Origin of the sequence: Paragemmobacter kunshanensis, from assembly GCF_011059185.1 — a bacterium.
Lineage (GTDB): Bacteria > Pseudomonadota > Alphaproteobacteria > Rhodobacterales > Rhodobacteraceae > Paragemmobacter > Paragemmobacter kunshanensis.
In genome coordinates this window covers 1-90,241 of the sequence record NZ_JAALFE010000017.1, presented here as the reverse complement: position 1 = coordinate 90,241, position 90,241 = coordinate 1, and the positions used below count along the sequence as shown (strand labels likewise).

Sequence of the window (90,241 nt, the reverse complement as noted above, 5' to 3'; positions counted from 1 at the left end):
TCGGGGAAGGGTCACATGGGTCAAATCTCAATGGAAATCTTCAGCCCAACCGGGTCAGCTCTCAGCGCAAATCAACACTCTTGGATATTCTTGCCCCGCATTTTCAGGCAATCGAAGCAGTTCTTGGCGAGAAGGAATGTGCTCCGCATTTGCGCGCAATGCTCTACGGCCCGGATGTACAGGGCGACACGTGGCAGGAGGTGTTTGAGACCTATTGGCCGTCGATCTGTCTCGACTGGCGCGGCGCAAAGCTCATCGACAATGCCGGGATCTTTGCCCTGTATGGCGTCACGCCATCAGATGTCCCGTTCGAAGAGCGCCCGGCTTGGGTTGCCGATCTTGCGCAGAAGCTCGATCAGTTCCGCCTTCTTGTTGGGACATCTGCAGAGAATGCCATCGGCCGCATCATCAATCTCGCGCTCTCCCGTCACGCTATTGATACGGGCGTAGGCGAAGTCGACCTGCAGTCGCTCGCCCTGTTCGGCGGCGTTACGGAAGGCCGTATCCGGAACATCCTGTCTAGCGGCGACGGTGGTCTGGATAAGGTCGGCCAGCGGGTGACGGCTGTCAGTGCTGCCTCGTGGTTGAAGGGGAGGAAGGAATTCTTTGCCTCGATCTGGCAGCAGCCCGATGAGGCGGCACCTGAGGCGCCGAGCCCGGATTTCTCGGACGAGGTGGTCTTCGTTCCCGTCGCCGCAGACGGAAGCCATTTCCATCCCGGTCTCGAGCGCGGAGGCAAGTTCATGATCGGTGCAAAGGGTGAGGAGGTCTCGTACCCCTCCTTCAACGAGGCGCTGTCTGCCCTGCAGAAGATGGCCACACCGCGCTGGCGCCGCCCGAACGAGGCGGGAAACTGGGGCATTGTCTCGGGCCGCGACTGGAAGCGCATCGAGCGCAGCCAGCTGATGTCGAAGTAAACCGGAGTTTGATGATGCGTTTCTCTGCCGAAGACCTTCTGTCCGCCCTGCTCGAAGCTGCGCCCCGCCCGACCTCTCAGGCGCCGCGCGATGCACGTGGCCTTTACGGCCTTGTCGATCACCATGGTGATCTTCGCTACATCGGCTCGACCAGTTCGACTGATCAGACCTTCTACGAACGGATCCACCGGCGCCATCGGACCGGATCGGAAGGCATGAGCCATTACTTTTCGGCTATGTACAACACCGGCCGGATGTGGCGCGACCGGACAGATCCTTTGACCAAGGCCGATGGTGATCTTGCCAAGGCATTGCGCAACGAGTTTGTCATCGATCACTGCCGGGCTGTCTGGTTGCCTTTGCCTGACACCGTCGACATCGCCCGGCTGGAGGCCGAGGTGCTCTCCCTCGCGCCCGATCATGTGATCGCCTGGAACCGGCGCCGGATGCAGGCTTATGACGAACCGGTCGATCTGGTCGAGGGTACGCTGCGCCGCCTTGGCTGGGGCGCCCGCGAAAAGGCGGCCATCGAACGGCAGCGGCTGCGGTTCATGTCCGCGATGGTTAGTCCCGTCGCCGCGCCAGCGCCGAAGCCCGCGACCGTCCGGCAGATGCGCGTCACGCCCTTTCCTGAGGGACCGTTCCGCTTCTTTGCTTTGGACGTTGAGACCGCGAACAACGATCGTGGCAGCATTTGCCAGATCGGTGTCGCCTGCGTGCGCCCCGACAATTCCATCGAGACTTGGGTGACCTATGTCGACCCGCAGGAGGAGCGCTGGGTGTTCACATATCTGCATGGGATCAGTGCCCGCACGGTGCAGGGCGCCCCGACCTTTGCGGAGGTGCTGCCAGTCCTGCGGGATGCGCTGAACGGGGCGACGGTCTACCAGCACTCTGGTTTTGACCGTAGCGCCGTCGCTGCTGCTTGTGGCAACTGCGGCCTGCCCGTTCCTCAGTGGGACTGGCGCGACAGCGTCAATGTCGCTCGCGTTGCCTGGCCCGAATTGCGGGGTAATGCCGGCCATGGCCTTGCAAGCCTCAAGCAGCACCTTGGCCTCAAGTTCGAGCATCATGACGCAGGCGAGGATGCCCGCGCAGCAGCGGAGGTGGTCCTTCGCTCCGAAGGCATTCAGCTTGTTCGCACGCGGCCTCCGGTACCGACGGGCCAGATTTTGCTTGTCGCCGACGAGGATTTCCACCTGATCGAGGACGACGATAACACCGTGCTTGTTGTCCAAGAGCCCGCGGCTGCATCGATGCCGTCGGACCCAAACCCGTGCAAGCACACCGGGCGCCACATCGGCACAACCGAAATCACGCGGGGAAACCTCGACAACAACCACATTTATCTCAGGAGTTTCTTCGATAAGTTCCCGGCAGATGCGATCGGCGGATCAAACCGTGCCTCGGCCGCCCAGCGCGAAATTGCCGTCGACTGGGGCGGCGCGACCGTTGTCATGACAGACCTCGATGGTCAGAAGAAGTTCTTCCGCAAGCGCGCTTGGATCCGGGAGTTCTTCGAGCGCCACGGTGCGCGCGCTGGAGACATGGTGGCGGTCGAGGAAGTGGCGCCTTACAGTTATCGTGTGGCGCTTCAGCGGCGTATTTCTTAGGAATGAATGGCAGGCCGTCGGATCCCGGCCCGATACACAATCCGACGGCTTTGTTCTGGGCGATCAGGTGAATGATGAGCAATGTTCAAGCGTGACGAGATATCCGGATCGGCTTGCACTGTCGGTCACGAAGGGGGCGGGCTGAAATTGGCTTGGGACGATGTTGACCCGCTTCGACAGGCAGATGCTATCGACTGGTGGCAGGAGCAACGCTGGGCTGCGCGCGCTTTCTGTCAGTGCAGGGATGCTGAACTGCGAGAGGTAGCGCGGACTCGCGTAGACGCACTGCCGCTGCAAGACCTGGTTTGGGAAACATCCTCGCAAAGAAAGGCACTTGAGCTTGAAATCCTCGAAGGAGTTCAAAAGGCCGAAGTGCAGCTAGCAAGCGAGTTGGAACATGTCCTTGCGGCGAACCTGTCCGGTAACGATGACCTGACCGATTATTCCGGTTGGAGCGGACGGGATCTCGCCAAACTGGCCCTCGGTGGCAGCGGCACAGCTGCTTTGGCGACTGTCGCTGCGCGTGCGTCCCCAGGACTTCTTGGGATGATTGGCATTGGAGCCGCGTCGGCTGTCGCGGCCCCATTGGCTGTTACTGTGGGTGCAGCTGTTTTCGCGTGGTCAGCGGCCTCAGTGGTAGGTAGTAAGCGGCAGGCTTATCTGCAGTTGGTTCAAGATGCAGTGACGCGGTTGCTTATCGCAACCGATAGCGTGGAAGGGTCTGTCCTTAGCCGCCATCTGAGTCGTCTTGATGAAGCATACAAGCTGCGTATCGAGAACGCATCATGACCTATTCGTTTGTCGTCCCACCAGAACTGCAAGCAATGTGGGAGGCGGGAAAGCTGATCCGCCGAGGAGCGCTGCTGATCAATGCGAACGGTGGTGGCATTGTGGCTCACCTGCAGGAAACGGGCGCATTCTCAGCCATACAACCGCTGGGCTCGGTTCTCTCGTCCTTGACGGGCGTCACCTCAGCAGGTTCCTTGGTCACGGGTGCTATCAGCGTCGTCCAGAATGAACAGATCAAGCGTCGTATCGACGTGATGCAGTCGATGCTTGGTGTCATGCAGGGTTTGCAGGTGGCAACTCTGGCAGGGTCGATAGCGAGCCTCGGAGTCAGCGCCGCTGGCACGGCGATCGTCTGTCAGCGGCTAGAGAAGCTGCGCCGCGACGTTCAGTCCACACACGATAGCGTCCTCGCCTTCCGGGACGAATGGCGCGCATATGAACTTCAACAGCTGCTCGAAAGGGCGACCAACCGAATTGAACGCGTAGACGGCGCCGCGGTGCGCGTCGATCGAAGGCCACTCCTGACTGAGGCCGAGCAGGTTCTGCACGAAACCTTTGATGCCATGCACAATAGAGTGAAGCTGCTCTACACGCGGGAGGCAATCCCAATCGATAGCCTCAGACTGCTGCTCGACGGAATGGCGGTCACTGGTGGTGCACAAATCAAGGCTCTTTTCCTTCTTGACGAACCGATAGCGGCAAAGGATCAGGCATCTCGCCAGTTTAAGAAGCTCATGCAGCTAACGAAGGAAATGCCCGCAGACCTTCTGGTTGGACGCGTCGGTGGGACGGAAGCAGCTGATCAGAACGCACGTGATGTAGCAGTCACACTCTCGGAAACGCGCCACCGCGTTGCTAGCCTGCCTAGCCTTGTTGACCACCTAGGTCTGCAAGGAATCTCTGCTCGAAGCTATATCGAGCTGGCCGAGGCCGAAGATGACGCGCCGTTGATGATTATGCAGGTGGGCAAGCCCCAAGCATGACCGACATTTGTTGGAGTGGCAGAGGCCTACGCTGTGTACAGGCAGTGGACGCCAACTCATCTCTGCTGCTCATTGGCAGTGCACGACCTCTTTCAGTTCAGGGAGCGGGCTGGCGATCAGGCGAATCGAGAGATCGACTGTCGACTCCGCGGCCTTACCCGCGCCGGCGAACTCACCACTCCTCTGAGCGTTAGCGTAGTTGCTGATCATCAGTTGCTGTTGGACGCGATGGTCAAGACCATCTGCTGTGCCGATGGCTTCAAAGGCATCGATCCCCACGGAACCAGCGAAGAAGCGATTGCCCCGCACTCTCAAGTGCTGCTCGATGGAAAGTCCGATGTTCAGCGTTTCGTGAACTCCTATTTGCTTTCCAGAAGCAACGCTGACGTTGAAGCCCCTAATTTCGGACGCGGGGCGGCGCGCAAACGGGATAGGTGCTCCCTCGACGAAAACGGAGCCAGAAACGTCCCTATCGGCACGAAAGTGCTCGGGAAGGTTTCCCTGTATCCGAACCTCACCGACGGATACGAAAGCTGCTGCCTTGAGGTTTCCCTCCATCTCCCGGACGATAGGTCCCAGCGAAAGATCCCCTGAGTTCTCTTTGATGGAGATCCGGAGGTTCGCCAATACTTCGGGTGTTCTGGCACGAAGGTTCATACGCAGGGGCTCATACCGTGCTCTTAGTTCCTCGACACCTCGACACACTTCCGCGTTTCCAACGCCGGAAAGTTCCCTGATCGTAAAGTCGTAGTCTTGAACGATCTCGCTGGACGCACCCTGTACAGATTCGGCACGCTCTTTTAGCGCCTGAGCCAAGGCCACTTTGTCAGCGGCCTTCTGTTCGTCGATCATTGCACGGAGATCTGCCTCAAACTCTGTACGATTCCAATACTCGTCAAGTTTCACAATGCCGTAGTCGGCAATCAACCACGCGCCGACACCGCCAACGGCCGCGCACAGCCCGGCACCCGGGCCTGTCCATGAGCAAGCAAGTGCTCCTGTGCCTGCTCCACCAATTGTAGCAGCCCATTTTCCTCCAGCTTTTGCGGTCGCTTTGACTGCAAGTTTGGAGGCGATCTTCTTAGCCATCGTCGATGCTACTGCTTTGATCGTGGCTGCCGTGCCAATTGCAGTTGCCGTGCTGACCGGCACGGTGATCGCCATCCGTGATATTGCATTATCTATGGCGCGCTTGGTGAGCGGGCCCAAGTCGGACATTCCAGCATCGTTGACGGACGCCGTAAGCTCCGTTTCGAACAATGAATCAAACCGTCGGTCAAGGTCTTGGCCGACAACACGAAGTCGGCTGTCGAGTCCGTCAAAGAGCATCTCTTGCAACTTTGCGCCAACGTCCCCTAGAGCCGCGGCGCCAAGTTCAGCATATTCACCCCAGACCGAATAATGATGGTCCGCATAAATCGGGATCGCCTCGTATACTGGGGCGTAGGCGCCATCGAGAAGTGGATCAATCAGCTCTGTCACCGCCTCAAGGGCAACCTTGTTGGCGTCTTTCAACTTGGAATCCAGTTCCGACGCACTGTGCTCGCTGGGAGCACTTGCCATAGGACGATCGTCGGCTGGGATCTCGCTTCTCGCGATAGGAGGGACATACCACAGGCGAGCGGCCGCTAATATTGCCAATGCCAAGGTGATTGCCGCCATCAGGAAGAAGAATCCCCAGAACCACCGGGCCAGGTTTGGCGGCCTTGAACTGACCGTCTGCGCCTTGCTGGCACGCTCTGCTACACCGAGGTCAGGCGACGAACGGGAGGTCTTAGTCTTCACTTCCACCTTCACTCCCGTTCCAATATTACGTTTACCTTGACGAAAAGCGTGAGGATGACGGCCGTCCGGCACAGGACGAAGACGAATAGTGCCGTGTCGAGGCTGAACAAGACCCCTGCCGCCGGATACTCCCGAAGCTGAACCACACCCCACAGCTTTGCAGCTTCATAGGCGTAAGGTACCTCCAAGAAGGCGGCAATCCACCCACCTCTCTCCGGGAGATTCGAAAGACCGATTTGCACAGCCTCCTGCAGAGTCGCGTCAATCATGGCGCCGGGCTGTTTAGCCTCAGACCAGATATAGGTTGCAACGATGATCGTTGCGGGGACAGCCGCCAGCCAAGTTGTCAACGAAATCGAGATTGCCCGTGCGAAGGGCTGATGGAAGTGCCTGAGGGAACGGCCCTCGATGATCGAAAACAGGCATCCCGATAGCAAGAACACAGCACCCATGACCAGGAAGTCGAATGCCGAAGCCTCCAGCGATTGCCACGCTAGCAGGCAGACAGCGACAAATGTGAAAAGGGTCGAAAGGATGGCACTGCGTATGCGACCAGTTAGCAGGGCACTGAGAGGAGAGTCTTCACGGAGTGCAAGCTGAAGTTGGACCTTCCAGGGGTCCATGGTGACCGGCCATGTTCCGACGAACACTACCAACGCCAAAGGTACCAACCCAAGAATGGCGAGATCGCTGTACTCATATGCCAATCGCCAAATGCAAAGTGACAAGCCGGCGAAAGCCGTGGCGGTCAGAGCAGGTAGCAATGAGTGGAACATGAAACCTCATTCCAGTGCGCAACACGAACGGTATGGGCCGGATACACCTCTCAAAGCAATTGTTGACCGCGCTTTCGGTTCGTATTGGCGCAAAGCGTGTCGCGATGAGCGTGACGGTCAATACGACGAAATTGCGGCCAAGCTCTTTCCTTTTGGACGTCAACCAACTCGGCTTCCCCAGGCGTGCCCACGCCGGATCGCGCAGAACAGCCAAGTCGCTCAGCATCCGCGCTATGACGGCCCCTTTCAGTGGTGCGTCGACCTTGTCAGTCGCGCGCGCCTGATGTGCGCTGGTATCGGCGACCGCAGGGTGGGTAGGTGGACTCGCAGACAGCGGCGAGATGCGTGGCAGATCTGACATGATCGGAGCAAGGTCCTCCATGTCCATAACTTGCTTACGGTCCCAAGATGCTTTGGAGCGGCAGACATCACACTGATCTTTGGAAGCTGCCTTGGCCGATGCGACTAAGTCGGTCCACGAGTACGTCGTATAGCTGGCCCGCCCAGGACAACCGCTGTTCGGCACAGGCCAAATCCTGCCCCCGCAACCAGTTTCTACAAATGAAAACAATGCCTTACGCCCCGCCTCACCGCGGGGCTTTTTGCTGTCTCCACGGCGGGTCAACAATAGGTCAACAAACGGGCCAAAACCGCGTGCAAAATCAGCGGGATAGTAGGTGGGCAGGATCAGGAACGCGCGCAAACCGCAAACGAACGCGTTCAATCGGGGCGAAGGCTGATCTGCAGTTGGGCCAGCGCCTCCGGCGCAATCTCCTCCCGCATCTGATCCAGCAAAGCGAGAAGATCGTCGTGCCGCGGTTGACCGAATGCCAGCCGGTATAGCGCCACTGAACGGTTCAGCCAGGAGAGCCGCGTCTCTTCACGGCTGAAGGGGAGCGACAGGATATGGCGTTCGACCTTGGTGGGGCCGTCGAGCACCCAGAAAGGCTCAAGATCACCAGAGCGCCCAGCGTTTCCGTGCGCAGCACTGAACATATCGGCCCAAGGATCAGTATTCTGCCCGCCCAGCGCCGCCGGAGATTGTCCTGCGACCAGATTAAGGCGGACAGCGTGGTTCTTGTAGCGATGCACCCGGCCTTCGCGTTGCTCCATGTCGATCGGGTTACCGGGGAGGTTCCAGTGGACGATCCGGTGGCAATAGGGATGAAAATCCAGACCTTCCTGCCCGACTGAGGTCGAGGCGAGGACAAAGGGCTTGAACGGCGAGTTGAAGGCCGTACGGACAAGACCAGTGCGGTTCACGCCGGTCTCGTCTTCCCCCTTCTGGGCAAGGCGCATGGCGAAGCGACCGCGTAGGGTGATCGGGTGGGTCTGGACGATTCGGCCACGCTGGAGAGCGTAGTGGTTCAGTTCGATCTGGGCCGGTCGCAAGGACAGGGCCTCGGCCATCCGTTCGGCGATAACCCCTATGGCCTTGACCGGCGGATGACCGACTTGGCCCTCGGCTTCCAATAAGACATGGGCATATTCGTCGAGAACCGATTGCAGGTCGTGTTCGGCCGCATGACGCAGAACTGCCCGCCAGTAGACATCCCCCTCAGCGCGCAGCAGAGCCTGGGTTTCGGGCTGGTTGAACAATGTCCTGAAGGCCATGCCGACCTTCGTCGCCGCCGTCAGCAGCGCGAGATCATTCAAGGGCAGCGTGGGTGCGATACGTGACAAGGCGCGCAGGGCGCAGGTGGCCGGGCTGCCCAGCGCCACATCCACCAGATGGCCGAGGATCTGGTCGACGTCCTTCTGCCCGATCGGCTGGCGGGCGGCCCGCAGCAGTTCGGCCAGATGATCGGGCCAAGCTTCCTCGTCCCCCTCTCCCCGCGGGCCAGAGCCTGCAAGCCAGGCGACAAAGTCAGGGTTCACAACATCGAGGGCGGCGGGGCTGCTCCAATCCCAGCCGCCTTCGCCTGCTTCGGCGCTCTGTTCCGTCAGGTCTTGCGCCAGAGGCCGCAAGCGCGCGGAGGCAGCGTGACGCAGCGCGTCGAGATCGGGAAAGGGACCCTCCTCTCGCATCAAGGCCAGGGGATCGGCCATTGCCGCAAGACGGGGTGAGGGGATGACGAGCTGCAACGCCCTCAGGCCTGCAAGGCGACCTTGCGCCCGGCGGAACTGCAGGGGGCGGGTGGTTGGCGGGTCGGTGTAGGTGTGACCCTTGCCCATGCCCATCTGCCGCTCTGCCTCATAGGACAGGAACCCGGCAATCGCGTCGGGAACCATCGTCCATTCCGAGAAGATCAGCATCTTGCTGACAGGCCGGCTGGTGCCGAAATAGGGCAGCGATGGCGCAATCCAAAGGCGGCGCGCCATGCCGTTCGCGAAGGCGAGGTCTGCCAGTTTGCGCATACGGCCATTGGCGGGGGCAAGCGGAGCATAGCTTTCGACCGTCTGCGGATCGATCTGCAAAGGGATCGCGGCTTTCATGGCCGATCGAAGGGCGGGCGAGGGAGACTTGGCCTGTTCCTTCAATAGGTCGGCCAGTTTGTAGCCGCGCATCAGGTTCAGAAGCCAGGGCGAGGATTTCCAGTAGTCCACGGTGCCCGGTGCCCCGGCGGCGGCGGCCACGGCCGCTATTGTGCGCGCCTCGATCAGGTCGGGCGCGGTCACGTCAAGTTCGTGGCGGAGTTCGCGGATCATGGCGTCGCGATCCGCCGTCTCGGCCACGCGTTCGGTGCGGGCGATGACACGGCGCAACTGGCCTTCGATTCCCTCGCGCAGGGCGCGGGCGTTCTCAAACCCTGCGGGCAGGGCCTGCATCGCCTGACGAAAACGGCGCATCTCCAACGCAATCTCGTCGCGGCGGCGTTTGCCATCCTCGGCTCCAAACAGGAATTCCAGCACGTCGAGGAAATCGCGGTGATGATCGCCCTCCTCGGGCGCATCGCTTGCCAGTGTCAGCATCCGGTAGGGCGTCGCGGACAAAAGCAGGGTCTTGGCGGTGTTGCCCGCGCCGTCGACATGGTTGAACAACTCCCGCGCCAGATCGGCGGCTTCGCTGTCGCCATGCAGCAGATCGTGAAAGCGCTGGAATTCGTCGAGAATGATGAGGTCAGGTTCAAGCGACTGGACTGAGGCTTGCGCCAGCATCCCACGCAGTTCGCCGATCAGGGCGGTGCAGGCCTGGCGCAGGTCGCCCTCTACGTTGCGACGCTGGGCGACCTCGGCGCAAAGGTCATCGATCCGCGCGGTCAGTCCGGGGCTGTTGGCCACGGCCATCTGGAACCGGGCTGCGATTTCTGGATCAACGGTTTCGGTCGCAACACGCGCGCGCTCTCGTTCCCAGCCCGGTTCGCCTGACCAGCCCTGAAACAGTCGGATCGCGCCCTTTGGGTAGGCCAGCTGCCCTTCCAGAAGCCGCAGGATCAGCGCCCGTTCCCGCGCCCAACCGCTCGAAGATTTCAGGTCAAAAGTCGTGCCCGGTGTCAGGCTGATGAAGTTCACCCGGTTGTGGCGCAGACTGTTTTCCCCGCCCAGCACCAAAGGCAGCAGGGTCAGCCGTGTCGGCAGCACCTGCGCCTCGCGCTCCATCACGTTCAGCCGGGCGAGGTTCTGTGCGGCGATGGCGCCGTTCGAGCAGACATAGATGATGTCGATGCGCGGGACCTTGTCCCACAGCGCCTCAATCGTGCGGGCGATCACGCCGCGGGCGACCATGGTCTTGCCCAAGCCCACCTCGTCCGCCACGAGGAACTGGCGCGTGGCGTCGGGGTCGGTCAGCAGGCGGCGGCAGACATGATCCACCGTGGCCCTTTGGAAGGCTTTCAGCGGGGCCAGGGCGGGGCCGGGGTCAAAACGGGCGTCAGCCACGGCGCGCCTCCTTTGGCAGGACGCTGCGGAACACTTCCCACAGTGCCGCAAAGCGCGGCGGGATGACCGGTTCCCCATCCGCGCCCTTGGCATCGCCCAGCCGCGACATCAGCCGTTCGATATCGCGCAGGCGGCGGCCGTCGCCTGAAAGCGAACGCACCATGTCCTCAAGGATCGGGGTATCGTCGGCAAAGCCTGCAAAGCCCAGGAAACCGCCCTTGCCGCCTTGCAGGATGATCTGGCCCGCCGTCTGCGGATCGCCCAGCAGCAGGCGGATATAGCGCAGGAAGGCCTCGCGGTTCTCGATGATGCTGCGCAGGATTTCGGCGGTGCGCGCCTCGGGCAGGTCCTTGAGCGTGGTGCCGAGGGTGAAGACCATCTCTGCCCCGGTTTCCAGATCGGTGAGGCGAAGCCCCAGCCAGCGCGTTACATCGGCGAGGGCGAACTGGCCGAGATGCAGGCCAGTGCGGCCGAGGGCCGCTGTCAGCGTCAGGGCTTGGTTTGGGCCAAGGGTCAGTGGCCAAAGCTCTGCCCGCAGAGTGACGGGGAGGGCTACGCTGCCGCGTGCGGTCAGGGTCAGGCCGATCCGCCCGTCTTCGGCCGGAGTGCAGCGCAAAGTCAGGTCGGCCGCCGCCAGTGCCTTGCGTACCTCATCAAGCCGCGCTTCGGCCGCTATGGCGGGATCAGGGGCGGCGGTCGTTGTCGGGGGCTGCCATGGCCGCAGGAACCGGCCCAGCCGTTCAGGCGCGATGTGGTCTGCAGCCCACCCCATCCGGCGGGAGGGGCCGGAAAGGGTGGCAAAGACCTCAACGTTGCTGCCGTTCAGCAGGGCGGCGGCCGTGGCGTTGCCCGATCCGACGGTCAGGTCCGTGGTCGACTCAGGCCTTGGGTAGCGTTCGGTCACAAAGACCTTGGCATGAAGGCCCAGAGCCGCGGACGCCGCTTCTGACTCCTCGCCATCTTCCGTTTCGGCCAGATCGTCGAGAACCATCACCTGCCCGAAACGGGCCAGCACCTCCGGCGGTATCTGCACCAGTTCCTCGGACCGGCTCAGGAGCCAGCACTCAGTGGGGTCAAGGCCCTTGGTCAATTGGACCAGTGCATCGGGCGACAGGAAGGGCGAGATGATGCCCATGGCCTTGCCGACCTTTGGCCGGAACGTGGGCTTCCCCAACCCGTTGACCGCAAAGCGGAGCTTTCTACTGCCTTCGGGCAGGGCCCAGACCGTGCGATCAACGTCCCGGGCCAGCGCCTCGGCGATCTTGCGGTTGCGGGCTGGTGTCGGTCGTCCCCGCGCAAGGCCGGGCAGGGCACGGAGAAGGGCGGAAATCGGGGCGTTATCGGCTTGCGCCGCTTCGCTCACCTCGCCGTCCAGCGACAGCGACAGGTCCCAGCTGCGGTCGGTCGTCAGGTTGCGCGACAGGATCGCAAGGCGCAGTCGGATCGGCCCGGTGCCGGTCAGTGGCACAAAGCGCAGCACCCAGATCTTGGGGTGAAACGCGCCACCTTGTGGGGCGAGCACTTCGGTCACAGTGTCTTCCAAGAGCGCGGTCAGGCGGTTGGCGGCGCGGGGTTGGGCAGCGATGCGCCCGGCCTCGCAGAAGATCGCCACGCGCTCGGCCAGCCGCTCCAGCCCGTCCAGAAGCGCCAAGGGCGTGTCCAGCACCTGCGCCCGGCTTTCGGCCGCCTGAAAGGCCATCGTCGCGGGGATCACCAGAGCGGTCTCGAAATCCAGCGAATAGGTCGTGGCCAAGGCCATATCGACCTCGTATCCCGGCGGGGCGCGCAGGATTTCGCCGTAAAGCGCGCGGTTTTCGGGGTCGAGCGGGCTGTCAGACGGCATCGGCAAGGTCCCGTAGATGGCGCTGCACAACTGGCCAGCGAAAGGCCAGCACGGCCGCGCCCGAGGCACCACCCCACCGCGCCAGCGCTGCATCATTCGTCAGCCGCGCCTTGGACCCCTTCAGCCGGGTTTCCCGCCGCAGGATCAGGGCGCGGGCGGCTTCGTCATCTGCCATGGGCTGACCGCGCTGAACGAGGACCGCCCATTCGGTTACGAAGGCCATGGTCGGGGGGGCCACACGGTGAATTGTCTGCGAGGTCAGCGACCATAGGCCCGCAAGGCTCCATTCCGAGGCAAGGCTGGCGGGGGCCTCGGCGTGCCAAGTGCCGAGGCGCGCGCGGTAGTCGGCAGCCAGATCGTGCCAGCGGCCTGTCTCCGCCCCCTGCAGGGCGGCGGCCCGTTCGGCCAGCATCAGGTTGTAAAGCAGTGCCGCCCCATTCATCACACGGGCAAATCGCTCGGCCTGATCGACGATGGAGATGTTCCTTGCGCTCCATGTGGCGCGCATCGGATGCAGCCAGATCGCCTCCGCCCCCGCCCGATCGCCCGCCTGCGCCAATTCGTTGAACAGGCTGTCGCGAGCGGAAACGGCAAGACGGTCGCGCAGGAAGCTGCCTTCCTCGGGTGTCAGGCGGAAGGTTGCCTTGTCCAACAGGTCATCCGGCGCACCGGGCAGCCCCGGGGACCAGAGGCCAGGGGCGTCACCCGCGGCCAGCATTTCGGCCCGGCTGCCGGGATGGGTGCGGATACCCAGCGCCAGAAGCCCTGCCCAGTAGACATCGCTTGGCAACCGCTTCAGGCTGTCGCGCGCCTCGCTGCCGATGACGTTCTCGGTCTCGCCGCCGCGGAAGAGGGCCGTAATGAGTTGGATTTCCAGCCGCCGCGCCTGATCCGCCCGCCCGCCAGACCGGGCAGCCATCCGGTAAAGCCAGGGCACGAAGAGCATGTAGCGCAGCCGCGTCTGGATCGTGCTGGTGCCCGGAAACATCAGGTCCGACAGGGCATCGCGGATCGAGCCGAGGCCCAGTTCATCGCGGGAGTCCTCAACCCCGAACAGGTCCATGATCCGGCGCGCGCGGTCGCGATCGGTTTGGTCGAAGTCAATCCAGGCTAGGGCGGACATCAGGCCACGACCTCCGGCTCAAGGGGCAAGAAGCTGAGGGTACCCTCGTTCATCCAGTGGATCGCGACGCCACGCAGTTGATGGGCGGGAAAGGTCAAACGAAGGGCATCGGCATAGGCGGCAAGCTGCGGCCAGTAGGAGGCAAAGCGCGCCTTCGGGTCGGGGGCGGGTCCGGTTTTGTGGTCGATGACCAGCATCCGGCCCGGACCCATGGCCACGGCGTCAAGGATACCCAAGGTCTCCGAGCCATCGGGATGGGTGACGTGGATCGGTACTTCAAGGTGCAGGTCGGGATAACCTTCGCGGGCGAGCCATTCCTTGAGCGCAGCAACCTGTCCGGTGATCGCGGCGAGCGTCGCCGCATCAAGACCAGTGGCGGCAGGCAGTCTGTCGGCTAGGTCGGGGCGGCTGGCCAGCACACGAAAGGCCCGGTGCCAGGCCGTGCCACGTTCGGCCGCCGTTTGCGCGCGACCTGCGCCATGTCTTGGGCCAAGGGGGATTACCTGCGGCGGCGCAGGCAGATCGGGGCCTTCGGTCAGGCTGGAAGGCCGCCTGCGCCAGGGCGTTGTGCGGGCCTTGACGGGTGTCGGCGAAGGCGCACCGAACAGGAGCAGCGGTTGAGCAGCCGCAGTGACCTGCTCCACCCCTTCGCCAGCAGGATCGCTCCAGATGCGCGCCGGGAACTCCTGTCCGCCGACAAGCAGGCCCGCCCCGAGGCTGACGCCCGCCTGCGCCAGCAAGGTCAGGCAGTTCGCCTCCTTGTCCAGCGCCTTCTCTGGCCATTCGATCACAAGCCGGTCACGCGCGCGCGTTAGGGCCACATAGATCAGGTTCCGCGCCTCGGCTTCGGCGGCGGGTTGACGGTCGGCTAGGAAGACCTCGCGCTGGTCGGGGTTAAAGAGGCGTGGGGTATGGATCAGCCGCGCCGTGTCCAGCACACGCGACAGGTCCGAGAAATCGGTGAAGAGGGCGCGGGTGGTGTTTTCGCGCTCGCCTACCATACCATCAAGCTCGCAGACCACGACCACGGGCCACTCCCGGCCCTTGGCCGCGTGCCAGGTGACGATCTCGATCCCCGGCACCTCGCCTGCGCCGGGGTCCGGGTGACGGTCGAAATCGCGTTCCTCCAACCGGCTGGCCAGCCAGCCGAGGAACACCCGCACGCCCCGTCCGTGAAACCCGGCGGCGGCCATCATGCCGGGGTCCGAGGTGTCGAATTCCTCGGCCAGCGCCTCGAGCCGGGCGAGATCGGCCAGCGCCTGCGCGGCATCGGGCAGGGCTTCGGCCCAGGGACGGAGATGGGCGGTTACCTTCAGACACAGGTCGGTCACCGTCCAGCCCGGCGCTGCGGCGGCAAGGCCAAGGATGCCGTGCAGCGCGGCATGGTCGGCCAGGGCGCCATCCGCCAGCAGGCGCAAGGCTTCATCAAGGGGAAGCGCGGCCGGGCCGAGCGTCAGCAGCACAAGGGCGGCGTGCGCATCCTGCGGGTCTGCGGCCAGCGCCATGGCCTGCCGCGCGACCAGCACGGCCTGCGCATCGTGCCAACCCGAGGCGCTGATCCGCACCGGCAGGCCAAGACGGCGCAGCGCCTCGGCATAGCGGGCGGCCTCGGCGTGGCGCTGGCACAGCACGGCGATGTCGCCCGGCCGGACAGGACGCAAGACCCCGGTGGCACGGTCGGTCACGAGTTCGCCCGCCTGTAGCATCGCGGCGATCCGGGCGGCGGTGTGATCGGGCAGTTTCGGCGCCTTGCGTGTGCTGCGAGAGGCCGACAGCGCGATCACCTCCAGCACCGGCTGGCCGGTCTCAACCCGCGTGGGGGCAAGCGGCGAGTAGGCTGCACCGAACAGACCCGCGCCGATGGCGTTGATCGCCGCCATCAGACGCGGATCGCTGCGCCAGTTCTGCCGCAGGGGATCGACCGCGCCGGGGTTGGCGTCGGCCAGCGCCTGCGACAGGCGAGGGTCCGCCCCCTGAAACCCCATGATCGACTGCTTGGCATCGCCCACCAGCAGGCAGCGCGGCGCCCCTGCCGCCAGTTGCCACAGAAGCGCGAACTGCACTGGGTTGGTGTCCTGGAATTCGTCGATGATGACGCAATCGATCTCTCCCAGCACCGAGGCGAGCACGTCGGGGTGTTCGCGCAGAAGCGCCTCGCAGCCCGAGATCATGTCGGCATAGTCGATCACGCCCAGATCGCGCTTGCGCGCGGCATAGCCCGCCATGATCGCCTGCGCGCCGGTGACCAGCGCGGTCAGGTTGGTGCAGGCATCGGCAAGGGGGCCGGGATGGCCGACAACGCCCGCCGCCGCCTGCATCACCTGATCGGCCAGCGCGTCATAGCCGGGCGGGGTCGCGGTCTTGCTGTTGGATTTGCGCAGGCCGCGCAGGTCATTCCACAGCTTCCAGTCCCGGTCCAGACGCCCCGGTTCCAGCGCCGCGCGGAGGCGGCCCAAATCGTGGCGGAACTCCTTTTCCGCTGTTGCGTTCAGCCCCGGGGCCAATGCCCCCCCGGGATGGGCGTCCAGCAGGGTCGCGACCGCCTGCATCAGACGGTCGCGGATCGGCGTGGGATCAGCGGCCACCGGCCCCCATAGGGCACGGATGCGGGCGCAGCCTTCGGGCGCCAGACGGTCGGACAGACCGGCCCCACCCAGGCGGCGCAGAAGCGGGATCATGTCCAGCACGCGGCGCCGAAGCCCATCTTCGGTACTGGTGGCAAAGGTTGCGGCATGGCCGAAGCGATCGGGATCGGCCGCTATGCCCTCAAGGATCGGGCAGCGTGCCAGTTCCTGGCGGATCAGCAGGTCCTGCTCTGCCTCGTGCAGCAGGCGGGGTTGAGGGGTGGCACCGGAGGCAAGGGCATGTTCCGTCATCAGTCGCAGGCCAAGGCTGTGGATGGTCGAGACATAGGCCCGCTCCACCGCCATCGCCTCCTCGACCATCCCGGCGGCCAGCAGGCTGTGCCGGATGCGGCCCGACAGTTCGGCGGCGGCGGCCTCGGTGAAGGTGACGGCAAGGATGCGGTCGGGGCGCACCACGCCTTGTTGCACCCATTCGGTCAATTGGGTCTGGATGCGGTAGGTCTTGCCCGCGCCCGCGCCTGCCGGAACGATGGTCAGGGTCATGGCGCCTCCTCCTCGTCGTCATCGCCAAGGGATACCGACAACCCCTCGACCATGAATCGGCGCAGAAGGGGGCTTGCATCCAGCGCATAGGCGGTCAGGGCGGCTGTCTTTCCGAAGGCGGCTTCATCCTCGGTGCCGTTGAGGCGGAGCGACCCACCTCCAACTTCGGCCAGCCGGGTCTGCAAGAGCGCGACGGCCTTGGCCGAGATGTCGCCCTCCACCCCCTCCACCCGCCCACCCGAGGCGGGATCAAGGCCACTGGACAGCACGGTCCCATCGTTCAGAAGGTGATAGGCGATCGCGGGCTCCTGCCCGGCGACAAGGTCCAGCCCGTCGCCCTCGGCCCTGATCGGGCGGGCCAGCATCGCGCGGTAGAGGCCGATCTGCAGGTCCCAGCCTGCACGCATGCGCATGCGTCGCCGGGTCGATCCGCTTTTCTTATGGTCGACGATGACCAGCTGCCCGTCGCCCAGGTGCAGTATGCAATCGGCGCGGCCGCGGATGTCGATGCCGTGGGCGTTGCCTTCCAGCCGGAACTCGTTCTTCAGGATGCGCGCCCCGTTTTCGCTCAGGATGCCATGCCAGACCTGTGCGGCGCGCAATGCCTCGCGTCGCAGGGTTTCGCGCTCCAACTGCCATTCGGCTGCGGCCAGAAAGGGCGCATGTCGGGCGATGCCTTGGGCCAGATGCGTTTCGGTCAATCCGGGCAGGTCGGCCGGATCGGGCAAGGCCGCGTCTGGCGCAAAGACGTGTTCCAGCACGTGATGCGCCAGGGTGCCCGCCAGCATGATGTCAAGCGCCTCTGGCGCCCAAGGGATGTCGGTTGCGTCGGTTTCGCCGAGGAACCATGCCAATGGGCTGACCAGCAGCGTCTCCAGCCGCGAGGGCGACTGCGGCTTGGCCCGACCGGTCTCGTCCTCATGCAAGCGAAGGAGGTCGCGACGGCCAAGGTGGATCATGCCACCCTCGGGCAGGGGCGCGGCAGGAGCGGGCAAGGGCGGAACGCTGCGGTGGGCCGTTGGCCAACTGATCGGGGGCAGCGCGGTCAGGTCCTGCACCAACCATTTCTCGCCCCCTTCCAGCAGGCGCGCGATCAGCGACAGCGTCATCGGAGGGGTCAGCGGGCGGCCCATGCCGTCGCGCTGCGGGCAAAGGAAGGTGGCGCTGTCCGAGGCCGCCCCGATTTGCCGTGCGAACAGGGCAAGGCCACGGCGCAGGGCCGCCTCTCGGCTGGGCAGGTGAAGGCCAAGGGTGTCGCCGATCAGGGCGACTTCGCTGTCCAGAAAGAACGGCGACGTGGGAACGCCCGACGGATAGTCCCCTGCGGCAAAGCCGGTCACGATCAGATGCCGCGCCCCGCGCCATGGCAGGTCCGACGCGGGCAGGAGGCTTACGCCGTCGAGAAGGCGAAGGCTGAGTGGGGCTGCCGGGGCGGACAGGGTTGCCAGCCGGGACAGCGCCTGCCAGTCCGGCGCGCCATCCCCCACCGACGCTTGCAGGCGGCGCAAAAGGCCCTGCGCGGCGCTGCGGGCTGGTTCCAGCCCGGGCGGTGCGGTCAGGCTTTCGGCCAGCAGGCCCAGCTTGAAGGCCAGTTGCGCGCCCGTGGTCGCGCCAGTCCGCAAGGCTTCCCAAACCGTAGCAGCCTTGTCCTGCAACAGGTCCGCCGCCTTTGGCTTGTAGTTCCCACGCATCAGATCGCGCGCCAGGGCGGCCCCAGTGGCTGCGGGCCACGGCATCAGGGGCAGGACAGCAAGACTGGCCAGCGCCATTGCAGGCGCAGGCGGGCGCAAGCATCGCAGCGCCAATGTCGCGAGTTCGCCCGCCAGATCACGAAGGCCAGCGGCTTCAGGCAGGCCGGACAGGGGCACACCCTGATCGGCGAAGGCTTCGGCCAGATGGGCAAGGCGCGTCGGTGTTTCAGGAACCAGAAGGGCAATGTCAGATGCTAGCGCGGCGCGGCCATCCTCCAGCATCCGGCGTGCGAGGGCGGCGGCGAATTGCGCCTCGGCCAGGCTGTCGCGCAACGCAAAGAAACCGAGCGTTCCATCCCTGGCTACGGCCGGCGCGCCGCAGAGGAGATTGCGCTGCACATGGGAAAGGGCGCCCGCCGCTGCCCCTTGCGGCTGGCTCGCGCGCCAGGCCGCAAGCCGGGCGGACGGCGCTGATCCGTGGTGGCGGCAAAGCTGCGCGGCCAAAGCAGCCTCGGCCGGGGTCGCCAATGGATCGTCGCCAATGTCGAGAACAGGCAGCGGGGCAGCGGCCTGATCCGCGGTGCAAGATAGGACATGCCGGATCACCGACAGATCCTCGGGCAAAGTACCGGTATTGGCCCAGACATCGCGCAGGGCTTGCAGATGCCGCTTTGCCCGCGATGGGGGCAGGCGATCTGGCGTCACTGCTGCCGGATCAAGGCCGGGTGTCGCTTGCATCACCCCGCGCAGGGCCCGCTCGACCGCTCCTTGCGTCTCAGTGGGTGCGATCTGCAAGCTTTCGGCCCAGGGTGCTGTGGGGTCTGCAAGTGCCCCTCCGATATCCCAGGCATCGGCAGTTGGAGCGAGGTAGGTCTCTGACAGAAGGTCGGTCGTGACGGGCATCACTGCGCCGGTCAGCGGGTGGGCATAGAGCAGCGGATCGAGCCTCACGACAGAGCGCCGCCAGCAAAAGGGAGAGTTCCGGGCCGTGCGGGTGCAATGAAAACCAATCTCGAAAACCCAAATGACCTACGTATCAACTGACTCCCCCACTAAGGCAGACCGGCCATGCCTTGACACCTGAGGCAGCTTCGCGCCCAAATGGATTTGGCGCAACCGGAACGAATGTGATGTTTGAAAATAAAGAGAAAACTGTTTCCAAGGTTCTCGAGGCCGCGCGCCGCAAGCTTCTGGATACCGGCACCCGGAACCGGCTGGTGCACGTCAACCGCGCCAATTCCCGCGCAAATTGCCTGAACGTCATCAATGAACAGGCCGACGAGGTCTTTTCCATCCTGCGGGTCAACGGCCGCAAGATGCGGTTCAAGGCCATGGGCAAGGACAAGACGGCCGAAGGACAGGAGATGCTGCTGGCCCTGCCTGAGGCTGATTTGCCGTCAACCTCCGATCGGCTAACTGACAGTTTCCTCGAGGTGCCGCTGGGGCCAGAGGCCCTTGCCCGCCGCCTGCTGCGTCTGGCGACGGATGCGCGCACGGCGGAAGAGGAACAGGGGTTGAACATCCTATACCTCGCCATCGGGTTCCTGCGCTGGCGCGAAAGCCCGTCGTCCGAAGTGGTGCGCGAGTCCCCGCTGGTGTTGCTTCCCGTGCAACTGGTGCGGAATGAACGCACCTCGACCTTCGACATCGTGGCGCGCGAGGACGATATCTCGACCAACCTGCCATTGCAGGAACGTATGCGGCAAGACTTCGGTATCCAGCTTCCCGAGGTGGAAGAGGCCGAGGATTGGGCACCATCGGACTATTTCGCCAAGGTGCAGGATGTGGTGGCTGGCAAACCCGGATGGTCGATCGACAGCGACGGGATGCAACTTGGATTCTTCTCCTTTGCCAAGTTGCTGATGCACCGCGATCTGGACCCGGGAACCTGGCCGGTGAATGCCTTTGCGGAAAGCGATCTCTTGCGCGGGCTGCTCGCCGAAGGGTTTGAAGAAGATACGCCGATCTTTGGTCCCGACGACAAGCTGGACGACATTCTCGACCCGGCGCAGATCATCCAGGTGATCGACGCGGATGCCAGCCAGACCAAGGTGATCGAGGAAGTGCGGCGGGGTGCGAGCCTTGTGGTGCAGGGGCCGCCCGGAACGGGGAAAAGCCAGACCATCACCAACCTGATCGCGGCGGCGGCGCATGACGGCAAGTCGGTGCTGTTCGTGGCCGAAAAGATGGCAGCGCTGTCGGTGGTACATGACCGGCTTGTGCGGGCGGGCCTGCGCGATATCTGCCTCGAACTGCATTCCCGCACGGCCAACAAGAAGGCGCTGGCGCAGGAACTGGGCCGGACCCTGATGGCCAGTGCCAAGGCCTTGCCAGGCGCGGCGGACCCAGCCCGGCTGCGCGCGACACGTGATCAGTTGAACCAGATTGCAGCCTTGCTGCACGATCCCTTGCCGCCGACCGCCGAGACGCCGTTCCGCGCCATTTCGGAAATCGTGGGCCATATCGGCAAGGGCGCACCGCCACCTTCGATCGCGCTTGATGGGCTGGCCGCGCTGGACCCTGCGGCGCGCAGCCGAGCGCTGGGTGCCATTGCCGGGTTCGTGACGGCGCTGGGCCGTGTGGGTTCGCCAGAGGATCATCCCTATCGCGGCACGACCGCGCTCGATCTTCAACCGACCGACCTCGCCCGGTTGGAGGGCGAACTCGCCGCCGCGCTGGCTGATATCGATACGTTGCAGGCCGAGGCGGCGCGGATTTCGCAGGCCCTTCATCTTCCCGTTCCGCAGTCCCTGTCCGACGCGGCCGCGCTGACCGTCGGGCTGAGGTCGCTGGCAAGCCAACCGCCCGGCGCGACTGCCCTGATCCCGACCCTGTTCGATCATGCCGCCCATCCGCGCCTGGCTGAAGCGCTGGGTGCAGGGGCTGATTGGGCCGCGGCGCATCAGGCGGCGCAGGCGCAGTTTGCAGCCCCCGCTTGGGGCACCAACGTCGCCGCGTTGCGCCCGGCGCTGGTGCGCGGGCAGGCCTCGTTCTTTTCGCGCCTCTTTGGCGGCTATCGCCGGGCATCAGCCGAGTTGGCAAGCCTTCTGACTGGCGCCTTGCCGAAGGCCCCGTCTGAGCGGTTGGCCCTTCTTGACCAACTAGCTGACGTGCAGGCTCGCCGAGCGCGGCTGGCTGAGGAGGAGCCTTGGCTGCAAGCCACCCTTGGCCCCGAATGGCGCGGCGAACGTACACCCTTTGCCGAGGTTTATGCTGCCGCGCAATGGCTGGCGGCGGTGCGGCGGGCAAGGGCGTTCAATACTGCCGCGCAGCTTGTCGCGTCGCTGGGCACGCTGCCCGATCCGGGGCGTGCGGCTGCGGACCTGACGGCGCGCATCGCGGCGTGCCGCGACCGCATCGCGGCCCCGATTGCAAGGTTGCGGCTTGATCTGCCACAGGCCGGGCTTGGAGTGGACATCGACACATCTTCTCTCGGCGAACTGCGGGCCGCCTTTGCGCAGATGGCGGCCGATCCGTCGCGTTACGGGGACTGGGCGGGGCTTGCCCGATCCATCGCCGCGGCCGTGGGCGCTGGGGCTGGCAGCATCGTGGATGCGGTCTCCGAGGGCCGGGTGGAACCGGAGCGGGCCGAACAGGAGTTCGCCTATGCCTGCGCCGAGGCGCGTTGGAATGCCGCTCGAACCGCCCGCCCTGATCTGAACCTTCTGCCGCAACTTGACCGGCACGAACTGGTCACGTTGTTCCGCGATCTGGAAAAGGACCGGATCGAGGCGACCAAGACGCTGATCCTGTCGAACCACTTTGCCCAGATGCCGAAGGGCACGGTGGGCGAGATGGGTGTGATCCGGGGCGAGATTGGGCGCAAGAAGGGGCACAAGCCGATCCGCTGGGTGATGAAGAACGCAGGTTCCATGGTGCAGCGGATCAAGCCCGTGATGCTGATGAGCCCGATCTCTGTCGCGCAGTTCCTGCCGCCGGGCTCAGTCACCTTCGACCTGCTGGTGATCGACGAGGCCTCGCAGATCCGGCCCGAGGATGCGCTGGGCGTGATCGCCCGTGCCCGGCAGATCGTCGTGGTGGGTGACCAGAAGCAGCTTCCCCCGACATCCTTCTTCGACCGGCTGGTCGATGATGTAGAGGAGAACGACGAGGACGAAGAAGCTCCGGTCGGCGCCACGGCCGCCGACATGGAAAGCATCCTGTCGCTGTGCGAGGCGCGGGGGCTGCGGCAGCGCATGCTCGAATGGCACTATCGGTCGCGCGATCCCTCGCTGATCCGGGTGTCTAATGCCGAATTCTACGGCGACGGGCTGGTCCTGCCGCCATCGCCCCTCCAGCTTGACCCCGACTACGGGCTGAAGTTCCGGCGGGTGCCGGGCGTCTACGCGCGCGGCGGCAGCGGCCTTGGACGGCAGGGCACCAACCGGATCGAGGCCGAGGCGGTGGTCAAGGCGATGGCCGACCATGCCCGCGCCTGGCCCGACCTGTCGCTGGGTGCCGTGGCCTTTTCCAAGGCCCAGGCCGACATGCTGACCGAAGTTCTGGAACTGCACCGCCGCCGCGACCCGGTTCTGGACGCCTTCCTGCGTGAGGGCAAATCCGAGGACGTCTTTGTCAAGAACATCGAGAACGTGCAGGGCGACGAGCGCGACGTGATCCTGATTTCCGTTGGATACGGCCCGCAGGAACCGGGCGGGCGGCTGTCGGCCATGACTTTCGGCCCGGTGAATGGGGAGGGCGGCGAGCGGCGGCTAAATGTTCTCTTCTCGCGCGCCCGCGTCCGGTGCGAGGTTTTCGCCTCTTTCGATCCGGGCGATATCGACCCGTCGCGCGTCAGCCGCGATGGGCCGCGCGTGCTGAAGCGCTTTCTCGACTATGCCAAGACCGGGATCATGGACGTCCGCGCCCCCACAGGGCTGGAGGCCGACAGTCCGTTCGAGGAGGATGTGGCTGCGGTCATCACCTCGCTGGGGTTTCTGGCGGATACACAGGTCGGCAGTGCGGGGTTCCGCATCGACATCGGCGTGCGCCACCCGGACCGGCCGGGGCAGTACCTAATCGCCGTGGAATGCGATGGTGCCGCCTATCACAGCGCTCTTTGGGCGCGGGAACGCGACCGGCTGCGGCAGGACATTCTGGAAAACCTCGGTTGGCGGTTCCACCGCATCTGGAGCACCGACTGGTTCCATCACCGCAAGCGCGAGATCGAACGGCTGAAGGCTGCGCTGGAACATGGGCGCGAACAGATCGAGACCGGCATCCGCGTGCGCGGCGCCAATCATGCGAGCGCGCGTCCCCTGATCGAAGCAACTGCCGAACCAGAGCAGGGGCCGATCGATATCGATCACCTGACCATCAAGATGCCTGCTTATGTCCGGGCCGAGCTTTCGGTCCGATCTAGTGTCGAGCCGCATGAGGCCCCAGTCGCCCAACTCGCAGAGCTTGTGAGCAAGATAGTGGCCATCGAAGGTCCTATCCATATCGACGAGGTCGCCCGCCGGATCACGACGGCCTTCGGCAAGACCAAGGCGGGAAGCCGGATTGTCGAGGCTACGGGCAGGGCAGTTAGGCAAGCGCTTCGGCAGGACCCCATTCTGATGCAGGACGGCTCCTTCCTGATGACACAGGCGCAGGCGGCGGCCCCCCCTGTAAGAGATCGCTCGGCTGAAACAGGCAGCCTGCTGAAGGCTGCCTATATTCCACCATGCGAGATTGTGGCGGCCGCGGCACTTGTGCGGCAGGAAAGCGGGGACGTTGACAGCGATGACCTCATCCGCGCAATCGCCCGGCTTTTGGGGTTCCTGAGGGTCGGAAGCGAATTGTCCACCGTGATCGCAGAGGCTGTGTCCGAATAGGGCGACCGCCTTTTGCCAGACGCAACGATGTAAGTCACAGCCCATTGCAGGGCTGTGGCCTTCGAAGTGTCGCTGCCGCCTTCAGGGTTGTGAAGGCGGCAGTGTCCTCGCTATCTGGGCTTCTGACACTGCCATCGAAGGACCACTTCGAAACCGCGCTCCGATCCTGATCCGCCCCGTGGCGATGGCCTTGCGCACGGCGCTTTCGTGCACCCCGCGCAAGGCGGCATAGGCGCGCCGCGACAGCCCCATTCTGCGATATTCTCCAATTAAGTCAGTGATTTGGACTTGCTCTTCGGACGGTCTCGGCAATGTCTGCGACACCTTGAAAAGGAGGTTCCCGATGCCCGCCAAGACCCACGCCATCACCGGTCACGAGGCCAATTGCCTCGCCGCCGCCGACCATTTCATCGCCTGCCGCGGGTCCAAACCCGCGACCCGCATCCGCGCCCGGTTTGACCGGATTGATCAGGCCGAGGCCTTTGCCGCCACCTTCGGCGACAGCCGGACCATGATCTACGCCGTCACTGCCGAAGGCCGCTCCGCCCATATCAAGAACGCCTGAAGGAGGCCCCGATGTTCACCCGTTTGAACAGAGAAGAGAGCCCGCGCGATACGAAATAACGAGAAGACTGGTTTCGAATGACTGAAAGTCTGCCCCGTGACGCAGGTCCAAAATGCGACGTTCAGGACGCCAGCAAGAGCTGGGCCGTGTCGCCATCAATGACCAAACCTCTTGGAACTCCACTTTGCAGGAAGGCGCGCGCTGCATTCACCTTTTGCACTCCGGCCACGAGTGCTACGAGATTGGTTCGACGCAGAACGTCGAATCCCAGCGCAATGGTCCGCTCGTTCAGCGGATGCGCCACGGCGACACCGGCAGCATCATAGAAGATTCCGTTCGTATCCCCGACTGCACCTGCCTCGCGCAGGCTGGCCAAATCGGCAGCTGTCAGCATCCCCTGCCGCCGTAACAGAGACTCTTCCCGTAACTCACCCAAGGAGATGTATGTCACGGTCGCCGCCTCCGCGATGGCCAGTGCCTTCTGGACCGTCTTCTGTGACATCAGCACATGACGGTCCTCGACGCTGTCGGCGATGAAGGGAACGGGCAGCACATAGCCCTCGCCCCCCGTCTGCCGCGCCAGCGCGTGAACGACCTCGAACGGATTGTAGCTGGAATTCGCGGTCAGCGAACCCATAACGCTCACGAACTTCGCCCGCGGGGCGCTTACACCCGCCAGATGCCGCGTCATCTGGTCCAGCGTCCGCCCCCAACCTGTGCCCACGACGGGCGCATCGGTGCGCGACAGATGATCCCGCAGGTGATTCGCCGCCGCCATCCCCACCGCGCGCAGGGCAAAGCCCGTCGCCGCGCCTTCCCCCTCCAACCCCAGCGCAGGTGTGCAGATGCAGAACTCCAACCCCCAGCGCCGCGCGATCTCATCCTCCACGGCCAGCATTCCGGTATTGGCCGGGTTGATGTTGATGCTCACCAACCCCGTCTCGCGCGCATCCTGCAAAAGCTTGTTCACGCGCGCGCGCGTCACACCCAACCGCGCCGCCGCCGCTTCCTGATTCAACCCGCCCACATGGTACAGCCACGCCGCACGGGCCATCAGTTCCTCTTCCTCCGTCGGGGTATCGGTCGGGGTCCTCATGTCGCACTCCCTTTACGAGACAAATGTATCTGCTCTTGACATATGTAATTCAAGCGGCATTCTTCCTCCCGTCGGGGATGCTCGGCACGAAACATCGGCCAGTGCGGAATCTGGCCTCTGGGAGGAGTATTGCGAATGAAAAACCGGTTTGCCGGAAGGATCTCTGCTGTCTCCGTGGCAGCCTTGCTGGGCTTTGCTGGTGCCGCGCAGGCGCTTGAAATCGCATGGGTGCATTCGAACGCTGCCGCGCAGTCGGAACAGCGCGTCAAGGCGGGCTTCGAGGCGTGGCTGGCCGAAAGCGGCAAGACGGACTGGAACATCAGCTTCCTCGACAGCGCAGGCTCGGGAGAGGCGACGGCTTCGAACATCCAGGATGCCGCCAACCGTGGCGTGGGCGCCATCATCATCACCATGTCCGACCTGCGCGCCAGCCGCGCCGCCATCGACGCCGCCGTCGCGGCGGGCATCCCGGTGTTTTCTGTGGACAGCGGGTATATCGACGGAGTGGTGGTCGACGTGACGACGAACAACTGGGCCATGTCCTCGGATGTGTCTCCCTATCTGCTCGATCAGCTGGGCGGTCAGGGCAACATTATCTTTCTGCGCATGGCCGAACATCACGGCACGCGCAAGCGTGGCGACGTGATGGAAGACGTGCTGAAGGAATATCCCGACGTCAAGGTGCTGGCGGAACACAACATCGACTACACCGCCTTCTTCGAAGACACATCTCGCACGATGGAAGATTACGCCGCCCGTTTCGGTTCGGAAATCAACGCCGTCTGGGCACCGTGGGACGAACCGGCGCAGGCCGCCATCAACGCGCTTACCGCGGCGGGGATCACCGGAGTGAAGGTGATCGGCATCGATGGCCACCCGCAGGCCGTGGCCGAGGTCTGCAAACCCGACAGCATGATGATTGCCACCGTCTCGCAGCCCTTCGAGGGCATGGGCAAGCAGGTCGGCCAGTGGATCGAAGAGATCGTCGTGAACGGCAAACCCGCCGATGATGTGATCCCGTCCAAGACCGTCTACATGGATGCCCCCCTCGTCACCAAGAAGAACTGCCAGGACTTCATGTGATCCCAACCATGGGACCGGGCCGCGATGGCCCGGTCCTCCACAAGGGCAGCAGGGGTCGGCGCGAATGGACATCACACTTTCCAACATCACCATGCAGTTCCCCGGCACGCGGGCGCTTGATGACGTCTCGCTCGCTCTCCACACCGGCGAGGTGCATGGCCTTATCGGTGAGAATGGCGCGGGCAAATCCACCCTTGTCTCCATTCTCGGCGGAAGCCTTGCCCCGACTTCGGGCAGCATCGCCATCGGCAGCGAAAAGCTGCACCTGACCTCTCCCCGCGCTGCGCTCCTGCGCGGGATCGCCCATGTCAGTCAGGAAGGCAGCCTTGTCCCTGCGCTCACGGGGGCGGAAAACATCTTCCTGGGCGCCGAACCCCGCCGCTTCGGCGTCATACACCGCGCCGCTCTCCGCGCTGCCGCGACAGAGGCCCTGTCCCGCTGGTTCCCCGAAGTCGCCATCGACCTCGACCGCCCGGTGGGCGAACTCCCAATGGCCGACCGCAAGGTGATCGAAATCGTGCGCGCCCTGCGCGGACAGGTCCACCTGCTCATCCTCGACGAACCCACCGCTACCCTGCCCGTGCGCGAAAAGGAACAGCTCTGGCGCATCATCCGCTCTCTTCCGCCGCGCGGCGTGGGGGTCGTGCTGATCAGCCACTTCCTTTCTGAAATAAAGGCGCTGTCCGACCGCATCACCGTCCTGCGCGACGGACGCCTGATCGCGACCGAACCCGCCGACCGCATGTCCGAAGGCCGCATGGTCGACCTCATGCTCCGCCGCACCGATGACACCCGCCGCGCCTCTGCCAACGTCCACGCGCCCCCGACGGGGAACCCCGTCCTCGCGCTCCGCAACTGGCGCTCCGGACGGATCGAGGTGTCGGACTTCACCCTCCACGAGGGCGAAATCGTGGGCCTGATCGGCCTCACCGGGGCGGGCCATGTCGGCTTTGCCCGCGCCCTGCACAATCCCGCAGGGGTGCAGGTCGACGCGCTTTCCATCGCGGGCCGCCCCGTCAGCCCCCGCGACGTGCGCGCCATGCTCTCGGCAGGGCTGGCCCTCGTCCCCGATCACCGCATGGAATACGCCCTCATCGGCGACTGGGACCTGCGCGAAAACCTCGCCATGGTCCACACCCGCCACGCCGCCACCGCAGGCATCCTCTTCCCCCGCAAGGAAGAGGCCGAGGCCCGCCGCGTCATGCGCCTCCTTAACGTCAAGGCGCATGGCTCCGGCCAGGCGCTGAAAACCCTCTCAGGCGGGAACAAGCAGAAGATATCCATCGGCAAATGGCTCTACGGAGCCGAAGGCCGCTACCGCGTGATGATCTTCATCGAACCGACCGAAGGCGTCGACATCGGTGCCAAGGCCGAAATCTACGCCGAAATGCGCCGCCTCGCTGCACAGGGCGTGGGCATCCTCATCGCCTCTTCCGACCTTGGCGAAGTGGCCGAACTTGCCCACCGCGTCATCCCCTTCACGGGAGGCAGACCCGGCCCCGCCATTCCGGCCACAGAATTCTCCGAAGCCCGCTTCATCCAATCCATGTCAGGAGTAGCCGCATGAGCGACGCGACCTCCCCCACCGCCCCGCAGCACGATGCGGTGCTGGGCATCCGCAAGGACCTGATCCAGCGCTATTCCACGCTGGTTGTGCTGGCGCTGATGTTCGTCATCTTCTCGCTCACGGTCGACAGGTTCCTCACCTCGCAGAACCTGCTGAACATCGCCCAGCAGATTTCGATGCTGACCATCGTGGGGGCGGGGCTGACCTTCGGCTTCGCCGCGCGCGAGATGGACCTGTCGGTCGGCTATGCGGTCGGCATGGCGGGCATCCTCGTGCCGCTCATGCTCATCAGCGGCGTGCCGCTGCCCGTGGCGATCCTCGGCGGGCTGGCGGCGGGGCTGGCCATCGGGGCCACCAATGCCCTCCTCGTCACGGTGGTAGGCATCCCCTCCCTCATCGCCACACTGGCCACTGGCTCCATCCTCTTCGGCATCAACTTCCTCTCTACGGGAGGCCGCGCGATCTATGGCGGGCTGCCCGACGCCTATCTCTGGCTTGGGCAGGGCCGCATCGCGGGCATCCCCGTGCTGGCCTTCTTCATGGTCGCCGTCGTCGCCGTGGCATGGTTCGTGATGGAACGCACCGTCTTCGGCCGCTACATCTATGCCGTGGGCGGCAACCAGAAGGCCGCCGAACTGTCCGGCGTCACCGTGCGCCGCTACCGTGCCGCCGCGCTGATCGTCTGTTCGGTCTTTGCCGTCATCGCGGGGATGTTGCTCGCCGCCCGGCTCGGTTCCGGTCAACCCAATGCGGGGGAACGCTATCTGCTCGACGGTCTGGCCACGGTCTTCATCGGCATGACGATGCTGCGCCCCGGCACCGCCACCGTCCTTGGCACCTTCTTCGGCGCGCTCTTCATCGGCATCATCAACAACGGGCTGAACCTGATCGGGATGGACACCTACATCCAGTCCATCGTGAAGGGCGCCATCATCCTCATCGCCGTCGCCATCGTGTCGCGGTCCACGAAACTCAACCTGCTCTGAGAAAGTCATGACCCTCCAACATCCCATCCCGGGGTCGAACACCGACCTGCACCGGCTCTACCAAGAGATGCGGCGCGTCCGCAGCTTCGAGGAACGCGTGGGCGAACTCTTCGTGCGCGGCCAGACGGCAGGCTCCATGCTCCACCTTTCCATCGGCGAGGAAAGCGCGGCGGTCGGCGTCTGCGCAGCGATGCAGCCGCAGGACACCTTCACGACGCATCACCGTGGCCACGGCATCTTCCTTGCGCGCGGGGCCGATCCTGCACGGATGATGGCCGAAATCGGCGGCAAGGAGGCGGGCTATTGCCACGGCAAGGGCGGGTCCATGCATATCGCCGACATGGGGCTGGGCCATCTGGGGGCCAATGCCATCGTGGGCGGCGGCATCCCCACCGTTGTGGGCGCGGGGCTTGCCGCGCGGCACAAGAAGACGGGGGCCGTCTCGGTCGCCTTCTTCGGCGACGGGGCGACAGGGCAGGGCATTCTTTACGAATCCATGAACATGGCCGCGCTCTGGGGTCTGCCGGTGGTGTTCTGCTGCATCAACAACCAATACGGCATGGGCACCCGCATCGATCAGGCCACCGCAAACACCCGCCTGCATGAACGCGCACAGGCCTTCGGCCTGAACGGCGAAACGGTGGACGGGCTGGACGTGGAATCCGTCGCCGCCGCCGCCCGCCGCATCGTCGATGCTGCGCGCGCGGGCAAACCCGGTTTCCTTGCCGTGGACTGCTACCGCTTCTACGGCCACGCGCGAAAGGACAAATCCCCCTACCGCGACGCGGCGGAAGAAGACGCGGGCCGCCAGAAAGACCCCGTTGCCCATGCCCGCGCCCGCCTCATCGCGGCAGGGTTGGTGACGGCGGCCGATCTGGATGCGCTCGACGCCGCCATCGACGCCGAGATGGACGCCACCATCGATTTCACCATCGCGCAGGCGGAACCTCCGCTCTCCTCCATGTTCCGCGATGTCTACGACCCGTCCGAACCCGAACCCGAACCCGTCCGCACCCGGCTTGACCGTGTGCTGGCGCGCGAATGAAAGGCCCTGCCATGGAAATGACCTATCGTGACGCGCTGCGTCAGGCACTGGCAGATGCGATGCGCGACGATCCCGATGTCGTCATCATGGGCGAGGAAGTGGGCCGCTACGGCGGAGCCTACGGCGTGACCAAGGACCTGATCCGCGACTTCGGCCCCGACCGAGTGATCGACACGCCGATTTCCGAACCCGCCATCGTCGGCGCGGCGGTGGGGGCGGCGATGACCGGCCTGCGCCCCGTCGCCGAACTCATGTATGTCGATTTCATCGGCATGACGATGGACCAGCTTGCCAATCAGGCCGCCAAGATCCGCTACATGTTCGGCGGCCAGATCGGCGTGCCGATGGTCCTTCGCACCCAAGGCGGCACGGGGCGGTCGGCGGGGGCCCAGCACAGCCAGAGCCTTGAGGCCTATGTCATGCACACCCCCGGCCTGCGTCTGGCGATGCCCGCCACGGTGGCCGATGCCTACCATCTGCTCCGTCAGGCGCTGACGAAACCCGATCCCGTGGTCTTTATCGAACACAAGGCGCTTTACACGATGAAAGAGGATGTGGACCTTTCCGCCCCCGCCCTGGAATGGGGCAAGGCGGCGGTGCGGCGGACAGGGGATGATCTGGTGATCGTGACCTATTCCCGCCAGCTCCACTATGCGCTCGACGCCGCCAAGACCCTGTCGGCACAGGGGATCGAGGCGACGGTGATCGACTTGCGCACCCTGAACCCGTTGGATTTCGAAACGATCCGCCCGCATGTGGAACGGGTGGGGCGCGTCATGGTCGTGTCCGAAGGGGCGATGACCTGTGGGGTGGCTGCGGAACTGGCGGCGCGGATCACTGAGGAATGTTTCGACTTCCTCCATGACCCCGTGATCCGCGTGGCGGGCGAGGATATCCCCATCTCCGTCTCCACCCAGCTGGAAAGCGGGTCGGTCCCGGGGCCGAAGCTGATCGCCGAGACGGCAGGGCGGCTGTTCGCATGACAACGCGCACCCTGACCATGCCCCGTCTGGGCGAGACGATGGAGGAAGGCACCATCGCCGCATGGCTGATCGAGCCGGGCCAATCCTTCAAGCGCGGCCAGCCCCTGCTGGAGGTGGAAACCGACAAGACCGTCGTGGAATACCCCGCATTGGGCGATGGCGTGCTGGTGGAAACGCTGGTGGCGCCGGGCGATGTGGTGGCGGTGGACGCCCCCATCGCGCGGATCGAGGCGACGCAGTGGGAAGACGCAGGCACCCCGTCGCCGCCTGCGCCCGAACCCGCCGCCACTCCCGTTGTGCCGGAACCGCACCGCGCGCCCGCGGCCGCGCCCGCTGCGCTCCGCGCCACCCCCGCTGCGCGCCGCCTTGCCCGCCAGTCCGGCGTCGCGCTGGAAGTCGTCACCGGCACCGGCCGCCGTGGCCGGATCGAGGCGGAGGACATTCCCGCCGCAGGCCCCGCGACCATCCTCCTCCTCCATGGCTTTGCGGGCGACGGGGCGACATGGGCTGCTCTCGCTGCTGCGCTTTCCCGCGCGGGCCACAGCGTCCTTGCCCCCGACCTTCCGGGCCACGGCAGCGATGGGACGGTGCCGCAGGGGATCGACGACCTGTTTTCTGCCGTCAACCGCCATGCCACAGGCGTGACAGGCAAGATCCACCTCGTCGGCCATTCGCTGGGCGGTCATCTCGCCGCCCTCTACGCCGCCGCATACCCCGACCGCGTCGCTTCCCTTACCCTCATCGCCCCCGCCGGACTGGGGCGCGAGATCGAGGTGGCCTTCGTCCACGGCATGGCCCATGCCCGAACGGGGGGTGAAATCGCCCACCTGCTGCGCCTACTCGGCCCCAAGGCCGCGACACTGTCGACCGACGCGCTGGAGGCGATGGCCAAGACCCTGTCGCAAGGCCGCCTTGGCGTTCTTGCCGCCGCCATCGCAGGGCCGAACGGCCAGCGCATAGACACGCTCGCCCCCCTGTCGCGGCTGCCGGACCGCATCCCCCTGCGCGTGCTGATCGGGCGCGACGACCGCATCATCCCCGCGGCGCATCTGTTCAACCTTCCGCCCCGCGCGGCGGTGCATGTCCTGCCGACCGGCCACATGCCGCAATGGGATGCGCCCGCCGACGTGGCCGCCATCGTGACAGGAGCGATCCAGCATGTCTGACAGCAAAGCAGAGCTTCAGGCCGCGAAGGCCCGTCTTGCCGCCTTCTCGCGGGCGGCACCCGCGCTGATGCAGGGCTTCGGCGCGGTCAGCAAGGCCGCGACGACGGCAGGCCGCTTTGACGCTGCAGAACGCGAATTGATCGCGCTGGCCATCGCGGCGGCAAAGGGCTGCGAGGATTGTCTGCTCTACCACGCCGACGCCGCCCGACGTCACGGCGCGGACGAGGCGCAGCTGATCGAGGCGCTGGAGATCGCGGTTGAAATGGGCGGCGGCCCGGCGGTCATGTATGCAGCCAAGGCGTTGCAGATATTCCGCGATCTGGGTTGAGTGACGGGTTGACTTGGGGGGAGAAGGCGATGGCCTGTTATCTTGCGGCAGACGGCGGAACCGAAAGCCTTCGCGTGCGCATCTTCGACCTGTCGGGGAACTGTCTCGCCTCGGTCGCTGCACCCTACGAGACAAAATTCTACCCCGGCGCCCGCGCCGAACAGGACCCCGAGGACTGGTGGTCCAGTCTGACCAAGGCAACGCGCGGCGCATTGGCCGAAGCGGGGATCGACCCGCGCGAGGTCGAAGCGATGGCCTTCGCCACCACCTGCTGCACCGTCGTTGCGCTGGATGCCGAAGGCCGCGCGCTGCGGCCCGCGCTGATGTGGATGGACGTCCGCGCCAGCGCCGAGGCCGATGCGGTGCTGGCCACCGGCGACGCCGCACTGCGGATCAACGGCGCGGGGCAGGGGCCAGTTTCGGCGGAATGGATGATCCCCAAGGCGCTCTGGCTGAAACGCAACGAACCCGCGAACTTCGACCGCGCCAGGACGATCTGCGAATATCAGGATTTCCTGACGCTGCGCCTGACCGGCGAACGGGTTGCCAGCCTCGATAATGCAGGCCTGCGCTGGCACTATTCGTCGCGCAATGGCGGCTGGGCGACCGGCATCCTCCGCGCGCTGGGGATGGAGGAGCTGGTCGAGAAATGGCCCGCCCGCGTCCTTGCGCCGGGTGAGGTGGTGGGCACCCTCACCTCCCGCGCCGCGGCGGAGCTTGGCCTGCCGCAGTCGGTCAAGGTGGTGCAAGGCGGGGCCGATGCGCTGATCGGGATGATCGGTCTGGGCGTGGCGCAACCTGGCCAACTGGCGCTGATCACCGGATCGTCGCATCTGCAGTTCGGCGTCACCTCTGCCCCCCTGCACGCGCCGGGCGTCTGGGGGGCCTATCCCGACATCGTCTATCCCGACCGCTGGATCGTCGAAGGGGGGCAGACCTCGACCGGCTCGATCATCAACTGGCTTCGCCGTTTTACGGGGGGAACGCTGGACCTGGACCAAATGAACGCGAAGGCCGCAGCCCTTCCCCCGGGGGCCGAAGGCGTGATCGTGCAGGATCATTTCCAGGGCAACCGCACCCCCTATACCGACCCGCTGTCGCGCGGGGCGATCGTCGGGTTGACGCTGGCGCATGAACCCCACCACGTCTTCCGCGCTATCATGGAGGGCATTGGCTTCGGCACCCGCGCCATCCTCGACGCCTTTGCCGCCGGGGGCTACACGTCGAACGAGATCACGGTGGGCGGCGGGGCCACGGCATCAGATCTGTGGATGCAGATCCATGCCGATACGGCGGGTTTGCCCGTCCGCATCCCCCATTCGCCCGACGCGCCTTCGGTCGGATCGGCGGTGCTTGCCGCCTATGGGGCAGGGCGCTTCGCCAGCATCGACGAAGGCATTGCCGCCATGGTCAAGCCGGGCCGCGTGGTGGAACCCGATCCCGCGAATGTCGCCGCCTACGCGGAAATCTACGCCCGCTACAAGGCGCTTTACCCCGCGCTGAAATCCGCGCTGGGAAGCGGGGCGTGAAGGCCTTCGACATATCGGGCCGCCTTGCCGTCATCACTGGCGGGGCCACCGGGATCGGCCGCGCCATTGCCGAGGTTCTGGCCGAAGGCGGCGCGCGTGTCGTCATCGCGGACCGCGACCTTCCCCGCGCCGAACAGACCGCCCGCGACATCGGGGGAGAGGCGCTGCTGCTGGACGTAACCGATCCTGACGCCTGCGAAACCGCAGCCGCCGGGCTGGCCGCGCGCCTTGGTCCGGCGCAGATCCTCGTCAACAATGCAGGGATCGTGCAGAACGGACCCGCACTGGAGACCGCGCTGGAGGACTGGCGGCGCGTCATCGACGTGGACCTGCACGGCGTCTTTCACACCGCCCGCGCCTTTGGTCGCCCAATGGTCGCGGCGGGGAGCGGATCGGTGGTCAACATCAGCTCGATGTGCGGCGAGATCGTCGTCTTCCCGCAGGCACAGGCCGCCTATAACGCGGCCAAGGCGGGGGTGAACATGCTGACCAAATCCCTTGCGGTGGAATGGGCGGGCAAGGTGCGGGTCAATGCCGTGGCCCCCGGCTATACGGCGACGGAGCTGACGTTGGCTGGCCGGTCCCGCCCCGAATGGTTCGACCGCTGGCTTCAGGGCATTCCGATGGGCCGCCTTGCCGACCCGCGCGAGATCGCAACGGCGGTGGCCTTCCTTGCGTCTGATGCCGCCAGTTATGTGACCGGAACGGTGCTGACGGTGGATGGTGGATATACCGCGCTTTGAAGGGGAGGCAGAAATGGGCAACGGACGGGTGGCGCTGGTCACTGGGGCAAGCAGGGGGATCGGACGGGCCATCGCGCTTGGGCTTGCGCGGAGGGGTTTCGACCTTGCGTTGAACGACATAGACCGTCAGGCGGAGGCGCTGGAAGCTGTCGCAGCCGAAGCCCACTCCGCCGGCATCCGCGCCATTCCCTACCACGCCGACGTGTCGTCGAAAGCCGCGGTGCAGGCGATGGTTGCCCGCATCCTGCACGATTTCGGCACGATCCATGCCGTCGTGAACAATGCCGGTATCCTGCGCGCCTCGGACGTCGAAAATTGCCCCGAAGACTATTGGGACAGCGTCATGGACGTGAATGCCAAGGGCACCTTCCTTGTTACCCAGGCCGTCCTCCCCGCGATGAAGGCCAAGGGCTACGGGCGCATCTGCAACATCGCCTCGATCGGCGGCAAGCATGGCGCGCCGGAGCAGGCGCATTATTCGGCATCGAAAGCAGCCGTGATGGGCTTTACCCGCGTGCTGGCCCAAGAGGTCGGCCCATTGGGTATCACCGCCAATTGCGTCTGCCCCGGCATCATCCTGACCGACATGGGCCGCGTGAACCTTGACGATCCCGCGATCCGTGGCGCCTGGCAGGCAAAGACCGCGATGGCCCGCATCGGCGATCCCGAAGATGTGGCCGGTCCCGTGGCCTTCTTCTGCTCGGATGACAGCGCCTTCGTGACCGGACAGACCCTGAACGTCGACGGCGGCATCGTCCTCGACTGACGAGCGGTATCAGCCTCTATTGGTCGAAAGTGCTTATCGAGTTATCGGTTCCGGGGCAGCCAGAAACGGGCGATCTTGACCTAGTGACCGCAGACTCTGGGAACGTTGGAGGACAGATGGTCCAGCGCGATCACCGGAACTTCGGTCAGGCCCAGCGCGTTGGCGGCCATCAGGCGGCCGTAGCCTGCGATGATCACCTCGTCCTCGCCGATCAGGATCGGGTTGGTGAAGCCGAACTCGGCGATCGAGGCCGCAATTTGGGCGATCTGATCCGGCTCATGGGTCCGGGCGTTGCGGATGTAGGGAACCAGCCGGTCAACCGGGAGCATGTCGATCTGAAGCATGGGGCGCGGGGCCTTTCGGAAGGGTCTGAGGCGAGGTGCGGCGTCAGGTGCGCACCCGCGCACCCAAAGCGCGCACCCAAGGCGCGGACCCAGATTTTTGTTCTGTCACTAGCGGTTAGTCGCGCCTAGGCCCCCCGCATACGTCTCCCTTCCGGGAGAACCTAACGCGGGGGGGCAGCCGGGAGCGGCGGCGGAAGCAGGGGTGAGGGCATCAGGTGAAGCGATCGTCGCCTGCACCCTTCGCCATCTTGCCCTTTTTATGCATCAAAACCCGGGAAAGTGTCGCGCCCGAAGTTCGACGGATCGGGCCGGTTGTCGTCGGCTTCCGCGCCGCTTTCGCGCGGTTGATTGCGGGCGGTTGCGGTGAGGGGTTTTGCGCCCTTGCCTTTGCCCTTTGATTTATCGAGCTTTTCCAGCTTCTTCGAGATGGTCAGAAGAGCGGCCACCCAGCGCCGCCAGGCTGTCGATCGCACCACCCCGGCGCGAATGCAGACCTGCCGCCAGCGAGCACCCTCGGCCCTGAGCCAGACGATCCGGGCATCCTCAGGGTTCAGCATCAGGAGCCAGTCGAAGCATTCCTCCATCCTGCTGATGGCGGCTGCGCTAGGTATCACCCGCATCGGCCGTTCGGGCGTGTAGCCGTATCCGCATGTCGACATGCGCAGCATCGGTCGGCAGGCGGGTGATCTACTGGAGGCGACGATGCGGGGAAGGGTGGCCCCCCGGACATTGCGCGTTCACATACCCATGCTGGACGAGGCCAATGCCGGCCGGACCGACGTGCCCGAAACCGCCGCCCTCTATGCCGATGCCGCAACCCATGAGGCAGAACCCGGAATCCTCGCCGTGTCGATCAATGCCGGCTTCTCCGAAGCCGACATCACCGAGATGGGGCCCACGGTCCTTGTCACCCATGACCAGGGCCACCAGGCCCGCGCGGCCCGGATCGCCGAAAGCCTGGCCCGCCGGATCTGGGACGGGCGCGGCAAGGTGGCCAATGCCTTTCTCACGCCCGATCAGGCAGCAGCGCGGGCGCGGGATTTCGATGCCGCAAAGGGCCCGCTCGTGATTGCCGACTATGCCGACAACCCCGGGGCAGGCGCCTATGGCGACGCGACGGCACTGTTGCAGGCGCTGCTGCGCGCGGGCGCCGGCCCCGGCGCCTTCGCCCCCATGATTGATCCCGAAGCGGCAGCGATCCTGCACCGACACAAGGTCGGGGACAGCGTGACCCTTGAACTCGGCGGGAAATGCGACCCCACCTTTGGCGGTGGCCCGCTTCGACTGACAGGCGAGATCAGGCATTTGTCCGACGGCACCTATACGGGCGATGGCCCGATCCTCGGTGGCATTACCCACAGCTTCGGCCCGACGGCCGTGCTGCGCGTGCAAGGCATCGACATTCTCGTCGTCACCCTGCCGGGCCAGATGCTCGATCTGCAACAGGTGCGCACCTTCGGAATCGAACCGGCTGATCTGCGCTTTCTTGTGGTCAAGTCGATGCAGCATTTCCGGGCCGCCTTCGAACCCGTCTCCGGCGAGGTGATCGTTTGCGATACCGGCGCCCTGGCCACCCCGCAGGCCCATCTCCGCCCCTATGCGCGGGTGCGCCGCCCGGTCTGGCCGCTGGACCGGGATGCCAGCTTCTGAAAGGCTTCCCCCGATCCTGAAGGGACGAAGCATGCGCTCGCCCGTCGCGCTGTCATGCGCGGTCAGGCCTTCCAGCCGCAAGCACCATTGGCCCTCCCGCAGGCTATCCGGTCATGGCTTCCGAATGGCCGTCGCCGCTCTGCGTAAACGCGGCTACAACGCCCGACGCCTCGATGGTGGCCTGCCAGATTGGCGCGAAGACGGGCGGCTTGACGTCATGGCGGGCTGAAGACAGCCTGCCCAGGGTCAGGGGCCCGTCTTTCCGCCGGGTCCGATCGGAAAGCGCGACCGCGCCAGAACCGCCCCGGTTTCATCCACGATGAACCGGCAGGCCTGGCCGTCCAGCCGGAAGGTCAGCCGCCATCGGCCCGCGTCCCGCCCTTCACCCATTTCGCTCAGGGATTTCATCCGGCCTTCCCCCATCGCCTGCCGGATCATCTCTTCGGGCAATCCGAAGGCCTCCGCCAGCAGGGCCGCAGGAACGACAAAGCGATCCCCCTCTCTTTCGATCCCGCTCATGCAGGCACACCAGGGCCGGAAGGGATTGGCGGCGACAGCGCGATATCGGCAAGCGTCGAACGATCAAGATCAGCCAGGAAGGCCGTCTCGGCAGACCTGAGCCGCGCCTTCAGCCGGCAGCGCCCGTCGATGGAACATCGGCCCGGATCCACGCCCAGGCACTCCACCAGCGCCTGACCTTCTTCCAGGATACGCACGACATCACCCAGCCGCATCTCGGTTGCCGGGCGGGCCAGCAGCGCGCCGCCCCCACCTCCCCTCCGCGTTCCGATCAGTCCGGCTCGCGAAAGATGTTGCATGATCTTGGCCAGATGGTTGCGCGACAGCCCCAACTCATCCGCCAGTTCCGCGGAGGAGAAGGCCCGCATCGGCTCGCCCGCCATGCGCATCAGCATCCGCAGTCCGAAATCGGTGAACGAGGTAAGGCGCATTGCCGCAGACTCCAGAATGGGTATTTACAATACCTATTAACGCGCCTATCCCGGAAATCAAGACAAAGACTCGCAGGGCGGTGAACCTGTCGGCACCCAAAGGGCGCTCCGTCTCAACGCACCGCCTTCCTGTTCCGTCCGGTTGCCACATGGCCCGGGTGATCCGCCTTGGTCCCGGTCATCGGTGCGGAAGCGCGATCCGGGAAGAAAGGAAGCCCCGATGAACACCGCACCGATCCATGACGCCGCGGCGCTGACCCGCCATATCGAGACACGCTATCACGCCCGCCACCGTGATCAGTTGCCCGCGCTTGCCGCCATGGCCGCGCGGGTGGAAGATGTCCACTTTGGTGAACCGGGCGTTCCCTGTGGCCTTTCCCTTCTTCTGCACCGCATGAGCGGCGAGATGGAGGTCCACATGAAGAAAGAGGAACTGATCCTCTTCCCGGCGATCCGGAAGGGCGGCATGCCGGGGATCGACCATCCCATCGCGGTGATGCGTGCCGATCATGCCGCCCATGACTCCGACCTGGCGCAGATCCGGCATCTCACCGCCGATCTTTCCTTGCCCGAAGCGGCATGCGGGACATGGACGCGCCTCTATCAGGGACTGGAGGAATTCATTCAGGATCTGACCGAACACATGCGGCTGGAAAATGACGTGCTTTTCCCCCGGTTCGAAACCGCCGGGCGCGCCCATGCCTGATCCAGGCCGCCCGGCGTCACCGCCCTGCATGGCCGCAGACTTCGCGCCTGACGGCCCTGATCCCCAGCAGGCCCTCGACGTCGCGCGCTGGCGGCGGGCCGAACGCCTGCGCCTTCGGTCCGAACGTGATGCCCTCGCGGTTGCCGCCCGCGCGGCCGCCGGACAGGCGATCTCGCGCCACCTCCGGGCCCTTCTTGCCGAAAGGTTCGGCGAAGCCCGGGGGATGGTCCTGTCGGCCTATTGGCCGATCAAGGGCGAACCCGATCTGCGCCCGCTTCTTGCGGACCTGCACGCCGCGGGCCGCGTCATTGCCCTTCCCGTGGTCGAGGTGAAGGCAAGCCCGCTGGTCTTCCGGCGCTGGCACCCGGGGCAGCCCCTGATCCGGGGCCACTGGAACATTCCCGTCCCTCCCCCCTCGGCAGACCTTGTGATCCCCACTGTCGCGCTGGCCCCGCTTGTGGGCTGGGACGGGGCCGGGTTCCGGCTGGGCTATGGCGGCGGCTATTTCGACCGAACCCTCGACAGCCTGACACCCCGCCCCTTCACCATCGGCATCGGCTTTCAGTCTGCCCGCCTGTCCACCATCTTTCCCCAGCCGCATGACATCCCCATGGATGCCATCCTGACCGAGGCCGGGCTTCAGCCAACCCCCGAGGATCCATGACCACCACCGCCCGACAGATGCGCGCCTGGCGCGGTCCCGCCCTTCTTGCCTATGGCTTTCGGCCCTTCTTCCTGGGTGCGGCGCTCTGGGCCCTGCTTGCCATGGCGCTCTGGATCCCGATCCTCGCCGGTCGGCTGACCCTCCCCACCGCCTTCGATCCGATCTCCTGGCATGCCCATGAATTCCTGTTCGGCTACCTTGGTGCCGTCGTCGCCGGGTTCCTGCTGACAGCGGTTCCCAACTGGACCGGACGGCTTCCCGTCATCGGCTGGCCCCTGGCCCTGCTGGTCGCACTCTGGCTGGCAGGGCGCGGTGCGATTGCCGTCTCGGCCGAACTGCCGCCGCTCGCCGTGCTGTCGGCCGATCTTGCCCTGCCGCTGGCCCTCTCCGCCGTCATCGGACGCGAGATTGTCGCCGGTCGCAACTGGCGCAACCTGATCGTCCTTGCGATGCTGGGCGTGATGGCCGCTGGCAACGCAGTCTTTCACTGGGAATCCCTCCGGGGCGACTATGCCGCTCAGGGCCTTGGCCTGCGGATCGGGCTGGGCGCCGTGGTGATGATGATCGCGGTGATCGGCGGGCGGATCGTCCCCTCCTTCACGCGCAACTGGCTTGTCCGCCAGGGCCCGGGCCGCCTGCCCGTGGCGCCGATGCAGGGGATCGACCGCCTCGCGCTTCTGTCGCTTCTGCTGGCCCTCCTGATCTGGGTCGCCCTGCCGGAACATCCTGCAGCGGGCTGGTCCCTGCTCTGTGCCGGCGCCCTGCACCTGATCCGCCTTGCCCGCTGGGCCGGCGACCGGACATTGGGGGAACCGCTCGTCGCGGTTCTGCATCTGGGCTATGCCTTCCTTCCGCTCGGCGCCCTTGCCCTCGGGGCCGAGATCCTGGGCCATGGCCTCTTTGGCATGGCGGCGGCACAGCATCTGTGGATGGGCGGTGCCGCGGGCCTGATGACACTGGCCGTGATGACCCGTGCCACACTCGGGCATACCGGGCAGGCCCTGACGGCAGGCCCCGGAACCCTTGCCATCTATGCCTCCATGATCATTGCCGTCCTTGCCCGCGTTGCGGCGGGTGCCTTGCCGGATCATGCCACCCTCCTGCATGATCTGGCAGGTCTGGGCTGGGCGCTGGCCTTTGCGGGATATGCCGTGATCTACGGTCCGCTCCTGCTCCGCCAGCCACCCGGCAAGACCCGGTGAGGGATGACACGGCATGGACTGGGCAGAATTCATCGCCGCCTTCGCGACCTTCTTCCTGACGCATTCGCTGCCGCTGCGCCCGTCGCTGCGGCCCCGTCTGCGTGCCAGTCTGGGGCCTCGCGGCTTTTCCCTCGCCTATTCCGCCCTGTCACTGGCCGCCCTGTCCTGGCTCATCCTTGCCGCAGGTCGCGCACCCCATCTTCCGCTCTGGACCTGGGTGCCGTGGCAGATGCTGGTGCCGCTGGTGGTGATGCTGCCCGTTTGCCTAATCCTCACGCTCTCCATCGCACGGCCCAATCCCTTTTCCTTCGGCGGCGCGCGGAATCAAGGTTTCGACCCTGCCAATCCCGGCATCCTGCGCCTGCATCGCCATCCCCTGTTGCTGGCACTCGCGCTCTGGTCTGGCGCGCATCTCGTGCCGAACGGCGATCTCGCCCATCTGGCCCTGTTCGGCACATTCGCGGGCTTTGCCCTTCTGGGAATGCGCCTCATCGACAGGCGCCGACAGCACGAGATGGGGGCCTCGTGGCACCACCTGCGCCAGGCCATGGCTGCCGCGCCTTCCGCCTTCGGCAGGCCCGGCACCGAAACCCTGCTGCGCATCGGTCTTGGCATGGCGCTCTACGCCCTGCTGATCTGGCTTCATCCCGCGGTGATCGGCGTCAGCCCGCTGCCCTAGCCCTCAGCTGGCGTGATCGTCGATCCACGGATTGGGCCGGGCAAAACGCTCCAGATCGGCCTGATCCCCGATGGTGATGCGTGTGCCATCCACCGTCACGCCATAGGGCTGCAACCCCTTGAAGGCCCGGCTCAGATTCTCTGGCGTCATCCCCAGAACCGAGGCAAGCCGCCGCTTCTCGTGATCCAGTTCGAACTGCGCCGCGCCGTCCGCGCGCTTCTGCAGCCGCAGCAGGTAATTGGCCAGCCGTTCCAGCGATGTCCGCAGTTTCAGATCCTTCTGCGACTTCACCACCGCTCGATAACACTGCGCAAGTTCCGCAACGATCGCCCGGGCAAATTCGCCATCCACATCAAAGATCTCGCGCACATCCTGGCTGGGGATCAGCACGATCCGGCTTTTCTCCAGCGTCCGGGCCGACATCAGATAGGGCGCGTTGCGGATCGTGGCCGCCAGGATGAAGGTCGAGATCGGCCGCACCGTGGAAAGGCTGGTCTCGCGCCCGTTCCATTCGGAAAACAGGTCCACGGATCCCGAAAGCAGCACATGCAGGAAATCGCTTGGCTCGCCCTCGCTGATCAATTCGATCTGTGGCGGAAAGTTCTGGACATAGGCCCCCCGCATCAGGGCCTCGAAATGCGCGGTCGCCATCCCGGAAAACAGGCCGAGTGCGCGAATCTCCGGGTAACGCACCTCAGGCATGGTCCGACCTTTCTGTTCTGGCCCCATCATCCCGCGTTGGCTTGACAATTGTCAAGAATGCGGTGGCGCATCTGCGGCCCTGGGCTTGATCCGCCACCGTCCGACATTTGATAAAATTGTGTAACCCATTTATTTTGCGATATTATTCTCGGATATGTGATCTAGATCAAGTCTCCCTGCCCCCTCCGGCCGCAGGACTGGCCCATCCCCCAGAACGGGGTGCCACGTCCTTCCTGCCGGAGTCCTGCCATGCAGACCGTCGCCATCGCCTCCCGTGCCGACCAGAGACGCGCCCTTGGTCTCAGCACGATCGCCTTCACCGCCTGCTTTGCGGTCTGGACGATCTTTTCCATCATCGGCGTGGCCATCAAGGCCGATCTCGGGCTGAACGATACCCAGTTCGGCCTGCTCGTCGCGACGCCGGTCCTGACCGGGTCGCTGACGCGGATCTTCCTTGGTGTCTGGACGGAGAAATACGGCGGCAGGCTCGTTTTCTCGGCCCAGATGCTGCTGGCGGCGCTGGCCACCTGGGCGCTGACCCTGGCCGACAGCTATGTGATGTATCTGGTCGCGGCGCTGGGCGTCGGCCTTGCCGGGGGCTCCTTCATCATTGGCGTGGCCTATGTCAGCCGCTGGTATGACAAGGGCCATCAGGGCACGGCACTCGGCATCTTCGGGGCGGGCAATATCGGTGCCGCGGTCACGAAGTTCGTGGCGCCCTTCGTCATGGTCGCCTGGGGCTGGCAGGGCGTCGCCAATGCCTGGGCCGCCGCGCTCGCGCTCATGGGCGTGGTCTTCTTCCTGTTTGCCAAGGACGATCCGGCCCTGGTCGAGCGGCGCCGGACCGGCAGCAAGCCCCCCAGCCTTGCCCAGCAATTCGCGCCGCTCCGGAACCTGCAGGTCTGGCGCTTCTCGCTCTACTACTTCTTCGTCTTCGGGGCCTTCGTCGCGCTGGCCCTTTGGCTGCCGCATTACCTGATCGACGTCTATTCCGTCGATGTGCGCACGGCAGGCATGGCCGCCGCCTCGTTCAGCCTCTCGGCCAGCCTCTTCCGCGCCTATGGCGGGCACCTGTCCGACAAGTTCGGCGCGCGGTCGGTGATGTACTGGACCTTCGGCTTCTCGCTCATGTTCCTCTTCATGCTGTCCTACCCGCCCACCGATTACGCCATCCAGGGCAAGGACGGTGTCATCTCCTTCTCCACGCAGATGGGCCTGTGGCCCTTCGTGGCGACGCTCTTCGCGCTGGGCTTCTTCATGAGCCTGGGCAAGGCCGCCGTCTTCAAGCATATCCCCGTCTACTATCCCAACCATGTCGGCGCCGTGGGTGGCCTTGTCGGCATGATCGGCGGGCTTGGCGGCTTTGTCCTGCCCATCGCCTTCGGTGCCTTGCTCGATCTTACGGGGATCTACACCTCGTGCTTCGCGCTGCTCTTCCTGCTGGTGGGCATCGCCCTGACCTGGATGCACCTGTCCATCCGCGCGATGGAACGCGCCGCCCATGGCGAGGCGCTGGACCGCCTGCCGCAACTGCCCGAAATGCAGCCCATCCATCATCCGGAGCGGACGGCCATGCCGCGCGTGCTGGGCGACTGGCGCCCTGAAGATCCGGCCTTCTGGGCAGGCGAGGGCCGCGCGATCGCCCGCCGCAACCTGTGGCTGTCGATCCCGGCCCTGCTGCTGGCCTTCTCGGTCTGGATGGTCTGGTCGATGGTGGTCGCCAAATTGCCGCTGATCGGCTTTGCCTTCACGCCCGAGCAGTTGTTCTGGCTGGCAGCGCTTCCCGCGCTGTCGGGGGCGACGCTGCGCATCTTCTACGGCTTCATGGTTCCGATCTTCGGCGGGCGGCTGTGGACGACGCTTTCCACGGCCTCGCTTATGCTGCCCGCCATCGGCATCGGCTATGCCGTGCAGAACCCCGAAACGCCCTATTTCATCTTCCTCGTCCTGGCGCTTCTTTGTGGGCTTGGCGGGGCCAACTTCGCCTCTTCGATGGCCAACATCGGCTACTTCTTCCCGAAGGCGGAGAAGGGCAATGCGCTTGCTCTGAACGCAGGCCTTGGCAACCTGGGCGTCAGCGTGATGCAGTTCCTCGTGCCGCTCGTCATCACCGCCGGGGTCTTCGGCGCTATGGGGGGCGAAGGCAAGCCGCTTGCCGACGGGGGCACGCTCTGGCTGCAGAACGCGGGCTTCATCTGGGTTCCCTTCATCCTGGCCTCCACCCTCGCGGCCTGGGCGGGCATGCACGACATCGCCGATGCCAAGGCCAGCTTCGCCCGGCAATCGGTGATCTTCGGCCGCACCCACAACTGGCTGATGTGCGTCCTCTATATCGGCACCTTCGGCAGCTTCATCGGCTATTCGGCGGGCTTTCCGCTGCTGTCGAAGATCGCTTTCCCGGATGTGAACGCGCTGCAATATGTCTTTCTCGGCCCGCTGGTGGGTGCGCTGTCGCGCGCCGGCACCGGCTGGGTTGCGGATCGCTTCGGCGGCGGCAGGGTCACCTTCTGGGTCTTTGCCGGCATGATCGCCTCTGTCCTGGGCGTGATCCTCTCGCTTCAGTCGGGCAGCTTTGCGGGCTTCTTCGCGGGCTTCATGGCGCTGTTCTTCTTCACCGGCGTCGGCAATGCCTCCACCTTCCAGATGATCCCCGTGATCATGGGCCGCGAAGTCCCCCGCCTGATGCCACAGCTTTCCGGGGCCGACCGCGCCCGCCAGATCGCCATGGAATCCAGCGGCATCGTCGCCTTCACAAGTGCCATCGGCGCCTATGGCGGGTTCTTCATCCCCAAGGCCTATGGCTCTTCCATCGCGATGACCGGCAGCCCCATCGGCGCGCTCTGGCTGTTCCTCGCCTTCTACGTGATCTGCCTTGTCCTGACATGGGCCGTCTACACGCGCCCCGGCGGACTTCTGCACGACATCGAGCGTGGCCGCACCTTCGCTGCCGCCCACCCTGCCGAATAACGAAAGGACGCCAAGATGAGCCACCTGCTCGACAGACTGAACTTCTTCCAGAGCAAGGAACTGGAACAGTTCTCAAACGGCTGGGGCCAGACCACGCGCGAAAACCGCGACTGGGAGGACACCTACAGAAACCGCTGGCGGCATGACAAGATCGTCCGCTCAACCCATGGCGTGAACTGCACGGGGTCCTGTTCCTGGAAGATCTACGTCAAGTCCGGCATCGTGACGTGGGAGACGCAACAGACCGACTATCCGCGCACGCGGGCGGGCCTGCCGAACCACGAACCCCGCGGTTGCGCGCGGGGGGCCTCCTACAGTTGGTATCTCTACTCTGCGAACCGCGTGAAGAACCCGCTGATCCGGGGGAACCTGATGCGCGCCTGGCGCAGGATGCGCGCCACGATGACACCGGTCGCCGCCTGGGCCGCGATCCAGAACGATCCGGCCCTGCGCGCCAGCTATACCGGCACCCGCGGCAAGGGCGGCTTCGTCCGCGCCACCTGGGACGAAGCGACCGAGATAGTCGCCGCCGCCAATGCCCATACCGCCAGGGTCTGGGGGCCCGACCGCGTCTTCGGCTTCTCGCCCATCCCCGCCATGTCGATGGTCAGCTATGCCGCCGGATCGCGCTATCTCTCGCTTCTCGGCGGCACCTGCATGTCCTTCTACGATTGGTACTGCGACCTGCCGCCCGCTTCGCCCCAGACCTGGGGCGAACAGACCGACGTTCCGGAAAGCGCGGATTGGTACAATGCGGGCTTCATCATGCTCTGGGGCTCGAACGTCCCGCAGACCCGCACACCGGATGCCCATTTCTACACCGAAGTCCGCTATCGCGGCACCAAGTCCGCCGTCGTCAGTCCCGACTATTCCGAAGCGGCCAAGTTCGGCGATATCTGGCTGAACCCGCAGGCAGGCACCGATGCGGCGCTGGCCATGGCGATGGGCCATGTCATCCTGCGCGAATACCATCTCGACCGGCAGGCCGAGTATTTCGAGGATTATGCCCGCAAATACACCGACATGCCCATGCTGGTGCAGCTGGATGAGGTGGACGGCCGCCTTGTTCCGGGCCGGATGCTGCGGGCCGACGATCTCGATGGCAAGCTGGGCGAAACCAACAACCCCGACTGGAAGACCGTCGCCTTCGAGGAAAGCTCGGGCCGCATCGTCGCGCCAAACGGCTCCATCGGTTTCCGCTGGGGCGAAGAGGGCAAATGGAACCTCGAGGAAAAGGCCGCAGACACCGACACGCGCCTGCGCCTCAGCCTGATCCTCGACAGCGACCATGATGAGGTGGTGGCCGTCGACTTCCCCTATTTCGGCGGCGCGGCAACCGGCGATTTCGTGAAATGCGCCGCGCCGGAAGTGCTGACCCGCAACATCCCCGCCCGCCGCGTCACCCTTGCGGGCGGGCGCGAGGTGATGGTTGCCACGGTCTTCGATCTGTTCTGCGCGAATTACAGTCTGGATCGCGGCCTTGGCGGCGATTGGGTGTCGAAGAACTTCAACGACGACATTCCCTACACCCCGGCCTGGGCCGAACGGATCACCGGGGTCTCGCGCGAGAAGATCATCGCCGTGGCGCGGGAATTCGCAGGCAATGCCGAAAAGACCCGCGGCAAGAGCATGGTCATCCTCGGGGCCGGCCTGAACCACTGGTACCACATGGACATGAACTACCGCGGCATCATCAACATGCTGGTGATGTGCGGCTGCATCGGGCAAGAGGGCGGCGGCTGGTCGCATTACGTGGGCCAGGAAAAGCTCCGCCCGCAGACCGGCTGGCAACCCCTTGCCTTCGCGCTGGATTGGAACCGCCCGCCGCGGCACATGAATTCCACCTCCGCCTGGTATGCCCATACCGACCAGTGGCGCTATGAAACCCTGCGCGCGGGCGAGATCCTGTCGCCCACCGCGCCCGCAGGCGACTGGAATGTCAGCCTGATCGACTACAACATCCGCGCCGAACGCATGGGCTGGCTGCCCTCCGCCCCCCAGCTCAAGACCAACCCGCTTGATGTATCCAGGGCCGCAAGGACGGCGGGCAAGGCGATCCCCGCCTATGTGGCCGAACAGCTGAAATCCGGCGATCTGGAAATGTCCTGCCAGGATCCGGACGCGCCAGAGAACTGGCCGCGCAACCTCTTCGTCTGGCGCTCCAACCTGCTCGGCTCATCGGGCAAGGGGCATGAATACTTCCTCAAGCACCTTCTCGGCACCGATCACGGCGTCATGGGCAAGGACCTGGGCGAGGAAGGCCATGCCAAGCCGGTCGAGGCCGCCTGGCACGACGCGGCGCCGAAGGGCAAGCTCGACCTGCTGGTCTGCATCGACTTCCGCATGTCCACCACCGCCGTCTACTCCGACATCGTGCTGCCCACGGCCTCGTGGTACGAAAAGGATGATCTGAACACCTCGGACATGCACCCCTTCATCCACCCGCTTCAGGCGGCCGTGGACCCGGCTTATGAGTCACGGTCGGACTGGGAGATCTTCAAGGCCATCGCGAAGAAGTTCAGCGAGGTCGCGCCAGAGGTTCTGGGCGTCGAGACGGATATCGTCCAGCTTCCGCTCCTGCATGACACCGCCGCCGAACTGGCGCAGGCCCATGTGAAGGACTGGAAGAAGGGCGAATGCGACCTGATCCCCGGCAAGACGGCCCCCAACTACATCGCGGTCGAACGGGATTATCCCAATCTCTACGAAAAATTCACCTCTGTCGGCCCGCTGCTTGAAAAGCTGGGCAATGGCGGCAAGGGCATCACCTGGGATACCAGGGTCGAGGTGGGCCATCTCGGCGATCTGAACGGCAGGGTCGAAGATGGCGTGGCCAAGGGGCAACCCAGGCTTGATACCGCCATCCACGCCGCCGAGATGATCCTGATGCTGGCGCCGGAAACCAACGGCGAAGTCGCGGTCAAGGCTTGGGAAGAGCTGGAAAAACCCACGGGCCGCCATCATGCCCATCTGGCCGAAGGCGCGCATCACACGAAGATCCGCTTCCGTGACATCGCGGCGCAACCGCGCAAGATCATCTCCTCCCCCACCTGGTCGGGCATCGAAAGCGAAGAGGTCTGCTACAATGCGGGCTATACCAACGTCCACGAACTGATCCCGTGGCGCACCCTGACAGGGCGGCAGCAACTCTATCAGGATCACCTCTGGATGCGGGCCTTCGGCGAAGGCTTCGTCAGCTACCGCCCGCCGGTGGATCTCAAGACCATCACCAAGGCCGTCAACAACGACGCGGCCGAGGGCAACCCCCATGTCGTCCTGAACTTCATCACGCCGCACCAGAAATGGGGCATCCATTCCACCTATACCGACAACCTCCTGATGCTGACGCTCAACCGCGGTGGGCCGGTGGTCTGGATGTCCGAGGTGGATGCCGCGAAGGCGGGGCTCGTCGATAACGACTGGGTCGAGGCCTACAACATCAACGGCGCGCTGACCGCGCGGGTCGTGGTGTCCCAGCGGATCAAGCAGGGCACGCTCTTCATGTATCACGCGCAGGAAAAGATCGTGAACACGCCCGGTTCCGAAAAGACCGGCAACCGCGGCGGCATCCACAACTCCGTCACCCGCGCCACGCTCAAGCCGACCCACATGATCGGCGGCTATGCCCAGTTGTCCTACGGCTTCAACTACTACGGCACCGTCGGCAGCAACCGCGACGAATTCGTGATCGTTCGCAAGATGAAGAAGGTCGACTGGCTCGATCAACCCGCAACCGGCAAGGTGGAGGCAGCGGAATGAAGGTTCGCGCACAAATCGGCAAGGTCCTGAACCTGGACAAGTGCATCGGCTGCCACACCTGTTCTGTCACCTGCAAGAACGTCTGGACCAGCCGCGAAGGCGTCGAATACGCCTGGTTCAACAATGTCGAAACCAAGCCCGGCACCGGCTATCCGACCGATTGGGAAAACCAGAAACGCTGGAATGGCGGCTGGGTCCGGTCGAAATCGGGCAAGCTCCAGCCAAGGCAGGGGGCCAAGTGGCGCATCCTGGCGAACATCTTCGCCAACCCCTCGATGCCCGAGATCGACGATTACTACGAACCCTTCGATTTCGACTACGACCACCTGAAATCCGCGCCAGACATGCAGGCTTTCCCCACCGCCCGCCCCCGGTCAAGGATCACCGGCGAAAGGATGGAAAAGATCGAGAAGGGCCCGAACTGGGAGGAAATCCTCGGCGGCGAATTCGCCAAACGCTCGGCCGACTACAACTTCGACAAGGTCCAGAAGGACATCTACGGAGAGTATGAGAATACCTTCATGATGTATCTGCCGCGCCTGTGCGAGCATTGCCTCAACCCCACCTGTTCCGCCTCCTGCCCTTCGGGCGCGATCTACAAGCGGGAAGAAGACGGCATCGTCCTGATCGACCAGGAAAAATGCCGCGGCTGGCGGATGTGCATCTCCGGCTGCCCCTACAAGAAGGTCTATTACAACTGGGATACCGGCAAGTCCGAGAAATGCACCTTCTGCTATCCCCGCATCGAAAGCGGACAACCGACCGTCTGTTCGGAAACCTGCGTCGGCCGCATCCGCTATCTCGGCGTGATCCTCTATGACGCCGACAGGATCGAGGCCGCCGCCAGCGCCGAACGGGAAACAGATCTCTACGGCGCGCAGCTTGACGTCTTCCTCGATCCGAACGACCCCGAGGTGATCGCCGCCGCCCGCCGCGATGGCGTGCCGGAAGACTGGATCGAAGCCGCGAAGATCAGCCCGATCTGGAAGATGGCGATGGAATGGAAGGTCGCCTTCCCGCTGCACCCGGAATACCGCACCCTGCCCATGGTCTGGTATATCCCGCCGCTCTCGCCCATCCAGAACGCCGCCCAGGCCGGCCAGATCGCCATGAGCGACCAGATGCCCGATGTGCGCTCTCTCCGCATCCCGGTTCAGTATCTGGCGAACATGCTGACGGCAGGGGATGAAGAACCCATCGTCTCCGCCCTCGAACGCATGTCGGCCATGCGGCTCTACATGCGGGCGCTTACGGTGGATGGCGTGCGCGACGAAGGCATCGCTGCCCGCGTCGGCATGTCGGGCCGGATGATCGAGGACATGTACAGGATCATGGCCATCGCCGATTACGAAGACCGCTTCGCCATCCCCACCGCCCACCGCGAACAGAACGAACAGGGCGCCGACATCCGCGGCGGCTGCGGCTTCACCGATGGCAACGGCTGTTCCGGCGGGGAAACCGGCAAGACCGGCCTCTTCGGCGGCAAGAAGAAATCCTTCGCCCTTCCGCTGGAGTCCTTCTGATGAACGATCGCACCCTGAAGGCCCTGTCGCTGACGCTCAGCTACCCGTCCGCCGAACTGCAACAGGCCATGCCCGCCATTGCGGCAGTGTTCCGTGCCGATCTGCGGATCGCCGCCCCCATCAGGGCGGCCCTGCAGGCACTCGCAGACGATCTGGCTCAGGCCGATCTCTATGATCTGCAGGAACGCTACGTGATGCTCTTCGATCGCTCGCGCAGCCTGTCGCTCAATCTCTTCGAACATGTCCATGGCGAAAGCCGCGACAGGGGCGGTGCCATGGTCAGCCTGATCGAAACCTATCGCGCCGCGGGTTTCGAACCCATGACGACCGAACTCCCCGATCATCTGCCGGTCCTCCTCGAATTCCTGTCCTCGCGTCCCACAGGCGAGGCGCGGGAAACCTTGGCGGACGCGGCGCATATCCTCGATGCGCTTGCCGCGCGGCTCACCCGGCGCGGCAGTGGATATGCCGCCGCGTTCGCCGCCCTTTCGGGTCTCGCCGCGGCCGAAGTGGATGCAGAGGCGCTCGCCGCCCTGCTGGCCCAACCCGAGGATGACCCTGCCGATCTCGCCGCGCTGGATGCGATCTGGCAGGAAACCGAGGTGACCTTCGGCCCCGATCCCAATGCAGGCTGCCCCCAGATGCGCGACATCCTCGCCTCCATGGACAGCCCCACCCGGCCCGCCGCCCCGGCGCGCCCGTCCAACCTGTAAAGGAGAGGGCCATGCACGACTTCCTTTTCGGCATCTATCCCTACATCGCCCTTGCCGTCCTCCTGATCGGCTCTGTCGCCCGCTACGAACGCGATCCCTTCACCTGGAAGACCTCCTCCAGCCAGTTGCTGCGGCGCCGCCAGCTGATGATCGGCTCGACGCTGTTTCACGTCGGCGTTCTGGTGATCTTCTTCGGACATCTCGTCGGCCTGCTGACACCCATCGCCCTCTTCGATGCGCTGGGCATCAGCCATGGTGCCAAGCAATTGCTGGCCGTGATCGCCGGCGGTGTGGCCGGGATCATGGCCCTCGTCGGCGGGGCGATGCTCCTGCACCGCCGCTGGATGGATCCGCGCATCCGCAAGACCTCCAGCTTCGCCGACATCGCGATCCTTGTCCTGCTTCTGGCGCAACTGATCCTCGGGCTGGGCACGATCTTCATTTCGCTGCAACACCTCGACGGGCACGAAATGACAAAGTTCATGACCTGGGCGCAGATGATCTTCACCTTCCGCTCCGGCGCGGCGGACCAGATCGCCGATGTCGCGCTTCTGTTCAAGATGCACCTCTTCCTTGGCCTGACCATCTTCCTCGTCTTCCCCTTCACGCGCCTCGCGCATGTCCTGTCGGGCTTCTTCGCACCCCTGCGCTATCTCTTCCTGCGCCCGGGATACCAGTTGGTCCGCTCGCGCCGCCGTCGCCCTCTGGACGAACGCCGCGCGGCCTTCGACCGGCGGCAGGCCGTGGCCGGCCCCAAGGCGGGGGGCAAGTGATGGCCATTCTCGCCAGCCTCCACCCCGATGTCATCGTGAACGGCGAAACCATCCCCGCCGCCGCCATCGCATCCGAGGCGCAGAACCACGCCGCGCCCAGGGGAAAGCCCGGCATTGCCTGGCGCAAGGCGGCGCAGGCGCTGACGATCCGCGCGCTTCTGCTGCAAGAGGCCCGGCGTCGCGGCCTTGTTCCCGATCCGATGGAACTGGCCCCCGGCCGGACCGAGACCGAGGACGAGGCCCTGATCCGCGCGCTGCTCGACCAGTCGATCACCCTTCCCCCGATCACGGAAGAGGCGATGCGCGCCGAATGGATGAAGGATCCGTCCCGCTTCCGGTCGGCCCCGCTCTGGGATGTCTCGCATATCCTCTGCGCCTGCGATCCGCGCGACGAAGCCGAAAGCGCGGCCGCGCTGGCCCGGGCAAGGGCGATCCTCGCCCGCCTCGGGGATGACGCCAGGGGCTTCGCCGCCGCCGCCGGGCAAAGCGATTGCGGATCAAGGGCGGCAGGCGGCCATCTGGGCCAGATCGGCCCGGGCGACACCGTCCCCGAATTCGAATCCGCCCTGCGCGCCCTTCCCGAAGGCGGCATGACGCCGGATCCCGTCCAGTCGCGGCACGGCTGGCACATCATCCGGCTGAACGCCACGGCTCCCGGGCAGGTCCTGCCCTTCGAAACCCTGCGCCCGCGCCTTGCCGAGGCGCTGGAAAAGATGGCCTGGGCCCGCGCCTCGCAGGCCTTCGTCGCCGCGCTTGCCCGCCAGTCGGTCATCTCGGGCGCATCCCTCGATCCGATCTGAACCCTGCACGGGGCCTGACATGAACCAGACACGCATTCCGGGGCCAACAGCATGCTGAACGATCTGCTCAGCCGCAACCGCGACTGGTCGCACCTCCGCCAGCGGCAGGAACCGGATTACTTCACCCGCCTTGCCGCGCTTCAGGCCCCGGAATTCTTCTGGATCGGCTGTTCGGACAGCCGCGTTCCGGCGAATGTCGTCGCGGGTCTCGACCCCGGCGAGGTCTTCGTGCATCGCAACGTGGCCAATGTGATCCATTCCGCCGACATGAACTTCCTCTCCTCGCTCGAATTCGCGGTGGACACGCTGCATGTGCGCGAAATCATCGTCTGCGGCCATTACGGCTGCGGCGGTGTCCGCGCCGCGACCGAGGATCTGCCCCATGGTCTTGCCGATCACTGGCTGGAACCGATCCGCCGCCTTGCCCGCAGCTATGCCGTCGATCTGGGGCGCGAATCCGATGCCGAAGGCCGCCGCGACAGGCTGGCGGAACTGAACGTCGTGGAAGGCGTCCGCCGCGTCTGCGAAACGCCCATCCTCCAGCGCGCCTGGGAAAGGGGCGCCGATATCCGGGTGCATGGCCTGATCTACGGGCTGAAGGATGGCCTCCTGCGCGATCTGGATTGCAGCATGGGGCCCGGCCATTTCGGGGCAGGGGAAAGATGACCGCGCTTGAACCCCTCGCCCCCTCAGGCTGCGGATGCGACCGGCGCGATACCGCCGGAAAGCTGATCCCCATCGACACGGCGCTGTCCCTCATCGCCGACCGGGCGCAGCCCGTGGCGGAAACCGAAACGCTCTACCTGCAGGATGCGCGGGGCCGCATCCTTGCCGCGCCCGTTGTCGCGCAAGCGGCGATCCCGCCCTTCGACAGCGCCGCGATGGATGGCTATGCCCTCGCCACGTCTGCCCTGTCCGGTCCGGGGCCATGGACGCTTCCGGTCGTCGCCCGGGGCCCGGCCGGGCAACCTGCGGCCGCCCTGTCGGGCCTTCAGGCCAGCCGCATCTTCACCGGCGCGCCCCTCCCGGCCGGGGCGGATGCCGTCATCATGCAGGAAGAAGTCCGCCGCCACGCCCATAGCATCCGCATCGCCCAGCGTCCCATCCCGGGCCAGAACATCCGCCATGCGGCCAGTGAAATGCCCCGCGGCGCCGTGATGCTGCACGAGGGCAGCAGGCTCGGCCCGCGCGAGATTGCCGCCTGTGCCAGCGCCGGTGCATCGCACCTCTTGCTGCGCCGCCGCCTCCGCGTCTCGCTGCTCGTCACCGGCGACGAACTGCGCCAGACCGGCGCGCCCCGCGATGCGGCGCAGATCTGGGATGTGAACACCCCCATGCTGCGCACCCTTCTCGCGGCCCGACCCGAGGTCGATCTCATCGCCGTGGAAACCGGCCTCGACAGCCGCGACGGCCTGTTCCTCCAGATCGCCGAACTGGCCGGGGCCAGCGATCTCCTGATCACCACCGGCGGGATCTCCGTCGGGGAAGAGGATCACGTCAAACCCGCCATCCTCGCCCGCGGCGGCAGGATCGCCTTCAGCGGCGTCGCGATCAAGCCCGGCAAACCCGTCACCTACGGACAGATCGGGTCTACACACTGGCTTGGCCTGCCGGGCAATCCGCTTTCTGCCTTCGTCACCTGGCATCTCTTCGGCCAGGCGCTGCTGCACAGGCTCACCGGCAACCACTCCGCCGGTCCTGCCCGTCGCCATGTCGTCACGGCCGATCCCGTCCGGCACAAGCCGGGGCGCTGCGAATACCGCCCCGCCCGCTGCATCGGCTTCGATCCGCAGGGGCGCGAGGTGGTCACCTTCGCCGCCGAAACCCATTCCGCCAGGGTCGGCGCGTTGCATGCGGCTGACGGGCTGATGCTCATCCCCGCCGATGCCGCGGATCTGCCACCCGGCGCACTTGCCGAATTCCTTCCCTTCTGCTGATACCGGAGCGTCCCATGCACCTTGCCTTCACAATGGCACCCGGTCGGGGCGATACCGACCTGATCCTCTTCCACCTTGCCGCCCGCCTTGCCGCCCGCGGCCTGCGCTGCCGGGGCATTGTCCAGATCAATTCCGACCGCGGCGATTCCGGCCCCTGCGACATGGATGTCCGCGTCCTGCCCGAAGGCCGGATCCTGCGCATCAGCCAGGCACTGGGCCAGTCCGCCCGCGGATGCAGGCTCGATCCCTCCGCCCTCGAAACCGCCGCAGGGCTCGTCTCGGCCAGTCTGGCCGAGGGGGCCGATATCCTGATCGTCAACAAGTTCGGCAAGCACGAGGCCGAGGGCCGCGGTTTCCGCAGCATCATTGCCGATGCCATCGGCCTCGGCCTGCCCGTCCTCGTCGGGGTGAACAGCCTGAACCTGCCCGCCTTCCAATCCTTCGCCGAAGGATGCGCCCGGCAGATCGCCCCCGATATCGACAGTCTGGAAGACTGGGCGCTTTTCGCAACCGGCGCGCAGATCCCCGCCGCCTGATCGACCAGACCTTCTGCCCACCCGGTCCCGCCTGCGGTGGATTTACAAATGGTTTGCAACTTTACAGGCTGTGCGCTTTACTCGGGGGCCAAGGAAAGGTTGGACATGCCCCCTCCCCATACGGCCCTGATCTCGGACGATCTGACCGGCGCGCTCGATTCCGTCGTGCCTTTCGCGCGGGCAGGCTGGACGACACTTGTCGCCACCGATCCCGTCGCACTCGACCGGGCCCTTGCCGCCGGTCCGGATGTCCTTGCCGTCTCGCTCAACAGCCGCGAACTGACAAGCGACGAGGCCGCCTCCCGCGCCCGGCACGCGGCCCTGGCCCTGGCCGAAGTCCCGCGCCTGTTCAAGAAGATCGACAGCCGGATGAAGGGCCATGTTGCGGCCGAAACCCTGGCGATCGCCGCCGTGCGGCAACCGCCCCGGCTCGTCCTTTGTCCCGCGATCCCGGAACTGGGCCGTTATGTGGTGAAAGGACAGGTGGCCGGCCTTGGCGTGGACCGTCCGATCCCCGTCATCCCGCCGGTATCCCCCGGCCTTCGCGTGGATTGCCCGGATGCCTGCACCGATGCCGATCTCGACCGGATCGTCGCGGCGGGGCAGGGGGCGCTGCTTGCAGGCGCGCGCGGCCTTGCCTCGGCCCTGGCCCGGGCATCGGGCCGCCCGGACCGGCCCCCGCCGCCGCCCGTCCGCCTGCACCTGCCCATGACCTTCCTCATCGGCTCGCGCGATCTGGCGACGCTCGATCAGGTCGCACGCCTGCGCGCCGCCCATCCGGGCGCGCTCTGGGTCGCGGCACCGGATGGCCTCGCCGCCCCACACGGCCCCCTGCCGGACATCGCCATCCTCCAGGCCACGCCCGGCCCGGGCGCGGATGGGGCGACGGTGGCCGCCCGTCTTGCCGAAAGCCTTGCCGACGGCTTGCTGCAGGGGCGGCACAGCCTGCTTCTCACCGGCGGGGAAACCGCTGCCGCAGCCCTGCACCGCATGGGCGCCGGCGTGCTTCGCGTGATGGGCGAGGTGCTGCCCGGAATGCCCGTCAGCCTGCCGCTGGATTTTTCCCCTGCACCACTTATTGTCACGAAATCGGGCGGTTTCGGCGATCCGGATTGCCTCAACCTGATCCTTCGCTCAACCGCTGACCAGAAAGCAGAGCCATGAACCTCGCGGCCGGCATGAAGAACGCAAAACAGGCCACCACCGCGGATCGGCCAAAGTCGATGCTGCTTGCCGATGTCGTGCATGATCGCATCCGCCGGGCCATCCTGAACGGCGAATACGGCCCCGAGGAACGCCTCCCCGGCGAAAATGTCCTTGCCGAACAGCATCAGGTCTCGCGCCCCGTCGTCCGCGCCGCCCTCCTGCGCCTGCGCGAAGAGGGACTCATCACCTCGCGCCAGGGCGCTGGCAGTTTCGTCAGCGCCCCCGTCACACCCAGGCCCATCGCCTTCCAGCCGCTTGAAACCATCGCCGATCTGCAGCGCTGCTACGAATTCCGCCTGACCATCGAACCCGAGGCCGCCGCCCTTGCCGCCACACGGCGCGGCGATGCGCAACTGGCGGAAATCGGCACCTGCCTGCAGATCATGCGCGAGGCAACCGAACGCCGCAGCCACCGCGAGGATGCCGATTTCGATTTCCACCTCGCCATCACCGCGGCGGCGAACAACCAGTATTTCGAAACCTCGATGCGCGCCCTGCGCGAACACATCGCCATCGGGATGAAGTTTCACGGCCTGTCGCTGCAAACCGTGCGTGGCGGGCTGGATCATGTGCTGGACGAACATGCCGCCATCTTCGATGCCATCCGGCGCGGAGAGGCGGAAACCGCGCGCGATTGCATGCGCCGCCACATCACCGGATCGCGCGACCGGCTGTTCGAAGGCCGGCTGCTGGACCTTTCCTCCCGCGGCTGACGGCCCGCGCGCCGCCCCGGTCAGAAGGCGGCGCGATAGATCGTCAGCACCTCGTCCACCGTCATGTCGCGCGGGTTGTTGTCCATCAGGCGGCGGATGGCATGGGCCTCGGCCGCCCAGCCCGCCAGCTGATCCTCGGTCGCGCCCAGCCGCGACAGCCGCATCTCCACCCCGAACTGCGCGCACCACCGCGCCGCATCCTCGCGCAGCGCCGCCTCGCTGTCATGCCGCAGGCCCAGGGCCGCCGCGATCTCGGCGGTCTTGGCCCCCGCAACCGGCTGGTTGAAGGCCAGGACATGCGGAAAGATCACCGCATTCGCCAGGCCATGCGCCAGCTTCAACCGCGTGCCCAGCGGATAGGCCAGCGCATGCCCCGCCGCCGTATTCACCGGGCCAAGGCAGATGCCCCCGTAATAGGCCGCCAGCAGCAGCGCCGCGCGGGCCTCGGCATCCGCGCCGTCCCGCACCGCGCGCGGCAGATACCGCGCCACCAGCCCGAACCCCAGCCGCGCATAATTGTCGATCAGCGGATGCGCCTTGCGGTTGGTGAAGGCCTCCACGCAATGCGCCATGGCGTCGATCCCCGTCGCCGCCGTCACCGCAGGCGGCACCGACATCGTCAGGTCCGGGTCCAGCGCCACCATGTCGGGCATCAGATGGCGGCTCTCTACCGCCACCTTGTTCATCGTGGCCGCATCCGTCACCAGCGCGCGGATACCCGCCTCCGATCCCGTTCCCGCCGTCGTCGGCACCAGCGCCAGCGCGTTCTGCCGCCCTGCCACCCGGTTCGGCCCGATCACATCCGCCAGTTCCTGACCGCCGCGCAGCACCGTCACCAGCTTGGCCAGATCCATCACCGATCCGCCGCCAAAGCCGATCACCAGATCCGGCGCCGCGGCCCGCGCCGCCTCCAGCGCCTGGGCAAGGTTCGCGCTGTCCGGCTCCGGCTGCACCCCGTCAAACACCACCACCTGCCCCGGCAGGGCCAGCCGGTCGATCAGCGGCACCATCACCTTCTGGGTCAGGACAAGGATGCGTCCGAACCCCTCTGTCGCGGCCCAGACACCGACCTGCGCCGCGCTGCCCGCGCCATAGTCGAACTGGCGCGGCTGGAACAACCGCAAGGGTGAGGCATAGTCGTTCATGCCATGGCTCCGGGAAAAAGGGTGTCGATCTCGTCAAGCCTGGCGGCCAGGTCGGCCTGCCCTGCGGCATCCACTGCCACCAGCGGCGGGCGCGTGCGCGCCCAGCCTGCATCGCCATGACGGCGGCCGATCATGGCCTTGATCGCGGGAATCTGGACATAGGAATTGGACAGGTCGCGATAGGCGTTGATCCGGGCCTGCGCGGCGGCCACGTCGGCCTCCCGCGCCGGGTCCGTGGCATGGCGAAAGATGAAGGCCAGTTCCCGCGCCACAAGGTTCGATGTGGCAGTGATGCAGCCCGCCCCGCCCATCCGCATCAGCGGCAACAGCAGCGGATCCGCCCCCGCCAGCACGGCAAAGCCCGGAAAGCGCGCGATCATCGCCTCCATGTTCTCGATCTTCCCGGCGGAATCCTTGATGCCCACCACCGTTTCCGGAAAGGCCGTGCGCAGCCGGTCGATCAGGTCATGGCTGATGGGCAGGCCCGTCATCTGCGGGATGTGGTAAAGAACCACCCGCAGCCGCGAATCTCCCACCGCCTCGATCACCCGCGCATAGGCCGCATAAAGGCCCTCGTCGCTTGCGCCCTTGTAGTAGAAGGGCGGCAGCATCACGACCGTCGTCACCCCGCAAGACAGCGCATGCCGCGTCAACTCCACCGTCTCGGGCACATTCGCAAGCCCTGTTCCCGGCAACAGCCGATCCGCCGCGATCCCCGCCTTCAGCGCCGCCTCAAGGATCTCCCGCCGCTCGACCGAGGAAAAGGAATTCGCCTCGCCCGTCGTGCCCAAAAGCGCGATGCCGTCGCAGCCATCCTCCAGCAAGGCGCGGCAATGCGCGGCAAAGGCCACCAGATCGGGCGAAAGGTCGGGCCGCACCGGCGTTGCCGCCGCGCAATGCACACCGGAAAGGGAAACAGACATGGATCAGCGCCTCCTGCTGGCGGTCAGCCGCGCGGCATAGGCCAGCGCATGGTCAAGGTTGCCATTGTCCGCGATCCCGCGTCCGGCAATGTCAAAGGCGGTGCCGTGATCCACCGAACAACGGTCGATCGGCAGCCCGACCGACACATTCACCGCCGTGTCGAAGGCCACCAGCTTGATCGGGATATGCCCCTGATCGTGATACTGCGCGACAACCAGGTCGAAGGCCCCGGTATAGGCCCGGTGAAAGACCGTATCCGCCGATATCGGGCCTTCCACATTGATGCCCTCGGCCCGCGCCGCCGCAACGGCTGGCGTGATCTGATCGTCATCCTCGCTGCCGAACAACCCGCCCTCGCCGCAATGCGGGTTCACCCCCGCCACCGCGATATGCGGCGCCGCCATCCCCAGCCGCACCAGATGCCGATGCCCGGCGCGGATCGTCTCCAGCACCCGCTCGGTCGTGGCCCGCGCGATGGCATCGCGCAGCGACACATGGGTCGAATTGTGGATCACCGACAACCGCTCCGAGGCCAGCAGCATATGGCAGCGCGGCGTCCCGGTCAGATGCGCCAGCAGCCCGGTATGCCCGTCATGGTGATGCCCCGCCGCATTCAGCGCGGCCTTGTTGATGGGCGCGGTCACGATGCAGCCGATCCGCCCGGCCATCGCATCCTGCACGGCCAGTGCAATGAACCGATAGCAGGCTTCGCCGCAGCGCGGATCCAGCTTGCCAAAGGCGGGCCGCGCGCCGGGAATCTCCACATGCGCCACATCCAGCGCCGCCAGATCCAACCCCGTCGCCAGCACCGCCTCTGCCGCGGCAAGGCTGTCGCGGTTGCCATAGATGCGGATGCCCCGCCGCGCCTCGGGCGACATCGCCGCCAGCGACTTCACGATGATCTCCGGCCCCACGCCAGCCGGATCCCCCATGGTTATGCCAATCAGATCGGTCGTCATGCCGGGCTGTTCTCCCAATTCGTTTCAGTGGCTGAGGCAACGGCATGGCAGGCCACCGACTGGCCCTCTGCCACCTCGCGCAGGGCGGGGGCCTCGCTCCGGCAGCGGTCGCGCGCCAAGGGGCAGCGCGTATGGAACCGGCACCCCGATGGCGGCGACAGCGGCGAAGGCACCTCGCCCTGCAACCGCTGCCGGTTGCGCGCCGCGCGCGGATCGGTCGATGGCACCGCCGACAGCAGCGCCCGCGTATAGGGATGCAACGGCCGCGCAAACAGCGCCTCGGCCCGGGCCAGCTCGGCCATCCGGCCCAGATACATCACCCCCACCCGATCCGAGATATGGCGCACCACCGCCAGATCATGCGCGATGAACAGATAGGTCAGCCCGTATTTCTCCTGCAGGTCCAAGAGCAGGTTCAGGATCTGCGCCTGCACCGAAACATCCAGCGCCGAAATCGCCTCGTCGCAGACGATGAACCGCGGTCGGCAGGCCAGCGCCCGCGCAATCGCCACCCTCTGCCGCTGCCCCCCCGAAAGCTCGTGCGGATAGCGGTTGGCGAACCGCTCCGACAGCCCGACATCGGCCAGCAACTGCCGCAGCCTGTCGCGGATCTCGGCCTTCGGGGCCAGCCCGTGAAACAGGATCGGCTCGGCCAGCGCATCGCCGATGGTCATCCGTGGGTTCAGCGTCGAATAGGGATCCTGGAAAACGATCTGCAGATCGCGCCGGAAGGGGCGCATCCCGTCATCGTCCAGCTTGGCGATATCCGTGCCCGCATAGATCACCGATCCGCTGGTGGGCCGCTGGATGTTCAGCACGCAATAGCCCGTGGTCGATTTCCCGCAGCCCGATTCCCCCACAAGCGACAGCGTCTCGCCCTCGACGATATCCACGCTGAACCCGTCCAGCGCATGTACCGTGGCCGCCCTTTCGCCAAAGGCCCCCAGCCGCACGGGAAATTCCTTCCGCAGGTCGCGGATCGACAGCAATGTCGCGCTCATGCCCGCCCCCCTTCCCCCGCCGTCACGAAACAGGCGACGCGGTGGCGCGGGTCGCTGCCCGGCACGGCGGCCAGCTTCGGCACGGCGGCGTCACAGGCCGCTTCGGCCAGCGTGCAGCGCGGCGCAAAGGGGCATCCCGGCGGACGCCGCCCCGGCTCGGGCGGCGTGCCCCCGATCGAGGGCAGCCGCGTCATCGGCCTGTCCGTCAACGTCGGCAACGAGGCCAGCAACCCGCGCGTATAGGGATGCGTGGGCCGGTCAAAGATCACCTCCACCGGCGCATCCTCGACCACCGTCCCGGCGTAAAGCACCGCGATCCTGTCGGCCAACCCCGCGATCAGCGCCAGATCATGCGTGATCCACACCACCGACATTCCGAAACGATCCTTCAGGTCACGCACCAGATCCACGATCTGCGCCTGGATCGTCACATCCAGCGCCGTCGTCGGCTCATCCGCGATCAGAAGGCGCGGCGAACCGGCAAGGCCGATGGCGATCATCACCCGCTGCCGCATCCCACCGGAAAGCTCGTGCGGATAGGCCATCAGCCGATCCCGGGGCGAGGGGATGCCCACCAGTTCCAGCAGTTCCGCCGCCCGCTCCATCGCGGCGGGCTTGGCCATCCCGCTCTGATGGATCAGCGCCTCGGCGATCTGCTCGCCCACGCGCATCACCGGGTTCAGGCTTGTCATCGGGTCCTGGAAGATGAACCCGATCTGCGATCCCCGCAGCTTGCGCAGCGCCTCCTGCGGCAGGGCCAGCAGATCCTGCCCCGCAAACCGCGCGCTGCCCCCGGTCGCCCGGATGCGGTTGGGCAGCAGCCCCACCAGCGACAGCATGGTCAGGCTCTTGCCGCAGCCGGATTCCCCCACGATGCCAAGGGATTCCCCCTCCTCAACCGCAAGGTCGATGCCGTCCACCACCCGGGCCGGGCCCGTGTCCCGCTCGATGTCGATGGTCAGCCCGCGGATCTCCAGCAGCGCGCTCATTTCTGCCCCTTGGGATTAAGCGCGTCATTCAGCCCGTCGCCCAGAAAGTTGAAGGCGACGGTGACCACGGCCAGAACCGCGGCCGGCGCCAGAAGAAGATGCGGGTAATTCGTCCAGACGCGCAGCCCGTCGGAAATCATGTTCCCCCAGCTTGGCGTCGGCGGGTTCACCCCGATGCCAAGGAAGGAAAACGCGCTTTCCAGCACCATCGCCGTGCCCAGCCCCGCCGATACCGCCACGATCAGCGGCCCGGCGGCATTGGGCAGAACATAACGCGTCAGGATGATCCGGTTCGTCAGCCCCAGCGCCCGCGCCGCCGTGACATAGGGCCGATTGCGGATCGAAAGCACCTGCGCCCGCACCAGCCGCGCATAGGGCGGCCAGGAAATCAGCGCCATGGATCCGAAGACCAGCACGAAATCAATGATCGCCGAATTGCGGTAGATGGGGTTCAGCGTCTCCAGATAGCGCGCCTCCATCCACAGCGTGATGGGCTGCTTGAGCGAGGCATTGATCACCACCACCAGCAGAAGCTGCGGCACCGACATCGTCATGTCCGTCACCCACATCAGCCCCTTGTCGAAGGCCCCGCCATAGAACCCGGCAATCGCCCCCAGCACCACCCCGATCAGCAGGGCCACCGCCGTCACCAGCACCGCCACCAGAAAGGCCGTCCGCGCCCCATAGATCACCCGCGACAGCACATCCCGCCCCAGGTCATCCGTCCCGAAGGGATGGGCCATCGACGGCGGCAGGTTCCGCGCATCCAGGTTCTGGCTCAGGAAATCATAGGGCGTCAGCCATGGCCCGAAGGCCGCCACCAGCACCAGCAGCGCCAGGATGACAAGCCCCGCCACCGCCAGCCGGTTGCGCCGCAGGCGGCGCCATGCGTCCCGCCACAGGCTGCCGGGCCGGTCGTCGCCGGGCGTGATGATCGGTCCCGCGGTCATACCCGGCTCGCCTTCGGATCGGTCGCCCGCGGATCAAGCAGCGGATAAAGGATATCCACCAGCAGGTTCGACGCCATCACCAGGAATGACCCGATCAGCGTCACCGCCAGGATCACCGGATAATCCGAATTGATCAGCGCCTGCACCGTCAACCGGCCCAGCCCCGGCAGGCCAAAGACCAGTTCCACGAAGATCGCCCCGTTCACGATGGTGATCATGATCAGGCCAAGCTGCGTCACCACCGGCGTCAGCACCGGCCGCAGGATATGGCGCAGCGCGACAACACGCTCCGGCACGCCCTTGGCGCGGGCGGTGCGCACGAAATCCTCGGTCATCACGTCGATCACCGCCGCGCGCGTCTGCCGGATGATCAGCGCGATGGGCTGGAACGACAGCACGATCAGCGGCAGGATGATCTTCACCGAAAACAACCCGCCCCAGCCATAGGGCATCGCCCCTTTCGGCAGGATCGCCAGCAGCATCACCATCAACAGCGGCCCCGCCACATAGGCCGGTATCGCCCAAAGCGTGACCGCCGTCCCAAGGATCGTGTAATCCAGCCGGCTGTTCTGGTTCATGCCCGCGATCATCCCCAGCGGGATGGCGACCAGCGCCGTCACGATCATCGCCATCAGCCCCAGCAAAAGCGAAACCGGCGCCGCCGCCGAAATCATCGCCCAGACAGACCGGCCCGAAAACAGCGAATTCCCGAAATTCCCCTGCACCAGGTTCAGCAGGTAAGTCCCGAACTGCACCAGGAACGGCTCGTTTAGGCCCGCCTGTTCGCGGATCGCCTCGATCTTGACGGGGTCATAGGCCACATCCCCCGGCGCGCGCAGGAAGATCAGCTTGATGGGATCTCCCGCCCCGTAAAAGGCCAGCGCATAGACCCCCAGCATCACAAGCATGACCGAAGGCACCCACAGCAGCAGGCGGCGAAGGATATAGGCAATCATGGCGAAAGGTCCTGATCCAGATTGGAACGGGCAGGGATTGGCCCTGCCCGCCACGGTTCCATCAGGCCGTCAGGCGATGGCGATGTTCCAGGGGGCAACCACCTGCCAGTCCAGGTTCTTCTCCATCCCCGCGACATTGGCCGAAGCCCAGCGCGACATGGTCTGCTTGTACCACGGGATGAAGCAGAAATCGTCCCGGAACAGGCGCTGCGCCTCCTGCGCCAGCGCGACCCGCGCCGGATCGTCCGCCGCCTTGGTCAGCGCCTCGGTGATCAGCGCATCCACCTTGTCGTTCTTGTAGGACATCTTCCCCGTCGCATTGCCCGAGGTCGAGGCGATGGATCCCGCCAGATAGCTTGCCGCATCCGGTACCCGCGTGCCCACATCGTCGCGGAAGATCTGGATCGCGTTCTGGTCGGGGCCGGAATACTGGTCCTGCTGCGGCTTCATGTCGACCGCGGTGATCCCCAGATTCTGCCGCCACTGCTCGGCGATGTATTGCGCCGCCGCCTCGTTCGCGGGGCTGGAGATGCCCACGAACATCAGCTTCGGCAGCCGCTCCGGCCCGCCATAGCTCGATTCCGCCAGCAGGGCCTTGGCCCGCTCGGGATCGAACGGATAGGGCACGAAGGCCGGATCATCCGCGCCCGGCACGGCGTTCAGCACCATGTCCGTCTTCTGATGCGGCCCGTCCGGGAAGGATGCCTTGATCAGCCCCTCGCGATCCACGGCAAGGATCAGCGCCTCGCGCACCTTCGGGTCGTCCATCGGCGCGCGGGCGGTGTTGAACCAGAAATGCTGCGATGTCGGAATCTCCGCCCCGGCGGCGAATTCCGCCCCCAGATCCAGCACGATGGTCGATGTCACCAGTTCCGTATGCGCCTGATACTCGCCCGAGGCCAGCATCTGCGTCGCCGTCACATTGTCCTCCACCGCCGTCAACTCGATCCGCGCCAGCTTCGGCGCCGGGCCAAAGAAGTTGGGATTGGGCACCCAGACCAGCTCGCCCGTGTCCAGATTGGCGGACTCGAGCATGAACGGCCCCGAAGTCGCGCCATTGGCCGCCAGGAAGAAATCCGGAACCTCGTTGCCATCCGCGCCCCGCGCCACCGCCACCTTCACGATGGGGGCGATATGGTTCGCCAGCCGCTGGAAGAAGATCGGATCGGGCGAGGCAAGCGTCACCGTCAGCGTCCCGTCCTCATTCGCCACGATGCCCGAAATGTCGGTCGCCGATCCGTCCTTGACCGCCCCATAGCCCGCGACCCCGGCCAGAACCTGATCAATCCGCTGGTTCTGCGTGGCGGGCATGGCCGAAAGCTCCCACGAGCCCTTCACATCCGCCGCCGTGATCGCCGAGCCATCGGCGAATTTCGCATCCGGGTTCACCTTCAGCGTCCAGGTCAGGTAATCCGCCGAAGGCGTCCATTCCGTCAGGACATAGGGCTGGATCTCGCCCTTTTCGTTGAAATACATCGCGCTGGCATTCCACACCGAATTCCAGCGGAACGGCACGCCGCCCCCGCGCAGCGGCGACCAGTCTTGCGAAAAGGCGGGATTGATCGCCTTCAGAACCTGCCCCTCCTGCGCCATCACGATCCGCGCCCCCGGGCCAAAGGCCGCTGCGGCAACCACCGATCCAAGGCCCAGCTTCAATGCACCGCGACGCGTCAGCCCGGTGCGCTCTCCTGTCTTCACGTCCATGAATTCCTCCCAAGCGAAAAGCGGGCCGCCCGCGCCTTCATGGCTCTCCTCCGGTTCGGCCGTCTGCATCCGGAAATGGAACAGCTTCACCCTGTCATGTCAACTTGTTATTAATTCGGTGCCATCCTGCACGCAGAGGCGGTGGAAAATACAGGTATTAATCGGAATAAATGATTTAGAAACAATATTCTAGATGATCGTCCGCGCGAAGACCCCAAAACAATCTGTTTGACAACTTGTAATTTTGACTCCCTTCTCCTCAATGGATGCGGGCCGCCATGGCGGTGCCAACGGCAAATTCGGGGGGAAACAGGGAATGAAGGAAGCGATGCGTCCGGGTGAACTTTCGCCCGCCGAAACAGAGGCTTGCATGGACGGCGCGCTGCGCCCCCATGCGGCCCAGCCCGATCGCATCGAAGCGATGCTTCCCTCGCCCTGCGTGCAGAATCACGCGGCCAATCTGTGCTGGCTTCCCGATGGAACGCTGGCCTGCGTCTGGTTCGGCGGCACCATGGAAGGCATGGGCGACATCTCCGTCTGGATCTCGCGCCTGCGTCCGGGGGCCGATGCCTGGGACCCCGCCGAACGCCTGACGGACCGGGCCGACAGGTCAGAACAGAACCCCGTCCTCTTCGTGGCCCCGGGCGGCGATGTCTGGCTCTTCCATACCTCGCAGCCCGGTGGCCGGCAGGACGAATGCGAAATCCACTGCCGCCTGTCCCGGGATGGCGGGGCCAGTTTCGGCCCCTCGCGGCGGGTTGGCGATTTCAAGGGCATCTTCGTCCGCCAGCCGCCGCTGATCGGCCCGCAGGGCGAATGGCTGCTGCCCGGGTTCCGTTGCGTGACCCCGCCGCAGGGCCGCTGGACCGGCTCTCTCGACACCGCCGTCATGCTCGTCTCGCGTGACAACGGCGCCACCTGGTCCGCCGCCGAAGTGCCCGACAGCCTCGGCGCCGTTCACATGAACCCCGTCGCGCCCCGCAATGGCCTCATGCCCGCCTTCTACCGGGACCGCTTCTCCGCGCAGGTCCGCCGCAGCCTTTCGCGCGACGGCGGCCTTCACTGGACGCCCCCCGAACCGACCGATCTTCCCAATAACAACTCCTCGGTTCAGGCGATCCGCCTTGCCGATGGCCGCATCGCCCTTGTCGGCAACCCGGTCAATGCCCGCATGTCGGATCAACGCCGCGCCTCGCTCTATGATGAAATCGAAGACGAAGACACCGAAGTCACCGCCGCCGCCCCGGCCACCGGCGGCGCGATCTGGGGCGTCCCGCGCGCGCCGCTCGTCCTTGCCCTGTCAGCGGACGACGGCGCAACCTTTCCCCATATCCGCCCCCTGGAAGAGGGCAGCGGCTATTGCCTGACGAACAATTCCAAGGATGGGCTGAACAAGGAATATTCCTACCCCTCCATCCTCGCCGGTCCCGATGGCGCGCTGCATATCGCCTATACCTACCACCGCCGCGCGATCAAATATGTCCGCCTTGCCCCGGATGCCGCCCCGCCCGCGCCCGCAGGCTGATCCGCCCCTCGTGACCGCTCAGCGCGCCAGCGCGCACCAGGCATCATACTGGCTGATGAAGACCTGCCCCGTCAGCGTCTGCAGGAAGTGGCACCGCTTCAGCCGGTCCATCACCGGCCCCTTCACCTCTGACAGGTGCAGCCGCACGCCAAGGCCCCGCAGATGGGCGTTGATCGCCTCCAGCGTCTCCAGCGCGGTCATGTCGATCTCGTTCACGGCGGAACACATCAGCACCACATCCCGCACCTCTGGCGCCTCTGCCAGCCGTGCCATGATCATGTCCTCCAGGAACCGCGTATTGGCGAAATACAGGCTTTCGTCGATCCGCAAGGTCACCAGCGACGGGTGGGTCAGCACCTCGAACCGGTGGATATTGCGGAAATGCTGCGTCCCCGCGATCAGCCCCACCTCTGCCACATGCGGCCGCGACGTCCGCCACAGATGCAGCAGAACCGAAACCGCCACACCCACCGAAACCCCCGCCTCCACCCCGGCCCCCAGCGTGACAAGAACCGTGCCCGCCACCGCCGCGAAATCGGCGCGGCTATAATCCCATGTCCGCCGCAGAACCGACAGATCCACCAGCCCCAGCACCGCCACGATGATCGTCGCCGCCAGCGTGGCCTTGGGCAGAAAGAACAGCAGAGGCGTCAGCAGCAGCGCCGCCGCCGCCAGCCCCAGCGCGGTAAAGGCCCCCGCCGCAGGCGTCGCCGCCCCCGCATCGGCATTCACCACCGATCGCGCAAACCCCCCCGTCACCGGGAAGCCGCCCGTCACCGCCGCGCCCAGATTGGCCGCACCCAGCGCCACCAGTTCCTGATCCGGCACGATCCGCTGCCCCTGCCGCGCCGCCAGCGTCTGCGCGACCGAAACCGATTCCACAAAGCCGATCAGCGAAATCAGCAGCGCCGGCACCAGCATCGCCCGCCACAAATCCGCATCGAACACCGGCGTGGTAAAGGGCGGCAGGCTCTGCGGCACCGCCCCCACCACCGCCACCCCCCGCGCCTCAAGCCCCAGCCCCCAGACCAGCACCGTCGTCCCCGCCACCGCCAGCACCGGCCCCGCCTTGGTCAGCGCATCCGCGACCTGCGCCGGAACGCCCAGGCCCCGCAGCCAGCCCTTCATCCGCTTGCGCACCCAGACCAGAAACCCCACCGCCGCCGCCCCGATCATCGCGGTGATCCAATTCACCCCGCCGATCCCGCCCAGCAGCCCGCCCAGCAGCTCTGGCAGCGTATCCCCGCTGACCTTCACCCCCAGAAGCGGCCCCAACTGCCCCGCCGCGATCAGCAGCGCCGATGCCGTGATGAACCCCGAAATCACCGGATGGCTCAGGAAATTCGCGATGAATCCCAGCCGCAGCACGCCCATCGCCAAAAGCATCACCCCCGACATCGCCGCCAGCGTCAACGCCGCCGTGGCGTAATCCGCCGTGCCCGCCGCCGCCACCTCGCCCACCGCCGCCGCCGTCATCAGCGACACCACCGCCACCGGCCCCACCGCCAGAACGCGCGACGTGCCGAAGACGGCATAGATCAGGATGGGCAGGATGGATGCGTAAAGCCCCGCCTCCGGCGGCAACCCCGCCAACAGCGCATAGGCCAGCGATTGCGGGATCAGCATGATCGTCACGATCACCGCCGCCAGCAGGTCATTGCCAAGATCGGCCCGCGAATAGACGCGCGCCCATCCGAGGATGGGGAAAAACCGCCGCAGATCGGGCATCACATCACAGACCGTTCACCGGCACCTTCAGCATCGGCCGCCCGCTGGCATCGGTCGGAATCTCGCCCGCCCGCATGTTCACCTGCAGGGACGGGATGATCAGCTTCGGCATGGCCAGCGTCGCATCGCGCTCGGTCCGGAACTTGATGAAGCTTTCCCGCGTCGCGCCCGCACCCACATGGATGTTATGCGCCTTCTCCTCGCCGACCGTGGTCTCCCACTGGATGTCGCGGCCGTTGGGGCCATAATCGTGGCACATGAACAGCCGCATCTCGTCGGGCAGCGACAGCACCTTCTGGATGCTGTCATACAGAACCCCCGCATCGCCCCCCGGAAAATCCGCCCGCGCCGATCCGCCATCCGGCATGAACAGCGTATCCCCCACAAAGGCCGCATCCCCGATCACATGCGTCATGCAGGCGGGCGTATGCCCCGGCGTATGGATCACGAAGGCTTCCATCCCCCCGATGCGATAGCGATCCCCGTCCTGGAACAGCGCATCGAACTGGCTGCCATCGCGCTGGAACTCGGTCCCCTCGTTGAAGATCTTCCCGAACGTGTCCTGCACGATGGTGATGTTTGCGCCGATCCCGATCTTTCCGCCCAGCTTTTCCTGAATATAGGGCGCGGCTGACAGATGGTCGGCATGGACATGGGTCTCGATCAGCCATTCCAGAGTCCAGCCCTTGCCCTGGATATAGGCGATGATCTCGTCGGCATGGTCATAGGTGATCCGCCCGGCCGCGTAATCTATGTCCATCACGGAATCGATCACCGCGCAGGCCGTCGAACCCGGGTCGCGCACCACATGGCTGATCGTGTTCGTCGCCGGGTCGAAGAAACCCTTCACTTCGGGCGACAGGGACATGTCGACAGGATAGGTGGTCATGCGTGGCCTCGCTTTCTGGTCGTCTCCCCCGGGATATAGAGATACATTCAAATTTTGCAATGTGAAATCACGGCAAAGCGGTCCGGCTCCCGTGGGATAGCACGGATCACAAAAGGAAAGGAGTCGGTTCCGGAATGGCCGATGGCGGAAATGGCGGGTGCTTTGTCCTGCCGCAGGCGCATATTCCGCCCAACAACAACGGTGGGAACCGACCATGCGCTATTCCGGCTTCCGTGTGATCGCCGAGGCCCTCACAGGCCACAAAGGGTGGAAACCCGCATGGCGCGACCCCGAACCGCAAGCCTCCTACGACTACATCATCGTAGGCGGCGGTGGCCACGGCCTCGCCACGGCCTATTACCTTGCCAAGGAATTCAAACAGGCCCGCATCGCGGTGTTGGAAAAGGGCTATCTCGGCGGCGGCAATGTGGGGCGGAACACCACCATCATCCGCTCCAACTACCTGCTTGATGGCAACGAACCCTTCTACGAATTCTCGCTCAAACTCTGGGAAGGGCTGGAGCAGGACTTCAACTACAACGCCATGGTGTCCCAGCGCGGCATCATCAACCTCTACCACACCGACGCGCAGCGCGACGCCTATACAAGGCGCGGCAATGCGATGATCCTGCACGGGGCGGACGCGGAACTCCTGAACCGCGATCAGGTCCGCGCCATGTATCCCTTCCTGAACTTCGACAATGCCCGCTTCCCCATCAAGGGCGCCCTGATGCAGCGGCGCGGCGGCACCGTCCGCCATGACGCCGTCGCCTGGGGCTATGCGCGCGGCGCAGACCAGCGCGGCGTGGACCTGATCCAGAACTGCGAAGTCATCGGCATCCGCACCGAAGGCGGCCGCGTCACCGGCGTCGAAACCACCCGCGGCTTCATCGGCGCGAAAAAGGTCGGCGTCGCCGTCGCAGGCTCGTCGTCCAAGGTCATGTCCCACGTCAACATGCGCCTGCCGATGGAATCCCACGTCCTTCAGGCCTTCGTCTCCGAAGGCCTGAAACCCCTGATCGACGGGGTGATGACCTATGGCGCAGGCCATTTCTACGTGAGCCAATCCGACAAGGGCGGCCTCGTCTTCGGCGGCGATATCGACGGCTACAACTCCTACGCCCAACGCGGCAACATGCCCGTGGTCGAAGACGTGGCCGAAGGCGGCATGTCCCTCATGCCCATGATCGGCCGCGCGCGCCTTCTCCGCTCATGGGGCGGGATCATGGACATGTCGATGGACGGATCGCCCATCATCGACCGCACCCATATCGACGGCCTCTATTTCAACGGCGGCTGGTGCTATGGCGGGTTCAAGGCCACGCCCGCCTCCGGCTGGTGCTTCGCGCATCTCCTCGCCACCGACAAACCCCATCCCACCGCCACCGCCTATCGCTTCGATCGCTTCCGCAAGGGCCTGATGATCGACGAAAAAGGGCAGGGCGCGCAGCCCAACCTGCACTGAGAGGGCCGACAGATGATCATCAACCACCCCCTCCTCGGCCCCCGCGACGCGCAGGAATTCACCTATCTCGGCGACGCCGCCCTGATCGACCGGCCCGACGCGCTCTCCTTCCCCTCGACCGAGGCTGCGCTGGACGCCTTCCACGACTACCTCTACCTGCGCGACAACCCCGCAGGCGAACACCGCGAGCTTTGGTTCCACGAACAGGGCGACCGCTCATGGCTGGTCGTCACCCGCAACACCGTGACGCACGAGATCACGAAGGTCGAACTCGCCCGCGATGTGGCACGCGCAAAGGGGCGCAGCAAATGACGCAAGAGAACCGCATCAATGGCGGCCAGATCGACCGCACCAAAACGCTCCGCTTCACCTTCGACGGCCACCCCTACACGGGCCACCCGGGTGACACGCTGGCCTCCGCCCTGCTCGCGAACGGCGTCCGCCTCATGGGCCGCAGCTTCAAGTACCACCGCCCGCGCGGCCCGATCTCGGCAGGGTCCGAAGAACCCAACGCCATCGTCGAACTGCGCACCGGCGCGCGGCAGGAACCCAACACCCGCGCCACCGTGGCCGAACTCTTCGACGGGCTGGAAGCCAACAGCCAGAACCGCTTCCCCTCGCTCAAATTCGACCTGATGGGGATCAACGACCGCCTCTCCCCCTTCTTCGCCGCAGGCTTCTACTACAAGACCTTCATGTGGCCCGCGTCCTTCTGGGAAAAGATCTACGAACCCATCATCCGCCGCGCCGCAGGCCTCGGCTCCCTCACCCGCGAAGAAGACCCCGATCAATACGACAAAGGCTTCCTCCACTGCGACATCCTGATCATCGGCGCGGGTCCCGCAGGCCTGATGGCGGCGCTCACCGCAGGCCGCGCGGGCGCGCGCGTCATCCTCGCGGATGAGGATTTCCGCATGGGCGGCCGCCTCAACGCCGAAACCCTGACCATCGGCAACCATTCGGGCGCCGACTGGGCCGAAGACACCGTCCGCACCTTGGCGCAAATGCCCAACGTCCGGCTCATGCCCCGCACCACCGTGCTGGGCGCGATGGACCACGGCATCTATTCCGCCGTTGAACGCGTCTCCGACCACCTGCCTGTCCCCGCCCCCGGCAAACCCCGCCAGATCCTCTGGCGCATCTATTCGCGCCAAGCCATCCTCGCAGGCGGCGCCACCGAACGCCCCATCGCCTTCGAAAACAACGACCGCCCCGGCATCATGCTGGCAGGCGCACTCCGCACCTATGCCAACCGCTACGCCGTGGCCGTGGGCGACCGCGTCGCCGTCTTCACCAACAATGACGACGGCCTGCGCACCGCAACCGACCTTCAGGCCAAAGGCATCGACATCGCCGCCGTCATCGACACGCGGCAGGAAGGCGACCTCCTTCCCGGCATCCGCCACCTCAAAGGCGCGCAGGTGATCGACACGGCAGGCAAACTCGGCCTGAAATCCATCACCATCCGCCACGCGAACGGTCGTTCGGAAACCCTCTCCGTCAACGCCCTCGGCGTCTCGGGCGGCTGGAACCCCAACCTCAATATCGCCAGCCACCACCGGGGCCGCCCCGTCTGGAACGACGCGATCCACGCCTTCACCCCGCCCACTGACGGCCCCAGGAACCTGACCGCTGCAGGGGCAGCCGCAGGCGCGCTCTCCACCCACGCCGCCCTTTCCACGGGCGCGGCGCAGGCCAACGCCGCGCTGGAGGCGCTCGGCCTCAAAACCCACACGGCAGACATCCCCAAGGCCGAAGACGCCCCCCTCAACCTCACCCCCTTCTGGTATGTCCACGAAGGCAAGGGCCGCGCCTGGATCGACCAGCAGAACGACGTCACGGTCAAGGACGTCAAACTCGCCAAACAGGAAAACTTCACCTCCGTCGAACACCTGAAACGCTACACCACGCTCGGCATGGCAACGGATCAGGGCAAGACCAGCAACGTCACCGGCCTCGCCATCATGGCCGAACTGACGGGACGCACGATCCCGCAAACGGGAACCACGATCTACCGCCCGCCCTACACCCCCGTCGCCATGGGCGCGCTGGGCGGGCGCTCGCGCGGGCATGACTTCAAACCCACCCGCCTGACCCCCTCGCACAAATGGGCCAGCGAACAGGGCGCCATCTTCGTCGAAGTCGGCATGTGGCTCCGCGCGCAATGGTTCCCCAAACCGGGTGAAACCACATGGCGCCAGTCGGTCGACCGCGAGGTCCTGCAAACCCGCGCCTCCGTCGGCATCTGCGACGTCACGACCTTGGGCAAGATCGACATCCAAGGCCGCGACGCAGGCGCCTTCCTCGACCGCGTCTATGCCAACACCTTCTCCACCCTTCCCGTCGGCAAGGTCCGCTATGGCCTGATGCTGCGCGAAGACGGGATCGTCATGGATGACGGCACCACCGCCCGCCTTGGCGAAAACGAATGGGTCACCACCACCACCACCGCCAACGCCGTCCCCGTCTTCCGGCACATGGAATATGTCCGCCAATGCCTCTATCCCGACATGGACGTGCAACTGATCTCCACGACCGAGGCCTGGGCGCAATTCTCCGTCGCCGGACCCAACGCGCGCAAACTGCTGCAAAAGGTGGTGGATCAGGACATCTCGGACGCCGCCTTCCCCTACATGGCCTGCGCCAACATCACCGTCTGCGGCGGCCTGCGCGCGCGGCTCTTCCGCATCTCCTTCTCGGGCGAACTGGCCTATGAAATCGCCGTCCCCACCCGCTACGGCGACGCCATGATCCGCGAGCTGATGAAGGCAGGCGAAGACTTCGGCGCCGTCGCCTATGGCACGGAATCCCTGGGCGTCATGCGCGTCGAAAAGGGCCACGTCGCGGGGAACGAACTCAACGGCCAGACCACCGCGCTCAACATGGGCCTGGGCAAGATGGTGTCGAAGAAGAAGGACAGCATCGGCATGGTCCTTTCGCAACGCGAAGGCCTGACCGATGAAAAGGGCCTCCGCATCGTCGGCGTCAAACCCGTGGACCCGTCGCAACCCCTCACCGCAGGCTCCCACTTCCTCGACAAGGGCGCGGCGGCGACGGCGGCGAATGATGGCGGCTGGCTCACCTCGGTGGTCTATTCGCCCCACCTCGGCTGCTCCATCGCGCTCGGCTACCTCAAGAACGGCTCGGCCGGCATCGGCGACCGCATGCGCGCCGTGAACCTGCTCGCCAAGACAGAGGTAGAGGTCGAAATCGTCTCGCCCCACTTCTTCGACCCGGAAGGAGAACGCCTCCGTGGCTGACCATCGCCTGAAACCGATCACCCCCCTTGGCCATGACGTCCCCCACAGCGTCACCCTCGGCCCCGTCACGATCACCGAAGTCGTGGACACCGCCCTCGCCTCCCTCGCCGCCCGCATGGGTGAGGGGAAGGCCGTCGCCGACATCGCGGATGCCGCAGGCATCCCCCTGCCACCCCCCGGCAAGGCGGCAAAGGCCGCGACCTATGCCACCTTCTGGCTCTCGCCCGACATGTGGATGGTCGAGGCCCCCTTCGCCACGCATGAAGATATCGTGGCGATCCTCAAACCCCATTTCGGCGAAACCGCGTCGATCACCGAACAGACCGACGCATGGGCGCGGTTTGACGTGACGGGCGCGGACCTGCCCGCCATGTTCGAACGCCTCTGCAACTTCGACCTCCGCGCCCATGGCCCCGGATCGGCCACGCGGACGGTGATCGAACACCTGGGCTGCTATGTCGTCATCCGCGCCGAAGGCCACCTGTCGGTCATCGGCCCTCGCTCCTCCGCCGCATCGGTGTTCCACGCGCTGGAAACGGCGGCGCGCTCGGCCTTCTGACCCAAAGACCCCGCGCTTCGGGCCTGACCCGTGGCGCGGGTGTATCCGTCCTGAACCCTCACCGCCCGGCCCGCGTGCATACGCGCTGCTGCACCATTTGTCTGCACCGCCTGCGGCACATCGGTTTTGCCGACTTGTCCGATTGCCGACTTTCCCTATAGTAAAAAAGATATCACCTTTGTTTACTTGGCGGGTATGTATGACAGATCAGGATACGGCACCGGAAACCACGATCCCCAAATCCAAACCTGTCTTCAGCCAGGATCCTCACCGTGTCCGCGAACTGGCGGAACGCAATCTCGAAATGGCCATCGGCCGATCCGTCCGCGCCTTCCGCCGCCAGCAGGGCATGACGGTGGCAGACCTCGCCGCGGTCACGGGCCTCTCCATCGGAATGCTCTCCAAGATCGAGAACGGCATCACCTCGCCCTCGCTCACCACCCTGCAGATCCTTTCGCACGCCTTTTCCACCCCCATCACCTCCTTCTTCCGCGGCTTCGAGGAACGCCGCGAAGTCCAGCACGTCAAATCCGGCGAGCATCTGGAAATCGAACGCCGCGGCACCCGCGCGGGGCACCAGTATCACCTTCTGGGCCATATCGGATCGAACAGTTCGGGCGTCGTGGTGGAACCCTATCTCATCACCCTGACCGCGGAATCCGATACCTTCCCCACCTTTCAGCATGACGGGATCGAACTGCTCTACATGCTTGAAGGTGAAGTGAAATACCGCCACGGCGATCAGCTTTTCCACCTCGAACCGGGCGACAGCCTGTTCTTCGATGCCGATGCCCAGCACGGCCCCGAAGTGCTTGTGAAACTGCCCGCGCGCTATCTGTCGATCATCTGCTATCCGCAGGCGTGACGGCGGCGTGACGCCAGACCTCGTATCTGACCCGCGCCACCTTGTAGGCGTCCAGAATGGCGATGGCCCAGACAAAGATCCCGCCGGCATATTTGCCGATCATCGAAACCTCGGGCGCGGCGGTCTTCACGGTATAGGCCCCCAGCAGGATGGTGAAGAACAGGAAGATCAGCCCGCGCAGGGGCTGGCGGTTCACCACCTGCCCCACACCCGGAAGCGCGATGGCAATGGCCAGAACCAGATAGGGGTTCAACGGTTTCCTCATGTCTTCTGCCTTGCCTCCACCTCTGCCAGAACCGCGCGCCGCAGCCCCTGCGCCGCCGCCAGGAACGGCGCAAGCCGGGCCGGGGGCAGGGGCTCCCGCCCCATTTCCGCATCGCGATACAGCAGGTATCGCGACCGTTGCGCCTCTTCCGCCAGAAAGACCAGCCGCACCCCCTTGGGCGTGACCAGCACTTCCTTCAATCTCTGCATGTCGACCGAGGCCAGCACCTCGCGCACGGCCTCGGCAAAGGGCATCGCCCCCGGCGCATCGGTGCGGATCGCGCAGTCCGGCGGAAAGCCGGGCGGCGCGGGCACCTGCACCGGCAGCCGCCCGAAATTCGAAAACGTCTCCATCCCAGTCGGGCGCATCATCAGATCGACCGTGTCATGGATGGGCAGCGGATCGGGCAGGCTGACCAGAACCCAAAGCGCCGGCAGCTTGCGCACACTCAGCGTGTCGGGCACCACCTGCAGGTCGAACTGCGCGCCCTCATGCTGCCCGGAAAGCCGCGGAAAACCCGAAGGTTGCAGCACCTCCACCCGGTCCGTCAAAAGCGTGGCCCCGGCCGCCAGATAGCCTGCCCGCCGCGCGGCCCGCGCGCCCTGCGCCCGGCCCAGCGCCCAGATGACAGCGGCGCCGGTCCCAAGGGCCAGCGCCGCCACCGCGATCATCGGAAAATCTGTCATTCTTCCATTTCGGTCCGGGAACCGGCCCGCGTCAAGCGGGCCGATCCAGTGTCAGTATCCGCGCGGCTTCGGCCAGGGCATCGTGAACTGATCCGCCCGCTTCACGAACCGATAGCGCCAGAAGTGGAACCACAGCGACACCACGATATAGAAACTGACCATCGCGATAAGCTGCGTGCCATAGCCCAGGAACACCGCGAAATAGGTCACCGAACACAGCGCCAGCAGAACCAGCGCCGGGATCGGATGGAACGGATGCACATAGCCCCGCTTGATCGTGTCCAGCGGCCACTTCCTGCGGAACAGGATCACGTTGATGGGCATGAACGTATATCCCAAGAGCCCCGACAGGATCGAGAAGGTGATCACCTGATCGAGTGGCGCCCCCAGCGCAAAGATCAGCGCGATGGGAACAAGGAAGAGGATCGCGCGATAGGGCGTGCGATAGGTCGGATGCACCGCCCCGAACCACTGCGGCAGGTAATGGTCGCGCCCCATGGAAAACCACGCCCGCGACGCATCGTTGATACAGCCATTGGCCGAGGCCAGCGTCGCAAACAGCGTCCCGAAGCCAAGGATCAGGATCAGCCCGTCCGAACCCGTCATCTGCGCCGCGCTGAACAGCGGCGCCACCGCCCCGTTCACCCCGTCACCCAGATATTCCCAGGGCAGATAGCCCACGCAGATATACCAGGTCAGTGTCGCCGCGATCAGCAGCGTCATGATCCCCGCCAGCGTGCCGAAGGGTAGCGACCGCGCGGGTGACCGTACTTCCTCTGCCGCCTGCGTCGTGCCTTCGATGCCAAGGTAGAACCACAGCCCGAAATGCATCGCCGCCAGCACCCCCAGCCAGCCATAGGGCAGGGCGGCCTGCCCTGACATCAGGTCGGCATGGGCCAGCATCGTCCCCTCGCTCCACGGGGCCGAGGCGAAGAACAACAGGATGATCGCGCAAAAGGCAAAGGCCGTGATCACCAGGTTGAAGGTCAGCGTCGCCAGCACACCGCGATAGTTCAGCCAGGCCAGGAACATGATCGCCAGAATGATGAAGGGCCGCTGGTCCAGCGCCTCCGTCGCCCCCGTCATGTCGGCCGCGACCGAGATGAGGTATCCCAGCGTGATCGCATTCCCCGCCTCCAGCATCGTATAGGCGAACACCAGATAGAGGCCGACGTTGAACGCCATCAGCGGCCCCACGATATGCTTGGCCTGCGTATACTGTCCGCCCGCAGCGGCGACAGTCGAAGTCACCTCCGAATCGATCATGGCCACGCAGGAATACAGGATCCCCGCGAACCAGCAGGCGATCAGCGCCGCATAGGCCCCGCCTTTGCCCACGGCAAAGTTCCAGCCCATGTATTCGCCCACCAGCACGATCCCCACGCCCAGCGCCCAGACATGGGCAGGCCCAAGAACCCGCAGCAGGCCGACCTTGGTGCCATGCGGCCCCATGCCATCCATCGTCTTCGAGGTGATGTCGGTATCAGCCATCTCTCACCCCCTCAAAGCTTGTGCTGTTCGGTCATCGCCTCGATCTCGCCTTCGCGGGATGAGGTGAGGACGTCTTCGGAATAGGTGCTGTCGGTCTTGTACCAGTCCCACACCATGTGCAGCGCGAAGAGTGCGGAAAGCACCCATGCGCCGGTCTCGATCATTGGCCACATGTCTTGCGCTCCCTCACTTGCCTTCGAACTTTTCGGCGATGACCTCGCGGTATTCCTTTTCGGAAAGCCGCAGCATCATCAGGAAGTAGCCGACGATCACCACCACCATCAGCGCCAGCGCGCCCCAGGTGAAGGAATAGTCGAACCGCGCCGTGATCATGTCATGCGCCGAAGCCGGGTCGTAACCCAGCGCCTCCCAGCGCTCGACCATCACCGCGTTCTGGCCAAGGCTTTCCCAGGTCGGGTTGTCGGCAGGCAGCGGCAGCTTGGACGATCCGGCCAGGCCCAGCCACAGCGGGATGTAAAGCGCGCCGATGGACAGGACCAGCAGCACGATCACGTCGATCACCTGCCCGATCTTGCTTTGCTTCGGGGGAATGTAGCGTGCCATCCGGTCACCTCTTCGCGGCACGGGCTTCATCAAGGAACTTGATGTCCAGCCCATACATGAAGTCGCGATCCTCGCGGTAATGGTGCAGCATCGCCATGATCGCGGCGGTATTCAGAACCAGCACGGCCCCTCCGCCGATCAGAAGCATGGCCCGCGCACCCGATGTCGGCGCGAGGGACCAGGTGGCAATCGCCACGAAGATGACAGCCAGCCACAAACCGATGACGAATGCCCATGCGATGGACACGTCCCGCTTGTGCATGGCTTCGATCCTTGCACTCAGGTCTGACACAGTTTCCTCCCTAGGCCCCGCTTTTTCCCTGATCCGCGCCCGGGCCATGGCGCGCAGGTGTTCTCTCTGCGTGAACTTTCTTTTCCTGAAGGAAACACTCCTGCGGCATTCTGTCAAAGGGTTTGCACAGAAAATGGGCACAAAGAAAAAATCATTGCCCCCCAGTTAAAAAAGTTTCTTCCCAGTTGAGCGGCGAAATCTTCGGTGCTAGCGTGAGCCCCAGATGCGAACAGAGGAGTCGATGCCATGTGTGGAATCGTCGGTCTATTCCTGAAGGACCCCAAGCTTGAACCGCAGCTCGGTGCCATGCTCACCGACATGCTGATCACCATGACGGACCGTGGCCCCGACAGTGCCGGGATCGCGATCTATGGCCGCCCCGAAAAGGGCAAGGCCAAGCTGACCGTGCAATCCGCCAACCCGGATGCCGACTTCGCCTCCCTTGCGGATGATCTCGGAAAGGCCATCGCCGCCAAGGTGACGGGGCAGGTCAAGGACACCCACATGGTTCTCGAACTGCCCGAAGACCGGATCGAGGCCGCCCGCCACGCCATGCGCGACCTGCGCCCCAAGGCCAAGGTGATGTCGGCGGGCGAAGGCATTGAAATCTACAAGGAAGTGGGCCTTCCCAAGGACGTCGCCGCGCGCTTCGAAGTCTCGCGCATGTCGGGCACGCATGGCATCGGCCACACCCGCATGGCCACCGAATCCGCCGTCACCACCATGGGCGCGCACCCCTTCTCCACCGGGTCCGACCAGTGCCTCGTCCATAACGGCTCGCTCTCGAATCACAACTCCGTCCGCCGCGTGCTGCGTCAGGCGGGCATGACGTTCGAGACGGAGAACGACACCGAAGTCGCCGCCGCCTTCATCAGCCACAAACTGCAGGAAGGCGCCAAACTGGGCGAGGCGATGGAGGCCACGCTGACCGACCTCGACGGTTTCTTCACCTTCGTCGTCGGCACCAAGAACGGCTTCGGCGTCGTCCGCGACCCGATCGCCTGCAAACCCGCCGTCATGGCCGAAACCGATCAATACGTCGCCTTCGGCTCCGAATACCGCGCGATGGTCAACCTGCCGGGCATCGAATCCGCCCGCGTCTGGGAACCCGAGCCTGCCACCGTCTACTTCTGGGAACGCTGAGACCATGCAGACATTCGATCTTTCCGCCCAAGGGTTGCGGGCGCTGAACTCGACGCTCCACGCCCTCAAGGGCCAGACCAACCAGACCTCCTGGGAAGTCATCAACCCCAAGGGCGCGCATGCCATCGCCGTGGGCCTTGATGCCCCGGTCGACGTCACCGTGCGCGGCTCCACCGGCTATTACTGCGCCGGGATGAACAAACAGGCGACCGTCCGGGTGAAGGGCTCCGCAGGCCCCGGCGTTGCCGAAAACATGATGTCGGGCACCGTCATCATCGACGGTGATGCCAGCCAGTATGCAGGCGCCACCGGACGCGGCGGCCTTCTCGTCATCAAGGGCAACGCCTCCTCGCGCTGCGGCATCTCGATGAAGGGCATCGACATCGTCGTGCATGGCAATATCGGCCACATGTCCGCCTTCATGGCCCAATCCGGGAACATGGTGGTGCTGGGCGACGCGGGAGAAGCGCTGGGCGACTCGCTCTATGAGGCCCGCCTCTTCGTGCGCGGTTCGGTCAAATCCCTCGGTGCCGACTGCATCGAAAAGGAAATGCGCCCCGAACACCTGGCCATCCTTGCCGATCTGCTAAAGCGGGGCGAAGCCGACCATCTGGCCAAGCCCGAGGAATTCAAGCGCTACGGCTCTGCCCGCAAGCTTTACACCTTCAATATCGACAATGCGTCGTCCTACTGAGGCTGCAAGAAGAATGAGCGATTTTCCCCATACGCCGCCCAAGCAGTCGTGGACTTTCTCCAACGACATCAACGCCGAAATCCGCCGCGCCGCCGCAACCGGCATCTACGACATCCGCGGTGGCGGATCGAAGCGCAAGCTTCCCCATTTCGATGACCTGCTCTTCCTCGGGGCCTCCATCAGCCGCTATCCGCTGGAAGGCTACCGCGAGAAATGCGCAACCGACGTCTGGCTCGGCACCCGTTTCGCCAAGAACCCGATCCACCTCGACATCCCGATCACCATCGCGGGCATGTCCTTCGGCGCGCTTTCCGGCCCCGCCAAGGAAGCGCTCGGTCGCGGCGCCTCGGCGGCCGGCACCTCCACCACCACCGGCGACGGTGGCATGACGGAAGAGGAACGCGGACATTCCAAGACCCTCGTCTACCAATACCTGCCGTCCCGCTATGGCATGAACCCCGATGACCTCCGCCGCGCCGACGCGATCGAGGTTGTGGTGGGGCAGGGCGCCAAACCCGGCGGCGGCGGCATGCTGCTGGGGCAAAAGATCTCTGACCGCGTCGCCATGATGCGCAACCTCCCCAAGGGCATCGACCAGCGCTCCGCCTGCCGCCACCCCGACTGGACGGGTCCCGACGATCTGGAAATCAAGATCCTCGAAATCCGCGAGATCACGAATTGGGAAAAGCCCATCTACGTGAAAGTCGGCGGCGCACGCCCCTACTATGACACCGCGCTCGCCGTGAAGGCAGGCGCTGACGTCGTGGTGCTGGACGGCATGCAGGGCGGCACCGCCGCCACGCAGGACGTCTTCATCGAAAACGTCGGCATGCCCATCCTCGCCTGCATCCCGCTGGCCGTGAAGGCGCTGCAGGATCTCGGCATGCACCGCAAGGTGCAGCTGATCGTGTCGGGCGGCATCCGCACCGGGGCCGATGTGGCCAAGGCCATGGCGCTGGGCGCCGACGCCGTCGCCATCGGCACCGCCGCGCTGGTGGCGCTTGGCGACAACGACCCGGCGCTTGAGGCCGAATACAACAAGCTCGGCACCACCGCAGGCGCCTATGACGACTGGCACGAAGGCAAGGATCCCGCGGGCATCACCACCCAGGACCCCGAGCTTTACAAGCGCTTCGATCCCATCCTTGGCGGCCGCCGCTTGAAAAATTACCTCAAGGTGATGACGCTGGAGGCACAGACGATCGCCCGCGCCTGCGGCAAGAATCACCTCCACAACCTCGAACCCGAGGATCTCTGCGCCCTCACCATCGAATCCGCCGCCATGGCGGGTGTTCCGCTGGCAGGCACAAGCTGGATCCCCGGCAAGAACGGTTTCTGAACAACGGCGCAAAGCCGATCAAAGAACAGGACAGGGAGTTTTAGATGGCAAAAGATCTTGCCAAGTGGGCCGAATCCAAGGGCGTGAAGTATTTCATGATTTCCTACACCGATCTCTTCGGGGGTCAGCGGGCCAAACTGGTGCCCACGCAGGCGATCAATGACATGGCGGTGGACGGGGCAGGTTTTGCAGGCTTTGCAACCTGGCTCGATCTCACCGCCGCCCACCCCGACATGATGGCCGTTCCGGACCCCGAGGCAGCCATCCAGCTGCCCTGGAAGAAAGAGGTCGCCTGGGTCGCCTCCAACTGCGTGATGGAGGAAAAGCCCGTCAATCAGGCCCCGCGCAACGTGCTTCTGAACCTGATCGACGAAGCCGCCAAGGAAGGCCTGCGCATCAAGACCGGGGTGGAACCGGAATTCTTCCTGCTCACCCCCGAAGGCGACAAGCCCGCTGATCCCTATGACACGGCGGAAAAGCCCTGCTACGACCAGCAGGCCGTGATGCGCCGCTACGACGTCATCTCCGAGGTCTGCGACTACATGCTGGAACTGGGCTGGGAGGCCTACCAGAACGACCACGAAGACGCGATCGGCCAGTTCGAGATGAACTGGAAATACGATGACGCCCTGCAAACCGCCGACAAGCACAGCTTCTTCAAGTTCATGATGAAGTCGGTGGCCGAAAAGCACGGCCTGCGCGCCACCTTCATGCCAAAGCCCTTCAAGGGCCTCACCGGTTCGGGCTGCCACGCCCATATCTCGGTCTGGTCGCTGGATGGCAAGACCAATGCCTTTGCCGACAACACCAAGGAACTTGGCCTCTCGGACCGGGGCCGCAACTTCCTCGGCGGCATCATGAAGCACGCCTCGGCCCTTGCCGCGATCTGCAACCCCACGGTGAACAGCTACAAGCGCATCAACGCTCCCCGCACCTCGTCCGGGGCGACCTGGGCGCCCAACACCGTGACATGGACGGGCAACAACCGCACCCATATGGTGCGCGTCCCCGGCCCGGGCCGCTTCGAACTGCGCCTGCCCGACGGCGCCGTGAACCCCTACCTGCTGCAGGCGGTCATCATCGCGGCCGGTCTCGACGGCGTCCGCACCAAGGCCGACCCGGGCAAGCGCTATGACATCGACATGTACACGCAGGGCCACAGCGTCAAAGGCGCGCCGAAACTGCCGCTGAACCTGCTCGACGCGCTGCGCGAATACGACAAGGACAAGACGCTCAAGGCCATGATGGGCGAGGAATTCTCCTCTGCCTACCTCAAGCTCAAGCACAAGGAATGGGACAGCTTCGTTTCCCACTTCTCCCGCTGGGAGCATGAGAACACCCTCGACATCTGATCCGCCTTCCCCCTGAGGGCGACCCTTCCCCGCCAGAGCGATCTGGCGGGTTTCTTTTTGCGCCCCGATGCACTATATGGACTAACCTAGCCAAGGTGATCCGATGCAGTACAACATCCACGCCGCAAAGACCCAACTGTCGCGCCTGATCGAATCCGCCCTTGCAGGCGAAGACGTCGTCATCGCCCGCGACTCGCATCCCGTTGTACGTCTGGTTCCGATCCCGCAAAGCGGCTTTCACCTCGGCCTGCTCGCCGGGCAACTCGGCACGCCGCCCGACTTCCTCGCCCCCCTCTCCCCCGAAGACCTGGACGGGTGGGAGCCCCGCGATTGACCGCCATCCTCCTCGACACCCATGCATGGGTCTGGTCCCTGTCGGGTGACGACAACCTCTCCCCCCGCGCCCGCGCCCTGATCACGGGCGCGACCTCGGTCCATGTCAGCCCCATCACCTTCTTCGAAATCGGCCAGAAAGTCCGCCTCGGCAAATGGCCCGGGATGGAGCGTCACGTCCACGACCTCTCCGCCATCCTCAACCGTCAGGGCGGCAGTCCCGCCCCCCTCACGCCCGACATCTGCCTGCGCGCCGCGACCATGCCCTGGGATCACCGCGATCCCTTCGACCGCATCCTCGCCGCAACCTGCGAAGTCACGGGCCTTCTCCTGATCTCCAAAGACCCCGCCTTCGCAACCCTGCCGGACCTTCCCTGTTTCTGGTGACTTGGCAGAGGCCTCCGATTAAATTATACATCGTATAAATAAATCGGAACCTCCCCATGCCCCCCATCACCGGCCCCACCACCGGCCACGTCTTCATCGCCACCAGCCTCGACGGCTTCATTGCCCGCCCCGACGGCACGCTCGACTGGCTGCTGTCCCGCGACGACCCGACCGAAGATCACGGCTACGACGCCTTCATCGCAACGATGGATTGCATCGTCATGGGACGCGGCACCTTCGAATCCGTCCTCACCTTCCCGGAATGGCACTACACCCTCCCGGTCCTCGTCCTTTCCCGCAGCCTGAAAACCATTCCCGCCCACCTGCACGGCAAGGTCACGCTCTCGGACCTGCCCCCCAACGAAGCGATGGCCCACCTCGCCACCCAAGGCCACCGCCGCGCCTATATCGACGGCGGCCAGATCATCCAGTCCTTCCTCCGCGTCGGCCTGATCGACACGCTGACCATCACCACCGCCCCCGTCCTTCTGGGCCAAGGCCGCCCCCTCTTCGGCACCCTCCCCGCCGACATCGCGCTGGCGCATGAGGCGACCACGGCCTTCCCCTCCGGCCTCGTCCAATCCACATGGCGCAGGGCATGAAGCCCGGACGCCCCACCACCCCGCGCCTGACCCAGGACGCGATCCTGACCGAAGCGCTGCACCTGCTCGACCGATCCGAAACCGCCCTGACGATCCGCGCGCTTGCCCAAGGCCTGAACGTCACGCCAATGGCGGTGCAACACCACATCGGCACCCGCGACGCCCTGATCCAAGCGCTGGCCGACCGCACCTACGAAGGCGTAACCGGCGCGACACTCCGCGACCTGCTCACAGCCTACACCGCCACCATCCGCCGCCATCCCAACCTGACGCTGGCACTCTTCCGCATCCCCGGCCCCCTCCCGCACGAGGCGCAACGCATCACCGACGCGCTGGAAACCCTCCTCCGCCAGACCCTCCCCGCGGCAAAGGCCAAACTCTGGCGCGACATCCTGATCGACTGGGCGCACGGCATGGCATTGGCGCAGGCCCCCGACGACCCCACTCCCGCACTGGAAACCCTGCTGACCGCCCTTAGTCCCGGATGAAATGCACGCCCGTGAACCGCGCCCGCATCTCGCGCACCCGCGCCGCCACGGCCCCCGGATCGTTCCCGCGCAGCCCTTCCGCGATCAGCGCCGCCAGCGCAGGCGCATCCGCCACCGTCACCCCCCGCCGCACCAGTTCCGGCGTCCCGATCCTGAGCCCGTTCAGGTCCCCGTCCACGGCGGCAATCGGCAACCCGATCCCGCAGGCCAGGAACCCCGCCTTCCGCAAGGTCTTGCTCGCCGCCTGACCGCCACCCAAAGCCGCCGCCTCCACCGCGAACTGATGGCTCGTCGTCATCCCCCGCTCGGCCGCGAACACTGGCAGCCCCAAAGCCGCCAACTCCCCCGCCAGCGCCCGCGCAAGATCCACCATCGCCTGCGCATAGGCCCGGCCATGCACCCGCCAATCCAGCAGCGTGATCGCCAAGGCCGCCGACTTCGCCGCATCGAAATTCGCCGTCATCCCCGGAAAGGCGATCCGGTCCAACCGCTCCGCAATCCCCGCATCCCGCGTCACGATCAACCCGCCCGCAGGCCCGCCAAGGCTCTTGTAGGTGGACATCGTCATCAGATGCGCCCCCTCGTCCAACGGGTTCGCCCAGACACCCCCCGCGATGATCCCGCATTGATGCGCCGCATCGAACAGGACCCACGCCCCCACCTCATCCGCAATCGCCCGCACCTCGCGCACCGGATGGGCGAACAGGTTCAGCGACCCGCCGATGGTGATGATCTTCGGCCGCACCCGCAGCGCCAACTCCCGAAGCGCGCCAAGGTCCACCGTATACCCATCCGCATTCACCGGCGCGTCATGCGTGACCAACCCGTACAGCCCCGCGCACCCCGCCTTGTGATGCGTGACATGCCCCCCGACCGAGGGCGGCGGCGCGATGATCGCATCCCCCGGCTGTGCCAGCGCCATGAACCCGTACAGGTTCGCCATCGCCCCCGACGCGCACCTGATCTCGGCAAACGAAGCGCCGAACACCTCCGCCGCCAGTTCCGCCGCGATGACCTCGATCTCCTCGATCGCCTCCAACCCCATCTCGTACTTGTCGCCCGGATAGCCCAGCGATGGCCGCGACCCCAACCCCCGCGCCAAGGCCGCCTCCGCCCGCGGGTTCATCACATTCGTCGCGGGGTTCAGGTTGAAACACTCCCTGTCGTGGATCTCGCTGTTCCACGCCATCAACGCCTCCAGCCGCGCCTCCACCGCCTCGGCACTCGCCCCGGCGGCCTGCGCGGCCAGCGTCATCACATGATCCTCGCAGGCGGCAGGCACCCAGGCGCGGCGTTCAAGATGGGTCATCGGCGGAAACTCCTCTGTTGCCCGGCCAGATCACCACCATCCCCCCTTGCCCGCAAATCAGAAAAGCGAAAATCTAGGCTCAGAAAACCTAAGGCTCACCATGCCCGTCGCCCCACCCCGCCCCAAGGACCTCCCCCTCACCGCGCTGCGCGCCTTCGAAGCCGCGGCCCGCCTGAACGGTTTCGCCGCCGCAGCCCAGGAACTCGGCGTCACCCCCGGCGCGGTGACAGCCCATATCAAGCAACTGGAACAGACCCTCGGCGCGCCCCTCTTCACCCGCACCCCACGCGGCGTCCGCCTCACCACCCTTGGCCAGCAATCCCTCCCGCAGTTCACCCAAGCCTTCGACGCGCTGGGCCAGGCCATCAACGACCTCCGCGCCGCCGCCGCCCCCCGCACCGTCCACATCGCCACCCTGCCCGCCATCGCGCAACTCTGGCTCTCCCCCCGCCTCCCGGCCCTGCGCGCGGCGGCACCCGACATCACCGTGTCGATCACCGCCCTAGAACACCCCCCGAACCTGAAGCGCAGCCCCTATGACCTGTCGCTTTTCTTCGGCCCCGAACCGCAGGGCCGCCTGACACCCGACACCCTCTTCCCCGTCTGCGCCCCCTCCCTCGCCGCCCGCCTGAAAACCCCGCAGGACATCGCGCGCTTCCCCTGCCTCTCCGACGCCACGTGGTCCGACGACTGGCAGCTCTGGGCGCAAACCCTGCCCGACCCGCCCCACATCCCCCAAGGCCCCACCTTCTCGCTCTACGCTCTGGCGGTGGAGGAATGCGTGAACGGCGCAGGCCTCCTCATCGGCCACGAAGCCCTCGTCGCAAACCACCTGAAGGACGGCCGCCTCGTCGCCCCCTTCCCCCAACGCCTCACGCTGCCCCGCGGCCTCCGCCTCTGGTCCGACCGTCCCCTCCGCGCAGGCACGGCGGCGAAATTCGTGGCCGACTGGCTCCGCCACAGGCCGGCCGACAACGCCCCCTTGGCTTCCCCCACGCCACCCGCTACCCATCCCTGATGGAACCCCAGAAGCCCTGCACGATCATCGGCATCGCCCTCATGCTGGGCGCGATGGCGGTGCTGCCCTTCCTCGACGTCGTGGCAAAAACGCTGGGCCAACAGGGCATGCCGATCCTGCAGATCGTCTGGGCGCGCATGGCCTTCGGCGCGCTCCTCACGCTGCCCTTCACCCTCCACCACGGCGGAGCCAAAGCCATCCGCCCCGACCGCCCCGCCTATCACACGCTGCGCGCCGCCCTCCTCATCGCGGCGACCTTCCTCTTCTTCTCGGCGCTGAAATACCTCCCCATCGCCGACGCGCTGGCGATCTTCTTCGTCCAGCCCCTGATCCTCACCGCCATCTCCCCCTTCGTCCTGAACGAAAAAGTCGGCCCCCGCCGCTGGGCCGCCGTCGCCGTGGGCTTTGCGGGAACCCTCATCATCATCCGCCCGGGCTTCACCGAGCTGAACCCCGGCACCCTCCTCGCCCTCGGCGCGGGCGCCTGCCTCGCCGTCTATTTCGCCATGACCCGCCGCATCTCGGGCAGCGCCCCCGCCATGGTCACCACCTTCCACACCAGCCTGATGGGCACGCTCCTCATCGCCCTCCCGGTCCTCCTCCTGTGGGAATCCCCGACCCCCGCGCAATGGGCCCTCCTCTTCCTCATCGGCCTCATCGCCACCACCGGCCACTACCTGATCGTCCGCGCCTACGACCATGCCGAAGCCTCGCTTCTCGCGCCCCTCGCCTATACGGAAATGATCATGGCCACCGCTGCCGGCTGGTGGTTCTTCGGCGACTTCCCCGATGGCTGGACGTTCCTCGGCACCGCCATCCTCATCGCCTGCGCGACCTACATCTCGGTCCGCGAAAGAAAGAAGAACCCGCCCCCGAACCCGGAAGCGGCCTGACCTTCATCTGTTCTCAAATATCCTCGGGGGAGGGGCGCGGCACGCGCCCCGCGGGGGCAGACAGCCCCCGTCCACGCCAGCCGCCCTGCGCACCGTCCGGCCTCGCATCCGCTTTCTGACGCAGAAAACGGGGCAAATCCTGACGCAGGATTTACGCGTCCCGCACGACCGCCCGACCCCGCTTTCTGCGTCAGAAAGCGGCGCAAATCCTGCGTCAGGATTTGCCTGCGCGACGTGTCAGATCAGCCCCAGATCCCGCGCCACGATCACCGCCTGCGTCCGGTTCGACGCGTTCAGCTTCTTGCAGATGCTGGTCACATGCATCTTGATCGTCGGCTCCGCCAGCTTCAGGTCGTTGGCGATTTCCTTGTTCTGCTTGCCCTCGGCCAGATAGGACAGGACCATCATCTCCTTGTCCGACAGACGACATGGGGTAATCGCGGGTCCTCGGCCTCCTAAGCCCCATCAAGACTAGCAGGGTGGCTGCTCCCCGATATGATGA

General features: G+C 65.4%; 79 protein-coding genes and 1 pseudogene. 48 read left to right on the top strand and 32 right to left on the bottom strand.

Annotated features, from left to right (window positions below; translation table 11 throughout):
• The 4 genes from G5V65_RS22120 to G5V65_RS16265 all read left to right on the top strand — a co-directional run.
• Positions 1 to 917: hypothetical protein (locus G5V65_RS22120; RefSeq protein ID WP_206526837.1), on the top strand; the 917-nt coding region annotated here is incomplete at its 5' end.
• Between the two features lie 11 nt (positions 918 to 928).
• Positions 929 to 2,530, top strand: coding sequence for a 3'-5' exonuclease (locus G5V65_RS16275; RefSeq protein WP_241250610.1), 1,602 nt, complete (start codon positions 929 to 931; stop codon positions 2,528 to 2,530).
• 81 nt (positions 2,531 to 2,611) lie between these two features.
• Complete coding sequence (locus tag G5V65_RS16270; protein ID WP_165052105.1) at positions 2,612 to 3,319, top strand: hypothetical protein; 708 nt, start codon at positions 2,612 to 2,614, stop codon at positions 3,317 to 3,319.
• Positions 3,316 to 4,302 carry a hypothetical protein gene (locus G5V65_RS16265; protein ID WP_165052102.1) on the top strand — a complete coding sequence of 329 codons (987 nt, stop codon included), beginning with the start codon at positions 3,316 to 3,318 and terminating at the stop codon, positions 4,300 to 4,302. Before G5V65_RS16270 ends, G5V65_RS16265 begins: the two co-directional genes overlap by 4 nt.
• 69 nt (positions 4,303 to 4,371) lie before the next feature.
• On the opposite strand, the gene G5V65_RS16260 is transcribed toward G5V65_RS16265, so the two are convergent.
• Genes G5V65_RS16260 through G5V65_RS22850 form a run of 8 tightly spaced genes read right to left on the bottom strand, consistent with a single transcriptional unit; the run spans position 4,372 to position 19,418 of the window.
• Entirely contained in the window at positions 4,372 to 6,093 is a 1,722-nt protein-coding gene (locus G5V65_RS16260) for a hypothetical protein (RefSeq protein WP_165052100.1), read from the bottom strand.
• Positions 6,094 to 6,095: 2 nt separating this feature from the next.
• Positions 6,096 to 6,794, bottom strand: a complete 699-nt coding sequence (locus tag G5V65_RS16255; protein WP_165052099.1) for a hypothetical protein — start codon at positions 6,792 to 6,794, stop codon at positions 6,096 to 6,098.
• On the bottom strand, positions 6,784 to 7,587 hold the full coding sequence (locus G5V65_RS16250; RefSeq protein WP_165052097.1) for a hypothetical protein: 804 nt from the start codon (positions 7,585 to 7,587) through the stop codon (positions 6,784 to 6,786). The genes G5V65_RS16255 and G5V65_RS16250 overlap by 11 nt, the downstream gene beginning before the upstream one ends.
• A complete protein-coding gene (locus G5V65_RS22855) occupies positions 7,584 to 10,682 on the bottom strand; it encodes a helicase-related protein (protein ID WP_165052095.1) in 3,099 nt (1,032 codons plus the stop codon). Before G5V65_RS22855 ends, G5V65_RS16250 begins: the two co-directional genes overlap by 4 nt.
• On the bottom strand, positions 10,675 to 12,525 hold the full coding sequence (locus G5V65_RS16240) for a phospholipase D family protein (protein ID WP_165052093.1): 1,851 nt from the start codon (positions 12,523 to 12,525) through the stop codon (positions 10,675 to 10,677). Before G5V65_RS16240 ends, G5V65_RS22855 begins: the two co-directional genes overlap by 8 nt.
• Entirely contained in the window at positions 12,515 to 13,648 is a 1,134-nt protein-coding gene (locus G5V65_RS16235; protein ID WP_165052091.1) for a DUF6361 family protein, read from the bottom strand. The genes G5V65_RS16240 and G5V65_RS16235 overlap by 11 nt, the downstream gene beginning before the upstream one ends.
• Entirely contained in the window at positions 13,648 to 16,776 is a 3,129-nt protein-coding gene (locus G5V65_RS16230) for a UvrD-helicase domain-containing protein (RefSeq protein ID WP_165052089.1), read from the bottom strand. Before G5V65_RS16230 ends, G5V65_RS16235 begins: the two co-directional genes overlap by 1 nt.
• Positions 16,773 to 19,418, bottom strand: coding sequence for a PD-(D/E)XK nuclease family protein (locus tag G5V65_RS22850; protein WP_165052087.1), 2,646 nt, complete (start codon positions 19,416 to 19,418; stop codon positions 16,773 to 16,775). Before G5V65_RS22850 ends, G5V65_RS16230 begins: the two co-directional genes overlap by 4 nt.
• Before the next feature lie 179 nt (positions 19,419 to 19,597).
• On the opposite strand from G5V65_RS22850, the gene G5V65_RS16220 reads away from it, so the two are divergent.
• Positions 19,598 to 24,283, top strand: a complete 4,686-nt coding sequence (locus G5V65_RS16220; protein ID WP_165052085.1) for a DUF3320 domain-containing protein — start codon at positions 19,598 to 19,600, stop codon at positions 24,281 to 24,283.
• Between the two features lie 343 nt (positions 24,284 to 24,626).
• A complete protein-coding gene (locus G5V65_RS16210) occupies positions 24,627 to 24,848 on the top strand; it encodes a hypothetical protein (RefSeq protein WP_099649295.1) in 222 nt (73 codons plus the stop codon).
• 121 nt (positions 24,849 to 24,969) lie between these two features.
• Here the strand turns inward: G5V65_RS16210 and G5V65_RS16205 are convergent, their stop codons facing one another.
• Positions 24,970 to 25,944, bottom strand: coding sequence for a sugar-binding transcriptional regulator (locus tag G5V65_RS16205; protein ID WP_206526836.1), 975 nt, complete (start codon positions 25,942 to 25,944; stop codon positions 24,970 to 24,972).
• A 135-nt stretch (positions 25,945 to 26,079) separates the two neighbouring features.
• On the opposite strand from G5V65_RS16205, the gene G5V65_RS16200 reads away from it, so the two are divergent.
• From G5V65_RS16200 to G5V65_RS16155, 10 genes are all read left to right on the top strand, one after another.
• Positions 26,080 to 27,027: a sugar ABC transporter substrate-binding protein gene (locus G5V65_RS16200; protein WP_165052083.1), complete on the top strand. Its 948-nt coding sequence runs from the start codon at positions 26,080 to 26,082 to the stop codon at positions 27,025 to 27,027.
• A 64-nt stretch (positions 27,028 to 27,091) separates the two neighbouring features.
• Entirely contained in the window at positions 27,092 to 28,594 is a 1,503-nt protein-coding gene (locus G5V65_RS16195) for a sugar ABC transporter ATP-binding protein (RefSeq protein ID WP_165052081.1), read from the top strand.
• On the top strand, positions 28,591 to 29,580 hold the full coding sequence (locus tag G5V65_RS16190; RefSeq protein WP_165052079.1) for an ABC transporter permease: 990 nt from the start codon (positions 28,591 to 28,593) through the stop codon (positions 29,578 to 29,580). Before G5V65_RS16195 ends, G5V65_RS16190 begins: the two co-directional genes overlap by 4 nt.
• Before the next feature lie 7 nt (positions 29,581 to 29,587).
• Entirely contained in the window at positions 29,588 to 30,625 is a 1,038-nt protein-coding gene (locus G5V65_RS16185) for a thiamine pyrophosphate-dependent dehydrogenase E1 component subunit alpha (protein WP_206526835.1), read from the top strand.
• Between the two features lie 17 nt (positions 30,626 to 30,642).
• Positions 30,643 to 31,608 carry an alpha-ketoacid dehydrogenase subunit beta gene (locus G5V65_RS16180; protein WP_241250609.1) on the top strand — a complete coding sequence of 322 codons (966 nt, stop codon included), beginning with the start codon at positions 30,643 to 30,645 and terminating at the stop codon, positions 31,606 to 31,608.
• Positions 31,605 to 32,774, top strand: a complete 1,170-nt coding sequence (locus G5V65_RS16175; RefSeq protein ID WP_165052075.1) for an acetoin dehydrogenase dihydrolipoyllysine-residue acetyltransferase subunit — start codon at positions 31,605 to 31,607, stop codon at positions 32,772 to 32,774. The genes G5V65_RS16180 and G5V65_RS16175 overlap by 4 nt, the downstream gene beginning before the upstream one ends.
• The gene (locus G5V65_RS16170; protein ID WP_165052073.1) at positions 32,767 to 33,102 is read left to right on the top strand and encodes a carboxymuconolactone decarboxylase family protein; all 336 of its coding nucleotides are present in this window, start codon (positions 32,767 to 32,769) and stop codon (positions 33,100 to 33,102) included. Before G5V65_RS16175 ends, G5V65_RS16170 begins: the two co-directional genes overlap by 8 nt.
• Positions 33,103 to 33,131: 29 nt before the next feature.
• Positions 33,132 to 34,631 (top strand): FGGY-family carbohydrate kinase, encoded by a 1,500-nt coding sequence (locus tag G5V65_RS16165; protein WP_165052071.1) that lies wholly within the window; start codon positions 33,132 to 33,134, stop codon positions 34,629 to 34,631.
• Positions 34,628 to 35,374 carry an SDR family oxidoreductase gene (locus tag G5V65_RS16160; protein WP_165052069.1) on the top strand — a complete coding sequence of 249 codons (747 nt, stop codon included), beginning with the start codon at positions 34,628 to 34,630 and terminating at the stop codon, positions 35,372 to 35,374. The genes G5V65_RS16165 and G5V65_RS16160 overlap by 4 nt, the downstream gene beginning before the upstream one ends.
• A gap of 13 nt (positions 35,375 to 35,387) precedes the next feature.
• On the top strand, positions 35,388 to 36,140 hold the full coding sequence (locus G5V65_RS16155; protein WP_165052066.1) for an SDR family NAD(P)-dependent oxidoreductase: 753 nt from the start codon (positions 35,388 to 35,390) through the stop codon (positions 36,138 to 36,140).
• A gap of 80 nt (positions 36,141 to 36,220) precedes the next feature.
• On the opposite strand, the gene G5V65_RS16150 is transcribed toward G5V65_RS16155, so the two are convergent.
• Positions 36,221 to 36,484 carry a ParB/Srx family N-terminal domain-containing protein gene (locus G5V65_RS16150; protein WP_241250608.1) on the bottom strand — a complete coding sequence of 88 codons (264 nt, stop codon included), beginning with the start codon at positions 36,482 to 36,484 and terminating at the stop codon, positions 36,221 to 36,223.
• Between the two features lie 257 nt (positions 36,485 to 36,741).
• Positions 36,742 to 37,143, bottom strand: coding sequence for a DUF6362 family protein (locus G5V65_RS16145; protein ID WP_165052064.1), 402 nt, complete (start codon positions 37,141 to 37,143; stop codon positions 36,742 to 36,744).
• Here G5V65_RS16145 and G5V65_RS16140 point away from each other — a divergent pair.
• The gene (locus tag G5V65_RS16140; RefSeq protein WP_343162857.1) at positions 37,142 to 38,134 is read left to right on the top strand and encodes an MlrC C-terminal domain-containing protein; all 993 of its coding nucleotides are present in this window, start codon (positions 37,142 to 37,144) and stop codon (positions 38,132 to 38,134) included. The genes G5V65_RS16145 and G5V65_RS16140 overlap by 2 nt on opposite strands.
• A 246-nt stretch (positions 38,135 to 38,380) precedes the next feature.
• Here G5V65_RS16140 and G5V65_RS16135 read toward each other — a convergent pair whose 3' ends face one another.
• The gene (locus G5V65_RS16135; RefSeq protein WP_165052062.1) at positions 38,381 to 38,653 is read right to left on the bottom strand and encodes a DUF6522 family protein; all 273 of its coding nucleotides are present in this window, start codon (positions 38,651 to 38,653) and stop codon (positions 38,381 to 38,383) included.
• Positions 38,650 to 39,084, bottom strand: coding sequence for an Rrf2 family transcriptional regulator (locus G5V65_RS16130; RefSeq protein WP_165052060.1), 435 nt, complete (start codon positions 39,082 to 39,084; stop codon positions 38,650 to 38,652). Before G5V65_RS16130 ends, G5V65_RS16135 begins: the two co-directional genes overlap by 4 nt.
• 220 nt (positions 39,085 to 39,304) lie before the next feature.
• Between G5V65_RS16130 and G5V65_RS16125 the strand changes: the two genes are divergently transcribed.
• The 4 genes from G5V65_RS16125 to G5V65_RS16110 are packed head-to-tail and all read left to right on the top strand — an operon-like array spanning position 39,305 to position 42,335.
• Positions 39,305 to 39,790, top strand: coding sequence for a hemerythrin domain-containing protein (locus tag G5V65_RS16125; RefSeq protein WP_165052058.1), 486 nt, complete (start codon positions 39,305 to 39,307; stop codon positions 39,788 to 39,790).
• 28 nt (positions 39,791 to 39,818) lie between these two features.
• On the top strand, positions 39,819 to 40,454 hold the full coding sequence (locus tag G5V65_RS16120; RefSeq protein WP_241250607.1) for a 5-formyltetrahydrofolate cyclo-ligase: 636 nt from the start codon (positions 39,819 to 39,821) through the stop codon (positions 40,452 to 40,454).
• The gene (locus tag G5V65_RS16115) at positions 40,451 to 41,656 is read left to right on the top strand and encodes an NnrS family protein (RefSeq protein WP_165052054.1); all 1,206 of its coding nucleotides are present in this window, start codon (positions 40,451 to 40,453) and stop codon (positions 41,654 to 41,656) included. Before G5V65_RS16120 ends, G5V65_RS16115 begins: the two co-directional genes overlap by 4 nt.
• A 13-nt stretch (positions 41,657 to 41,669) precedes the next feature.
• Complete coding sequence (locus G5V65_RS16110) at positions 41,670 to 42,335, top strand: NnrU family protein (protein WP_165052052.1); 666 nt, start codon at positions 41,670 to 41,672, stop codon at positions 42,333 to 42,335.
• A gap of 3 nt (positions 42,336 to 42,338) precedes the next feature.
• On the opposite strand, the gene G5V65_RS16105 is transcribed toward G5V65_RS16110, so the two are convergent.
• Positions 42,339 to 43,037, bottom strand: a complete 699-nt coding sequence (locus G5V65_RS16105) for a cyclic nucleotide-binding domain-containing protein (protein WP_165052050.1) — start codon at positions 43,035 to 43,037, stop codon at positions 42,339 to 42,341.
• 249 nt (positions 43,038 to 43,286) lie between these two features.
• Between G5V65_RS16105 and G5V65_RS16100 the strand changes: the two genes are divergently transcribed.
• From G5V65_RS16100 to G5V65_RS16050, 11 genes are all read left to right on the top strand, one after another.
• Positions 43,287 to 46,004, top strand: coding sequence for a nitrate/nitrite transporter (locus G5V65_RS16100; RefSeq protein WP_165052048.1), 2,718 nt, complete (start codon positions 43,287 to 43,289; stop codon positions 46,002 to 46,004).
• A gap of 15 nt (positions 46,005 to 46,019) precedes the next feature.
• Positions 46,020 to 49,763, top strand: a complete 3,744-nt coding sequence (locus G5V65_RS16095; RefSeq protein WP_165052046.1) for a nitrate reductase subunit alpha — start codon at positions 46,020 to 46,022, stop codon at positions 49,761 to 49,763.
• Positions 49,760 to 51,286 (top strand): nitrate reductase subunit beta, encoded by a 1,527-nt coding sequence (narH, locus tag G5V65_RS16090; protein WP_165052043.1) that lies wholly within the window; start codon positions 49,760 to 49,762, stop codon positions 51,284 to 51,286. The genes G5V65_RS16095 and narH overlap by 4 nt, the downstream gene beginning before the upstream one ends.
• Positions 51,286 to 51,999, top strand: a complete 714-nt coding sequence (gene narJ / locus G5V65_RS16085; protein ID WP_165052041.1) for a nitrate reductase molybdenum cofactor assembly chaperone — start codon at positions 51,286 to 51,288, stop codon at positions 51,997 to 51,999. The genes narH and narJ overlap by 1 nt, the downstream gene beginning before the upstream one ends.
• 11 nt (positions 52,000 to 52,010) lie before the next feature.
• Positions 52,011 to 52,772 carry a respiratory nitrate reductase subunit gamma gene (gene narI, locus G5V65_RS16080; protein WP_165052039.1) on the top strand — a complete coding sequence of 254 codons (762 nt, stop codon included), beginning with the start codon at positions 52,011 to 52,013 and terminating at the stop codon, positions 52,770 to 52,772.
• Positions 52,772 to 53,572 carry a peptidylprolyl isomerase gene (locus G5V65_RS16075; RefSeq protein ID WP_206526833.1) on the top strand — a complete coding sequence of 267 codons (801 nt, stop codon included), beginning with the start codon at positions 52,772 to 52,774 and terminating at the stop codon, positions 53,570 to 53,572. The genes narI and G5V65_RS16075 overlap by 1 nt, the downstream gene beginning before the upstream one ends.
• A gap of 51 nt (positions 53,573 to 53,623) precedes the next feature.
• The gene (locus G5V65_RS16070; protein ID WP_165052038.1) at positions 53,624 to 54,238 is read left to right on the top strand and encodes a carbonic anhydrase; all 615 of its coding nucleotides are present in this window, start codon (positions 53,624 to 53,626) and stop codon (positions 54,236 to 54,238) included.
• The gene (locus G5V65_RS16065) at positions 54,235 to 55,509 is read left to right on the top strand and encodes a molybdopterin molybdotransferase MoeA (protein WP_165052036.1); all 1,275 of its coding nucleotides are present in this window, start codon (positions 54,235 to 54,237) and stop codon (positions 55,507 to 55,509) included. Before G5V65_RS16070 ends, G5V65_RS16065 begins: the two co-directional genes overlap by 4 nt.
• 14 nt (positions 55,510 to 55,523) lie before the next feature.
• A complete protein-coding gene (locus G5V65_RS16060) occupies positions 55,524 to 56,045 on the top strand; it encodes a DUF2478 domain-containing protein (RefSeq protein ID WP_165052035.1) in 522 nt (173 codons plus the stop codon).
• A 105-nt stretch (positions 56,046 to 56,150) separates the two neighbouring features.
• Positions 56,151 to 57,209 (top strand): four-carbon acid sugar kinase family protein, encoded by a 1,059-nt coding sequence (locus G5V65_RS16055; RefSeq protein ID WP_165052034.1) that lies wholly within the window; start codon positions 56,151 to 56,153, stop codon positions 57,207 to 57,209.
• A complete protein-coding gene (locus G5V65_RS16050; RefSeq protein ID WP_241250606.1) occupies positions 57,206 to 57,964 on the top strand; it encodes a FadR/GntR family transcriptional regulator in 759 nt (252 codons plus the stop codon). Before G5V65_RS16055 ends, G5V65_RS16050 begins: the two co-directional genes overlap by 4 nt.
• A 20-nt stretch (positions 57,965 to 57,984) precedes the next feature.
• Here G5V65_RS16050 and G5V65_RS16045 read toward each other — a convergent pair whose 3' ends face one another.
• The 8 genes from G5V65_RS16045 to G5V65_RS16010 form a co-directional block, all read right to left on the bottom strand.
• Positions 57,985 to 59,109: an iron-containing alcohol dehydrogenase gene (locus tag G5V65_RS16045; protein ID WP_165052033.1), complete on the bottom strand. Its 1,125-nt coding sequence runs from the start codon at positions 59,107 to 59,109 to the stop codon at positions 57,985 to 57,987.
• Positions 59,106 to 60,032: a dihydrodipicolinate synthase family protein gene (locus tag G5V65_RS16040; protein WP_165052031.1), complete on the bottom strand. Its 927-nt coding sequence runs from the start codon at positions 60,030 to 60,032 to the stop codon at positions 59,106 to 59,108. The genes G5V65_RS16045 and G5V65_RS16040 overlap by 4 nt, the downstream gene beginning before the upstream one ends.
• Positions 60,033 to 60,035: 3 nt before the next feature.
• Entirely contained in the window at positions 60,036 to 60,992 is a 957-nt protein-coding gene (pdxA, locus tag G5V65_RS16035) for a 4-hydroxythreonine-4-phosphate dehydrogenase PdxA (RefSeq protein ID WP_165052030.1), read from the bottom strand.
• Entirely contained in the window at positions 60,989 to 61,993 is a 1,005-nt protein-coding gene (locus G5V65_RS16030; protein WP_165052029.1) for an ABC transporter ATP-binding protein, read from the bottom strand. Before G5V65_RS16030 ends, pdxA begins: the two co-directional genes overlap by 4 nt.
• Complete coding sequence (locus G5V65_RS16025) at positions 61,990 to 62,982, bottom strand: ABC transporter ATP-binding protein (protein WP_165052027.1); 993 nt, start codon at positions 62,980 to 62,982, stop codon at positions 61,990 to 61,992. The genes G5V65_RS16030 and G5V65_RS16025 overlap by 4 nt, the downstream gene beginning before the upstream one ends.
• Positions 62,979 to 63,932 (bottom strand): ABC transporter permease, encoded by a 954-nt coding sequence (locus G5V65_RS16020; protein WP_165052024.1) that lies wholly within the window; start codon positions 63,930 to 63,932, stop codon positions 62,979 to 62,981. The genes G5V65_RS16025 and G5V65_RS16020 overlap by 4 nt, the downstream gene beginning before the upstream one ends.
• A complete protein-coding gene (locus G5V65_RS16015; RefSeq protein ID WP_165052022.1) occupies positions 63,929 to 64,888 on the bottom strand; it encodes an ABC transporter permease in 960 nt (319 codons plus the stop codon). Before G5V65_RS16015 ends, G5V65_RS16020 begins: the two co-directional genes overlap by 4 nt.
• A 69-nt stretch (positions 64,889 to 64,957) precedes the next feature.
• On the bottom strand, positions 64,958 to 66,682 hold the full coding sequence (locus tag G5V65_RS16010) for an ABC transporter substrate-binding protein (protein WP_206526832.1): 1,725 nt from the start codon (positions 66,680 to 66,682) through the stop codon (positions 64,958 to 64,960).
• A 226-nt stretch (positions 66,683 to 66,908) separates the two neighbouring features.
• Between G5V65_RS16010 and G5V65_RS16005 the strand changes: the two genes are divergently transcribed.
• Positions 66,909 to 68,117: a sialidase family protein gene (locus G5V65_RS16005; protein WP_206526831.1), complete on the top strand. Its 1,209-nt coding sequence runs from the start codon at positions 66,909 to 66,911 to the stop codon at positions 68,115 to 68,117.
• 18 nt (positions 68,118 to 68,135) lie between these two features.
• Here G5V65_RS16005 and G5V65_RS16000 read toward each other — a convergent pair whose 3' ends face one another.
• The gene (locus G5V65_RS16000) at positions 68,136 to 69,845 is read right to left on the bottom strand and encodes a SulP family inorganic anion transporter (RefSeq protein ID WP_206526830.1); all 1,710 of its coding nucleotides are present in this window, start codon (positions 69,843 to 69,845) and stop codon (positions 68,136 to 68,138) included.
• Positions 69,846 to 69,849: 4 nt separating this feature from the next.
• Positions 69,850 to 70,734: an MBL fold metallo-hydrolase gene (locus G5V65_RS15995; RefSeq protein WP_165052018.1), complete on the bottom strand. Its 885-nt coding sequence runs from the start codon at positions 70,732 to 70,734 to the stop codon at positions 69,850 to 69,852.
• A 214-nt stretch (positions 70,735 to 70,948) separates the two neighbouring features.
• On the opposite strand from G5V65_RS15995, the gene G5V65_RS15990 reads away from it, so the two are divergent.
• The 5 genes from G5V65_RS15990 (at position 70,949) to G5V65_RS15970 (ending at position 76,883) form a co-directional block, all read left to right on the top strand.
• Positions 70,949 to 72,199 carry a sarcosine oxidase subunit beta family protein gene (locus tag G5V65_RS15990; RefSeq protein ID WP_165052015.1) on the top strand — a complete coding sequence of 417 codons (1,251 nt, stop codon included), beginning with the start codon at positions 70,949 to 70,951 and terminating at the stop codon, positions 72,197 to 72,199.
• A 12-nt stretch (positions 72,200 to 72,211) separates the two neighbouring features.
• Positions 72,212 to 72,511, top strand: coding sequence for a sarcosine oxidase subunit delta (locus G5V65_RS15985; protein WP_165052013.1), 300 nt, complete (start codon positions 72,212 to 72,214; stop codon positions 72,509 to 72,511).
• A complete protein-coding gene (locus tag G5V65_RS15980; RefSeq protein WP_165052011.1) occupies positions 72,508 to 75,459 on the top strand; it encodes a sarcosine oxidase subunit alpha family protein in 2,952 nt (983 codons plus the stop codon). Before G5V65_RS15985 ends, G5V65_RS15980 begins: the two co-directional genes overlap by 4 nt.
• Positions 75,452 to 76,018 carry a sarcosine oxidase subunit gamma gene (locus G5V65_RS15975; protein WP_165052008.1) on the top strand — a complete coding sequence of 189 codons (567 nt, stop codon included), beginning with the start codon at positions 75,452 to 75,454 and terminating at the stop codon, positions 76,016 to 76,018. The genes G5V65_RS15980 and G5V65_RS15975 overlap by 8 nt, the downstream gene beginning before the upstream one ends.
• A gap of 199 nt (positions 76,019 to 76,217) precedes the next feature.
• On the top strand, positions 76,218 to 76,883 hold the full coding sequence (locus G5V65_RS15970; RefSeq protein WP_165052006.1) for a helix-turn-helix domain-containing protein: 666 nt from the start codon (positions 76,218 to 76,220) through the stop codon (positions 76,881 to 76,883).
• Here G5V65_RS15970 and G5V65_RS15965 read toward each other — a convergent pair.
• Genes G5V65_RS15965 through G5V65_RS15940 form a run of 6 tightly spaced genes read right to left on the bottom strand, consistent with a single transcriptional unit; the run spans position 76,861 to position 80,151 of the window.
• Positions 76,861 to 77,148 carry a hypothetical protein gene (locus G5V65_RS15965; protein WP_165052004.1) on the bottom strand — a complete coding sequence of 96 codons (288 nt, stop codon included), beginning with the start codon at positions 77,146 to 77,148 and terminating at the stop codon, positions 76,861 to 76,863. The two genes, G5V65_RS15970 and G5V65_RS15965, sit on opposite strands and share 23 nt — an antisense overlap.
• On the bottom strand, positions 77,145 to 77,834 hold the full coding sequence (locus tag G5V65_RS15960) for a hypothetical protein (protein ID WP_165052002.1): 690 nt from the start codon (positions 77,832 to 77,834) through the stop codon (positions 77,145 to 77,147). Before G5V65_RS15960 ends, G5V65_RS15965 begins: the two co-directional genes overlap by 4 nt.
• Before the next feature lie 51 nt (positions 77,835 to 77,885).
• Positions 77,886 to 79,325, bottom strand: a complete 1,440-nt coding sequence (locus G5V65_RS15955; RefSeq protein ID WP_241250605.1) for an APC family permease — start codon at positions 79,323 to 79,325, stop codon at positions 77,886 to 77,888.
• An 11-nt stretch (positions 79,326 to 79,336) separates the two neighbouring features.
• On the bottom strand, positions 79,337 to 79,498 hold the full coding sequence (locus G5V65_RS15950) for a hypothetical protein (RefSeq protein ID WP_165051999.1): 162 nt from the start codon (positions 79,496 to 79,498) through the stop codon (positions 79,337 to 79,339).
• A gap of 13 nt (positions 79,499 to 79,511) precedes the next feature.
• Positions 79,512 to 79,889 carry a hypothetical protein gene (locus G5V65_RS15945; RefSeq protein ID WP_165051997.1) on the bottom strand — a complete coding sequence of 126 codons (378 nt, stop codon included), beginning with the start codon at positions 79,887 to 79,889 and terminating at the stop codon, positions 79,512 to 79,514.
• 4 nt (positions 79,890 to 79,893) lie between these two features.
• Positions 79,894 to 80,151, bottom strand: a complete 258-nt coding sequence (locus G5V65_RS15940) for a hypothetical protein (RefSeq protein ID WP_165051995.1) — start codon at positions 80,149 to 80,151, stop codon at positions 79,894 to 79,896.
• A 276-nt stretch (positions 80,152 to 80,427) separates the two neighbouring features.
• Between G5V65_RS15940 and G5V65_RS15935 the strand changes: the two genes are divergently transcribed.
• From G5V65_RS15935 to G5V65_RS15900, 8 genes are all read left to right on the top strand, one after another.
• The gene (locus G5V65_RS15935) at positions 80,428 to 81,324 is read left to right on the top strand and encodes a class II glutamine amidotransferase (protein ID WP_165051993.1); all 897 of its coding nucleotides are present in this window, start codon (positions 80,428 to 80,430) and stop codon (positions 81,322 to 81,324) included.
• A gap of 4 nt (positions 81,325 to 81,328) precedes the next feature.
• Positions 81,329 to 82,018 carry a GltB/FmdC/FwdC-like GXGXG domain-containing protein gene (locus tag G5V65_RS15930; RefSeq protein ID WP_165051991.1) on the top strand — a complete coding sequence of 230 codons (690 nt, stop codon included), beginning with the start codon at positions 81,329 to 81,331 and terminating at the stop codon, positions 82,016 to 82,018.
• A gap of 13 nt (positions 82,019 to 82,031) precedes the next feature.
• Complete coding sequence (locus G5V65_RS15925) at positions 82,032 to 83,357, top strand: FMN-binding glutamate synthase family protein (protein WP_165051989.1); 1,326 nt, start codon at positions 82,032 to 82,034, stop codon at positions 83,355 to 83,357.
• A gap of 44 nt (positions 83,358 to 83,401) precedes the next feature.
• Entirely contained in the window at positions 83,402 to 84,709 is a 1,308-nt protein-coding gene (glnT, locus tag G5V65_RS15920; RefSeq protein ID WP_165051987.1) for a type III glutamate--ammonia ligase, read from the top strand.
• A 103-nt stretch (positions 84,710 to 84,812) separates the two neighbouring features.
• Positions 84,813 to 85,043, top strand: coding sequence for a type II toxin-antitoxin system Phd/YefM family antitoxin (locus tag G5V65_RS15915; RefSeq protein ID WP_165051985.1), 231 nt, complete (start codon positions 84,813 to 84,815; stop codon positions 85,041 to 85,043).
• On the top strand, positions 85,040 to 85,429 hold the full coding sequence (locus G5V65_RS15910) for a type II toxin-antitoxin system VapC family toxin (RefSeq protein ID WP_165051983.1): 390 nt from the start codon (positions 85,040 to 85,042) through the stop codon (positions 85,427 to 85,429). Before G5V65_RS15915 ends, G5V65_RS15910 begins: the two co-directional genes overlap by 4 nt.
• A gap of 56 nt (positions 85,430 to 85,485) precedes the next feature.
• Positions 85,486 to 86,031, top strand: coding sequence for a dihydrofolate reductase family protein (locus tag G5V65_RS15905; protein ID WP_165051981.1), 546 nt, complete (start codon positions 85,486 to 85,488; stop codon positions 86,029 to 86,031).
• Complete coding sequence (locus G5V65_RS15900; RefSeq protein WP_165051979.1) at positions 86,028 to 86,519, top strand: TetR/AcrR family transcriptional regulator; 492 nt, start codon at positions 86,028 to 86,030, stop codon at positions 86,517 to 86,519. The genes G5V65_RS15905 and G5V65_RS15900 overlap by 4 nt, the downstream gene beginning before the upstream one ends.
• Here G5V65_RS15900 and G5V65_RS15895 read toward each other — a convergent pair.
• Entirely contained in the window at positions 86,506 to 87,828 is a 1,323-nt protein-coding gene (locus tag G5V65_RS15895; RefSeq protein ID WP_165051976.1) for a serine hydroxymethyltransferase, read from the bottom strand. The genes G5V65_RS15900 and G5V65_RS15895 overlap by 14 nt on opposite strands.
• Positions 87,829 to 87,928: 100 nt before the next feature.
• Between G5V65_RS15895 and G5V65_RS15890 the strand changes: the two genes are divergently transcribed.
• Positions 87,929 to 88,846, top strand: a complete 918-nt coding sequence (locus G5V65_RS15890; RefSeq protein ID WP_165051974.1) for a LysR family transcriptional regulator — start codon at positions 87,929 to 87,931, stop codon at positions 88,844 to 88,846.
• On the top strand, positions 88,846 to 89,739 hold the full coding sequence (locus G5V65_RS15885; protein ID WP_165051972.1) for a DMT family transporter: 894 nt from the start codon (positions 88,846 to 88,848) through the stop codon (positions 89,737 to 89,739). Before G5V65_RS15890 ends, G5V65_RS15885 begins: the two co-directional genes overlap by 1 nt.
• 237 nt (positions 89,740 to 89,976) lie before the next feature.
• Here the strand turns inward: G5V65_RS15885 and G5V65_RS15880 are convergent.
• Positions 89,977 to 90,165, bottom strand: a pseudogene (locus tag G5V65_RS15880) (response regulator transcription factor); the annotation flags it as partial.
• Positions 90,166 to 90,241: the final 76 nt, after the last annotated feature.

Excerpts from the sequence above, each read along its gene's own strand:
- G5V65_RS16170 (WP_165052073.1), top strand. The coding sequence starts at position 32,767 with ATGTCTGACAGCAAAGCAGAGCTTCAGGCCGCGAAGGCCCGTCTTGCC.
- G5V65_RS16190 (WP_165052079.1), top strand. The coding sequence starts at position 28,591 with ATGAGCGACGCGACCTCCCCCACCGCCCCGCAGCACGATGCGGTGCTG.
- G5V65_RS16115 (WP_165052054.1), top strand. The coding sequence starts at position 40,451 with ATGACCACCACCGCCCGACAGATGCGCGCCTGGCGCGGTCCCGCCCTT.
- G5V65_RS16110 (WP_165052052.1), top strand. The coding sequence starts at position 41,670 with ATGGACTGGGCAGAATTCATCGCCGCCTTCGCGACCTTCTTCCTGACG.
- G5V65_RS15905 (WP_165051981.1), top strand. The coding sequence starts at position 85,486 with ATGCCCCCCATCACCGGCCCCACCACCGGCCACGTCTTCATCGCCACC.
- G5V65_RS15885 (WP_165051972.1), top strand. The coding sequence starts at position 88,846 with ATGGAACCCCAGAAGCCCTGCACGATCATCGGCATCGCCCTCATGCTG.
- G5V65_RS15985 (WP_165052013.1), top strand. The coding sequence starts at position 72,212 with ATGATCATCAACCACCCCCTCCTCGGCCCCCGCGACGCGCAGGAATTC.
- G5V65_RS16175 (WP_165052075.1), top strand. The coding sequence starts at position 31,605 with ATGACAACGCGCACCCTGACCATGCCCCGTCTGGGCGAGACGATGGAG.
- G5V65_RS15940 (WP_165051995.1), bottom strand. The coding sequence starts at position 80,151 with ATGCACAAGCGGGACGTGTCCATCGCATGGGCATTCGTCATCGGTTTG.
- G5V65_RS15980 (WP_165052011.1), top strand. The coding sequence starts at position 72,508 with ATGACGCAAGAGAACCGCATCAATGGCGGCCAGATCGACCGCACCAAA.
- G5V65_RS15935 (WP_165051993.1), top strand. The coding sequence starts at position 80,428 with ATGTGTGGAATCGTCGGTCTATTCCTGAAGGACCCCAAGCTTGAACCG.
- G5V65_RS15960 (WP_165052002.1), bottom strand. The coding sequence starts at position 77,834 with ATGACAGATTTTCCGATGATCGCGGTGGCGGCGCTGGCCCTTGGGACC.
- G5V65_RS15990 (WP_165052015.1), top strand. The coding sequence starts at position 70,949 with ATGCGCTATTCCGGCTTCCGTGTGATCGCCGAGGCCCTCACAGGCCAC.
- narI (WP_165052039.1), top strand. The coding sequence starts at position 52,011 with ATGCACGACTTCCTTTTCGGCATCTATCCCTACATCGCCCTTGCCGTC.
- G5V65_RS16040 (WP_165052031.1), bottom strand. The coding sequence starts at position 60,032 with ATGTCTGTTTCCCTTTCCGGTGTGCATTGCGCGGCGGCAACGCCGGTG.
- G5V65_RS16095 (WP_165052046.1), top strand. The coding sequence starts at position 46,020 with ATGAGCCACCTGCTCGACAGACTGAACTTCTTCCAGAGCAAGGAACTG.
- G5V65_RS16240 (WP_165052093.1), bottom strand. The coding sequence starts at position 12,525 with ATGCCGTCTGACAGCCCGCTCGACCCCGAAAACCGCGCGCTTTACGGC.
- G5V65_RS16055 (WP_165052034.1), top strand. The coding sequence starts at position 56,151 with ATGCCCCCTCCCCATACGGCCCTGATCTCGGACGATCTGACCGGCGCG.
- G5V65_RS16150 (WP_241250608.1), bottom strand. The coding sequence starts at position 36,484 with ATGCTTCAGATCGACATGCTCCCGGTTGACCGGCTGGTTCCCTACATC.
- G5V65_RS15995 (WP_165052018.1), bottom strand. The coding sequence starts at position 70,734 with ATGACCACCTATCCTGTCGACATGTCCCTGTCGCCCGAAGTGAAGGGT.
- glnT (WP_165051987.1), top strand. The coding sequence starts at position 83,402 with ATGGCAAAAGATCTTGCCAAGTGGGCCGAATCCAAGGGCGTGAAGTAT.
- G5V65_RS16130 (WP_165052060.1), bottom strand. The coding sequence starts at position 39,084 with ATGCGCCTTACCTCGTTCACCGATTTCGGACTGCGGATGCTGATGCGC.
- G5V65_RS16205 (WP_206526836.1), bottom strand. The coding sequence starts at position 25,944 with ATGAGGACCCCGACCGATACCCCGACGGAGGAAGAGGAACTGATGGCC.
- G5V65_RS16120 (WP_241250607.1), top strand. The coding sequence starts at position 39,819 with ATGGCCGCAGACTTCGCGCCTGACGGCCCTGATCCCCAGCAGGCCCTC.
- G5V65_RS16050 (WP_241250606.1), top strand. The coding sequence starts at position 57,206 with ATGAACCTCGCGGCCGGCATGAAGAACGCAAAACAGGCCACCACCGCG.
- G5V65_RS16005 (WP_206526831.1), top strand. The coding sequence starts at position 66,909 with ATGAAGGAAGCGATGCGTCCGGGTGAACTTTCGCCCGCCGAAACAGAG.
- narH (WP_165052043.1), top strand. The coding sequence starts at position 49,760 with ATGAAGGTTCGCGCACAAATCGGCAAGGTCCTGAACCTGGACAAGTGC.
- G5V65_RS16220 (WP_165052085.1), top strand. The coding sequence starts at position 19,598 with ATGTTTGAAAATAAAGAGAAAACTGTTTCCAAGGTTCTCGAGGCCGCG.
- G5V65_RS15895 (WP_165051976.1), bottom strand. The coding sequence starts at position 87,828 with ATGACCCATCTTGAACGCCGCGCCTGGGTGCCTGCCGCCTGCGAGGAT.
- G5V65_RS16145 (WP_165052064.1), bottom strand. The coding sequence starts at position 37,143 with ATGTCGACATGCGGATACGGCTACACGCCCGAACGGCCGATGCGGGTG.
- G5V65_RS16265 (WP_165052102.1), top strand. The coding sequence starts at position 3,316 with ATGACCTATTCGTTTGTCGTCCCACCAGAACTGCAAGCAATGTGGGAG.
- G5V65_RS16045 (WP_165052033.1), bottom strand. The coding sequence starts at position 59,109 with ATGAACGACTATGCCTCACCCTTGCGGTTGTTCCAGCCGCGCCAGTTC.
- G5V65_RS15945 (WP_165051997.1), bottom strand. The coding sequence starts at position 79,889 with ATGGCACGCTACATTCCCCCGAAGCAAAGCAAGATCGGGCAGGTGATC.
- G5V65_RS16155 (WP_165052066.1), top strand. The coding sequence starts at position 35,388 with ATGGGCAACGGACGGGTGGCGCTGGTCACTGGGGCAAGCAGGGGGATC.
- pdxA (WP_165052030.1), bottom strand. The coding sequence starts at position 60,992 with ATGACGACCGATCTGATTGGCATAACCATGGGGGATCCGGCTGGCGTG.
- G5V65_RS16230 (WP_165052089.1), bottom strand. The coding sequence starts at position 16,776 with ATGACCCTGACCATCGTTCCGGCAGGCGCGGGCGCGGGCAAGACCTAC.
- G5V65_RS16075 (WP_206526833.1), top strand. The coding sequence starts at position 52,772 with ATGGCCATTCTCGCCAGCCTCCACCCCGATGTCATCGTGAACGGCGAA.
- G5V65_RS16135 (WP_165052062.1), bottom strand. The coding sequence starts at position 38,653 with ATGAGCGGGATCGAAAGAGAGGGGGATCGCTTTGTCGTTCCTGCGGCC.
- G5V65_RS16235 (WP_165052091.1), bottom strand. The coding sequence starts at position 13,648 with ATGTCCGCCCTAGCCTGGATTGACTTCGACCAAACCGATCGCGACCGC.
- G5V65_RS15965 (WP_165052004.1), bottom strand. The coding sequence starts at position 77,148 with ATGAGGAAACCGTTGAACCCCTATCTGGTTCTGGCCATTGCCATCGCG.
- G5V65_RS16030 (WP_165052029.1), bottom strand. The coding sequence starts at position 61,993 with ATGAGCGCGACATTGCTGTCGATCCGCGACCTGCGGAAGGAATTTCCC.
- G5V65_RS15890 (WP_165051974.1), top strand. The coding sequence starts at position 87,929 with ATGCCCGTCGCCCCACCCCGCCCCAAGGACCTCCCCCTCACCGCGCTG.
- G5V65_RS15950 (WP_165051999.1), bottom strand. The coding sequence starts at position 79,498 with ATGTGGCCAATGATCGAGACCGGCGCATGGGTGCTTTCCGCACTCTTC.
- G5V65_RS16185 (WP_206526835.1), top strand. The coding sequence starts at position 29,588 with ATGACCCTCCAACATCCCATCCCGGGGTCGAACACCGACCTGCACCGG.
- G5V65_RS16020 (WP_165052024.1), bottom strand. The coding sequence starts at position 63,932 with ATGACCGCGGGACCGATCATCACGCCCGGCGACGACCGGCCCGGCAGC.
- G5V65_RS16070 (WP_165052038.1), top strand. The coding sequence starts at position 53,624 with ATGCTGAACGATCTGCTCAGCCGCAACCGCGACTGGTCGCACCTCCGC.
- G5V65_RS16125 (WP_165052058.1), top strand. The coding sequence starts at position 39,305 with ATGAACACCGCACCGATCCATGACGCCGCGGCGCTGACCCGCCATATC.
- G5V65_RS16060 (WP_165052035.1), top strand. The coding sequence starts at position 55,524 with ATGCACCTTGCCTTCACAATGGCACCCGGTCGGGGCGATACCGACCTG.
- G5V65_RS15900 (WP_165051979.1), top strand. The coding sequence starts at position 86,028 with ATGAAGCCCGGACGCCCCACCACCCCGCGCCTGACCCAGGACGCGATC.
- G5V65_RS16105 (WP_165052050.1), bottom strand. The coding sequence starts at position 43,037 with ATGCCTGAGGTGCGTTACCCGGAGATTCGCGCACTCGGCCTGTTTTCC.
- G5V65_RS15970 (WP_165052006.1), top strand. The coding sequence starts at position 76,218 with ATGACAGATCAGGATACGGCACCGGAAACCACGATCCCCAAATCCAAA.
- G5V65_RS16200 (WP_165052083.1), top strand. The coding sequence starts at position 26,080 with ATGAAAAACCGGTTTGCCGGAAGGATCTCTGCTGTCTCCGTGGCAGCC.
- G5V65_RS16275 (WP_241250610.1), top strand. The coding sequence starts at position 929 with ATGATGCGTTTCTCTGCCGAAGACCTTCTGTCCGCCCTGCTCGAAGCT.
- G5V65_RS15915 (WP_165051985.1), top strand. The coding sequence starts at position 84,813 with ATGCAGTACAACATCCACGCCGCAAAGACCCAACTGTCGCGCCTGATC.
- G5V65_RS16100 (WP_165052048.1), top strand. The coding sequence starts at position 43,287 with ATGCAGACCGTCGCCATCGCCTCCCGTGCCGACCAGAGACGCGCCCTT.
- G5V65_RS16025 (WP_165052027.1), bottom strand. The coding sequence starts at position 62,982 with ATGAGCGCGCTGCTGGAGATCCGCGGGCTGACCATCGACATCGAGCGG.
- G5V65_RS16065 (WP_165052036.1), top strand. The coding sequence starts at position 54,235 with ATGACCGCGCTTGAACCCCTCGCCCCCTCAGGCTGCGGATGCGACCGG.
- narJ (WP_165052041.1), top strand. The coding sequence starts at position 51,286 with ATGAACGATCGCACCCTGAAGGCCCTGTCGCTGACGCTCAGCTACCCG.
- G5V65_RS16140 (WP_343162857.1), top strand. The coding sequence starts at position 37,142 with ATGCGCAGCATCGGTCGGCAGGCGGGTGATCTACTGGAGGCGACGATG.
- G5V65_RS15930 (WP_165051991.1), top strand. The coding sequence starts at position 81,329 with ATGCAGACATTCGATCTTTCCGCCCAAGGGTTGCGGGCGCTGAACTCG.
- G5V65_RS16165 (WP_165052071.1), top strand. The coding sequence starts at position 33,132 with ATGGCCTGTTATCTTGCGGCAGACGGCGGAACCGAAAGCCTTCGCGTG.
- G5V65_RS16195 (WP_165052081.1), top strand. The coding sequence starts at position 27,092 with ATGGACATCACACTTTCCAACATCACCATGCAGTTCCCCGGCACGCGG.
- G5V65_RS15955 (WP_241250605.1), bottom strand. The coding sequence starts at position 79,325 with ATGGCTGATACCGACATCACCTCGAAGACGATGGATGGCATGGGGCCG.
- G5V65_RS16015 (WP_165052022.1), bottom strand. The coding sequence starts at position 64,888 with ATGATTGCCTATATCCTTCGCCGCCTGCTGCTGTGGGTGCCTTCGGTC.
- G5V65_RS16180 (WP_241250609.1), top strand. The coding sequence starts at position 30,643 with ATGACCTATCGTGACGCGCTGCGTCAGGCACTGGCAGATGCGATGCGC.
- G5V65_RS15925 (WP_165051989.1), top strand. The coding sequence starts at position 82,032 with ATGAGCGATTTTCCCCATACGCCGCCCAAGCAGTCGTGGACTTTCTCC.
- G5V65_RS16000 (WP_206526830.1), bottom strand. The coding sequence starts at position 69,845 with ATGCCCGATCTGCGGCGGTTTTTCCCCATCCTCGGATGGGCGCGCGTC.
- G5V65_RS16270 (WP_165052105.1), top strand. The coding sequence starts at position 2,612 with ATGTTCAAGCGTGACGAGATATCCGGATCGGCTTGCACTGTCGGTCAC.
- G5V65_RS16210 (WP_099649295.1), top strand. The coding sequence starts at position 24,627 with ATGCCCGCCAAGACCCACGCCATCACCGGTCACGAGGCCAATTGCCTC.